Source organism: Pseudomonas sp. MH9.3 (genome assembly GCF_034354675.1).
Lineage (GTDB): Bacteria > Pseudomonadota > Gammaproteobacteria > Pseudomonadales > Pseudomonadaceae > Aquipseudomonas.
Window position 1 is genome coordinate 5549830 of record NZ_CP133785.1, and the last position, 114862, is coordinate 5664691.

Here is a 114862-nt window from a genome sequence, read left to right on the forward strand (position 1 = left end):
AGTGTGGAAACTCAAAAGGAAACCCTGGGCTTCCAGACCGAGGTGAAGCAACTGCTGCACCTCATGATCCATTCGCTGTATTCCAACAAGGAAATTTTCCTTCGCGAATTGATCTCGAACGCCTCTGACGCTGTCGACAAATTACGCTTCGAAGCCCTGTCCAAGCCTGAGTTGCTGGAAGGTGGTGCGGAGCTGAAAATCCGCGTGAGCTACGACAAGGATGCGAAGACCGTTACCCTCGAAGACAACGGTATCGGCATGAGCCGTGACGATGCGATTACCCACCTGGGGACCATCGCCAAATCCGGCACCGCTGATTTCATGAAGAACCTGTCGGGCGATCAGAAGAAGGATTCGCACCTGATCGGTCAGTTCGGTGTGGGCTTCTACTCGGCCTTCATCGTCGCCGACCAGGTTGAAGTGTTCAGCCGCCGTGCCGGCCTCCCCGCCAGCGAAGGCGTGCATTGGGCCTCCAAAGGCGAGGGCGAGTTTGAAATCGCCACGATCGACAAGGCCGACCGTGGTACCCGCATCGTGCTGCACCTCAAGTCCGGTGAAGACGAATTCGCCGATGGCTGGCGCCTGCGCAACATCATCAAGAAATACTCCGATCACATCGCATTGCCGATCGAGTTGCCCAAGGAACAGGCCGCGGCCGAAGGCGAAGAGAAGCCTGCCGAGGAATGGGAAACCGTCAACCGCGCCAGTGCCCTGTGGACCCGTCCGCGTACCGAGATCAAGGACGAGGAATACCAGGAGTTCTACAAGCACATCGGTCACGACTACGAGAACCCGCTGAGCTGGAGCCACAACAAGGTTGAAGGCAAGCTCGAATACAGCTCGCTGCTGTACGTACCGGCCCGCGCTCCGTTCGACCTGTACCAGCGCGAAGCCCCCAAGGGCCTGAAGCTCTACGTGCAGCGCGTGTTCGTGATGGACCAGGCGGAATCTTTCCTGCCGTTGTACCTGCGCTTCATCAAGGGCGTGGTCGACTCCAATGACCTGTCGCTGAACGTGTCGCGGGAAATCCTGCAGAAAGACCCGATCATCGACTCCATGAAGTCGGCGCTGACCAAGCGTGTCCTCGACATGCTGGAGAAACTGGCGAAGAACGAGCCTGAGCAATACAAGGGCTTCTGGAAAAACTTCGGTCAGGTCATGAAAGAAGGCCCGGCTGAAGACTTCGCCAACAAAGAGAAGATTGCCGGCCTGCTGCGCTTTGCTTCCACTCAGGGCGAAGACGGCGAGCAGGTTGTGTCGCTGGCCGACTACCTGGCGCGCGCCAAGGAAGGTCAGGACAAGATCTACTACCTGACCGGCGAAACCTACGCTCAGGTCAAGAACAGTCCGCACCTGGAAGTCTTCCGCAAGAAGGGCATCGAAGTGCTGCTGCTGACCGACCGTATCGATGAGTGGCTGATGAGCTACCTCACCGAGTTCGACGGCAAGTCGTTCGTCGACGTGGCCCGTGGTGATCTGGACCTGGGTAACCTCGACTCCGAAGAAGAGAAGAAGGAAGCCGAAGAGGTCGCCAAGTCCAAAGAGGGTCTGGTTGAGCGGATCAAGGCGTCCCTGGGCGAGGCCGTCAGCGAAGTGCGGGTTTCCCACCGCCTGACCGACTCGCCGGCGATCCTGGCCATCGGCGAGCAGGACCTGGGCATGCAGATGCGCCAGATCCTCGAAGCCAGCGGCCAGAAGGTTCCTGATTCCAAGCCGATTTTCGAATTCAACCCGGCGCACCCGCTGATCGAGAAACTCGATGGCGAGCAGAGCGAAGAGCGGTTTGGCGACCTGTCGCACATCCTCTTCGACCAGGCGGCGCTGGCCGCTGGCGACAGCCTGAAAGATCCGGCCGCCTACGTGCGTCGACTGAACAAGCTGTTGGTTGAACTGTCGGTTTAACACCGCTGCAGGAAAAACCCGCTTCGGCGGGTTTTTTCATTTAGTGCACCTCAACTGGAGTAAATGATGAGCCAAGTCACTGTGCGTTCCGTGGTCTATCAGATTGATGGCCAGTCTTATGAAAGCCGCCTGGCGTTCGACGCCAGCCACAAGGGGCCACTGCCGGGCCTGTTGATGGCGCCGAACTGGATGGGCGTGAGTGCGGGCGCCGAAGAGATCGCCAGGAGCGTCGCCGCCAAGGGCTACGTGGTGCTGATTGCCGACCTGTACGGACAAACCGTGCGTCCATCGAACGGCGATGAAGCTGGCGCAGCGATGATGCCGTTGAAGAACGACCGCCCGTTGCTCAACAAACGCATGCAGGTGGCGTTCGAGCAACTGCAAGGCCAGACCGAAGCGGCAGTGGATACCTCGAAGCTCGCGACCTTTGGTTTCTGTTTCGGCGGCTGCTGCTCCCTGGAGCTGGCGCGTACCGGCGCGCCATTGAAAGCCGCCGTGTCGTTCCATGGCACCCTCGACACGCCAAACCCTGCGGATGCGAAGCACATCAAGGGCTCGGTGCTGGTGCTGCACGGCGCCTCTGACCCGTTGGTGCCCAAGGAGCAATTGCCTGCGTTCGAGGATGAAATGAACGCGGCCGGCGTGGATTGGCAACTGCTGAGCTACGGCGGCGCGGTGCATTCCTTCACCGACCCGCACGCGAACGTGCCGGGCAAGATGATGTATGACGCGAAGACCTCCGCGCGCGCGTTTCAGTCCATGCATAACCTGCTGGATGAAGTGTTCAGGGGCTGATGCTTCGGCGTCTGTCCGGGCCTCAGCGGGAGCAGGCTCCCTCCCACAGTCGGATCGGTGAACACGATCAAAATGTGGGGCTTGCTCCCGATAGCTATCTGACAGGCAACCCTATTCCCCCTGACTCACCTCGATGGAGATCGCCCCGTGCCCTGGACTCGCCTGAGCCTCGCCCTGGTGCTCACCGCCGCCAGCCTTGCCGCACAGGCCCGCGACTATGCCTACAGCGACGCCCACCTGCATTACGTGGATTTCTTTCAGGAAACCGCCGGCATGGACAAGCTGCTCAAGGCCATGGCGGACAATCGCATCGAGCATGTGATGATTTCCGGCATTCCCGTGGCGAAAAAATGGCATGAAGACGAGCCCAAGCGTCCGCGCTATTACGCTGGTGACGATGCCGATGCCTACTGGTACAGCGCCACCGACGTGATCGTCGCGGCGGCGGTCAATAAACTCACGCCTGAGCAGCGCCTGCGCTTTCATCCTTTCCTGTCCGGCTTCAACCCCAATGACAAGAATTCCGATGCGCATATCCAGCGCATGCTCGACCTCAACCCGGGCCTGTGGCAGGGCATCGGTGAAGTGTTCACCCGCCATGACGACCTGACAGCCCTGACGGCGGGGGACACCCCGCGTGCCAACAACGAAGCCATGACGCGCATCTACCACCTGGCGGCCGAAAACGATTTGCCGGTGATGCTGCATTCCAACATTACGTCAAAGCGCGAACGTAACCCGTTGTACCTGGCGGAGGTCGAGGAGCCGCTGCGCAATCACCCGCACACGCGGTTTATCTGGGCGCATGCCGGCACCAGCATGGAGATCCACCGTCATCAGGTGCAAATGGATTTTTTGCTGCCCACATTGACGCGCATGCTGGAGGCCTACCCCAACCTCTACATCGACCTCTCCTGGAGCATGCTCACGCCTTATCTGCTGGACGAGGCGGGCAAGCCCAGGCCCGAGTGGGTAAAGCTGGTGGAGCGCTTCCCGGAGCGCTTCATGCTCGGCTCCGACGTAGTCGGGCGCTTCAACAAGCTGGGTAAGGAAATGCGCCGCTTTGATCCCTTCCTCGATGCGCTGCCCGAGGACGTGGCCCGCAAGGTTGCGCGGGACAATTTCCTGGCCGTGCTGCCCAAGACCTCTCGCTGAGCGCAGTATCCAATGTGGGAGGGAGCAAGGCCCCTCCCATATTTGATTTTTGTTATCTGGTGATCACCCACAAAAAAGCCCCGAACCAGTCGGGGCTTTTTTGTGGGGTCTGTCCCGTCCTGAATAAGGTTTACACCTTCTGACCTTTCTTCAGGAGGACTCAATGGATACGGGAAAAAGGCGCAGCCAACGCGATTACACGCTAGCTTTTAAATTGTCGGTCGTAGACCAAGTCGAAAAAGGCGAGTTGAGTTATAAAGAGGCTCAACGGCGCTTTGGCATTCAGGGCCGGTCCACGGTACTGGTTTGGCTACGCAAGCATGGCCGACAGGACTGGAGCCAAGGCGCCTCAATCCGAGCGCCGCGGAGCAGGCCGATGACCGACCCCAACCTCCCGCTGACACCCGAGCAGCGGATTAAAGAGCTTGAAGAACAGTTGGCGCTGAGCAATCAAAAGGCCCAGTTCTTTGAAGCTGTCGTGAACGTCTTGAAAAATGATTACGGTGTGTCCATCGTAAAAAAGCGACCCGGCAAGTCCTCTCGCAAGGGCAAATCCAAGACCTGAGCATTACCAGGGCTTGCCTGTTCATGGGAATTTCGCGCCAAGCGTATTACAAACGTAACCGAGCCGTTGATGCGAGAGCTCACCAAGACCAGCAAGTAGTGGACTTTGTTCTGGAAAAGCGGCGTCGCCAGCCGAGGTTAGGCACGCGCAAGCTGCATTATCTGATGAGCACTGAGGCTGAAGTGCAGGTAATTGTTGGTCGAGACCGTCTTTTTTCCATCTTGCGCGAAGCGCGAGAGCTGGTTCCTCGAAAGCGTGCTTATCATAAAACTACGCATAGCCATCATCGGTTCCGCCGCCATCCCAACCTGCTCAAAGCAGGCCCGGAACAAGTTGTCGCTGGCAGGCCCGAGCAGGTTTGGGTTGCAGATATTACCTATCTGCCCACGCGGGAAAGTGTCGTTTACGTCAGCCTGATAACAGACGCGTACTCACGCAAGATCGTGGGTCATCATGTACATGACAGCCTGCATACGGAGTCGGTGGTCAAAGCATTGCAGAAAGCTGTTAGCCAGCGAAAATCCAAGCAATCGCTGATCCATCACTCGGATCGCGGGGCCCAATACTGCTCCGACCTGTACCAGCAAATGCACGCCAAGCATGGGATCAAGTGCTCAATGACGGATGGCTACGATTGCTATCAGAACGCGATGGCAGAGCGGGTAAACGGGATTTTGAAAACTGAGTTTTTGCTGCACCGGCCCAAAGATTTGGCGGATGCCGTAAAAATGGTGGATGAGTCGGTGCTGATCTACAACGGGGAGCGGCCGCACTTATCCCTGAAATACAAAACGCCCGATGCGGTGCATCAGGCGTTTTGAGACTGAAACAGGTGTAAACCTATTTCAGGACTAGACAGTCAAGCTGCAGGCCTTACTTGCCCTGCCAGCGCTTGAGCACCAGCGTCGCGTTGGTGCCGCCAAAACCGAAGCTGTTGCTCATCACGGTATTGATGGTGGCGTTCTCAACGGTCTTGGTCAGGATCGGCATATCTGCCACAACCGGATCGATCTCGTCGATGTTGGCCGAACCGGCCATGAAGTTGCCTTCCATCATCAGCAGGCAGTAGATCGCTTCGTGAACGCCGGCGGCGCCCAGGGAGTGACCCGACAGGCTCTTGGTAGAGCTGATGGCCGGTGCCTTGTCGCCGAATACCGCACGCACGCCTTCCATTTCCTTGGCGTCGCCGACCGGAGTGGAGGTGCCGTGGGTGTTCAGGTAGTCGATCGGCGTGTCAACGGTGGACATGGCCATCTGCATGCACCGGATGGCGCCTTCGCCGCTTGGCGCAACCATGTCGTAGCCGTCGGAAGTGGCGCCGTAGCCGACGATTTCCGCGTAGATCTTCGCACCACGGGCCAGAGCGTGTTCCAGCTCTTCGACCACGACCATGCCGCCACCGCCGGCGATGACGAAACCGTCACGCTTGGCGTCGTAGGCGCGGGAGGCCTTTTCCGGGGTTTCGTTGTACTGGGTGGAGAGGGCGCCCATGGCGTCGAACAGGAACGACTGGCTCCAATGCTCTTCTTCACCGCCGCCGGCGAAGACGATGTCCTGCTTGCCCAGCTGGATCTGCTCAACGGCAGTACCGATGCAGTGGGCGCTGGTGGCGCAGGCCGAGGAGATCGAGTAGTTGACGCCCTTGATGGCGAACGGCGTGGCCAGGCAGGCCGACACGGTGCTGCCCATGGTCCGTGTGACACGGTACGGGCCGACGCGCTTCACGCCTTTCTCGCGCAGGATGTCCAGCGCTTCCATCTGGTTGAGGGTGGATGCGCCGCCGGAACCGGCGATCAGGCCGGTGCGTACGTTCGATACCTGGTCTTCGCTGAGGCCGGAGTCGACGATCGCGTCTTTCATGGCCAGGTAGGCGTAGGCGGCAGCGTGGCCGACGAAGCGATAGATCTTGCGATCGATCAGCTCTTCGAGGGGCAGGTCGATGGAGCCGGAAACCTGGCTACGCAAACCCATTTCGGCATATTCCGGGTTGAAGCGGATGCCAGGGCGACTTGCACGCAGGTTAGCGGTGACGGTCTCTTTGTCATTGCCCAGGCAAGAAACGATGCCCAGACCAGTGATAACGACGCGGCGCATGCGGATAACCCTTAAAAGTTGTCAGTGGAAGTGAATACGCCGACCCGAAGGCCTTCGGCAGTATAAATCTCGCGACCGTCGACAGTCACCGAACCATCGGCAATGGCCAGGTTCAGCTTGCCCTTGAGGACGCGCTTGATTTGAATGTTGTAGGTGACTTTCTTGGCGGTCGGCAGGACCTGGCCGAAGAACTTCACTTCGCCGGAACCCAGGGCACGGCCGCGACCCGGCAGGCCTTGCCAGCCCAGGTAGAAGCCGACCAGTTGCCACATGGCGTCGAGGCCCAGGCAGCCTGGCATTACCGGGTCGCCTTCGAAATGGCAGGCGAAGAACCACAGGTCCGGAGTGATATCCAGCTCGGCGACCAATTCACCTTTGCCGTACTTGCCACCCTCTTCGCTGATATGGGTGATGCGATCCACCATCAGCATGTTCGGGGCGGGCAGTTGCGCGTTACCTGGGCCGAACAGCTCACCGCGACTGCAGCGCAGCAGGTCTTCCCGAGTAAAGGCGTTTTGTTTGGTCATGCGAGCTCCTCAATAATCCCATGCGGCGGGGCAGGGCAAATCTTCCCGAACCGAATGAAGCGTTCATGCCTCATGCCGGCAGCCTACACGTAGACTATTGCGTTGTAGTGAAAGTCACAGCGTCAAGGCACTCAATGTACACTTGTTCACTGAAATTTTAAACCGGGCCTGTTTATCAGCCCGTTTGGGTGCCTAAGACTGCCGCACTTTCGTGTTTCACGCCAGTCGCAGATGCCTGATGGCGCGGCGCTATTGCACCCAGCGCTGCAGGATCTGCTGCAAATCCGTACGTTTGAACGGCTTGGCCAGGTAATCGTTCATTCCGGCCGCGAGGCACGCTTCACGGTCGCCCTGCAACGCGTTGGCGGTGAGCGCAATGATCGGCAGATCGGCGCAGCCCGGCAGTTGGCGAATCTGCCGGGTAGCCTCGTAGCCGTCGATCACCGGTAACCGGCAATCCATCAGGATCGCGGTGAATATCAGGCTTTCTGCGCTACTTATTGCCTCGGCGCCGTCGGTGGCCAGGCTGACTTCAAAGCCGAGGCTGCGCAACATGGCTTCCACCACCGTGCGGTTGACGGGGTTGTCCTCCACCAGCAACACATGGCGGCCATCACCGGCGCCGTGCTTGCTTTGGGCATCCTGGGCAATCGCCGGCAGGCTGTGCTGGTCGATGGCCAGGGGGATTTCCAGGGTAAACACCGAACCATGACCTTCTTCGCTTTGCGCACGCAGGGTGCCGCCCATGCGTTCGGCCAGCGTGCGCGCGATGGGCAGGCCCAGGCCGGTGCCGCCGTAACGTCTGGAAATCGAGCTGTCAGCCTGCTGGAATGCGTCGAACATCGACTCCAAGTGTTCGGCGCCAATACCGATGCCACTGTCGCGCACGCTGCAGGTGAACCACACCAACTCGTGGTCGAGAGGCTGCCAGTGGGGCTCGACACTCACGCTGCCCTGCTCGGTGAACTTGAGTGCATTGCCGATCAGGTTCACCAGAATCTGGCGGATACGCGTGGGGTCGCCCTTGACTCGCAGCGTATCCAGGCCCGGCGGCATCGGCAGGTTGAGCGTCAGCCCGCGCTGCTGGGCGCTGTGCCGGAAGGCATGGGCGCTGCTGTTGACCAGGTCGGCGAGGTTGAACGCAATATGCTCCAGCTCCAGCGCCGCGCGCTCGATGCGCGAGAAATCGAGGATGTCGTTGATGACCTTCAGCAGATGCTCGGTGGACTCGGAGGCCAGCGCGGCGTATTCGGTCTGCTCCTCGGTCATCTCGGTGGTTTCCAGCAACTGCAGCATGCCCAGCACCCCGTTCATCGGCGTGCGCAGCTCGTGGCTCATCATCGCCAAAAAATCCGACTTGGCATTGTTGGCCCGCTCGGCTTCCTCGCGGGTCTGAATCAACTGCGCCATGGCCTGCTGCTGTTCGCGGCTGGCCTGTTGCAGGCCAGCGGCCAGATTGTTGATGTGGCGTGACAGGTCGCCCAGTTCCGAATCATCCACGATTGGCAGCGGGGTCTTGTAGTCGCCTTGCTGGATGGCCTTCACCGCATGGCCCATTGCGCTTATCGGCTGCGACAGGCTGGCCGCCAGACGCCGCGCCAGCAGGAAGGTAAACAGCAGGGCGAACAGCGCCAGGATGCCGGCCTTGAAGAGAATCTCCTGCTGACGCTGACTGAAGGCATCGTTGGACATGCCGACGATCACGCGCCCCAGATAATCGGCGCGCGGCGCCTTGGATTCGTTGAGGTTGTCCTGGAAAAAATCGCTGCCCAGCTGGATATGCTGCAGGCGGATCGGCGCCTGGAACACTTTCACTGACAACGAGCGGTCGTGCTTTTCCGACGGTTGCTCGACGTACACCAGAATATTTTCGGCGGCGTCCTGAATCTCCAGAAAGCGCACGTGGGGCGTGGCCAGCGTGGCGCGCAGCAGGCTGTCGAGCACATCGTTGTTGCCGGAAATGACGCCGTACTCGGTGGCGGGCGCCAGTTGGTTGGCAATCAGTTGGCCGGTATGGTCCAGTTCCTGGCGCAGGTCCTGGATGCGCACAAAGGTAAAGAAGCTGATCAACAGCAGCGTCAGCAACAGCGCCGGGCCCAGGGTGATGAGCTGGGTACGGGTGTTGATGTCCCAACGACGACGCAAGGTCATGGGCGTTTTTCTCCTTCGGCGAGCCGCGCGGCGACGTTGCTTTCATCGACCTGTTCGATGCCCAGTGAGCGCGCGACCTGCGGGTTGCCCACGACTTTGAAATGGTGCGGGTACAACGTGCGCGGCCAACTGGCCGGCGGGCGGTCAAGCAAACGGTCGAGCACGCCCAGCCAGTCGGTCTGGTCGCTGTAGGTGCTGGCCAGGCTGCCGGCCTTGACGAAGCCGGCATTGGGCCCCACCAGCGGCAGTTGCTGGGCGTAGCTGCTCAGCAGCAGGTTCTTTGCGGTCTTCGGGTTGTACAGTTGCGGGTCGTCGAGGCCGAGCAATACGTCGCTGGTCCTGAACAGGCTTTGCAGCGGGCGACTGTCGTTAATGTTATTCCACAGTTGAGGCACGATTTGCAGACCCAGGGGCGCGGCGTATTGGCTCAGCTCGCGCAGCAGGAACTCACTGTCGCTGCCGTAGAGCACGCCGATGCGCCGGGCCTGCGGCAGAATGCCGGTGATCAGGCGTAACTGACGGTCCAGCGGCGGGTCGCTCCACAGCAGGCTGATGTGCGCCGGCAGGCGGGTGCCCAGGCGCTGGCGCGCTTGCAGGCGGCTGATGCGCAGCACCAGGGTCGGCGGACCTTCGGCATCCTGCAGGCGCCAGTCGAGGCCGGGCAGGTCGAGCAGGATCAGGCGCGTGTCGGCAGGCAGTTGGTGCGGCGCCGGGAGGTCCTTGAGCGGGGTGAAGGTGACCTGGTCTGCGGGACGCTGCCGGGCCAGTGCCTGGGCGAAGTCCTGCACGCCGACGCTGTCTTCGGCGGCGGTCAGCAGGATGTTGGCACTCCACGCCGGCGCGGTCAGCAGCAGGCCGATCAGCAGCAGGGCCCGCTGCCAAAGCCTGGCGAAAGAGAAGTAGGTCGTCCGTGACTGATTGGCCATGTCAGAACTCCAGCTCCGCGCTGAAGTAAAGGACATGACGATGGTCATAAATATTGTCGGGCCAGGTGGTCGGCTGATTGTCGAGGCGTTGTTGCAGCATGCCCGCCAGCTCCACGTTGGCGTTGCCCACGGCAATGCGCTTGGCCACCCGCAGGTCGACCCGTTCGAAGCGATATTGGTTGAGCGCATCGTCACCGTAATAGAACAGCGCGCTGGACCAGCCGCGACCCCACTCGCGCAGCCAGCCGGCGGAGCCGCTGTTGCGCGCGGTCTGGGCCTTGTCCAGCGGGTTGCTCGCGCTGGCGTCGACGTAGGCGTAGGTGAACCGCAGACGGTCGGCGTTACTCAGTCGCCAGTCAAATTGCGACTCGGCGCCGACAAAACGCGAGCTGTTGCCATTGCTCGCAATGTATTGGTTGTTGCGTAGCGGCGAGCTGATCATGTCAGTGATTTCGTCATAGAACAGCTTCACGTCCAGGTTCAACCCGAGGTCGGCAAAGAAGCCGTTATAGCCCAGTTCCCGCGATTTCATCAGCTCTTTATCGAGGTTGCCCGGCCCCCGTGTCACCACAAAATATTGCCCGGCGTTCTGCCCATAGGCCGGCGAGCTGAGATGGTTGACGCGGTAGCTCCAGTTGACGTTGTTCTCGAACATGTCCGGCGAGCGGATGGCCTCGGAGTACACCGCGCGCAGGCCGTGGCGCGGGTTGATCAGGTAGTTCAGCGCCATTCGCGGCGTCAGTGAGTGACCGCTCAGGCGCGTGTCTTCATACATGGCGCCGCCCTGCAGCAGCCAGTGTTCGCTGGCACGCCATTCGAGTTGGCCGAACAGGCGCCAGGTGACGTCGTCGAGAGTGCCGTTGAAGTAGGTGTCGGAATCGGCACGGTCATAGCGATAATTCATACCGCTGACCAGGCGCAGGCTGTCGGACAGGCTGAGGGTGTCCTGAATCTCCAGATCGTAGCGGCTTTCGCGGGTGCTCTGGTCGATGTCGCCGCACACGTTCTGGCTGGCGCCGTTGCGCCATTGGTCCAGCACCTGATTGCCCAGCGCCTGTTCAGCGGTGCTGCCCGGCGGTGCGCTGCCCTGGCTGTAGGTGTCCATGTGCCGCGCCAGCAGTTCGGCGTAATTGGGATTGAGTTGCCACAGGCGGGTCAGCTCCGGGCTGAACGAGACTTTCGCATCGCAGGCCTTCCAGACCTGGCGGCGCTCCCACTGCTGGGCCGAGCCCTGGATATACAGACTGTGGTCGGGGTTGAAATCGATGTTCCAGCGCAGTGAGCCGGCGTAGTCCCTGGCATTGACGTCGGAGTTATTGCCGCCTTCGGTAATCCCGGCGAACACCGGTGTGTAGGTATAAGGACGCTGGTTGGTGCCCTCCTTGGCGTTCAACTGCCAGTCGAGGCTCTGTTGCGCATTCAGCGTCTGGCTCACGGCCAGGCTGAAGCGGCTCAGGCGGCGACTGTCGCGGCGGTCGGCGCCTGTGGCGTCGCTGTCGAAGCCATCATCCTGCTGGCCGGACATCGACAAGCGCAAATCGCCGGTTTCCCAGCCCAGGCCCTGGCTGGCGTAGACATCGTTGATCCCCCGTTCGCCGCGCTGCACCTTCACCCGTGTGCCCCGGCTGTTGGCCGGTGAGCGCGTGAGGATGTTGACCACCGCCATCAGCGCATTGGCGCCATAGCTGACGGTGTTGGGGCCACGGAACACTTCGATGCGCTCGATATCTTCCATGGCCACCGGAATATCGCTCCAGTCGACGGTGGCGAGGCCCGCGCGGTACACCGAACGGCCGTCGATCAGCACCTGCATGCGCCGCGCATCGCTGGCGCTGGTGCCGTGATAATTCACGGCGGCCTGATTGCCGGTGGTGTAGCCGACCATCATGCCCGGCACCAGCCGCAGCAGCTCGGCGATATCCCGTGCGCCGCTGGCCTTGATCAATTCGCTGTCGATCACCGTCATGCTGCCGGGCACGGCGGCGGCCGATTGTTTAAGACGTGTGGCGGTGAGCACCTGCGGCAACGGCTGGCTGTCGAGGAACAGGTCATCGGCGCATGCAGCAGCGCTGCACAACAGCATCAACAACAGGGATGAGCGGGGAGGAGGGCCCGGATACACGGCACGGCCTTGATCATTGCGGATAGCCGCCCATGGTAACTGAGGTGAGGCCTTATGCCAGTCGTTGAAATTGCAATTCGTTCATCCAATTGTGGCATTTTCCGACAGGCGTACGAATTGACGCGGGGGCTGGCTGCAATTGAGCCGCTCCGTATAATGCGGCCATTGCCACTGGTATGGATTAACGGATTGCATATGACTGAACAGCGCCCTATCGCGGTCCTGGGAGGCGGAAGTTTTGGTACCGCCGTGGCTAACCTGCTGGCCGAGAATGGCCACGCGGTGCGCCAGTGGATGCGAGATCCCGAGCAGGCCGAGGCCATTCGCGTGCACCGGGAAAATCCCCGTTACCTTAAAGGCATCAAAATTCATGAGGCGGTCGAGCCCGTCACCGACCTGCTGGCGACCCTGGAGGCCTGCGACCTGTGTTTTGTCGCGCTGCCCTCCAGCGCCCTGCGCTCGGTGCTGGCCCCCCACGCCGAACGCCTGGCCGGCAAGCTGCTGGTCAGCCTGACCAAGGGCATCGAGGCGCAGACCTTCAAACTGATGAGCGAAATCCTCCAGGAGATCGCTCCACAGGCACGCATCGGCGTGCTGTCCGGGCCGAACCTGGCGCGGGAAGTGGCCGAGCACGCGCTGACCGCCACGGTGGTCGCCAGTGAGGACGAGCACTTGTGCGAACGCGTCCAGGCCGTGCTGCATGGCCGTACGTTTCGCGTGTACGCCAGCGGCGATCGGTTTGGCGTCGAGCTGGGCGGGGCGCTGAAAAACGTCTACGCCATCATCGCCGGCATGGCCGTGGCCCTGGGCATGGGCGAAAACACCAAGAGCATGCTGATCACCCGCGCCCTGGCGGAAATGACCCGCTTTGCGGTCAATCAGGGCGCCAATCCCATGACCTTCCTGGGCCTGGCGGGCGTGGGCGACCTGATCGTCACCTGCTCCTCGCCCAAAAGCCGCAACTATCAGGTCGGCTTCGCGCTGGGCCAGGGCCTGAGCCTGGACGACGCGGTGACGCGCCTGGGTGAGGTGGCCGAAGGGGTCAACACCCTCAAGGTGCTCAAGGCCAAGGCTCAGGAAGTGGGCGTCTATATGCCGCTGGTGGCTGGCTTGCATGCGATTCTGTTCGAGGGTCGCACCCTGGAGCAGGTGATTGAGCTGCTGATGCGCGCCGAGCCGAAAACCGATGTCGACTTTATTTCCACCAGTGGTTTCAACTGAGGAACGCGTCATGAACGATCCCAAAGCAGCCCCCAAGTATGAGTCCATTGTGCTGCGCATCCTTTGGATGCTGGTGTTCGCCCTGGTGTGGCAGGTCGCGCAGTTTCTGCTCGGCGCGCTGGTGGTGGTGCAGCTGGTATACCGTCTGGTCTACGGCGCGCCGAACCTGGGCCTGATGAACTTCGGCGACAGCCTCAGCCAGTTCCTGGCGCAGATCGGCCGCTTCGGCAGCTTCCATACCGAGCACAAGCCCTGGCCCTTCGCCGATTGGCCGACCCCGCGCGCACCCGAAGGCGAGGCCGCCCACAGCGTGCCACCGGCGCCGCACCCGGTGCGCGATGAGGAGCCAAAGCTGTGAAGCTGTGGATTCTGCGCCACGGCGAGGCCCAAGCCCACGCGCGCAGCGACGCCGAGCGTAGCCTCACCGAGCACGGCCGTGGCGAAGTGTTGCACAGTGCTGCGCACCTGATCGGCCAGCCCATCAGCGCCATCATTGCCAGCCCTTACGTACGGGCGCAGCAAACCGCGCAGCTGGTGCGCGAGGCCCTCGGTTTTCAGGCCGATATCCGCACAGTGCCGTGGTTGACGCCGGACGCTAATCCGCCCCAGGTGCTGGAAAACCTCGACACCGATGACAATGTGCTGCTGGTCAGCCATCAGCCTCTGGTGGGCAGCCTGATCAGCTTTTTGCAGCACGGCCATCTGCGTCAGTCGCAGCCGATGCACACCGCGAGCCTCGCGGAACTGGAAGGCGATTTTCCGCTGGCGGGGCTGATGAGTCTGGTCAGCGTGAAAAATCCGTAGGCCATCCTGATAACAACAACAGAAAGGACACTCCCAATGAGCCTGTGGCGTACCCAACCGAACATCGAACACCTCAATACCCTGCAGAAAAACACCATCGGTGAACTGCTGGACATCCGCTTCGAAAGCTTCGATGAGCACTCCCTGACTGCAAGCATGGTGGTCGACCACCGCACCCATCAGCCCTACGGCCTGCTGCACGGCGGCGCGTCGGTGGTGCTGGCCGAAAGCGTCGGCTCCATGGCCGCCTACCTGTGCATCGATGCCAGCAAGTTCTATTGCGTGGGCCTGGAGGTCAACGCCAACCACCTGCGCGGTGTGCGCAGCGGGCGGGTGACGGCGGTCGCCACGGCGATTCATATCGGACGCACCACCCAGGTATGGGACATTCGCCTGACCAGCGACGAGGGCAAGGCCAGTTGCGTATCGCGTCTGACCATGGCCGTCGTGCCCCTGGGCGAGACCCCGCCGGCGCAATAGGCGTGGCGTGAGTGCCATCATTCCTGGCAGTTACGGTCATTGCCGTACACGCCAGGCATGGGGACAATCGCTCCACTGTCTGTGCAGAGGGTTCGGTATGTCGCAGCACGTGTTTTTTGCCCACGCCAATGGTTTCCCGTCGGCCACCTATGGCAAGTTGTTTGCCGGCCTGGCGCCGGAATACGAAGTGGCTCACTTGCCCCAGCACGGTCACGATCCCAGGTTCCCGGTGGATGACAACTGGCAGAATCTGGTGGATGAGTTGATCCATCATGTTGAGCAGCAACCCCAGCCGGTGTGGGGCGTGGGCCATTCACTGGGTGGCGTGCTGCATCTGCATGCGGCCATGCGCTGCCCGCAGCTGTATCGCGGGGTGGTGATGCTCGACTCGCCGGTACTCACGCGTGCCGACCGCTGGGTGATCCGCGCGGCCAAGCGTTTTGGCTTTATCGACCGTCTCACGCCAGCCGGGCGCACTCTGGGTCGCCGCGAAGAATTTACCGACCTGGCTGCTGCGCGCAGTTATTTTGCAACCAAGACGCTGTTTCGCGGGTTCGACCCGGACTGCTTCGAGGCTTATCTGCAGCATGGCCTGTACCCGGTGGGCGATCGCCTGCGGCTGCGCTTCGACCCGGCCACCGAAATCAGCATCTACCGCGGCGTGCCCCACACCAGCCCGGGACAGGTGCGTCAATTGCGGGTGCCGTTGGCGATGGTGCGTGGCCGCCAGAGCCGGGTGGTGATGCGTCACCATGCCAGCGGCGTCGACCGCCTGCCCATGGGCGAAACGCTCACCGTGCCTGGTGGCCATATGTTCCCCCTCGAACACCCACAGGACACCGCTGCCTTGATCAAAACCCTGTTCGCCCGCTGGGAAAACCGTGAGCGCAGTTGCGCATGAGCACGCCCGTCGAAGAAGTACGTCTGAGCCTGCCGCATATCGAATTGGCCGCCCATCTGTTCGGCCCCGAGTACGGCTTGCCGGTGATCGCCCTGCATGGCTGGCTGGACAACGCCAACAGCTTTGCGCGTCTGGCGCCGAAACTCACCGGCTTGCGCATCGTCGCCATTGATATGGCCGGCCATGGTCACTCGGCGCATCGCCCGACGGGCGCCGGTTATGCCTTGTGGGATTACGTGTTCGATGTGCTGCAGGTGGCCGAACAACTGGGCTGGAAACGTTTTGCATTACTTGGCCACTCCCTCGGCGCCGTCGTGTCCACCGCCCTGGCCGGGGCTTTGCCGGAACGGGTCACGCACCTGGGCTTGATCGACGGCGTGATCCCGCCAACCGCCAGCGGCGAGCATGCCGCCGAGCGCCTGGGCATGGCGTTGCAGGCGCAACTGAGCCTGCAGGACAAGCGCAAACCGGTCTACACCACCCTGGACCGTGCGGTTGAGGCGCGCATGAAAGGCCTGGTGGCCGTCAGCCGCGAAGCCGCCGAATTGCTGGCCCAGCGGGGCCTGATGCCGGTGCCTGGCGGTTACACCTGGCGCACCGACAGCCGCCTGACCCTGGCTTCGCCGATGCGCCTGACCGACGAGCAGGCGATGGCGTTCGTACGTCGCGTGGCTTGCCCTGCGCAGTTGATCGTGGCGGCAGAGGGCATGCTGGCGAAACATCCCGAATTGCTTTCCCAGCTGCCTTTCTCGGCGACCACGCTGCCGGGCGGCCATCATTTACACCTGAATGATGAGCCCGGCGCGGTTCTTGTTGCAGACTGTTTCAATCGGTTCTTCTCCGCGCCTTGACTTGGTGCGGTCAACTGCCGAGGCTGGGCGGATTGAAAGGGAGTCAACCATGAACAATCCAAACATAACGCCTGCTTGCACTGGCCCAGGCTCACCGATCCGATGAGCCTGGGTAAACGATGTTTCCGTGTTCTGGGGCTGGGTATGTTCAGCCCGCTGGTATTCGCCGCCGATGTACCGGGCAGTCAGGATCTGCCTGCCGTCGCCCGTCAGGTCGACGCGCAGATCGTCGATTACCGCCCGGCTGAAGAGAAAGAGCGCATCTACCCCATGGGCGCGATCCGCAGGATCAGCGGCCAATTGCGTTCCGAGGGCCAGGCCACCGCCCGTGGACAAGCCACGGCCATCACCTATGAACTGCCCGCCGAACACACATCGAGCGCCGCGTTTACCGCCACGCGCGAAGCGTTGCAGGCCAACGGCGCGCAACTGCTGTTCTGGTGCCAGGCCCGTGACTGCGGCGAGAGCAGCCTGTGGGCCAATGAAGTGTTCGGCAACGCCAAGCTGGTGGGCGCCGACGGTCAGCAGGAATACCTGCTGTTGCGCCTGGCAGCCCCGCAGGACAATTCCCTGGTGGCGCTGTATGGCATCACGCGAGGCAATCGCCGCGCCTATCTCCACGTCGAGCAACTCGATTCCGGCACGCCGCTGGGTACGCTGCTGCCCACCTCCGCAACACTGCTGCGTGAGTTGAAAAGCACCGGCGAACTGGACTTTCCCGCGCTGGCCGCCGAGCCGGATGCCACCTGGCTGACGCTGATTTCCCGAGCACTTAACCTCGACACCAACTTGCGCATCAGCTTGAGCGGCGCTTCGGCCGAGGCCTGGCGCCAGGCGCTGGTTGGCAGCGGCGTACGCGCAGCCCGCCTGGAAACCGGCAGCGGTGACACTAAAGGCTTGCACCTGCATCTGATACGCTGAGCGTCCCCGGGCGAACGGACCCGTGCCGTTCGCCTAAGCTATGTTCCTGAGACCTTCCTTTCGAGATTTTCCATGCCCAATAATGATCGCCTGCTGGTGCAAATCCTGCTGCTGGTGCTGTTTGGTGCCAGCTTCTGGGTGATGGCGCCGTTCTGGTCGGCGCTGTTCTGGGGCGCGGTGCTGGCTTTTGCCAGTTGGCCGCTGATGCGCCTGCTGACCCGTGCGCTGGGCGGGCGCGAGTCGCTGGCCGCCGGCATCCTGACCCTGGGCTGGATGCTGTTGGTGGCGCTGCCGCTGGTGTGGCTGGGCTTCAACCTGGCCGACCATGTGCGCGATGCCACGGTATTGATCAAGGATATCCAGGTCGATGGCCTGCCCGAAGCGCCCACCTGGCTGGGTTCTATCCCGCTGGTGGGCGAGCGGCTGGTGGGCATGTGGGACAGCATCGACGAGCAGGGGGCCGCGCTGATGATCAGCATCAAGCCGTACCTTGGCCAGGTGGGCAACTGGCTGCTGGCGCGCAGTGCGCAAATAGGCGGCGGCATTCTCGAACTGACCTTGAGCCTGGTCTTCGTGTTCTTTTTCTACCGCGACGGCCCACGCCTGGCGATGTTCGCCCACCGCCTGCTGGAACGCCTGATCGGTGAGCGGGCCGGCTACTACATCGAACTGGTGGCCGGCACCGTGCAACGGGTGGTCAATGGCGTGATCGGCACGGCCGCCGCCCAGGCGCTGCTGGCGCTGATCGGCTTCCTGATCGCCGGCGTGCCCGGCGCGCTGGTACTGGGCATCGTCACCTTCCTGCTCAGCCTGATTCCCATGGGCCCGCCGCTGGTGTGGATCCCGGCTACGGCATGGCTGGCGTGGAAAGGCGACTACAGCCACGCGATATTCCTCGGCATCTGGGGCACGTTCATCATCAGCGGCGTGGATAACGTGCTCAAACCCTACCTGATCAGCCGCGGCGGCAACCTGCCGTTGGTGATCGTGCTGCTTGGCGTGTTCGGCGGCCTCATTGCCTTTGGCTTTATCGGCCTGTTCATCGGTCCTACCTTGCTGGCAGTGGCGTACAGCCTGCTGATGGACTGGAGCGCGAGCCAGGCCCAGGAGCGGCGGGAAACATAAGTCTGCAAATTACACTGTGGGGGGGCGCCGTGAGCGGGCTTGTTGTGGCGAGCGGGCTTGCCCCGCGCTGGGGTGCGCAGCAGCCCCAAAACCATGCTCTGCGCAGTGTCAGGTACAGCGCGTTTACCTTGATGGGGGGGCGCCGCGCACCCCAACGCGGGGCTAGCCCTAATGCCGTTCAGTTAAGCCAGTGTGATGCTCGAAGCAATGAGCGGTGCGACTTTTCGGTGTATATATCGGTTTGTGCGGTAACGGCGACTTAGGGTTCCGCCCTTACGGCGGCTCACTTTTGAAAAGCGCAAAAGTAAGCAAAACGCTCTTGCCCCAACACTCGGCACCTCGCCCAGGCTCGGTGTGCCTAAGATCAAGATCAAAAGCGCGGCGGCCTGAGAGCCGACCGGAATGGCTTGCGAACGCTGTACAAAATGTGGGAGGGGGCTTGCTCCCGATGGCGTCGGCCCAGCAAACATTGATGTTGAAGACACACCGCTTTCGCGGGCAAGTCGAATCGTCGCACCGCCGCTTGCACAGGGGAGCTGCGCTTAACTGACTGGCATTAGGGCAAGCCCGTTCGCCACAACAGAGCGGCCTGCCGCAGAGGCTCCCGTTTGCTGCGCCACCTTCCTATCAGGATTCAAGCCCGAGGCAGCCACATCACCGCCGTCAAACCACCCCCTGGGGTTTCCTCCAGGCTCAAGCGGCCGCCGAGGCGTTCGACGGCTTCCCTGGCAATCGTCATGCCCAGGCCGACGCCGCCGGAGTTGCGGTTGCGCGAGCCTTCCAGGCGAAAGAACGGCTCGAACACGGCCTCGCGCTGATCCGCCGCGATCCCCGGGCCGTGGTCGATGACACGAATCATCAGGGCCTCGCGGCTGTCCGTCAGTTCCACGCGTGCGCCGCCGGCGTAGCGCAGCGCGTTGTCGATCAGGTTGTTGAGGCCCGAACGCAGGGCCATCGGCTGCACCTGCAGCGGCGTGCATGAACCCGCATATTGCACGTCGCACCCCTGGTCCTGGGCGTTTTCGCTCAGTGACTCCACCAGCGCCTGCACATCGAGCCAGTGCCGGGTTTCGCTGGTGCGCTGTTCGTGCAGGTAACTCAGGGTGGCGTCGAGCATGCCGATCATGTCGTCCAGGTCCTGCCGCATCTGGCCTTGCAGGCGGGTGTCTTCGATCTGTTCCAGGCGCAACTTTAGGCGCGACAGTGGCGTGCGCAGGTCATGGGACACGGCGCCGAGCATGCGCGCGCGCTGGCTCACCTGCTCGCGAATGCGCCGTTGCATGAGGTTGAAGGTCGAGGCCGCCTGTCGTGCCTCGCGGGGGCCGGACTCGTTGAGCGGCGGGCTGTCGAGGTCCAGGCTCAGGCGCTCGGCCGCTTCGCTCAGGCGCTGGATCGGCCGGCTCAGCAGTTTGGCGCCGTACCATGCGGCGATGATCAACGTGATGACCTGAAACGTCAGCGGCACGACCGGGCCGCCAAACCACGGGCGTTGGCGCTTCTGGTGCACGGGCGTGAAACTGCCATCGGCCATCTGCACATACAGGTCGCCGGTGGGCGGCGGGGGCGGGCCATAGTGGTGAAACCAGAAAATCGTCAGCCCATGGGCCAGCACAATGGCCACCAGCAGCACCCCGAACAGCCGCCCGAACAGCGTGTTGAAGGCGTTGCGCATCAGCCGATATCCCGTGCGTCGAACAGGTAGCCTTCACCGCGCACGGTCTTGATCAACTGCGGCGCTTTTGGATCGTCGCCCAGTTTCTGGCGCAGGCGCGACACCAGCAGGTCGATGCTGCGGTCGAAGGCTTCGATGGAGCGACCGCGCGCAGCGTCCAGCAATTGCTCGCGACTGAGTACGCGACGCGGACGCTCGATGAACACCCACAGCAGGCGGAACTCGGCATTGGACAGCGGCACCACCAGGCCGTCGTCGGCCACCAACTGGCGCAGGACGCTGTTGAGGCGCCAGTTGTCGAAGCGGATATTCGCGCGCTGCTCGGTGCGGTCATCGCGCACCCGGCGCAGGATGGTCTGGATACGTGCCACCAGCTCACGGGGCTCGAACGGCTTGGACATGTAATCGTCGGCGCCCAGCTCCAGGCCGATGATGCGGTCGGTGGGCTCGCAGCGTGCGGTCAGCATCAGGATCGGGATGTCCGACTCGGCGCGCAGCCAGCGGCACAGCGACAGGCCGTCCTCGCCCGGCAGCATCAGGTCGAGCACAACCACATCGAAGGTGCCGGCCTGCATGGCCACGCGCATCGCGGCGCCGTCATTGACGCCGGTGGCGAGAATATTGAAGCGCGCCAGGTAATCGATCAGCAGTTCGCGGATCGGCACATCATCATCGACAATCAGGGCACGGGTATTCCAGCGCTTGTCGTCGGCAATTACCGCGTCTTTGGGCGCGTCGTTTACGGCGGAGGGGGTCTGCATAGTGCGGTCATCTGCCTGGTGGATACGCTCAGCATAGGCGCCCAGCCCCATGGCTGGAAGTGCTGGACGGTCGGTCGTGGGCGCGAGGCTAGCGCCAGGGCGTGTTGAGGGCATGTCGTGAATGTATCGGCGCCGACACAAATGCAGAAAAGCCAGTACCGTCGGTATTTACCGATCACCGGATCCCGCAACGGCGCCGCTTGCGCTACAATCCGCGCCGATTTCGACTTGCCTGAGAGCCCATGCCAATGTCCGTCTGCCAGACGCCTATCATCGTCGCCCTGGATTACCCTACCCGTGAAGCCGCACTGCAGCTGGCCGACCAGTTGGACCCCAGGCTTTGCCGGGTCAAGGTCGGCAAGGAACTGTTCACCAGTTGTGCGGCAGACATCGTCGGTACCCTGTGCGACAAGGGTTTCGAGGTGTTCCTCGACCTTAAATTCCACGACATTCCCAACACCACCGCCATGGCGGTCAAGGCGGCGGCCGAGATGGGCGTGTGGATGGTCAATGTGCACTGCTCCGGCGGTCTGCGCATGATGAGCGCCTGCCGTGAAGTGCTGGAACAGCGCAGCGGCGCCAAACCGCTGTTGATCGGCGTGACCGTCCTCACCAGCATGGAGCGTGAAGACCTGGCCGGCATCGGCCTGGATATCGAGCCCCAGGAGCAAGTGTTGCGCCTGGCGGCCCTGGCGCAAAAAGCCGGGCTCGACGGTTTGGTCTGTTCGGCCCTGGAAGCCCAGGCGCTGAAGACGGCGCACCCGTCACTGCAATTGGTGACGCCAGGGATTCGTCCGGCGGGCAGCGCGCAAGACGACCAGCGGCGCATCCTCACCCCGCGCCAGGCCCTGGACGCGGGCTCGGACTACCTGGTAATCGGCCGTCCGATCAGCCAGGCCGCCGATCCGGCCAAGGCGCTGGCAGCGGTCGTCGCTGAAATCGCCTGATACTCAAGGCAAGCACAGAAAAAATGTGGGAGGGGGCTTGCTCCCGATTGCAGTGTGACAGTCGACACAGGCATCGACTGATCCACCGCTATCGGGCGCAAGCCCCCTCCCACAGGTGTACTCAGGTCTCAGAGAGAGTGCCTCAGCTGACCTTGAGCACCAGCTTGCCGAAGTTCTCGCCATTGAACAGCTTCATCAACGTCTCGGGGAATGTCTCCAGCCCCTCGACGATATCCTCCTTGCTCTTGAGCTTGCCCTGAGCCATCCAACCGGCCATTTCCTGCCCGGCGGCGGCGAAGTTGGCGGCATGGTCCATCACCACGAAGCCTTCCATGCGCGCGCGATTGACCAGCAATGACAGGTAGTTGGCCGGGCCTTTCACCGCTTCCTTGTTGTTGTACTGGCTGATGGCGCCGCAAATCACCACCCGCGCTTTCAGCGCCAGACGGCTGAGGACGGCATCGAGAATATCGCCGCCGACGTTATCGAAATACACGTCCACGCCTTTGGGGCACTCGCGCTTGAGGGCGGCGGGCACGTCTTCGCTTTTGTAATCGATGGCCGCGTCGAAACCCAGCTCATCCACCAGGAACCTGCACTTGTCGGCGCCACCGGCGATGCCGACCACACGGCAGCCCTTGAGCTTGGCGATCTGCCCGGCAATGCTGCCTACTGCGCCGGCGGCGCCCGAGATCACCACGGTTTCGCCGGCCTTCGGCGCGCCGGTGTCCAGCAGCGCGAAGTAAGCGGTCATGCCGGTCATGCCCAGGGCCGACAGGTAGCGCGGCAATGGTGCCAGGGTCGGATCGACCTTATAGAAGCCACGTGGCTCGCCGACGAAGTAGTCCTGCACACCCAGCGCGCCGTTCACGTAATCGCCGACGGCAAATGTCGGGTTGTTCGAGGCAATCACCTTGCCCACGCCCAACGCGCGCATCACTTCACCAAGGCCGACCGGCGGAATGTAGGACTTGCCCTCGTTCATCCAGCCACGCATCGCCGGGTCCAGGGACAGGTATTCGTTGTGTACCAGCACCTGCCCGTCGCCAGGCGTCCCCACCGGGACTTCCTGATAGGTGAAGGTGTCACGCGTGGCCGCGCCGACCGGGCGTTTGGCGAGCAGGAACTGGCGGTTGGTCTGGTCAGTCATGGCAGGGACTCTTGAGAAATGAACCCCGAGTGATAGACCTGCGGTGGCGTGAATGCAAGTGTTTGCCCGACGTGCGAATGCTCGCCGATAGACCGGAATGATAGTGCTGCCGGTGCACTTATCACTGCGATCCATGCAGCCACAACCGGGCTTTTGATAATGCTGACGCGCCAGGTCTGGCCTTGGCTAGACTCGGCCTACAGTTATCTCTCCCACAGGATCTTTGCCATGAGCATGACATTTTCCGGCCAGGTCGCCCTGGTGACCGGCGCCGCCGCCGGTATCGGCCGCGCCACCGCGCTGGCGTTTGCCGCCGAGGGTTTGCAGGTGGTGGTCGCTGATCTGGATGTGGCGGGCGGCGAGGGTACGGTCACGCTGATTCGTCAGGCCGGTGGTGAAGCGGTGTTTGTGCGCTGCAACGTTACCCTCGAAGAGGATGTGCAGCAGTTGATGGCGCGCACCATCGCCGCCTATGGCCGGCTGGATTACGCGTTCAATAATGCCGGCATCGAAATCGAGAAAGGCAAGCTGGCGGACGGTAGCCTGGACGAGTTCGATGCCATCATGGGGGTCAACGTCAAGGGCGTGTGGCTGTGCATGAAGCACCAGTTGCCGCTGCTGCTGGCCCAGGGCGGCGGGGCGATCGTCAATACCGCGTCGGTGGCCGGGCTGGGCGCTGCGCCGAAGATGAGCATTTATGCGGCCTCCAAGCATGCGGTGATCGGCCTGACGAAGTCGGCGGCGATTGAGTACGCGAAAAAGAAAATCCGCGTCAACGCGGTGTGCCCGGCGGTGATCGACACCGACATGTTCCGCCGTGCGTGGGAAGCCGACCCACGCAAAGCCGAGTTTGCCGCAGCCATGCACCCGGTGGGGCGCATCGGCAAGGTCGAGGAAATTGCCAGCGCCGTGTTGTACCTGTGCAGTGATGGCGCGGCCTTTACCACGGGGCAGGCCTTGGCGGTGGACGGTGGCGCGACGGCGATCTAGGACGTGATCCCGCCGGCCATTCGAAAACGCCGGGGGTGGTTGTGGGGCGTTTCCAGAACGGACGAACGCCGCTTCGAATGTGTGTCATCAGGTAAATAATTCAATAAAATCAATACTTTAATAAGAATTCAAAAAGGGCCTGAAGAGGCTTCTGTGCTTAACTGCTCGGGTTGAATAACTGACAGTTCAAGTGAGTGGCTCATGGATTTAGGGATCGATCGACAAGCCCTTGTACCGGTGGTGCAGCAAATCGTCAGCGCGGTGGCCGAGTGGATCCGCAGTAATGGAGTCAGCCCCGGCACGCGTCTGCCCTCCATTCGGCAATTGGCCCTCGATAACCTGCTCAGCCAGTCCAACGTGGTCGAGGCGCTTGAGCGGCTGGTGGCTCAGGGGCTGCTGGCCTCCAGCAAAGGCTCCGGGTTTGTGGTGGCACCGCCGCCGGTATTTTACGAACCTGCGTGGCATGAAGGTGCGGAACGCGAGTGGGGGGCCTTCACCGACAGCCCCCTGGGGGAGCTGAAACTGGGCTGCGGCTGGTTGCCGGACGACTGGCGCGAAAGTGATGACCTCAGTTATGCGATCCGCGAAGTCAGCCGTACCGATACCGCCGGCCTGTTCAACTACAGCACGCCCCTGGGGTTGCCGGCGTTGCGTGAGCAATTGCTCAAGCGCCTGAACCAGATTCAGGTGAGCAGCAACCTGGAGTGCATTCTCACCACCCACGGTGCCAGCCATGCCCAGGACCTGCTCATCCGTACGCTGCTCAAGGCCGGGGATGCGGTGGTGGTCGAGACGCCGGGCTATGGCAACCTTTACCGTCAATTGGCGTTTCACGGCGTCACGCGGCTGGAGGTACCCCGCACCTGTTCCGGCCCGGATATTCCTGCGCTGGAAGCGCTGCTGCAACGTCATCGGCCCAAGTGCCTGTTCACCAGCAGCCTCTATCACAACCCCACCGGGTCCAGCCTGAGCCGCGATGTGGCCGAGCGCTTGCTGGCACTTGCGCGCCGCAACGACTTCCTGATTATCGAGGAGGACGTCTACGGTGACCTGCAACATGCCAGTTGCACACGGCTGGCGGCACTGCCCCATGCTGATCGCGTCATCTATGTATCGAGCTTTTCCAAGACCCTGAGCAGCGCCTTGCGCGTGGGCTATCTGAGCGCGGGCGCCTCGCTCATTGCGCAACTGGCTCACCTCAAGACGCTGACGGGCATCGGCACCTCGCGTTTCGCCGAAGCCGTCGTGACGACGTTGCTGGCCAACGGCACTTACCGAAAGTGGGCGCAACGCTTGCGCAAGCGCTTGAACGCGCAGATGGCCGCCACCCTGCAAGTGCTGGAAGACGAGGAATGGCAAGTGTTCACCGTGCCCGCTGGCGGCATGTTTTTATGGGCGCGGCCAGGGTTGGGCGACCCCTCGCGGGTGCAGGCCTGCGCCCGGCAGTTGGGTGTGCTGTTGACGCCAGGCGCGCTGTTCAATCCGGCGGGTGAGTCCAGCGATTGGCTGCGCATCAATGTGGCCCATGCGGGTGATCAGCGCGCGCTGGCGTTATTCCGCGCGATGGGGCCGGCCAGATCGACCTCGACCATTCTGAAAACGACCAGTACGTAGCTTTTTGCCATTATTGTGGCGTCAATGACTTGTGTTCAGGGCCCTGTGGTTGCCAATCTCGCTGCTGATAAACCGGGCGTGTGGCATCCGCCATTGCTGGAGGGGCAAGTGCAATGATTTCGGGCGTGCAACGACGTTTCGCCAACCTCGGTATGGCGAAGAAGCTGGGCTTGGGTTTTGCGCTGGTATTGCTGCTGACGGCGCTGGTGGCTGCGATTGGCGTGTGGTCCCTGCACACCGTTGGCCAGCGTTTCGATGGGCTCAAGCGTATGTCGTCACTCAACGACGGCTTGCTCAAGGTGCGTTTGATCGAGCAGGACTACGCGCTGCACGCCGACCCCAAAGCGGTGGATGCCCTGCATGAACGTGTCGATGCACTGGCCGCGCTGGCGGCCAGTCTCAAGGTGCAGTCGGCGGCCAATGGGCCGGTGATGACCGATGTCGAGCAGGCCCTCGGCGCCTACCGCAAGGCATTCGACGAGTTTGTCGAACTGACCCAGACCAAGGACCTGGCGCTGGAAATGGCCAGTTGGTCGGTGTCCAGCGTGGCCAATAACCTCGACGTGTTGCAGTCGGGCCTGGCGGACGATGGCGCCGAAGGCCTCAAGGAGAGTCAGGGCCGCGAAGGCGCCGAGCTGATTCAGCAGGCGGGGCAGATCAGTCAGGTATCGCGCTTGATGCTGCAGGCGATGAACGAAGCCCGGCTGCGTTTGGACCAGAGCCGCCGCGCGGATGCCGAGGACGCCGAGCAGGGCAAGATCGAACAGGCCGAGCAGGCGCTGGCCCAGGTCGAGCAGTTGAAAACGTCGGTCAAGGACGCCGGCTATCAGACTGTACTCAATGAGGTCTCCGGGCATATCGCCGCGTTCAGCGAAAAGCTCGGTGAATACACCGACCTGCTGGCCCAGGAAAAAGGGGTCTACAAACAATTGCATGAGCGCGCCGATCAGGTGGTCAGCCGGGTCAACCAGGCGTATGACGCCGAAGACCAGTCGATGCAGGCGCAGTTGGTCAAAAGCACGCTGCTGATCATCGGCTCGTCTGCGCTGGCATTGCTGGTGGGGCTGATGGCAGCGTGGCTGATTACCCGTTTGATCGTCGCGCCGCTGCGCAGCGTGATCGCAGTGGCCAGACAGATTGCGGCCGGCGACCTGACTGGCCGCATGGAGGTCAGCCGCCGCGATGAAATCGGCCAGTTGATGCAGGCGATGCAGCAGATGGGTAATGGCCTGAGCCAGATGGTCAGCGGGCTACAAGCCGGCATCGAGCAATTGGCCAGTTCGGCGCAGTCGTTGTCCAGCGTTACCGAACAGACCAACATCGAAGTCAGCAGCCAGAAGGAAGAAACCGAGCAGGTCGCCACGGCGATGAACCAGATGACCGCCACCGTGCACGACGTGGCGCGCAATGCCGAAGAGGCTGCGCAAGCCGCGCAGACCGCGGATGAGAAGGTCGACAGCGGCCAGCAGGTGGTACGCCTGAGTCTGCAGCGCATTGAATTGCTCGCCACCTCCAGCACCAGTGCCAGCGCCAGTATCGAAAGCCTCAGTGCCGAGATCCAGCACATCGGCACGGTTCTGAGCGTGATCAAGAGCGTGGCCGAGCAGACCAACCTGCTGGCCCTGAACGCAGCCATCGAAGCCGCCCGCGCCGGTGAGCAGGGGCGGGGTTTTGCGGTGGTGGCCGACGAGGTGCGAGCGTTGGCCAAACGGACCCAGCAATCGACGGAAGAAATCGAGCGGCTGGTGAGTACCCTGCGCAATGCGGCGCAGTCGTCGGTGCAGCAGATCCAGCAGAGTGGCGAACTGGTGAAGCTGGCGGTGAGTGACGCGCTGGAAACCGAAAGTGCCCTGGGCAGTATCGCGACGGCCGTGTCCTTGATCCAGCAGATGAACCAGCAGATTGCCGCTGCCGCCGAGGAGCAAAGCTCGGTGGCCGAAGAGATCAACCGCAGCGTCACCAGCATCCGGGCGAGTGCCGATCAGTCGGCATTGAGCATGCAGGGCAACGCTGCGTCGAGCATCCAGCTGGCGCAGTTGGGGGCCGAACTCAAGGGCATGGTAGGGCACTTCCGCCTTTGATCGCCGCGCAGCACGGCGATTAAAGAGGGAGGGCAGTCAGGCGTGGTTGGCGAGGAACGTCAGCAGCGCTTCATTGACGAAATCCGGGTTCTCCCGACTCGAAATATGCCCGGCATCGGGGATCAGCGTCAGGGCGCAGCCGATCAGCTCGGCCATTTCGGCGGACTCGGCCGGTGGGCGCGGTTTGTCTTGCTCGCCGCACATCACCAGCGTGGTATCTGCATCCAGGCGCGGCAGCTGTTGCAGGATGTCGTCACGGCTGAAGATCAGGCGGCCCAGGGGCACGATGCTGTGTACCAGGCGCTCTCTGGGGAAAGCCTGCAAGGCGCTGCGAAAACCCTGGTAGAGCGCGGATTCGCGGTCGATATCGGCACGAAAGAAGATCGGCGCGACCACATCCAGCAATGGCTCGGGAATGGCGCCGGCGTCTTCGATCATCTTGAACAATGAGAAATAGTACTGGCGGGTGGCTTCCGGTTCGGCACCGAGGTAGGTGTCCATCAGCACCACGCTATTGATGCGCTCCGGGGCCCGCAATGCGAGGCGTGCGCCCCACATGCCGCCGACCGACAGGCCGACGAGGTTGACCTGGGAGATTTCCAGCTGGTCCAGCAGGGCCAGGGTCTGGCGAGCCAGGTCGTCGAGGGACTGGGTTTGCGGGGGCAGCGTGCCTGATTCGCCGTGGCCCCATAGTTCGGGGACGATGACGCGATATTGCTGCGACAGGGCTTCGATCTGGGGTGCCCACATGGTGTAGTCCCAGAGGTAGCTTGAGCCCAGCAGGACGACTGGGCCGGCACCCTGGTCGAGGTAGTGGAGGGGTTGTCCATCAATTATGGCGACAGGCATGTGGGGGCCTCGGGCTGGCGGGAGTTAGGGGACTTTTTTACGCTAGTCGGGGGCGGGGGGATAGGTGCAAAGTGATGGCACTGCGCGGGCTTTTACGGGGAGATTTTGTGGGGCTCGGTCGAATGTGGGAGGGGGCTTGCTGCCGATGGCGGCCTATTGTGTGTATATCCGTTGCTGCGGTAACGGCGGAAATTGGTTCCGCCCTTACGGCAGGTCACTTTTGGAAAGCGCCGGAATGCCGGCCCAGGCAAAAGTAGCCAAAGGCTCTTGCCCCACCTCTCGGCACCGCGCTTAGCCACGGATTCAAGCCTGCGTTCGGCCAGCGTGGTTGACGGGCGCCTGAGATCAAGATCAATAGCGGATCAGTCGTAGATTGCCTTCTTCTTCCACGCTGCATCGGCGTCGTCGACTTTCAGGCCTTCGGTCAGTTCGTTGACTTCGTCTTCGGCGGGCTGGCTGTTGGTCAGGACGGTGGAGTTGGCGCGGGCCAGTTGGGATTCGAGCATTTTCAGTTGGGTGCTGTAGAGCGCCGGTTCCGGTTGTTTGCGCAGGTATTGCACGCCGCGCTCGAAGGCCAGGCGTGCCTGGCCGGGTTGGCCTTGCAGCAATGCGTGCTGGCCGAGGTTGTTGAAGAACTCGATATGCAGCAGCACCAGGAGGTGACGAATTTCGCGGATCCAGTGCTTGGCTTCGTTGGCCGGCAGGAACCCATCCTGAGCTGCTCGGGTGACTTGGCCGTGCAAGGCTTCGAGGAGGAAGCGCACGTCCTTGGCCTTGGCTTCGGTCTGGATCGGCGCGGGCGGGTTGGCGACCGGGATTGATTCGCCCTGGGCGATCAGTGCATCGAGTTCGCTGATCCGCGCCTTGAGTGCCGCGCTGGACCTGTTGAGGTTGAGCAGGCGCTGGTTGACGTTGAGCTCCAGGCGGGTGAGCAACAGCTTGAGCGCCGGGGTCATCAACTGGCCGGGGAAGGTCTCGGTGATTTCGCCGCAGCGACGCAACCGGTCGTTGAGTTCGATCTCAGTGCGTTTCTTTTCCAGCTTGTTGTTTTCCACCACGTGGTTCATGTAGCCAATGGCGATCAATATTACGATCCCGACTACTACCAGCAGGGTGATCATGAGTGGTGTCACCGGCGTGACCTCTTAATAGGGGTTTGCTGTGGAGTGTAGTGACTGGGCCGTCCGGCGGATAGGACTGTTCGACCAGTTGCCCAGGTACCTTCTTCTATATAGGTATAGCGCTCGATGAATGGGCGCACATTGCCATCATCTGTTGGAGCGAACTATAGCGCCTTGTCGGGCGCCAGAATATAGGCGCCGGGTTGCGGGGCGGCGCAACGCCCGTGCAGGCGCGTAAACACGGGGGAAGTCATTGATTTAAATAAATTTATCCTTGGGGGTTGACGACCTTTCAATCCATCCATAGAATGCGCGCCACTTACAGCGTAAAGCACACAGCGAAACGCGGTAGGGAGTGAATGTTGTACGTGTGTCCCCTTCGTCTAGTGGCCTAGGACACCGCCCTTTCACGGCGGTAACAGGGGTTCGAGTCCCCTAGGGGACGCCATATGCGGGAATAGCTCAGTTGGTAGAGCACGACCTTGCCAAGGTCGGGGTCGCGAGTTCGAGTCTCGTTTCCCGCTCCAGTTTTTAAGCAGTGTTGCTCTCGGGCGGCACTGAGTGAAACCAGGACCACGTCTTCGGATGCGGCCTCTGGGCACTGAAATACACACCATGTGTTTCAGTAGCGTGTCCCCTTCGTCTAGTGGCCTAGGACACCGCCCTTTCACGGCGGTAACAGGGGTTCGAGTCCCCTAGGGGACGCCATTTGCGGGAATAGCTCAGTTGGTAGAGCACGACCTTGCCAAGGTCGGGGTCGCGAGTTCGAGTCTCGTTTCCCGCTCCATATTCAACGAAAACGCCGATCAGAGATGATCGGCGTTTTTGTTTGTGCGTTTTTTGATCCCATGCATACCAACCTCTGCTTGGGTGGGCTGGAAAGCGAAAAACTTACCCTGCGTGTAGGGTTTTTTGTGAAGTGCGTAAGAACGTTCTGTACTTCGCTTCGGGTAGCTGTGCCCGGGGGGCTGTGTGTCTACTCTGACCGCCCCATTCTCCCCGTTCACTTCAGAGAACTGCCCGGATGTTTCAACTCGACTTTTATTCGACTCTGGTCGCTGCCTCCCTGGTGCTATTGCTGGGGCGCTGGCTGGTGGCTCGCATCGGTTTTTTACGCACCTACAGCATTCCCGAGCCGGTGGCCGGCGGGTTACTGGTGGCCGCGCTATTGGTGGTGTTGCGTTTAATGGCGGGTGTTGAAGTTCGCTTCGATGCATCGCTGCAAGCGCCTTTGATGCTGGCGTTTTTCGCCACCATTGGCCTGAATGCGGACTTCGCCAGCCTGAAGACAGGTGGGCGCATACTCGGCATTTTCCTGTTGGTGGTGACGGGCCTGCTGGTGCTGCAAAATGCCATGGGCATCGCGCTGGCCAAGGTGCTCGGGCTCGACCCACTGATGGGTTTGCTGGCCGGCTCCATCACCCTGTCCGGTGGACACGGCACAGGTGCGGCCTGGAGCGCGGTGTTCAGCGACAAGTACGGCGTGGCCTCGGCCTCCGAGCTGGCGATGGCGTCGGCGACCTTTGGCCTGGTACTGGGCGGCTTGATCGGTGGGCCGGTGGCGAGACTGCTGATCAAGCGGGTCCAGGTGCCTGGCGTCGAGCAGGCGTTGCCGCGCCTGCCCAAGGGCTTTGAACAACCCCATCGCGAACGCATGATTACCTCGTCCTCGTTTATCGAGACCCTGGCGCTGTTGGCGATAAGCCTGCAGGTGGGTACTTTCCTCAGCGGGTTGATCCAGAGCACGGCGTTCGAGTTGCCAACCTTTGTCTGTGTGCTGTTCGTGGGCGTGGTGTTGCGCAACGGCCTGTCGGCGCTGGGTTGGCACCAGGTGTTCGAACGTGAGGTGTCGCTGCTGGGCAATGTCAGCCTGTCGTTGTTCCTGGCGATTGCCTTGATGTCACTCAAGCTGTGGGACCTGGCTGCCCTGGCCTTGCCGATTGTGATTCTGCTGGCGGCTCAGGCGCTGTTGATGGCGCTGTTCGCGATATTCGTGACCTTCCGCGTGATGGGCAGCAATTACGATGCGGCGGTATTGGCGGCGGGGCACTGCGGGTTCGGCCTGGGCGCCACGCCCACTGCGATTGCCAATATGCAGGCCGTGACTCAACGCTTCGGGCCCTCGCAGATCGCCTTTCTGGTAGTGCCGATGGTGGGCGCGTTTTTCATCGACATCACCAACGCGGTGGTGATCAAGCTGTATCTGGCGCTGCCGTTCGTGGGCGCGGGCGGGTGAGGGGGGCACACTACGTCGCTGACAAAAACGCCGATCAGGATTGATCGGCGTTTTTATTTGTCAGAGTTTTGGCAACTGACCTATGCGGCCCATCATTTCAGTCACGATCTGCAGGTCCAGCAGGAACTGCTCGACGGTCTTGAATTCGCCGTCGGTGTGCCCGGTGTACTTGGTTTCCGGGCGCGCCAGACCAAATTGCACACCATTGGGCAGATCGTGCACGGACGTGGCGCCGGCAGAGGTGCCGAACGTGTGCGCCATGCCGAGGTTTTCGGTGGACACCGCCAGCAGGGCCTTCACCCATTCACCTTCGGGGTTGCGGTACATCGGCGTGTTGAGCGAGCAGGTGAAACTCACGTTGACCTTGGCATGCGCGTTCCAGGCGTTCAACTTCTGCTCGATCTGCGCCTTGAGCGCTTCCGGTGATTTGCCTTTCGGCGCGCGCAGATTCACCGCCAGCTTGAAAGCCTTGTCGTCCTGGCTGACGAAGGTCAGCGAGGTGGTCAGCGGCCCCATGAACGCATCGGAAAAGCCCACCCCCAGCTTGCCACCCAGGTAATCCAGGCCCCAGTTGTCGGCTGCGTACCGCGCGGCGTCGGTGATGTGGTTGTGCTTGAGCGCGATCTTGCCGTCGACGCTGTGGATCAACTCCAGCATGCGCGCCACCGGATTGACCCCGGATTGCGGCGCCGAGGAATGGGCAGACACGCCCGTGACGGTGAGCTTGACGTCCTTGCCGTCGACCTTGGCGCTCACTTGGAAATCACCGCCGTTGCGCTCGGCGTATTGAGTGCCGGCCTGCTGCAGGGCGGCGGCCAGTTCTGCAGGTTTATCGCTGATCAGCGTGGCCACCGACGCTGACGGAATCTGGTTGGTGGCCTTGCCGCCGGTCATGGAGATGATTTCTGCGCCGCTGCCTTCGCCCTTGCGCACCGGGAACGTGGCCATGACGGTGCCCGAGCCTTTCTCGGCAATCACCACCGGGTAGCCGCCGTCCAGTGCCAGGTTGTATTGCGGCACCGGGTTACGCGCGAAGTAGTAGGGGATGGCATCTCCGGCGGTTTCTTCAGTGGTGTCCACCAGCAACTTGAAGGTGCGCGCCAGCGGCAGTTTTTCTTCCTTGATCACTTTCATCGCGTACATCGCCACCACGATGCCGTTCTTGTCATCCTCGGTACCACGACCGTACAGGCGGTCACCGATCAGCGTGACCTTGAACGGGTCAAGCCGGGTGCCGTCCTTGAGCACCCAATTCTCCGGCGTCACCGGGACCACATCGGCGTGGGCATGGATGCCCACCAGCTCATCGCCACTGCCTTCCAGGGAGATCTCGTACACCCGGTTGTCAACGTTGCGGAAGGTGAGGTTGAACGACTTGGCCAGCGTCTGGATCCTGTCGGCGATCTTGAGAAATTCGGGGTTTTTGTACTGCGGCAGACCGTCGACGTTGAAGGTTGGAATCTCTACCAGCTCGCGCAGGGTTTCGAGAGCGGCCTTGCCGTATTTCGCACGGGTGTAAATGCCGAGCAGGCGGTGGATTTCGTTTTGTTGGTCGGCGGTGAGGGTTTTGTTGTCGAGAAACGCGTTGATCGCCGGACCTGTGTCAATAGTCTTGCCCAGGTCATCTTTATGCAGAGCAGCGAGGAAACTGCGGAAATCAGTGGACGGCGTTTCGCTGAAATTTTTCAGGATCGCGGCACTTTGCTCGGGAGTGATGTTGGCAAAAGCGGAGGGGGTGACGCTCGACAGGCTGGCGGCCAGGAGGGTCGCTACGGCCAGTTGCTTGAGTGGAAAGTGCATGGAGAGTCGCATTCCTTTGCAGGTACTGGAGACGTTTCTGACCGATCTGTCAGAAACATTTTCACACATTACCATCACTCAGGCGCAGCGTGCGCTCAAAAGTGCGGGAGGTTTTTGCTCCCACATCGGGTTTATCAAGCTTGCGACAATCAGTGCTTGCTCTGGTCGTCCGGCATGGCCAGCAGCTGCTTTTCCTGGTTCCAGTCGAACGGTTCATCATTCAGCTCGGCTTCATGACGGCGTTCTTCCAGCGCCTGGTACAGGTCCAGTTCTTCGTCGGGCATGAAGTGCAGACAGTCGCCGCCGAAGAACCACAGCAGGTCGCGTGGCACGAGGTGGGCGATTTGCGGGTAGCGCAGGATGACCTGGCTCATGAGGTCCTGGCCCAGGTACTGGCTTTCGATCGGGTCGATCGGCAGCAGGGCGCGCAGTTCGTCGAAGCGCTCCAGAAACAGGGTGTGGCTTTCCTCGGGCACTTGTTCGGCTTCGCCAACGGCAACCAGGATGCTGCGCAGGTGGTCGAGCAAGACGAGATGATCGGCAACGACGTTGGACACGCGATAAGTCCTCTAAAGCAAAAACGGGCGCGAGAGTATATAGCTCAAGCGCCCGTAATTATATGACCGCGGGTATCAGCGGACCTTGCCTTCAGCCTGGGTCAGCTCTTCCTTGCTGAAATCATCCACGTCGATCACCTTGCGTCGCGCCGCTTCGGCGTCACGCAGGGTCTGCGCTTCGGCCGGTTGCAGCACGCCCGCTTGCAGGGCGGCGTCGATGGCGTGTTCGCCGGCAGTCGGTTTGACCTGGCCACTTTTCAACGCGCTGTGCAGCTTCTTTTGCAGCGGATGGCTGGCGCCTAGCAGGTCGTAGGCATGCTGCAGGGCGCCGACTGGATCCTGCGCCGATTGCGGGCGGTAGCAGCCTGCAAGAAGCTCTTCAAGCGTCGGGTCGCCCTTGGCGCGGCCAATCACTGCTGCCACTTCGGCATCCAGTGCATCGGATGGCCCGGTGTGGCGCCGTCCGAACGGGAACACGATCACTCGCAACAGGCAGCCCAGCACCTTGTTCGGGAAGTTGCTCAGCAGTTCATCCAGCGCACGCTCCGACTCGCCGAGGCTTTCTTCCATGGCCCAGGCAAACAAGGGCTCCAGGTGATCCGGTGAATCCAGGTCGTGGTAACGCTTGAGCGCCGCCGAGGCCAGGTACATATGGCTCAGCACATCGCCCAGGCGCGCCGACAGGCGTTCGCGGCGTTTGAGCTCGCCACCGAGCAGCATCATGCTCAAGTCGGCAAGCAATGCGAAGGCCGCCGCCTGCCGGTTCAAGGCGCGGAAATAACCCTGGCTCAGGCGGTTGCCCGGGGCTTTCTCGAAGTGGCCAAGGCCCAGGTTCAGGACCAGGGTGCTGGCGGCGTTGCTGACGGCAAAACCGATGTGCTGCATCAGCAGGCCGTCGAACTCCTTGAGGGCCTGGTCACGGTCTTCACGCCCGGCCAGCGCCATTTCCTTGAGCACGAACGGGTGGCAGCGAATCGCGCCTTGGCCGAAGATCATCAGGTTGCGCGAGAGGATGTTGGCGCCTTCCACCGTGATGAAAATCGGCGCGCCCTGCCAGCTGCGGCCCAGGTAGTTGTTCGGGCCCATGATGATGCCCTTGCCGCCGTGCACGTCCATGGCGTGGGTGATGCACTCGCGGCCACGTTCGGTCAGGTGGTACTTGAGGATCGCCGACAGCACCGAGGGCTTTTCCCCCAGGTCGACGGCGTTGGCGGTGAGCATCCGCGCGCTGTCCATCAGCCAGGCGTTACCGCCGATACGTGCCAGGGACTCCTGAATACCTTCGAATGCCGACAGCGGTACATTGAACTGTTCGCGCACCTGGGCGTACTGGCCAGTGACCAGACTGGTGAACTTGGCGGCACCGGTGCCGACGGCCGGCAATGAGATCGAGCGGCCCACCGACAGGCAGTTCATCAGCATCATCCAGCCCTTGCCGAGCATCTCCTGACCACCGATGAGGTATTCCAGGGGAATGAACACGTCCTTGCCCGAGTTGGGCCCGTTCATGAACGCAGCGCCCAGTGGCAGGTGGCGACGGCCGATCTCCACGCCCGGGGTGTCGGTGGGAATCAGCGCGAGGCTGATGCCGAGGTCTTCTTCCTCGCCCAGCAGGTGATCCGGGTCATGGGCCTTGAAGGCCAGGCCCAGCAGGGTCGCCACCGGGCCGAGGGTAATGTAGCGTTTCTCCCAGTTCAGGCGCAGGCCGAGGGTCTCCTTGCCCTCCCATTCACCTTTGCAGATCACCCCGGTGTCGGGCATGGCGCCCGCATCGGAGCCGGCCAGCGGGCCGGTGAGGGCGAAGCACGGGATGTCATCGCCGCGCGCCAGGCGCGGCAGGTAGTGGTTGCGTTGTTCGTCAGTGCCGTAGTGCAGCAGCAGTTCGGCCGGGCCCAGGGAGTTGGGCACCATCACCGTGGACGCGAGGTCGCCGCTGCGGGTGGCGAGCTTCATCGCCACCTGGGAGTGGGCGTAGGCGGAAAAGCCCTTGCCGCCGTACTCCTTGGGAATGATCAGCGCGAAGAAACCGTGGGTCTTGATGTGCTCCCAGGCGGCGGGCGGCAGGTCCATGGCCTGGCCGATTTCCCAGTCGCTGACCATGGCGCAGAGTTCTTCGGTGGGGCCGTCGATAAACGCCTGTTCTTCTTCGGTCAGTTTTACCTTGGGGTAGGCCAGCAACTTGTCCCAGTCGGGGCGGCCGCTGAACAGTTCGCCGTCCCACCACACCGTGCCGGCGTCGATGGCGTCACGCTCGGTTTCGGACATCGGCGGCAAAACTTTCTGGAACCAGCTGAATAGCGGCTTCGTGAAGTATTGCCGGCGCAGGTCGGGCAGCAGCAGGGGCGCGGCCACCAGAGCGATCAACACCCAGAAGATCAGCAGCAGCCAACCCGGTGCGTGGCTCCAGGCGCCCATCGCCAGCAGGTAAACGGCAACCACGCCCAGGGCGGGCAGCGGGGCAACGCGGCGGTGTGCCAGGTAGGCAATGCCGACCACCAGCACCAGTATCCACAACAACAGCATATTCAATCCTCCGTGAAACCAGGGGCGAACCACCAGGGAGCTTAGTCGGCATGCGAGCAAGCGCGGTGATCAAGGTGTTACCACGTGTTCAAGACAGTTCCAGTCGCTTACTGGGTAGTGACCGTCCGGTGCGGGGGGAGTTCGTATGAAAACGTAGCGGAACTCGTGCGGATTTATCTGACCTGGCAGTCATGCAGTACCGTTTTGCGACCCAGGCGTCGTATGCTGCGGTTCTATTACAACATGTTGTCCATTCACCCAATCAGGGAGCGGTCATGCTGAAGATCTGGGGTCGTAAAAATTCGTCAAACGTCAGGAAAGCACTGTGGTGCGCCGAGGAGCTCGGCCTGGACTACGAGGCGATTGATGCAGGCGGGGCATTCGGGGTCGTCGACACGCCGCAATACCGGGCATTGAACCCCAACGGCCGGGTGCCGATGATCGAAGACGGCGACTTTGTGCTGTGGGAATCCAACACCATCGTGCGCTACCTCTGCGCCAAACACGCGTCGGAATTTTACCCGGCTGACCTGCAAGCCCGCGCCAACGCGGAAAAATGGATGGACTGGACCACCTCGACCCTGGCCGATCCGTTCAAAGCGGTGTTCTGGGGCATCGTGCGCACTGCGCCGGAAAAACGAAACCCGGACAGCATCAATGCCGGGCGCGAGGCCTGTATCGATGCGCTCCACACCGTTGAGCAAGCGCTCGCCGGGCAACCTTATCTGTCCGGCAACGCGTTCGGCATGGGCGATATTCCCCTCGGCTGCTTCATCTACGCCTGGTTCGAAATGCCCATCGAGCGCCCCGCCATGCCGCACCTGGAGGCCTGGTACCAGCGCCTGCAACAGCGCCCGGCCTTCCGCAAGGCAGTGATGACTGCGTTGACTTAATACCCACTATTAATGCGCTTGACTGTACTTGTGTGACGCGGGCACTCACCATGCCCGCCATGCACCCCGGTTGAACTACCTGCGGTGCGCCTTCATCTACCCTTTCCATTCCCTTCTTTTGGTGCGTATTCCGATATGAGTTCCGCTCTGTCCATCCGGCAGCTAACCAAAACCTACGGCAACGGTTTCCAGGCCTTGAGTGGTATCGATCTGGACGTTGCCGAAGGTGATTTCTTCGCCTTGCTCGGCCCCAACGGTGCCGGCAAATCCACCACCATCGGTATTCTCTCCACCCTGGTCAACAAGACCAGCGGCACGGTGAACATCTTCGGTCACGACCTGGACAAATCCCCGGCGGCGCTCAAGCGCTCCATTGGCGTGGTGCCCCAGGAATTCAACTTCAACCAGTTCGAAAAAACCTTCGACATCGTTGTGACCCAGGCCGGTTACTACGGCATCCCGTCGAAAGTCGCCAAGGAGCGCGCCGAGCAGTACCTGACCCAACTGGGCCTTTGGGACAAACGTGACGTGCCGTCACGCTCGCTGTCCGGCGGCATGAAACGCCGTCTGATGATCGCCCGCGCACTGGTGCATGAGCCGCGCCTGCTGATCCTCGATGAGCCCACTGCCGGCGTTGACATCGAACTGCGCCGCTCCATGTGGACCTTCCTCACCGAGTTGAACGAGAAGGGCATCACCATCATCCTCACCACTCACTATCTGGAAGAGGCCGAGCAACTGTGCCGCAACATCGGCATCATCGACCACGGCACCATCGTCGAGAACACCAGCATGCGTAATCTGCTGGGTCAACTGCACGTGGAAACGTTCCTGCTCGACCTGAAAAACCCGTTGTCGGCGCCGCCGCAGTTGCTGGGCTACCCGAGCCGCCTGGTGGACAGTCGCACCCTGGAAGTCCAGGTGGACAAGGCCATGGGCATCACCGCGCTGTTCACGCAGTTGGCGACCCAGAACATCGAAGTGCTGAGCCTGCGTAATAAAACCAATCGCCTTGAGGAGTTGTTCGTGTCCCTGGTGGAGAAAAATCTGGCGAAGGTGGCGGTATGAGTTCCGAACTGCAACCCAACCTCGTCGCGCTGCAAACCATCGTCTATCGCGAAGTGAAGCGCTTCACCCGGATCTGGCCGCAGACGCTGCTGCCGCCGGCGATCACCATGGTCCTGTACTTCGTGATCTTCGGTAACCTGATCGGTCGGCAGATCGGTGACATGGGTGGTTTCACCTACATGGAGTACATCGTGCCGGGCCTGATCATGATGTCGGTGATCACCAACTCCTACGGCAACGTGGTCTCCAGCTTCTTCGGCAGCAAATTCCAGCGCTCCATCGAAGAGCTGATGGTGTCGCCGGTTTCGCCGCACACCATCCTGATCGGCTACACCGCAGGCGGCGTTCTGCGCGGCTTGATGGTCGGCGTGATCGTGACCCTGCTGTCGCTGTTCTTCACTCACCTGCAGGTGCACCATCTGGGCGTCACCATTCTGGTGGTGGTGCTGACGGCGACGATCTTTTCGCTGCTGGGGTTTATCAACGCGGTGTTTGCACGCAATTTCGATGATATCTCCATCATCCCGACCTTCGTGCTCACGCCGCTGACCTACCTGGGCGGGGTGTTCTACTCCATTACCCTGCTGCCGCCATTCTGGCAGACCGTGTCGCTGGCCAACCCGGTGTTGCATATGGTCAATGCTTTCCGCTACGGCATTCTGGGTGTGTCGGATATCAGGATCAGCGTGGCGATCACCTTCATGATCGTTGCCACTATTGTCTTGTACTTCGGCTGTGCACGGTTGCTGGTGAGCGGGCGCGGGATGCGTACATAACTGCTGACCTTAACCAGGCCAAAAATGTGGGAAGGGGCAAGCCCCCTCCCACATTTGGATTTGGGTAGGGCCTCTACTTTTTCAATGCCAGCTCGATCAGGGCGTGCAGCTCTTGCACGGTGAGCGGCGCCGTTGAAAACAGAATTCGAAATACCGTCGGCGCCGCGATCAGATTGATCAAGTGGGCCACGCTCGGTGGGTTGCTGTCGGGATAGCGATCGACAATCACTTGAAGCTGCCCGCTGAGGATGCTCACGCAGCAGCCCGGGGTCACGCTGCATTGCAGGTCGCGCATCATGTTGCGCCCTGGCTCGGAGCTCATCTCATCCAGATACTGCTCGGCCCAGGCCTGCACATCGCCGCGCAGGCTGCCGGTGTTGGCCGGCTCACTGTCCGGGCGCATGCGGGCCAGGGCCACATCCGCGAGCAACACACCAAGGTCACCCCAACGCCGGTAGATGGTCGAGGGCGTGACACCTGCACGTGCGGCGATCATCGGCACCGTAACACTGGAACGCTCATGGGTTTCCAGCAGTTCACGCGCCGCCGAATGAACGGATTCTTGTACCCGGGCACTACGGCCCCCCGGGCGGAGGCCTTCTTTTATCGCCATGGTTGCGACCTTAACACAAAGAATTTGCTTTAAGAGCCAGCCGGTAGCACACTCCGCAAAAGCAAAATATTAGCTTTAGCGGAGCGTGCCCATGTCCAGTCCCACCTCTCATCGTCCCAGCCTGGTGTTCCTCGCGATCACCTTGCTGACGTTCCTGGCCGCTTCCAGTGCGCCGACGCCGCTGTATCACCTCTATCAGGAAGGTCTGCATTTTTCGGCGGGCATGCTCACGCTGATTTTCGGGGTGTACGCCATGAGCCTGCTGGCAGCGTTGCTGACCGTGGGTTCGTTGTCGGACTACCTCGGACGCAAGCCGGTGATTTTTGCCGCGCTGGTCCTGAATATGCTGGCGATGTTGCTGTTTATCAATGAAGGCAGTGTGGCCTGGCTGATTGCTGCGCGCACCCTGCAAGGGTTTGCCACCGGCATGGCCACCGCGGTGTTGGGCGCGGCGCTGCTCGACAGCGACCGCCAGCAGGGCCCGTTGGTCAACAGTGTGGCGCCGTTGCTGGGCATGGCGTGTGGGGCGATGGGCAGCAGTTTGCTGGTGGAGTTCGCGCCGCTGCCGACCCAGTTGATCTACTGCACATTGTTGCTGCTGATGGTATTGCAGGCCGTGTATGTGTGGCGTCTGCCGGAAAGCGTGAGCCGTATTCCGGGTGCATTGGCCTCGTTGCGTCCGACCCTGCATGTGCCGCCTCAGGCACGCCGGGCGTTGTGGCTGTCGTTGCCGGTGGATGTGGCGGTGTGGGCGATGGGCGGGTTCTACCTCTCCCTGGCGCCGTCGCTGGTGCGGGCGGCCACCGGCTCGACGTCCAACCTGATCGGTGGCGGCCTGGTGGCGGTGCTGACCTTGAGTGGCGCGCTGATGATCCTCACCCTGCGCAATCGACCCGCGGACAAGGTGCTGCGCCTCGGCGCCGGGTTGCTGGCCATCGGCGTGGCCCTGATCCTTACGGCGGTGCATAGCGCCAGCCTGCCGCTGTTTTTCATCGCCACCCTGATCGCCGGCAGCGGCTTTGGCGCAGGCTTTCTGGGCGCCTTGCGCAGTGTGGTACCGCTGGCCTTGCCCCATGAGCGGGCGGGCTTGATGTCGGCATTTTATGTGCTGAGTTACCTGGCGTTCTGTTTGCCGTCGTTATTGGCGGGCAACCTGATTCGACGTTTTGGCTTGATCGCGACCACCGACGGTTATGGCGCGGTGCTGATCCTGCTGGCGTTGGGTGCCCTGGCTGCGCTGATGTGGCAGAGCCGGCAGTCGGTGCATATTGGTAAAACAGATAACAGTTAGAGATATTACCCGTTATATAGATATTCGCTCAGCTTCTATGATGGCCTCCACCTCATACGAGGAAGAGGATCGCCAGCATGACCTGCCCGAATACCATCAGCTACAAGCCGTTCAGCCACCTGACCCGACCCCGGGAAGTGATTCGCCAGTTCACCCCCAACTGGTTCGCCGCCACCATGGGCACCGGCGTGCTCGCGCTGGCCCTGGCCCAATTGCCGGTCAACCTGCCCGCGCTGCGCATGCTGGGTGAAGGGTTATGGCTGTTCACCAGCGGCCTGTTCATCCTGTTCAGCGTGTTGTATGCCGCGCGCTGGGTGATGTTTTTCAACGAGGCGCGGCGCATTTTCGGGCACTCCACGGTGTCGATGTTCTTCGGCACGATCCCCATGGGCCTGGCGACCATTCTCAACGGCCTGCTGGTGTTCGGCCTGCCGCGCTGGGGCGGCGATGTGATCGCGGTGGCCGAAGTCATCTGGTGGCTCGATGTGGCGATGGCCCTGGCCTGCGGCGTATTGATCCCATTCATGATGTTCACCCGCCAGGAGCACAGCATCGACCAGATGACCGCCGTCTGGCTGTTGCCGGTGGTCGCTGCTGAAGTCGCGGCGGCGAGCGGTGGGCTGCTGGCGCCGCACCTGGCGGATGCGCATTCGCAGTGGGTGATGCTGGTGACCAGCTATGTATTGTGGGCGTTTTCCCTGCCGGTGGCGTTCAGCATCCTGACCATCCTGATGCTGCGCATGGCCCTGCACAAATTGCCACACGCGAACATGGCCGCCTCGAGCTGGCTGGCGCTTGGACCCATCGGCACCGGCGCCCTGGGCATGTTGCTGCTGGGTGGCGACGCGCCAGCAATTTTTGCTGCCAACGGCTTGCCCGGGGTCGGCGAGATGGCCAACGGCCTGGGCCTGGTGGCGGGCATCACGCTGTGGGGCTTCGGTTTGTGGTGGATGCTGATTGCCGTGTTGATCACCCTGCGTTACCTGCGCGCCGGTATTCCGTTCAACCTCGGCTGGTGGGGCTTTACCTTTCCATTGGGGGTGTATGCGCTGGCAACGTTGAAGTTGGCGAATCTGCTGCACTTGGGCTTCTTCAGCGTATTTGGCAGCGCACTGGTGGTGGCGTTGGCGCTGATGTGGCTGATCGTGGCCAGGCGTACCGTGCAGGGCGCCTATAAAGGTGAGCTTTTTGTTTCACCTTGCATTGCAGGGTTAGCGAATAAGTAGGCAGAGTTAGGTAAAGTCGTGGCCTGACTCGATAACAGGCCACGCAGGAACACGGACGATGAGCCACCCCTCGCAATTTACCTTGCTGCGCACCCGGCGTTTCCTGCCGTTTTTCATCACCCAGTTGCTGGGCGCATTCAACGACAACATCTTCAAGCAATCGCTGATCCTGGCGATTCTCTACAAGCTGACCCTCGACGGTGATCGCTCGATCTGGGTCAACCTCTGCGCCTTGCTGTTTATCCTGCCGTTCTTCCTGTTCTCGGCACTGGCCGGGCAGTTTGGCGAGAAATTCAACAAGGACGCGTTGATCCGCGCGATCAAGATCGGCGAAATCGTGATCATGACCGTGGGCGCCACTGGCTTTCTGATCAACCACCTTGAATTGATGCTGCTGGCGCTGTTCGCCATGGGCACGCACTCGGCGCTGTTCGGCCCGGTGAAGTATTCGATCATGCCCCAGGCCCTGCACGACGATGAACTGGTGGGCGGCAACGGTCTGGTGGAGATGGGCACCTTCCTCGCCATCCTCGCCGGCACCATTGGTGCGGGCATCATGATGTCATCCGCCCATTACGCACCGTTGGTGGCCACCGCGATTGTTGGCGTGGCGGTGCTGGGCTATCTGGCCAGCCGCAGCATTCCACGGGCGGCGGCGTCCACCCCGCAGTTGCGCCTGGACTGGAACATTTTCACCCAGTCGTGGGCCACCTTGCGCATGGGGCTTGGGCAGACGCCGGCGGTGTCGCGCTCGATCGTCGGTAACTCATGGTTCTGGTTTGTCGGGGCAATCTACCTCACGCAGATCCCGGCCTACGCCAAGGAGTGGCTGTACGGCGACGAAACCGTGGTGACGCTGATCCTCACGGTGTTCTCGGTGGGCATCGCGCTGGGCTCGATGCTCTGCGAAAAACTCTCCGGGCGTAAGGTGGAGATCGGCCTGGTGCCGTTCGGTTCGTTCGGCCTGACGGTGTTCGGCCTGCTGCTGTGGTGGCATTCCGGCGGCTTCCCGCAGAACGTCCAGCCCAACGACTGGCTGGCGGTGCTCGGCTACGGCCAGGCGTGGTGGGTGCTGTTCGATATTCTCGGCCTGGGCGTGTTCGGCGGTTTCTACATCGTGCCGCTGTATGCGCTGATCCAGTCGCGCACTGCCGAAAACGAACGTGCGCGGGTGATTGCCGCCAACAACATTCTCAACGCGTTGTTCATGGTGGTGTCGGCCATCGTGTCGATCCTGCTGCTGAGCGTGGCCAAGCTGTCGATCCCCGAATTGTTCCTGGTGGTGTCGCTGCTCAATATCGCGGTCAACACCTACATCTTCAGGATCGTCCCCGAGTTCACCATGCGTTTCATGATCTGGCTGCTCAGCCATTCCATGTACCGCGTGGAGCATCGCAACCTCGAACAGATCCCGGACGAAGGCGCCGCCTTGCTGGTGTGCAACCATGTGTCGTTTGTCGACGCGCTGTTGATCGGCGGCGCGGTGCGTCGGCCGATCCGGTTCGTGATGTATTACAAGATCTACCGCCTGCCGGTGCTGAACTTCATCTTCCGCACCGCGGGTGCTATCCCGATTGCCGGGCGGCATGAAGATATCCAGATCTATGAACAGGCCTTCACGCGCATTGCGCGGTATCTGCAGGAGGGCGAACTGGTGTGCATCTTCCCCGAGGGCAAGTTGACCGCTGACGGCGCGATGAATGAGTTTCGCGGTGGGCTGACGCGCATTCTCGAGGAGACGCCGGTGCCGGTGATTCCGATGGCGTTGCAGGGGTTGTGGGGCAGCTTTTTCAGCCGTGATCCGCACAAGGGGTTCTTTCATCGCATCTGGTCGCGGGTGGTGCTGGTGGCGGGCGAGCCGGTATCGGTCGAGTCGGCAACGCCTGCGCACTTGCAGGCGGTGGTGGGTGGGTTGCGCGGGAGTATCAGGTAGTTTTGTGTCGGCAGTGAGGGCCTCATCGCAGGCCAGCCAGCTCCCACATTTGAAATGCATTCCACGTGTGGGAGGGGGCTTGCTCCCGATAGCGGCAATGGCTTAGGTGGAGATCTTGAGGCCAATGAGCCCGCAGATAATCAATGCCACACTCGCCAGCCGAAACAGCGCCATGGATTCCCCAAACAGGATAATCCCGGCAATCACCGTGCCCACCGCACCCACTCCGGTCCAGATGGCGTAGGCAGTGCCCAGCGGCAGTTCCTTCATGGCCAGGCCCAGCAAGCCAAGGCTGATGGCCATGGCGGCAATCGTCAGGGCAGTGGGCAGTGGTTTGCTGAAACCGTCGGTGTACTTCAAGCCGACGGCCCAGCCGACTTCAAACAGGCCGGCAAAAAACAGGATGATCCAGGACATGATGACCTCGCTTTCTCAGGCGGGGTCGTCCCCGGATTCGGCGCTTTGACAGCGTCGCGAGGTCGTCCCCGCGAAGCTCGGTAGAGTGCCGAAGATTGATCGAGCGATCAAGTTTGCGGCGCGTCCTCCAGCAGACGACGGTCTTCTTTCTCGCTCATGCGGCGGAAGTAGGTCGACAGCAACGCCCCGGAAATATTGTGCCAGACGCTGAACAACGCGCTCGGTACCGCCGCCAGTGGCGAGAAGTGCGCGCTGGCCAGTGCCGCGCCCAGCCCGGAATTCTGCATGCCCACTTCCAGTGCCAGCGATTTGCGTTGCGCCAACGGCAGCTTGAACACGCGCGCGGTAAAGTAGCCCAGCAGGTAGCCGAAACTGTTGTGCAGTATCACCACGGCCATGATCAGCAGGCCCGACTCGGCGATCTTCGCCTGGCTGGCAGCCACCACTGCGGCGACGATGATCACGATACTGATCACCGACACCAGCGGCAGCACGTCCACCGCATGGCGCACCCGCGCGCCGAGCACGCGTTGCGCCAGCACGCCGAGTATGATCGGCAGCAGCACCACCTGCAGGATCGACCAGAACAGCTCCATGAACGACACCGGCAGCCAGGCCGATGCCAGCAGCCAGATCAGCGCCGGCGTGAGCAGCGGGGCGAGGAGGGTGGTGACGGCGGCAATCGCCACTGACAACGCCAGGTCGCCCCGGGCCAGCCAGGTCATCACGTTGGACGAGGTGCCGCTCGGGCAGCAGCCGACCAGGATCACGCCGACGGCAATTTCCGCTGGCAGGTTGAAGGCCCGGCACAGCAACCAGGCTACGCCCGGCATGATTACAAAATGCGCGACCACGCCCAGGGCGACGCGCCACGGGTGGCGAGCGACCTCGGCGAAGTCTTCGAGTTTGAGGGTCAGCCCCATGCCGAACATCACCAGGCCCAGCAGCGGGACGATGGCGCTTTTCAGGCCGATGAACCAGCCGGGTTCGACGAAGGCGAGCACCGCGAAGATCAACACCCAGTAAGCGAAGGTATTGCCGACGAAGCGGCTCAGTGCGGCGAGTGCGCGCATGGGGATGTCCTTGTTATTGGATTCTTGAAGTGTCAACACACATCAAAGGTGGGAGCGGGTTTGCTCGCGAAAGCGGAGGATCAGTCAGCCAATATATTGACTGGCTCACCGCCTTCGCGAGCAAGCCCGCTCCCACATTTTGATCTTCACATGGCTTTAGATGCCCTGTGGGCTCTCTTCGCCGCCCAACGCTTCGATCAGCGCCGGCAGGAAATCACCGAACGTCAGCATCATCAGGGTAAAGCTGGCGTCGAGTTGACCCAGGGCTTCGTCGCCGCCGTCCTGTTCGGCCTGGTCCTGCAGCAGGTCTTCGAACTTCAGGCGCTTGACGGTCATCTTGTCGTCGAGCATGAACGACAGCTTGTCCTGCCAGGCCAGCGACAACTGGGTCACCACCTTGCCGGTGGTCAGGTGCAGCTGGATCTCTTCGCTGGTCAGGTCCTGGCGCTTGCAGCGCACGATGCCGCCGTCTTCGTGGGTGTCGCGCAGTTCGCACTCGTCGAGCACGAAGAAATCGTTGGCCGGCTTCTGGGTGGTGACCCAGTCGGTCATGATCGCGGTCGGTGCGGTTTTCACCGTGAGCGGGCGTACCGGCAGGGTGCCGATCACTTCGCGCAGGGTCGACAGCAGGTCTTCGGCGCGTTTCGGGCTGGCCGAGTTGACCAGGATCAGGCCCTGTTTCGGCGCGATGGCGGCGAAGGTCGACGAGCGACGAATGAAGGCCCGGGGCAGGAATGCCTGGATGATTTCATCCTTGATCTGATCGCGTTCCTTCTTGTAGACCTTGCGCATCTGCTCGGCCTCGATCTCTTCGACTTTCTCCTTGACCGCATCACGTACCACGCTGCCCGGCAGGATACGTTCTTCCTTGCGCGCAGCGATCAGCAGGAAGTCGCCGCTGACGTGAACCAGAGGCGCGTCCTCACCTTTACCGAAAGGGGCGACGAAACCGTAAGTGGTCAGCTCCTGGCTTGCACACGGGCGCGCCAGTTTGGTGGCCATGGCCGCTTCCAACGCCTCGGCATCAACAGGCAGATCTTGGGTCAGGCGATAGATAAGCAGGTTCTTGAACCACATGGGGTGAGTCTCTCCTCTATACAAAGGAGGGCATTATTCTCTTGATATGGCCGCAGGCCAACCCTGCGTAAGCCATTGGAAGCGCTGAAAAAAAAGATTCAAGAAAGTGCTTGCCAGACCCAGGGTCGCTCCGTAGAATGCGCGCCACACCGAAACGAAGGGTGATTAGCTCAGCTGGGAGAGCATCTGCCTTACAAGCAGAGGGTCGGCGGTTCGATCCCGTCATCACCCACCATTCGCTTCACGTGTTACGCGCAGCGGTAGTTCAGTCGGTTAGAATACCGGCCTGTCACGCCGGGGGTCGCGGGTTCGAGTCCCGTCCGCTGCGCCATATTCGGTTACCTGGAATGCTGAACGCCAGGTCGCCACGGAAAGCTCGCTTAATCGCGGGCTTTTTATTGTCCGAAATATGGCAAACAGTCGTGAATGAATCTTTTTTTAAATAAAGTGCATTTAAATCAAGATATTACGATTTTTTGGTGTATGATGCGCCCACACCGAAACGAAGGGTGATTAGCTCAGCTGGGAGAGCATCTGCCTTACAAGCAGAGGGTCGGCGGTTCGATCCCGTCATCACCCACCATTCGCTTCATGTGTTACGCGCAGCGGTAGTTCAGTCGGTTAGAATACCGGCCTGTCACGCCGGGGGTCGCGGGTTCGAGTCCCGTCCGCTGCGCCATATTTGCTTCCACTAAGGCCTACTGAACGCCTGGAAGCCACGGAAATAGCGGCCTTGAGCCGCTTTTTTCGTTTTCTGAATTCCACTGGAATCCATCTCCAGCCACGGTTTTTAAGTACACATTTAAGTACACCGCTGGCACAGCCTTTTACGATGTCTTGCGCATCAATTTTCGCATTGGTCCGTCTACCGCTGGGTTGTATTCCCCTCCTTGATGCAAAAGGAGGTGTCTGATGGCTCTGACAGATACAGCGATCAAGCAAGCCAAGCCCGCCAGCAAGCCTTATACGTTAACTGATGGGGATGGCTTATCTCTGCAAGTGCCCACGACGGGTTCGAAGCGCTGGCATTTCCGTTTCTATTGGCATGACAAGCAATTGCGTATTTCCCTTGGCATCTATCCCGACGTTAGTCTCAAGGAGGCTCGCCAGCGGAGAGAGGCTGCACGTGCGCTGGTGGCCAACAATATCGATCCCCGCTCACATCGTCGCGCCGAGCGCCAAAAAGCCTCTCACGCCGCCAACAACACCTTTGAAGCGGTTGCTGGTCGCTGGCATGAGTTCCGAAGAAAAAAACTGACGAAAAGTAGGAAGGGCAGTGCAGGACAAGCGAGCAAATACCTGAAGAAGGACATGCTGCCGTGTTTGGGCGATCTTCCGATCTCAGATATTTTTCGGGGTGACGTGCTGGAGGTCATTAGGCGAATTGAGCGCAGAGGGGCGCTGGTCTCTGCTCGAAAGGTACGCACCTGGCTCAACCAGATCTTTCGTTTTGCCATGGCGGAAGGGCTCGTTGATGTGAACCCAGCAGCAGACCTTGATATCGTTGCCGAGACGCCGCGGCCAGTTCGCCATAATCCCTTCCTCCAGATAAATGAACTTCCAGGACTGCTCAGGACCGTCACCCAATATGGGTGTGCAGAAGCGACACGGCTTGGTATTCGTCTGTTGCTGCTGACAGGGGTTCGTACAGGAGAGCTGCGGGCGGCTACGCCAGACCAATTCGACCTCGACAAGGGGATCTGGTTGGTGCCGCCGGAGGGTGTGAAGCAACTCCGGAGTCGTGTTCGAACACAGGGGAATGAGATCCCACCTTATGTGATTCCACTGTCTATCCAAGCAATTACAATTGTGCAGCGGCTAATGCAGTTAAGGGCGCGCGGTGCGCGGTACCTGCTGGTTCACCGATACGAACCGCAGGAAATGATCAGTGAAAATACCCTTAACACCGCGATTAGCCGTATGGGTTACAAAGGAAGGCTCACCGGGCATGGCATCAGGGCCACCATCTCAACGGCGCTCAACGAGGTTGGCTTTGTAGAAGAGTGGATTGAGGCGCAGCTCTCACACGCTGATACCAACCAAATTCGGGCTGCATACAATCATGCGGAATACGTCGAGCCGAGACGTAGGATGATGCAGTATTGGGCGGATTTATTAGATGCGCTAGAGGTCGGCGTTCCGCCGCCTCCGCCCGAAGCATACATGCCGCATACCGGGCGAATTTCAACGGGTTGTCTGAGTGCGCAGTGGGAGTCGGCTGGTTAATAGTATGGGGTGCTAGGGGTCGAGTGTTCGAATCACTCCGTCCCGACCATATTTTTCAATGACTTAGCCCAATCTGAAAAGATTGGGCTTTTTCATGTCTAAAAAATACTCCCACATTTACTCCCACGAATATCTTGGATCTCTGTAGATATGCCACTTGAAAGGCGTTCGACTCTCGTTTCCCCCGGGCAACTCGTATCAGTGCAAGAGTCAGAAGGCGCGAGTAGGTTTGTTAAAGGGTTGCCGATTTGGAGATCGGTTGCGGTTGATGCTGAGTCGCGCCGCGAAGCGTGGTAAGCCGGAAGCCTGTAAATACAGTTAAGGTCGCTCTCTCCAAAGAACTTTTTGACTGGGCTTCAGCAAGGTGGTTTTAGCTCAAAAAACGAGTTATGCCCCATTTTCCTCCCTCATTCGCGCCGAGTGTGCGAGCGATCGCGAATGGTGATTTCTGACGGACTCAAGTATGGCAGTGGCTAGTATTCGGTACGCCTCCTTATACGGGCGAACAACCCGTCTATGGCAAATCTTTGGTCGTTCGGAAGACGATATGGAGATGAGTGGATATCCTAAGTGCGGTCGGTGTGAGTCGGGAGCGTGTCGAGCTTACTCAGCGATGCCTGTGAATTTATCTCACCGATAAAAAAGATCGGTCTAGGGCAATAAAGAAGACAAACCGGCGCTACCATGATGGCAAAGTGTCATTGTTCTATTCGAGCATAGTCAGGTACGACGATTGACGATCCATAGCCAATACGCGCGCGCAATAGATGGCAGCTTGCGTGTACATGTCCCCGTTCGGCTTTATGAGCTAACGCTAAAGCACCACCTACTGGATCAGTTAGGAGGTTTTTCCCATTTGCTCCTTGAAGTGCTCGATACGATGCCCTTTCGTAGGATCGAATGGATGCTGGAACTTATAGGGCGACCTAATCTAGGTTCGATAAACCTGTAGTGGTCAACTAATCCCGGACACGACGTTAAGTTTTTTCTCGGCCTGAGCCGGTGGCAGCCCACCATTAAATTGGTGCGGTCGAATCCAGTTGTACCGGTGCATCAAAAAATGGCTGATATCCTGCTGAGCTTGTTGGACCGTCGCGTAGCCCATGGTCGGTACCCACTCGGTTTTCAGGCTCCTGAACACCCGCTCCATCGGCGCGTTATCCCAACAATTTCCTCGCCGGCTCATGCTTTGACGCATGCGATATCGCCAAAGGCGCTGGCGAAAACTCCGGCTTCCATATTGCGAGCCCTGGTCGGAGTGGAACAGCAAACCCTGAGGCTTCCCTCGCTGCTCGTAAGCCATGTCCAAGGCCTTGATGACCAAGTCGGCATCCGGCTTTCCCGACAACGCCCAACCCACAACACGGCGGGCAAAAAGATCTAGCACAACCGCCAGATACTGCCATTTCCCTTGAGCCCAGATGTAAGTGATATCGCCACACCAGACGTGGTCAGGAGCGGGCACATCAAACTCTCGGTTCAAAATATTAGGGATGTCGGGCCGCTCGACCGTCGCCTTTTTGTAAGCATGCGATCCCGGTTGTTTGCTGACCAACTCCAGCTCGCGCATCAGGCTGCGTACCTTGAATCGCCCGATCTGCTCGCCGTCGTCCTGCATCATGGCCATGATGCTACGGCTACCGGGAGCACTGCGGCCTTGGGTGAACAACTCGCTCACCCGACTGCGCAATCGAAGGCGTTCTACATCCGGTGTGCGGCGCCTGAGACGCCGAGCGTAGTAGCACGAGCGGGTCACTTCAAACACCTTGCACAGCCAATCAACCGGCTCGTGGATGCTCAACTGGTCAATCAGCGCGAACGCTCGAGATCTTCCGACATCAAGAGCGCGGTGGCCTTTTTTAAGATCGATTTTTCCCGCTCAAGGCGAGTAATTCGGGCTTCCAGCTCTTGGATTTTCTGCTGCTCCGGGGTCAGCGCTTTGCTCTGCGGGGTCACGCCCATGCGTTCTTGCTGCACCTGGTCGACCCATCGGCGCAAAGCCGACTCGCCGACACCAAGCGAGCGGCTGGCCTCAATGAAGCTGTAATCCTGCTTGAGAACGAGGTCGGCAGCCTCGCGTTTGAATTCAGGGGAAAAGGTACGGCGTTGTTTGGTCATCTGACACCTCGTTCTGGCGAGCATTCTCGCCTAAATGGGTGTCCGGTTTCATTAGACCACTACAACCACTACACGCCAGCGAAGAGTTGTGAACTCCAAGACTGCGATCCACCTAACGCGAGGTGCTACGTTTGAAGGATTTATTGGCAGTCGATGAGTCAGAGGCGTCGGAAATTACGACTGATTCCAACACGGCTAACCGACCTGCACGTAACCAAGGAAAGGCACCCATCCATCAACCCTCAGCAGAAGCCGAATACGTACCACCTGATTTCAGCGGGAGCCGCCGAACCAGGATTGGCTCGAGTTTCATTGAGCAGTTTGTTGCAGGACATGATGCAAGTGACGTCCTGCGCGAGCTTGTCCAAAACGAATATGACGGCGGCGGAGCTTCACTGACGCTCAACTTCGGAGGCCATTCGCTTGAGGTGGTCGGTACTGGACGAAATATAGAGCGCAATGGGTGGGAGCGGCTCTCTGTGATTGTCGGTACGGGCAATGTGCTGGGCAGCCGGCAAGAAGAGGTCGTGGCGCCGAAAGCAAATGGTATCGGCTCCAAGAATTTCGGATTACGTTCGTGAGCTTTCTGATTGCCAAACTGGCAATGATCGGAGGGCTGCTCTTTGTCAGTGTTTGGATGGTTACTTTCATTGTGATGGTGCTGGCTGTCACTACTTTGCTATGGCTCAGGGTTTTTATTGGTGCCGATCAACAAGAGAAAAACCCAGGGCCAGACTACCTAGGTGCTGACCTCTACATCGGTGAGTTCGACGACAATGGGCATTATATAGGCGACAGCAAGTCATCTAATTGAACGCTTAGCAGCACCCAATATTTGATCCGTACCTTTGCTCGCGGCGTCACTTGCTGCTTTGCTACCATTCGCCAACATGCCTTGAATCCCGCTGCCGACTGAATATCCCGCCCAGCTCATGGCCCCTAGAAACAGCATCGGCAGCACGATGAACATCGCCCCCATCACATACTCGATCACCTGCGCGGTGACAGTCCCATCCATAAACCCGGATGTGGGCAGCGATAACAGCACTTGATTGGACGCCGAGACCTGGTTGTACAAGGTATCGAGCATGCTGGAGTCGACCCAACGAGCCAGTTCCCACCAGAAGCTCAGCATGTGTAAGGTGAACAGCGCGAACGTCACGGTCATGACGGTCTTCAGCTGATAGGTACTGACCAACAGAATCAGCGGCAAGCTGATGATGACGCCCATGATCAGGAAAGCCTGCACCATCGGCAGGGCGGCGCGTAGTGCATTCATCGCCGGGAAGTTGCTGAAGGAACCCAGTGCCAGCCCGGTATTGGTGGCCAGGTTATTGAGCCCCTGATTGATCGAGCCGCCTCGGGCACTGGAGCCATAGTCCTGGTACACCTGTCCGGGCGACATGGACATCGATTGCTGGCGCGGGCTGACCAACTCACGCAGGGTTGCATCCTCGATCTCGTTGCTCGAACGGCCAGTCAGGTACAGCGTGCCTCCGGTTGATTGCACGCGCAGTTTATCCTTCAGAATGGAAGGCACGCCGACACGAACAGCTTCATCGACAAAGACCACGCGTTCCTGATTGATCACCAGTGGGACCGCGAGCGGTAGGCGTTCCCAGTGCATCAGTTCGACGGCCTGCGCTGCAGCGCCCCATAGCATCAGTGTGAGGGTAAGTCCCAGGGTAGAAATCCGCTTCATGGCTCACCTCCAGGCAGGGAGATTTTTTGCGGCGTACCCTGATAGCAATCCAGTGCAAGGCCCCACTTATTGCGTTCAGGGTCCAGATCGAAACGCACCACCCGTAACGGATAACGCACGACCACCCGTTTTACCGGTTCGGCGGCGTAATACTCATCAGCGTTGAGGTCGAGTGTGACCAACCAGCTGTCGCGATCAAGTTGCTTGACCCGCAGTTCCGGATCTTCACTGTAGCCTCGGCCTAGAATTTCGTAGACGCCACGCACCCGTTGATGCAGTTCGCCGGCGGCCTTGCGATACTCGTAGTCGCCTTCGAGGAAGGCCTTGCAGGCAGGTGTCAGGTAGGACTGCAAGCCATAGATGGCGCGGCGATAATCCTGCTCGCCATCCGAGGGCCAGCGGTTGAGTTGGCCAAAGATGTACAGGGCAAAGGCATACACATTCTCTGGAGGAACATCCCACCACTTGCGCGTGCTGCCCGCGCGCAGATCAGGGGGGACATGCACGGTCAGATCGGTCGGTGCTGAGCGCCAGCCATACCATAGTCCGGCGCTGAGTAGAGCGAGCATCACTATCGCCAGACGCAGGCTGAAAATATGGGCCTGTTGGGCATCGACCTTGTTTCGAAATCGACTCATGGCTGCCACCGGGACAGGGCAGGGCGCAGTCGACGCGAACGGCGAACCGTCCAGGCGCCTGAGTGGAGAATCAAGCTTCCGCGTCTCAGGCGCCAGTGGCTGGCGAGTATCCATTCGAGCTTGCGGTACAACCAGGTCTCGGGACGGGCCCGTTTGGCGCGACGCAGTAGTGTGCCCCCGATCAATAACACCACTGTCATGCCTGCGATCATGCTGGTCGGCGCCACGGCAATTGAGGCGGTGACGATCGCCAGAGGAACGCCCACCAGCAGGCCAATGACGGCGCCGGTGCCGAGGGCTACCCACATTTCATCATTGGTTAAACCGCGCAATACGGCTGGATCACGATTGAGTCGCTCTGGCAGAAAGACCAAAGTGCCGTCGGCAAGACGTTCGATAGTGTCGTTCATGCCAACCTCACAGAATCGCGGCAGCCTTGGTGAGAAACCAGATGATGATCACCACCAACAGGGCGCCGATACCGACTACCGCGCCGAGGTCTTTCCAGGTCTTGCGCTGGTTTTGGACATCGGCGAATACGGTCAGGGAATGCCAGGCCACGCCGAGAAACGCGAGCAGGGCAATCAGTAGACCTAGTAAAATGCCGCCGTCGTAGGCGTAGTTTTTGATCGTCTCGATCAGCCCGGAACCTTCGCCTCGGGAAGGCGCCTCCATGGTCGGTAGTTCGGCAAAAGCTAGGCCTGGACCAAGCACAAGCAGCAGACCGATCAAGCGTTGGCTTGTACGATCACGCAGGTTGTTTTTGAGAGGGACAAGGCACTTGAGCATGATGGCGATCTCCGATGTTAGGACAGGGTGAAGAACATCAAAATCAGCAAAGTGAGCAGTACGCGCGCAGCGCTGCCGCCGAAGGCACCAAATCGCACGCTTCCTGTCGCCCAGCCCCGGTAAGCCGTCCACATCACCCATGCGCACCAAAGCAACGCCAGGACCAGAACTATGGAGATCCAAAGCGTCGAACTGCTCTGTGTCGAAAAACCGGAGGCGTTTTGAAAGGCCGCGGTCTGAGCGTCAGTCATGCTCATGGCGATGGCTCCGCAGACGGGATATCACGTCGGTAATCACCGACTATTTCACGGGGATCGCGAGGTTGCGCTCGAGAGGGGGACAAATAGCCCTGTACACCTTGACGAATGCGTTGGATGTCTTGAGTTAGGAGGGGATAGTCGAAGTGATAACGCTCGGTTGATTCAGCCGAGCTAGCTGTCTGGGCTCTTGCCGCAAGATGTTCGATGGTGTCGAGTTGCTGCAAAATCAGACTCAACTGATCCTGTTCATGAGCAGATGCGGCATAGCTGCCACTATTGAGCGTGGTCAGTACGAGCAAACAGCAGATTCGGCAAAATACAGTTGGCATGTGGATAGCCCATTTGGTTATGGGTCTAGCATCCAACTGACGAATAGGGCTCAGCAGTAAAGAATACGAAACACGCTACGTCATTTTATTTCGATACAGGCACTGACCATGTAGCGAGCTTGATTACCGTATCGAGGCTAAGTCGCGGAGAAAAGAAGTGATTGGAACGCAAATACGATCTCGATTTATCAGCGTCTACCGAGGTCGGTTGCAAATGAGTAGCCAAATGAGAGCAAATACACAGCTTTCAGCAGATCTGGCCCAGTCGCGTCGTCTACATCGATTTAACCGATACTACGTCCACGTACTTGTACTTCTTCCTGGCAGCCTTCACAGCCTCCTGCTCAGCAAGCAACGAGCTCAACGTATCGGCCTCGTGAATCAACTCGATCATTTTTCCCTCAAACTCGTTCCCAACCCGAAGCGTGACCCTCAGCCTAGGCGTAAATGCTTTCGCCACTTTCTTCTTCGCTGCTGGAGCGACCATCGGCTTCGCGAGCATAATTTCTTCTACAGGATCATTTACTAGAGTCGCGGGCACCTGCTCTTCGGGCTGAGGCGTACCGAATAGAGCACGACGCATTTCTTCTTCAGTTAATTCAGAGTTCATAGAGCATCTCAAAGTGGAACGGTAATCAGCTCCATGAATTTTACTACGATAGCTGCGCCAGCGTGTCCTCTGGAAGCATGCTTGACCATTGGGAATTTGCGCTATGTGCTCGCAACATTTCAACGTGGTAATCGATGTGCAAGCTTTTGCAAGCTTTAGTCAGTTTTTGCGTTTATCAGGCGGTCAACACCATATGTTACCGCATCTACTGCATTAGAGCCGTGACTATACCGGCTGCCGAGAATTGCGATGTAGCGCAGATAACGATGCCGTGAGAGTTGTGGCATAGTCGTTCCCAGACTGATGAGGCCTCTAGTGAGTTTTAGAGCCTAACCGGCCGGACAGGACATCTGCTTGTCTGGTCTACTCGGCATATTCAAGTTGGTGTCCGGACACTCACTCGATTGGAGCGTCCACGGATATGCATTAAGGATATTAAGGAATCGAGATCGATATCCTGAATCGCACAGCGTTCTCAGTTAGGACAGGCGCCGGTGCCACGCGCCCACGCTCCAGCAGTGATCGCGATCTCCGCTGCCAATTGATCGATAACTCGCTGGTGTGCTATCACGAGGCTGTTCAATTCTATCCCTGCTGTTTCACGGATTTGGCTTGCGCAGGTCAATGTACGGCGCTGCTGCGAGTCCCCGCGCATTCCCAGGCTCCATACCACATCGACCAAGGCATATTGGCCCGGTAGCGAGTCGAAGCGCCGCACATCGGCTTGCAATGACAGCACCGGGCGTTGTGCGTCCTTTGGCAATCCGGCTATGTCACGAGTGCCCAGGTGGCGCTCTAGGCGATCCGTCAGGGCATCGTGGAACTCGTCCGCCAATGGCGCACTCCAGCGATCGTTTTCCAGAATCACTAGGTTTCCGCGGTTCTGGCGCACAACCAATTGCGGTTGGTCGACCTGAACCGGCATATGCACTCCCAGCATTTCGAACTGGAAGGGCGGTTTGGCCAAGCGCGTCGGGGCGCTTGGAGCGGCGTCCTGCAACGTGTAGTAATGGGCTGCCGGCGAGCTGCACGCACTCATGCCCATGCTCGCGGCTAGCATCAAGGTGCGTTTGATCATGGTTGAGCTTCCGGTTGGACTTCACGTGAATTACTAACAGGGCTGCGGTAGGCGTCCGGCTCCCCTTGATTGGTGCGACCTCGAATTAGCGCCTCGGGGTTGCGGCTGAGGAAGTCGGTAAGTACGCGCACCGAGCGCGCTGTGCGCTGTACCTCGTTCATTGCTTGGCTGAGTTGCTGGCGCTCGGGCGAGTCCTCGGCAAACGTCGAGTTGGCCGCAGCGAGCGTTTTCTGGGTCTGTTGTAGCGTACCTCGCACTTGCGGCAGAACGTCGGAATTGACTTGGCGCAAGGTTTTTTGCATCTCGCTCAGAGTGCCATTGAGGTTGTTGGCGATTTCGTCCAGCGGCAGCTTGCTGATCTTATCGACCACGGCCTGCAGTTGTTCCTGCACCTTGTCCAAGCTGCCGGGAACCGTAGGTATACGCAGCGGCCGGGCCGCTGTGTCGAAGACCACGGGAGCCGCGTTGGGGATGAAGCTCAGCGATATATACAGCTGGCCGGTGATCAAGTTGGCGCTGCGTGCCTGGGCGCGTAGGCCTTGCTTAACGAAAGCGGACAGTAGCTGAGCCCAGCGTTCATCTTCCTCTGTGCCCATCTGCTTGAGCAGCTTCTCGTGTGCCTTGCCCAGGCGATCCGGGTAAATCACGGCGCCAACCACGCTTGGAAAGCTCTTGGTCTTGGCGTCATAGTCCAGGTTGACCGACACCACCCGACCGATATTGACGCCCATGAACTCCACCGGTGCATTTACCGTGAGCCCCCGCAGAGACTGGTTGAAATTCATGCTGATGTAGCGTGGATCACCGTCAGGCGGCGCTAGCGCGGTTTCTTGGTCGGAGAACAGGTCGAAACGCGAGCGCTCCGTGGCCGGTGTCGCGTTGGGACTGTATTTGGGTTCTATGAACGCGACGCCGCCAGCCAAGATCGTCGACAGAGATTCGGTGTTGACCTTCAGGCCGCTGGCACCCACGGTCAAGTCTATGCCGCTTGCGTTCCAGAAGCGCGTGTCCGTGGTGACGAACTTGTCAATGGGTGCATGGACGAAGATCTCCACATCGACCCCCTTGCCATCCTCGGCTAACTGGTAGGAAATAACTTGGCCCACTTCGATACGCCTGTAGTAGACCGGCGAGCCAATGTCCAGCGAACCTAGATCCTCGGTATGCAGGGTAAAGCGCTTGCCCTGTTCACCGTAGGTTATCGGCGGCGGTGTTTCTTTACCCACGAACTCTTTCTTGCGCGCTTCGGCGCTGCCGGCGTCGGCACCGATGAACGCGCCGGAGAGCAGGGTATCCATGCCAGAAATGCCGTTGGCGCCGATCCGCGGGCGTACTACCCAGAACACCGAGTCCTCTGCGGTAAAGCCTTCTGCGGATTTGTTCAGGTCGACATTGGCGACTACGTGGCTGCGATCATCGCTGAGCGCAATGGCAGTCACCTGGCCGATCACCACGTTCTTGTATCGGACTTGGGTCTTGTTGGCCTCAATGCCCATGGCGGTCTGGAAGCTGATCTCGATCTGCGGGCCGGCATTGAGAACATCGCTGATAAGCATCGAGGCGCCGACTAGGCTGGCGATGATCGGCACGATCCACACCAGCGAGACATTGAAACGACGCGTCTTGACGACCGGCGCAGCGGCAGGAGACTCAGGGGTGGAGCGTGGACTATCAGACATCTTCAACCTCTACATCCCAGATGAGCCGGGGATCGAAACTCATGGCGGCCAGCATGGTGAGCACCACCACCAGACCGAAAAACACGATACCCAACAAAGGATCGATGGAACTCAGGGAGCGGAACTGCACCAGTGCGGCCACCAGAGCCACGACCAGTACGTCGAGCATCGACCAATAGCCGATCAACTCTATTAATCGATACAAGCGCGCGCGCTCGCGCATGGCAAAGCGACTTTTGCGCTGGCAGGTCACCAGCAGCATGCCCAAGCTCATGAACTTCATGCAGGGCACAACCATGCTAGCGAAGAAGATCAACACAGCTATGTCCCACGAGCCACCATGCCAAAACTCGATGACACCGCTCATGATGGTGTTCTCGCTGACGTTGCCAAACATATTGGTGCGCATCACTGGCAGCAGGTTGGCAGGGATGTACAGGATTAGCGCGGTGATCAAAAGTGCCCAGGTGCGGGCGATGCTGTCGGGCTTGCGTGCGTGAACAGTGGAGTGGCAGCGCGGGCACTGGTTTTCGCCTGCCTGACAGATGTGCCCGCAGGTATGACAGAGCACCAAGCCCAATTGCCGCGCGTACGCCGGAAAGCTCATCGCAGCTTTCCTTCCAGGTCATCCCAGAGCCGGCGAATGCCCTTGCCTGAGATCAGTATCAATAGCACCGTGACCATGCCCAGCGCCCAAAGCCCGACGCCGGAGTGCACGTCAAGCATGCCCGCCAGCTTGACGATCGCCACCAGGATGCTGAGCAGACAGACTTCGAGCATGCTCCACGGGCGCAGGTGTTCCAGTGCCCGCATACACCGGCGAAAGCCAGGTGCTGCGCGTCCGGCCGTGGCAAAACCGAGCAGCCAGCACAACAGGCATATCTGCAGCAGCGGTGCAAGAATGATAGTTAGTCCGGTGACCGCGGCCATTAGAGTGATGCGACCCTGTGCCAAAGCTTCCACCGACGCCAGTAGGGTAGCCTGGTTGGTCAGGCCCTCCATGCCTATGGTGATGACTGGAAAGGTATTGGCGAGCATGAACAGCACGGCCGCGGTCAGAGCGAGCGCAAACAGCGCCTGGATGCTCAAGCGATGGCCACGTTCTAACACCGCGCCACAACGCGTGCATTCGGCTTTTTGACCATGGCCCAAGGCTACAGATTCGAACAGCGAATCGCAGTGTTCGCAGATGATGCGACGGTAAGACGTGTTCGTTATGCAATCTGCAGGGATGACGTTTTGCGTTGAGTGGCACGCACTTTCCGTTAAGTTACTTCTCATTTTTTAAACCATCGGTCTTAGCAAGTAACGTGTGTAAATAACAACGCTGCAGTTCGAATAAACGCCTAGCATACGTAGCGTGTTCGTCCCGCATCCACCATAATTCTTCTTTAGAAGTGGAGTTTTTTGAAAGGTGAGCAGCTAAACCAAGTTCATCTAAGACCCGCTCGCCAAATGCTAATTGAGCTATTAACTCGCTAAGATGGCAGAGAACGTCGTTACTATCATTTGGCAGAGTTTGAAATGGTTCTCTCAGAATGGTCTGCGCGTTGACACGTTTCGCAAGCTCGGGATAGTTTGTTGGCCCTGAAAGGATGGAGAGGTGATCAGACAGGATTAGTCGATTTTGGAAAAAAACCTTATTGACTCTTGCGCATTCAAGGCAGAGCTGAGGTATATGTGTTTGTTGAGAAATAATCATGGAGTGATGGGTTATCTTCATCGTCACCTGAATGATCACAGCTAGACGTGATAGATACCATTCTTTTTGAATTATGACTGCCACAGGATTATCTCAGTTAAGTTATTGAAACAGCCGCCGGCTTTTTGATTCAAGCAATTACGCAAGCTTCAATTTTGCAAATGGATATCCATGTGTGCAGATGCAGCAATCCAAAGCAGTCGTCATCTGACCCTAATTTTTCAAATATACGCACGGTCTTCGCCGGCGTTTAAGAGGTTTTCAACACGGAGCAATCACTCTAGGTCGCATTAAAGATACAGCTCAGTACCATTATCTGTCAAGGGCTATGGTTGTGGGGTCGGCGATATCGGTCAGCAGGCAGCCTATTGCCTGCTGACCGCTGACAGGTAGATGATCTGCACATATGGCATAATTCGTTTTTTACATCTCACAGAGGCTGGAAAGGGGACAAAATGAGCGGTAAAGATTATGATAATCATGACAGGCCTATACCTAGGCCCAAGCTTGGAAGGCCCAAGGCTTCAAACGTCGCAGAAATAAATTTGCGGATTCTAGATGCGGCCACTCAACTTTTTTTAAATCAAGGTTTTAGCAGGACGGCGCAAGATCAGGTGGCTGAGAACGCACGTGTAAGTAAGACTACTTTATATAATCGATTTCCGACGAAAGAAGTATTGTTCGACGCTGTAGTTCAGAGCTGTCTTGATAAATTTTATGAGCCGGTTACGTCTGGGCAGATTCAAGGAACCGTTGAAAGCAAGCTAGTGAAAGTTGGAGAAGTGCTGGTTGAGTCAAACCTCACCAATTTCGTGATTAGACTTATGCAAATGATACTTGCAGAAACCATGCATTTTCCACGGTTGACTCGTGATGCATATCAGCGGGGACTCAGCGAGGGGATCAAGAGCGTTGCGGAAGTCCTAGCATCAGGTGAGCAAGCCATCTCCGAAAATTTGGCAATTGAGATAGGCAGACGATTTGTCGAAATGGCGTTGCATCCGCTATTTCTGAGCGCGCTCTTCAATAGCGACTTAGACTCCTTGCGCATTAAATCAATTAACGATATCGCGCAAGTGTCCCGGATGCTGGCCTGGGACGCCGATCAAATCGAAATTGATATTGCCAAGTGACTGCTGTTTAGAGTTTGCCCCAGGCACATCTCGGAACTGATCTTCCGAGATAGAGGCCATGCCGTCGGGGCCTGAGCCCTTCGGCATGAAATGATAATGATACCAGCCTGTACTTTTTGTAGGTAGCGTCTATGAACTGTCTTATCGTCTGTTTTCCCTAGGAAAAATCGATTGTCAAGATAAAAAACTCTCTACAGATAGTGCGAAATTCATGATGAAAAAAATTTGCTGGCTTCAGCTTTTTTGAGGGTTCCTCTCAGTTGACTGGGACAAGCAGGTTCAAAGATTCTCAAGTAATTGTATTAGAGAACAAGGATCCTGATATAGCGCTCATCCCTCATTTGAATTATCAGCACTTCACGAAAAGCAGAAAGAGTGGGAGATACGGCTTCTTCCCACTACGAGGCTGATCCGACTGTATAGTTTGTCGGTCACCCTTACATGGCGCGGTGATCGACTTACTAGCTTTCGGCTCTCTGTAAACACGGATGATTGGTTTGGGTGAAGGTACAGTCAGCGGGAAAGCGGTGGCGATGATAGAGTGGGTTATTTTCTGTCATCGCCCGCCATCGCGCATCAAATTCCAGATTCCGTTAAGTTGACGATGCCGCCTGGTCCTCCGAGATTCCTATGGTTTGATCTTGAACAGCCGCTGCGCATTGCCGGACATGATCATCTCCTTTTCCTCTGCGGAAATCGGTGCGTTGCGTATCCATTCGGCACCGATCTCCGACGATTCGTAGGGATAGTCGATCGCAAACATGACACGATCTGCGCCAAGAGCTTCGATCGCAAATTTGAGCACTTGATCCCAGAACATTCCGCTCGTCGTGATATGGATGTTCGATTTAATGTATTCGCTCGGCTTTCGCTCCAGCTTGACCATGCCCGGCGGAACCTGACCTTGGGACATCATCATTTTGTAGATGTTGTCGAAGCGAAATAGCCAAAAGGGCAATGACTCGCCCATATGGCCCAAAACGACCTGTAGTTCGGGGAACCGATCGAACACTCCCCCCAACACCATGCGAGTGGCATGGAGGCCAGTTTCGGCGGCAAATCCCCATATCGCGCCAGAAAGTCCATAGGGCATCATTGGTTTGCACATGTCGCCGGACGGAAAGGTCGGGTGAATATAGACAGGAGCCTGACAGCGCTGGGCTGCCTCGAGAATAGGATCAAACTTCCGTTCGTCCAGATATTCTCCATTTGTGTGCGAATTAATGATAATGCCGTGCATTCCCAATTCGGTCATTGCACGTTTGACCTCGTCAGCAGCCCGCACGGGATCCTGTGGCGCAATGGCGGCCAAACCGGCAATGCGCGTCGGATACTGCCGGATCAAGCCGGCCAAATAATCATTCGTTTGTTTGGCCAAACTCGTCCCAAGGTCGGCGTCGAATAGCTGAACACCTGGGCTCGTCAACGACATGAGGTGCATATCGACACCGTTCGCATCCATGTTTGCGAGACGCGTTTCAACGTCGCAAAGACCTCTGGCCGCTTCCGGCTTCGTCTGGAAATAGGCGGCATAGCGCACGTTGTCAGAAGTGCTCGTCGAAGCGAACTTGCCAAGAGCTTCCAGATATTCCGGAGTGGCGAAAGCCTCCTCGGTCGCGATCATGTGCATTTTTGGCTCCTCAACCATTTTTCCAAGCTCTCTTCGAAAAGGCCATCGCCAGCTTGCAGCCGGCAAGAGTTCGAAATTCCTGTCAGCTTACAAGTCCGAAATACTGATGGTATAGCATGATGTGGGTTAAGGATGCATGTAGAAACCGGTCACAAGGGAATTTCGAAGGGAAGGTGGCGTGGAATTAACGGGGCTGGGCATCGTCAACTTAAGTCGGTATGGCCAACGCGCAATTTCCGTGACAACACCGGGCTTTTACTAAATTCCGGACGGGGTACATGAACAGGCGATCCGGCCCAATAGAGCTGGATATCTGCTCCAGCCAACTGCACCCAATCCCAGGCTCGCCATATCGGCGGGCCTTTTTCATTTCTGGAGTAACAATGGACCCGACCGACCTCGGCCCAGGCACAGCTACCTGGCTGGGCGGCACGGGCAGAACCCTACTGGGTGGCTTCCTCTGGTTGAGGAAATTCCTCTCCCAGGATGCGACCGACCGCGCGATGGACAACGCCGATATCGGCACCGTCCGCAGGCTGAACGAACTGCTCGATTCGGAACGCCAGGCCCGCAAAGAAGCCGAGGCCCGAGCCGACCCGTTCGCCAAAGAACGTAACGAGCTGGCTGCCGCTGTTGGCCGTATGGAAAGGAAGATCGAAGCCCTGACTGGGATAACCACGCGGTGGTACAAGGAACCTGCCGCCTATTGTGAGTTCGACGCATGTAAAGAGCGCGAGCCCTAATGCTTCGATGCGTTTCACGCGCAGTCGATCCTGTGGTCGATGTCGGTAGCGCCGAAGCAGGTCCCACCAGAGCGCAAATAGGGCTTCGTAGAGCAGGGCGCGCCACCACCGCAGGTAAGGTCGTGCGGATTCGAATGCCTGCTGCCAGACTTCGAAACTACCCAGCGCAGCGCGGCCGATCCATGCGACCAGTGCGGCGGTCACCGAAACCGCGTTAGCCAGGGTGATTGCGGTGTTTGGTGCGGCGAAGCCGCACTGTGCTTATCTATTTGCCAACCGTCGTGCCACTCGCATGAAGGTTCTAGTCCACGACGGCTTGGGTATCTGGCTGGCGGCTCGCCGGTTGAATCAGGGTAGGTTCCACTGGCCAAGCATTCGCGTGGTGCACTCCGATGAAACACAGGTACAGGTGCTCATGCCGGGCGCGAAGAAAACCCATCGTGGCTAAGTCTGGGCCTACGCGACCACCGCATCAGCCGATATCAGCGCAGTGGTGTACGACTTCAGCCCAAGCCGCTCGGGCGAGCATGCGCGCAACTTCCTGCAAGACTGGAAAGGCAAACTGGTGTGCGACGATTTTGGTGGCTACAAGGCCAGTTTCGCATTGGGCGTCACAGAAATCGGTTGCATAGCCCACGCCCGGCGCAAGTTCTTCGACCTGCATGCCACGAACAAGAGCGCGCTCGCAGAGCAGGTACTGCACTCTATCCAGTTGCTATACGAAATCGAAAGTGAGATCCGCGACCTGAAGCCAGATTTACGGCGACGAATACGGCAAGAAAAAGCCGTCCCCGTGATGGATAGGCTGCACGCCTGGATGATCGCCCAGCGTGAGCTTGTGCATGATAGCGCGGCCATTGCCGAGGCTCTGGATTACAGCCTGAAACGCTGGCCAGCATTGTCACGTTATCTGTATGACGGCGCGGTGCCTATTGATAACAACCACATCGAGCAACAGATCCGGGCATGGGCTCTTGGACGCAAGAATTGGCTCTTCGCCGGATCGTTGCGCAGCGGCAAACGCGCGTCGGTGCTGATGAGTCTGATCCAGTCGGCGAAGCTCAACGGGCATGACCCATATGCTTACTTGAAAGACATTCTGGCTCGACTGCCAACACAGCGTGCACGTGACATCGCCGAACTGCTGCCGCATAAATGGGCTACGCAGGTGATGTGAATCTGAATGCATCCTCTTGGACGAGCCGTCAGTTGCATTGAACTACGATGGGTAAATATTGATTAGGGGGTTTACTTTTCAAAGACGATTCAATATAAATTTAATCGCGGCGCACACTCACTGTTGTGCCCTTTGATATTAACAGGAGGATGCTATGTCACCGTTAAACGTGATGAAGTTCTAAACGATCAAACTGTCACCCCCTCGCTCGAAAACCTTGAAACACGCTGGTCTCAACGTTGGCAGCTCGAAGGCACGTACGCCTTTGACCACACAGCCCAACGCGACGCTGTGTTCTCCATTGATACACCCCCGCCGACGGCCTCAGGCTCGTTGCATGTCGGTCATGTCTTCAGCTATACCCACACAGATATCATCGCTCGATTCCAGCGCATGCGAGGTAAGGCTGTGTTCTACCCCATGGGGTGGGACGACAACGGCTTGCCTACCGAACGCAGGGTCGAGAATTTCTATGGCGTACGTTGCGACTCTCTGGCAGCTTATCAGCCTGATTTCAGGCCACCTGAGCCCATTCCAGTAAAGCGAGGTGACTTTACTGTCATCAGTAGGCGCAACTTCATCGAGTTGTGCCACGAACTGACAGCCATTGATGAGCAAGCGTTCCGTGCACTCTTCGTGCAACTGGGCTTGTCCGTTGATTGGAGCCTTTCATATGCCACCATTGATGAGCGCTCTCAACGAGCGAGTCAGCGCGCTTTGCTTCGTAACTTTCAGCGTGGCGAACTTTATAGCCAGGAAGCTCCATGCCTGTGGGATGTAACGTTCCAGACGGCCGTGGCTCAAGCAGAGCTTGAAGAGCGCGAGGTCGCTGGTGCGTATCACGAACTCAGCTTTGAGACGGCTGATGGCGCCGCATTGAGGGTTGCTACCACTCGGCCTGAGCTACTGATGGCATGCGTGGCGCTGGTGGCTCACCCGGACGACGTTCGTTATCAGGCGCGGTTCGGACAATCCGTGCGCTCGCCGATTTTTGACTTGGACGTACCGCTGCTGGCACACCCGTTGGGTGATCCTGACAAGGGCACCGGCTTGGTGATGGTCTGCACCTTTGGCGATCTTACCGATGTGATTTGGTGGCGAGAGTTGCAGTTGCCAACGCGGTCAATACTGGGAAAAGATGGGCGCCTGTCGCTTGAGACTCCCGCCTGGTTGACGACACCACGCAGCCGACAGGCCTATGCAGGCTTGGCCGGGCGTAATTTGTCCCAGGTTCGTAAGCAACTCGTGCCGATGTTGCGCGACTGCGGCGCTATGCGAGATGAACCGCGACCGATTCAACACGCTGTGAAGTTCTTTGAAAAAGGCGACCAGCCTTTGGAAATCATCGCCACTCGGCAATGGTACTTGCGTAACGGCGGACGCGACGCGAGCCTGCGGGACGTGTTGCTTGCCTCTGGTCAGACGTTGGACTGGCATCCACCGCACATGCTCAGGCGTTACGAGCATTGGGTAAGTGGTTTGAATGGTGATTGGCTAATCAGTCGTCAGCGCACGTTCGGCGTGCCGATTCCGTTCTGGTATGGCCTGGATGCACAAGGCGAAGCCGACTACAGCACGCCTATTATTGCCTGCGAGGAAAGCCTGCCAGTTGATCCGAGCCTGGATACTCCGCCAGGGTTTCGACCAGAGCAACGTGGGCAACCGAATGGTTTCGTCGGCGAACAGGACATCATGGATACCTGGGCCACCAGCTCGCTGACGCCTCAAATCGCCGGAGGGTGGGGAGATGACGACGCATTGTTCGCCAAAATATACCCCATGGATCTCAGGCCTCAAGGTCACGACATAATCCGGACCTGGCTATTCTCGACAATGGTACGCAGCCATTTTGAGCACGATTGCGTGCCATGGCGCAATGTCGCGCTCTCTGGGTGGATCCTTGATCCCGACCGTAAGAAAATGTCTAAATCCAAGGGTAACGTGGTAAACCCTCAAGCCTTGCTCGACCAGTATGGAAGTGACGGTGTGCGCTACTGGGCAGCCTCAGCGCGGCTTGGCAGTGATACTGCTTTTGAAGAACAGCAGATGAAGATCGGTCGCCGTTTGGCCGTCAAGCTGTTCAATCTATCAAGGTTGGTTCAAGGCTTTGCGAAGGATGACTCTGCGGATATCGACCAACCGCTGGATCAGGCCATGCTTAAACGCTTGGACGGCGTAGTCCAGGACACTACGTTAGCGCTGGAGGCGTACGACTATAGCGTCGCGTTGTCGCGTATCGAAGGGTTCTTCTGGTGGTTTTGCGATGACTACGTCGAATTGGTCAAGCGTCGTGCCTATCGACCAGAAGGCCATTCGGCCCGTAATGCTTTTGCACATGCACTGAGCGTGCAGCAGCGACTGTTTGCGCCATTTCTGCCATTTGTGTGTGAAGAAGTCTGGCAATCGTGGAATTGCGGCTCAGTGCACAATGCGTCTTGGCCGCAAGGGGATGGTTCTCCAGACGCGTCTATCGAAAGCTTATTGATGAGTGTTAGTGCCGTGCTATCTGCGATTCGCAAAGCAAAATCTGACGCCCGCCAATCCATGAAGGCTTCGGTAGCACGTGTTGAACTGGTTGACAGGGCTGCGCAGCTTGAAATGATAAAAGGCGTTCGCCAAGACTTGATCGAAGCAGGTCAGGTTGAGGCTTTGGTGTTTATAGAGGGAACTGAGCAGCAGGTCGGTGTATGGCTGAAGTGACATAGACTTAAGGTAAGTCAATTCGCGGGGCGATCAAGGAGATCGCTTCGCGAGCACGTCTATAGTCGTCCCTCAACACTTGGTTCATATGCCAGATAGAAAATATGGTGTTGTGGTTTGACCTGCAACCAGATTACATTCCGTCAGACATCTCAGTAGTCAGAACTCCTGCCTGCCTAGGTTGCCGTCAGAGTTTTCGCCTTGGGTGGGTTTACCAACCGCTTACAGGTTGTCTGCGTGGACGTGGATCTCGAGAATCCAGTCGACCCTCGCGTTGAGTTCCTTCACCTTCGCAATCAGCTTGTCGGCAGACGTTGTGGCGGGGGATAGTGCCAGATCTTCTATGAGGTACGTTTTAGAGCGTGTCAATTTGGGCATTGATAATCCCTTCGTTGTATAGTCGAGTTCCATTGGGAATGCTCAGCGCGATATAGAATCCTTCACTGATTAGTTTTTTTGCCTCCTCCAGCGCCTCAGAAAAGGTTGGGTAGCTCATGGCGTGCGTAACCGCATCTGGCCCATCTGTTGAAAGAATTGGAGTGTTAGTGGAGGGTGAAATTGTGTGGACGAAATATACGTCCTTAACTGCTCGGCCTATTGTTTTATCTATATCCTCAATGCTGCTGCAAATAGTGCGGTTACTGTCGATAATGAAAGCTTGCATCAATGGATGGTCGTGGAAATACCAGGAAGCCTGTATAAAAGCGTCTGAGTTTTTCAGATAAAACTCTTGACGTATTTCGGCATGTTCTTCAGTGTTCGGAGTTCGATAAAATCCGAGGGGGGCAATGACTAAAGTGATCGGTCCATGATCAGCAGATTTTATATCGCTCGGCATGAGGCCATTGATTTTTTTTATCATTTTTTCTGGAATTGGCTTCTTTCCTGCCTCCCAGTGCTTAATAGTATCTATCGAAACACCAAGAGCGTCTGCCACTTCCGCTTGGGTTAGACCTAGTGTCTTGCGGCCAGCTTTAAAAACATTTCCAGGAATTGACATTTGTATAATCCTTTTGTGTTTAGTGTTTTTAGTATATTGTTCTCTAGATGAAAATCAAGCGAATACTTTAAAGGCTTATCGTTCGGTTGTGGGCTTGACGTTCATGAGTTAATGCTGTTGGTGGAGGCTCGGTGGTATAGGTGTTTTGAAAGTTGTATACAACGCTGGAAGCCCGGATGGCTTCGCTAATAAATTCGTTCTTATCCCGTTGTTATAATTTAAATAGTTTTGCACGCGCGCCGCTGTCAAAGTTTGGTGCATGGCCGGTGGCGCGGTGCGTGGCGTGAAGAAGTGCTCGCGGAGTCTCTGGCCTGATGAAGGCTTATAGCCATGGCGCTCATTAGGAATAGTTGTCCGCGTGCTCAGGCTGATAGCGCTGGTTATACTTTTCGAGCCTAGAACGTTTCGCCGGTTCAGTCGGTGAGGAGGTGGCGGGTGTTGACAATGCCGCGACTGTCTAGAGGCGGATATGATGTTAGGGCCAAACCTATTGCATAGGTTGTAAAGTCTGATGGCGCTCGGCACTTGTTTGTTGGAAAATGCTGGGCGTCGAATCCATACGTTACCGTTATCTTCCAAGGGCAAGGCATGACACCTCATGGATAAACTTGATAGGGCAATACTGGACATTCTGCAGAAAGACTGCACACGGCCGGTAGGTGATATCGCGGAGCAGATCGGCTTAGGGAACACGGCCTGTTGGCGGCGTATTCAGAAACTCGAAGAGTCGGGCATTATCCGTGCTCGGGTGGCGCTGTTGGATGGCAAAAAACTGAATGTGGGTGTGGTCGTGTTTGTCTCCATCAAGACGACTCAGCACAATTCGGATTGGATTGAGGGCTTTCATCGCGCGGTGTCATCGATCGAGGAAGTTGTGGAAGTCTATCGTATGGCCGGGGATACCGACTACCTGTTGCGTGTGGCGGTGCCTGATGTGGCGGCCTACGATGCAGTCTATAAACAACTGATATGCGTTCCAGGGCTGTCGGATATCAGCTCAAGTTTCTCTATGGAACAGATTAAATATTCGACCAGTTTGCCACTTCGCTATGCGCCTTGATTCGCTGCATCCGAAGGCGGGGCAACCGGAGTCGCCCAACCTTCGCTGTTTTTTCAGGCGGTGCCGCCCACAACCAATTGATCAATCTTGATAGTTGGCTGACCTACGCAAACCGGGACGCTTTGGCCAGACTTCCCGCACGTGGCCCCGCCGTTGTCCAGCGCCAGGTCATTGCCAATCATGCTGATCATCTTCAGGGTTTGCGGACCTGAGCCAGTCAGGGTCACGCCTTTGACGGGGCGGGTGATTTTGCCATTTTCTATTAAGTAAGCCAGTTCACTCTCGAAGGTGAATTGGCCATTTACAATATCCACCTGACCGCTGCCAAGATCCGCCAGGTAGATCCCATTTTTCACACTGCTGATGATCTCTTCGGGACTGTGTTCACCGGCTAGCATGAACGTGTTGGTCATGCGTGGCATGGGCAACTGCGAATAGGATTCGCGGCGACCGTTACCCGTGTTGTGTTGCTTCATCAGCCGTGCGTTAAGGCTGTCATGCATGTAGCCCGCCAGAATCCCGCCCTCAATGAGCGTGGTGCACTGGCCCGGTTCGCCCTCATCGTCGATATGCAGCGATCCACGTCTGCCAGGTAACGTCGCGTCATCGACAATGTTCACCCCAGGGCTGGCAACGCGCTGACCGATCTTGCCGGAATAGATTGAGGTACCCATTCGATTGAAGTCCCCCTCGAATCCGTGCCCCATGGCTTCATGCAGCAACATGCCGGGCCAGCCCGGCCCGATTACTACAGGCATGCTGCCGGCGGGTGCGGCTTCTGCTTCCAAATTGACCAGCGCTGAATCGACGAGCCGACGAAGTTCTTGATCCACACGGGTATCGCTGAACAAACTGAAGTCGCTTCGACCGCCAAGAGATCCCCCGGAGCTTTCAAGACGTCCGTTCTGGTTGACAAAAACCCGCATTTGCAACACCAGCATGGGGCGTAGGTCTGCGGCCAATCGGCCATCGTGGCGCATCACCATGACCACCGAATGGCTCAACTGAAGGTGAGCCATTACCCGGCAAACACGAGGGTCCAGTGCTCGGGCCTTGCGATCGACAGATTGCAGCAGGGCTATTTTTTCCGCCGCTTCGCAGGCTTGCAATGGGTCGTCGTGTCCATAAAAGCCAGAGCGCTCCACTGCGCGGCCTTTCAGCTCAATACGCCCGTCGCCATGCATGGCGACTGTGCGAACCGATCGTGCAGCCTCCATCAGTTGCTGATGATCAATATGCTGCGAATAGGCAAAGGCTGTTTCATCGACATTTAATGCGCGCAGACCGAAACCCTGGTCGACGGAAAAACTACCGGCTTTGACTACCCCATCTTCCATCGACCAACGCTCTTCGCGGGTTGACTGCAGGTAGAGATCGGCATAGTCGACCTGATGTTCATGCACGCAGTCGAACACCCGGTGCAGGTCTGAGATATCCAGGCCATGGGGAGCCAGCAGTACGTCGCTGGCCAGTGCCAGATGATTCACTTGATTTAACGACATAGTAGGTCTTCCGTTGTAGGGCTACTGACCAGAAATTTGCATCTGTTCAATCAAAATAGAACCCGTACTGAATGGGCCTTGGCAAATGACGTCGCTGCCCACGGCAACGATTCCTTTGAGCATCTCCTTCAGATTGGCGGCAATGGTGATACCGGTGACCGCATGCTGAATCTCTCCGTTTTCGACCCAGAAACCTCGGGCACCACGGGAGTAGTCTCCAGAGATCAGGCGCACGCCGTTGCCCACCAGGCTGGTGACGAGCAGACCTGTGCCCAATTTGCGCAGCATGGCCGGCAAGTCGTCGTCGGCGCCGGTCATGTGGCTGCTTAGCAGCAGGTTGCAGGGACCGAAACCATTACCGGTAGGTTCCATACCCAGTCGTCTGGCGCCGTAGAGGGACAGTAAATATCCCTGGAGAACTCCGCCCTCGACCAGATACCGCTGTTGCGGAGCAATTCCGTCGCTGTCGAAGTTCATGCTGGCGTTACCGCCAGCCAAGTAGGGATCCTCATACAGACGCAGATGGTCGGACATGACAGGCTGGCCGATTTGGTCCTTGAGGAAGGTTGCGTTGGTGTACAGCGCCTGGCTGCTGATCGCTTGGGCTAAATGTCCGATAAGGCTGGTTGCAGTACGCGGGTCGAACAATACGGCACAGCGGCGGCTGCTTAACGCAGCTTGGTTTAAGTAGGCAACGGCACCCAGTCCGGCGTTCCTGCCGATCTGTTCCACCGAGGGTAGAGTGCGGGCATCAGTTGCCGACTCGGCCCAATGGTCTCGTTCGGAGTATTGGTCATTACGCGCCAGTGCGCTGGCGCCCAAGCTGTGGAACGATTTTGCAACACCTTGATTAAAGCCTTCACTGGTAGCAAGCAAGTAGTAGGACTGATGGCTGTTGACCCAAACGCCTTCACTTTGTACCGATCCACCGGCACTCTCCAGCCCGCTTTCCAGGCGTTGGGCCAAGCCTACGGCCTGATCCTCATTGATGTCCCATGGGTGGAACAGGTTCAGGTCGCTATTGGGTGAGCACAGCTGTTCGGAAGTGGCTGGACCGGCTGCGGCGTCCTCGCCGGTATAGCGGGCGATCGCACAAGCCGCTTTCACGGATTGGGCGAGGGTGTTCGGGCTCAAGTCAGTAGAGTTGACAGAGCCTCGATGCTTGCCAATGAACACCGTCAGCGAATAGCCGCTGTGGGTTTCCCGAACGCGCGACTGCACTCGGCTCTGGCGCATTGTTAGCGACAAGCCGCGACTTTGCGAGAGGCTAACCTGTGCATGGCTTGCACCTTGACCGCGTGCCAATTTGAGGATCTGTTCGGCGAGTTCCGCCAGGTAAGTGGGGCTGTTAGAAAATGCTGCAGTCATAAGACACCTCCGTTAAATTCAGTTGGGGTTGAATGGCGGGGCGCCGCGCAGGAGTGTTGCCAGGTGATCGCGCATGCAATCCAGAATGGGTTTCAGGCCTTGCAACTCGTTGTCAAAAAACACTGCTTCTTTAAGCTGATAGGCTTCGTTTTCACTGTGCCACTGGTCGCGGCAGGCTTGAAGTTCTTCCTTGCTGAACTCGCCGGAAGCGGTCTGTGATTGTTTTTCAGTAAACCAATCGTAGCGACGCTTTTCGGTTTGACGGTCTTCCAGTGTCCAGTTGCTGCGCTGTTGGCCGACTGGAAACACCAGGTTTCTAGCGATCCTGAAAACGAGTGTCCAGCCATCGGCATTGTTGGCCGTTGGTGGCGGCGATAGCGCCGAAATCAAGTCGGCAGTGCGGTGAACTGCCGGATCTTCGTGGTTGTTCAGCGTCTTCGCGCGCAAGACCAGGTCTTTGAAATCTTGCTCTGAGAGGGTGTTTCCTGCCAGGTAACGCTCGCATAGCCCCAACCATTCATTGCGCAAGTCATTGATCAAAGCAGACTCCGAAAGCAGGCCCGGCCAGTCAAACAGGGCTTCGCTCAAGAACGAGTGAATCAGACGCAGCGGCACATTGTTCAGATCCGCTCCCGGTTTGAGTGCATGCATGATCGGCTCAAGGTCAGCACTTTTGACTGGGCTAACGAAGTCCAGGGCGTTGGAGAAAGAAGCATGAAGGCCGGTCAAGCGCTCAAATACCACCGGGTCAGCCGAATGCACCCATGCGGCGCTTGGTGTACCCGAGCCTTCAATCCAATAGGAGTCATTGCTCGATTTAAGTTCTCCATGCAGCGCATGGGTTAACAAGCGGTCGCAGAAAAACTGTTTAAGTTGGGGGTCACCATAAAATGCCCCGAACAATGCCGTATCAGTCAGTGCTGGAGCTGGCTCGCTGAGCTGAACGTCAGACTGGGCCATCCACTCTTTAAGTTGTGTAAGCGTCTTGGTGCCAACCTCTCGGCTTATCTCTTTGCCGTCTTTAAATAGCAGCAAGGCAGGAATGCCGCGCACTCCAAAACGGGTCATCGCATCGGGGTATTTCTCGACGTCCATTTTCGCAACGGTGAGGCTTTCACTACCCAGCTCAGCCAGTTTGCTCAGAGTCGGCGCCAGCGCGCGACAAGGTGCACACCAGGGGGCCCAGAGGTCGAGAAGTACTGCGTTGCTGGCGCCGTACACCTCAGAGTCGAGGTTCTCTTCAGTTACGGTGATGATGGCAGACATGATGTGTCCTTATTGTGATTGTGTTAAATCGAGAGTGTGAGAGTGAAAGCGAGCCAGAGACTCACGGTGCGCAACGCTGATCAGAGTGCTATCTGGCAGTTGCTCAATCAGGGTTGTGTAGATGCTGTGCTCGGTTTCCGGGTCAAGCGCGCTGGTGGCTTCGTCGAGGAAAATGAAGCTCGGGCGTTGCAACAGTACGCGCGCCATTGCCAGGCGCTGCTGCTCACCACCCGATAGTGTTTGCTGCCAGCGTTCTCGAACGGTAAGGGAGTCGCTCAGTGCAGGCAGGCAGCAATCAATGAGTGCTTGCCGGCATTGATCATCCGTAAAGTCGCTACTGGCATGTGGGTAACAGAGTGCATCCTTCAATAAGCCCGTGGGGATGTAGCTTTTCTGAGGAAGGAAAAGCGACTGACGGCCCTGAGGAAGGCAGATCTGCCCCGCGCCGTAGGGCCATAAGCCTGCCAAGGCGCGCAAGAGGGTACTCTTGCCACTGCCGGAGCGTCCTTTGATTAGCCAACGTTCACCTTTTTCCACTGTCCAGCTATCAATCCGTGCCAGCGCTTTGCCCTTCGGAGTAAACAGACTCAACGCCTCGCAATGCAGGTAGGGTCCAAGGCTGTTTAGGTGGCTAATTTCAGTCTGTTGTTGGTCTACCTTGTTGATGGCCCACTGCAAATCGCGCAAGCGATTGGTGAGCCCCAGCCATTCAGTGAAACTGATATAAGTCTGAGGAAAAAAGGAAATGGTGCCGGAAAGCATGGTGTAGGCACCAAGGATGGCGACCATCTGTCCATAAGAAATCTTGCCTTCCAGCAGCAGCGGCAATGCGAGCAGTGTTGGTAGCAGGCTGAGTGAATGAGTATAAAAAGTTTGGCCAAGCGTCACGGAAAACGTGCGCGAGAGGATGCGTAGGGTATTTGCGCGGATACGGACGAATCGTTCAATCAGGGAGCGCTTTTCACGCTCTTCACCTCCGTAGAATGCAATTTGTTCGGCGTACTCGCGTAATTGCATACCTTGATGGCGGAAGTCCGCTTCAACCGTTTGCTTATGCATGTTCAAGCCGATCAGAGTCTTCCCGAGCCAGTGCGATATCAGTAACTGTAAAAATTGATAAAGGAAGACTGCATAAACCATGTAGCCGGTGATGCTGAACTGATGATTGAAAACCGTGAACTCAAGTGCTCCGGCGAGGTTCCAGAGCACAATGCTGTAGGTGACAGTACTGACAATCACGAGTGAGACTGAAGTGAGCAGGCTGATAGTAAGCTCTACAGTCTGCCGAATATCTTCGGCGATTCGCTGATCAGCATTGCTGATCAGTCCGTCACGCTCCAAGGCAAAGAAGTGAGCGTTACGTGTCCATTTGTCGAGGTGGACATGGGTCATCCAAGTCCTCCAGCGAAGGCCCAGGTATCCCGAAATGAAAGTACTGCCGCTAGGCAGCACTCCGATCACCACTCCCAACAACAGACTGAAGAGGAATAGAGGCTTGAGCGCTTGCCAGTCCAATGCCACCAGGGCATCGGTCAGCTTTCCCTGGTTTTCGTTTAAGGTGACAGCCCCAAAGGTACCGGCGAATGTGATGGTGAGGATGACGCTCAGCAGTCCTAACGCAAGCCATTTTTCACTGGAGAACCAGAAAGGCAAAAGCACCTGGCCTATGCTTGGGCGCTCAGCGATGGAATGCCCCGACATTGCTTCAGGCAAAGGTAGGCTGTGTCCGCCTATGGCGGACGTCGAAGAGGTCATGATCATTACTCGTTAGCGGCGTTACCGCAGTCAGTGACTGGGAGTGGCGTCGGTGACAAAATCAATTTTCGACAGTCCGCCTTTTTGCGCAGTGGACAGCAACTGAGCGACTCGCTCGTAGCGAACGGCTTTGTCTGCATAGACGCGCAGTACAGGCGGTGAGTCCTGTACCGCCGTTACTGCAACTTTCTGCGCCAGCTGGGCGTCATCCACAGGCTCCTTGTTCCACAGGATGCTGCCGTCAGCCGTGATGGAGACGTCTACGCTCTTGTCTTGCACGGCGATGGTCTGGGCTTCACCTTTGGGCAGGTCGACCTTGACGGCATTGTTGATCACCGGAAGGGTGATGATGAAGATAATCAACAGCACGAGCATCACATCAATCAAGGGGGTCATGTTGATATCGTTCAGCAAGGCATCGTCGCTGTCGAACTGTGAACCTTGAGACATGCTCATCAGGCTCTGCCTCCCTGTTTGGCCGTCATCACGGTGACCTTGCTATCGGCTTGAGCTTGCTCGTCGGCTGGGTCCACGCAAACCCGTGCGCCGGTCAGGAAGAAGGCATGCAGGTCATGGGCAAAGCGACTGAGCTGATGGACCGCGCCTTTGTTATGCCGGGCGATGGCGTTGTAACCCAGCACAGCCGGAATGGCGACGAACAGTCCGAAGGCCGTCATGATCAGCGACTCACCCACGGGCCCCGCTACTTGGGCCAGTGAGGCATCACCACTCATGCCAATGACCTTCAGCGCGTGATAAATACCCCAGACCGTGCCAAATAGCCCAACAAACGGTGCTGTGCTACCAATGGATGCAAGGATTGCTAATCCTGCCTGCAGCTTGGTGACATGGTCGTCCAGAACCTCTTTCAGGCAGCGGGCGAGCCAGTCGCTGAGATCAAAGCGTTGATGCAGCTGGGAGCTTCGCTGGTTCTGGTGAGAGTTGGCAGCGTGCCCGGCGATGGCCAGTTCCCGGAAGGGGTTGTACTTTTTCTGGCCAAGGCTCTTTACGCCTTCGACAAATCCGCTGGCGTTCCAAAAACCCAGCGCACGCTTTTTCATCCGTCCCAAGCGCAGCAATTGGACTGCTTTGATGAGAATCACGCTCCAGGACAATACGGACATGATCGTCAAGACGAACGCAATCGTTTTGGAGACGTAGTCGGCCTGTTGCCAGGCATAAGCCAATCCTAATTCCTGCATTTGATGTTACCTCTCAGGCTGATTTATTGATTCAAACGGAATGACACGGGTTGTACTGCGCGCACTGCGATAGCTCGGCCGCTTTCCATGTAGGGCGTGCATGAGGCGCCCATTACGGCTTTGCGTGCGGCCTCATCGAGTTCTTGATTGCCGCTGCTGCGGGCGATATTGGCGGACTGCACTTGACCTTGAGAGTCAATTTGCAAGCGCACCAAGACACTGCCTTCAACCTTCTGACGGCGAGCCTGGCGTGGGTACTCAGGAGCAGGTACGCGACAGCCGACGGTTTGCACATCCTTGGGGCCAGACGCCGGCAGATCGAGCATCTTCTCATTGTTGACGGGAGCTTCTCGTGGTGGGGCAGGTACCGGCGGCTTGGTCTCAACAACGGGAGGAGGCTCAACTTTAGGAACGGGTTTTGGTTTTGGTATTGGCTTGGGCTTAACAATGGGCTTGGGCTTTTCCACTGCAACCGTGCGCTCGGCTTTCTCGCTGGTTAACACCTGAGGCGCTGGTGGTATTGGAATGATCTCTGCCGGCGGAGGTGGCGGAGGGGCGACCATGGACACCCGAACACTGGCAGCAGGTGCAGTGGTCAGGGTGATTTCCCTGTTGCTGGACTGGGTAACCAGAAGGGCAAATAATCCTATGTGCGCGATCAGTACCGCGCCGGCAACCAATAGCAGACCGTATGGAAAGCGCTTGTGTTCTTTGGGCTGCGTTGGTTCCGCCTTCCAAGTCAGAGGGTCTACACCCTCTTTAATTTGGACGTTCAAGTTGGTCATGGTCGGCTTACTCTTCATTCTGCCCCCAAAGATGGGGTGCGGCGCCGCGCTTACGGACGGTGAGGGAACCGTTGCGGGTTTGCAGCGTTTCCAGGTCGCTGCTGATCAGCGCCAGCCCCATGGCTTGGCGCACGCTTAGGCGGCCATTGATTGGTTGGCTTTGGTAGTCGCGAGTGTTGTCGGGTTTGAACGACACAGTACAACCACTCGTACGGCCAATCAGCAGAAGGGTTTCACTCAGGCTGTGAGCTTCAATGTGAAATGGATAAGTAGCGTCTAATTCGCAACTCATCGCTTCGCGGCTGACGCAAAGCGACAATAATGCGACAGCCAAGCATAAAGGTGGGGCTATTGTGGCGAAGCGAATACGTTGAGCAGGTTTCACGGCGGCACACTCTTGTTATCTCTATAAGGTATGTGCAACCAGAAGATAAAAGTGACAGCGAGTGTGCGAGATTTTTTTTGAAGCGGGAGGCGGGAAGGGTCAGGATTTGGAAATGCTGACCCAATATCCACTGGTCCGGGTGATGACGACAGGCATCGTCTGGGCGAGGGATTCAAGGGCGTAGTCGGTATTGTCGAGCGGGAAAACTCCGCTAACCCTCAGCTTGGCAGCTTCCGGTGATACCCGGACGATTCCTGTGCGGTAATCGCGGAAGGCCTCGATAAGGGTTCCAAGGGGCTGATCATTGACTTCGATAAATCCGTTGAGCCAGGCGCTCTCTGAATTCACCGCAATCTGACGAGGGAAAATACCTTGGTTATTAAACAGTACTCCCTGGCCTGTAAGCAGTTGAGTGCTGAGGTTGCGAGCGTTGATCTGCGCGGCTTGCGAAAGGGCGGCAACCCGTGTGCCGTCGGATCTGACGGAGACGGTGAATGCGCCGCTGTGCATGCTGATCTCGCCATCGGCCGTGGTAATCACCAGCGGGGTTCGTGCAGGCTGGGCATCGATGTAAATTTGCCCCTTCGTCAAATACAGATGACGACGATTTGCATCAAATTTGACGTCGACGCTGCTGCGCGCATTCAGGGTGAGTACGCTGCCGTCAGCCAGGTGAGTGGTGGTGCGTTCTCCTGTGGCCGTATGCAAATCAGCCAGCAATCCAGTCAGCGGGGTATGTCGGTTGTAAAACCAGCCGCCGGTAGAGACGAGCGTCGCTAGGACCAAAGCGTTTGTCAGAAACTGCCGACGACCGCCTGCATTGTTCAAGGTTTTGCGCAAAGAGGGCGCGGCTGCCACCTGAGGCGCATGACCCAAGGCCTGTTCGATTCGGCGGCAGGCCAAGTCGTGGCTATGGTGTTCGGCTCTCCAGCGCTCAAAATCGGAACGCTGCTCGTCGCTCATCTCGCCCGAGTGGAGGTGCACCATCCATTCGATTGCCTGCTGAGCAACGGTATCGGGTGCAATGGATTTCGACATCGTATGCTCCGCACTCAGAATTGCGCTGCAACCAAGTAACATTGAGTCAAGGCTTTAGTCATGTACTGGCGCACCATGCTTGCAGATACACCCAATTTAACCGCGATTTGAGCGTAGGTCATACCATCGAGCTGGCTGTACAGGAAGGCTTGTCGTGCCTTGCTCGACAGTCCGTCCAATGCTTTGTCGATCGCCAGCAGCGACTCGAGAAGCAGGTGCTGTTCTTCGGGCGAAGTATGCACATGTTCGGGAGCTGAAGCGAGTGCCTGCAGGTACGCTTTCTCCAGCGCTTTGCGACGCGACACCTCGTAGAGGACGCGATTGGCTATAGTAGTCAACATCGCTCGCGGCTCGCGCACGCCTTCCAGCGTGGCGAGCGTTGAAAGCTGTAAAAAAGATTCTGAAGCGACATCCTCGGCATTAAATCGGCAGCCCAGGCGATAGCGTAGGCGTTCAGCTAACCAGCGATAATCGCGACGGAAGATTTCGGTGAGTAAATCGGGTTTGCCAATCAGTGCACTGGACATGATTAGTCTTTCTCGAAAACGCTGACTCTTTATCTAAAATCCGCTCACATTGATCGTGGCGGCGCCCATTGGAAAAACAATGCAAGGCGAATGCCATTCTAATAATTTGCATTGAATTCGAATTTTTCAATGCCTTTTACGGATCTTTTGGGGATATCTGATTCAATTGAGTGCGCTCCAGGCCGTCCCGCACAATCCGAGTGCGCAGCCGCATTTCATGGCTGTTCAGTGCCGGGCGGGTGCTACAGAAAGGGAGAGCAGGCGAGTAAGCCCCAAGACGTTCTGAAATGGATTGGGTTAGCTGAAGGCATCAAGAAATTGTGGGGGTGTGGCCTTTTTGGTAATGCCACTGTCACTTTTTTTCTCTCGTTGCACAAAGTAGGTAACAAAACTCATAAACCTGCTCTGCCGTCGAGGATGCTGATGAAAAAATCCAATAGTCGCTACGCGTTGACGCCTTTACGCATAGCCATGGTGATTGCCTTATGTGCTACCCCTCCCTTGGTGCTGGCGCAAGAAAAGCCAGCAGCGACCGTAGCGCGCGATCACTATGAGATACCGGCAGCGCCACTCGATACAATGCTGTTGAATATTGCACGGCAAAGTGGTCGCGTGATTTCATTCGAGCCAACGCTCGTTGCTCCCTACCAAGGGCGCGCAGTGCGCGGCAACATGACAGCGGAGCAGGCCATCGCGGCCTGTTTGCAAGGTTCAGAGCTGGTTCTGGACGTGACGGCAAATGGTACGCTGACGGTGACACGCGCGCCTCAGGTGTTGAATGTTGCCCCAACGAATATTACCGCCACCGAGGCCCAGCTGCCTTCAATCGCGGTCAATGGCTCGGCGCTGAGTGATGATCAACTCTATTACAATCCCTCCAACTCAAGCGGCGTCTCGAGAACTGATACACCCTTGAAGCAGACCGCCCAGTCGGTTGACGTTCTTAGCGCAAAATTACTCCAGGATCGCCAGGTAACCAATCTATCCGATGCGCTCAAAAGTTCAGCAGGTGTTCAGCAGACTGTAGACAACCGCGGCGGAGTTAAATACACGATTCGTGGATTTGACGTCCAGAATACCTCCACTAATGGTATTCCCAACCCCGGCTTAAATGGCACTCCGATTCAAGGTGTTGAACGTGTAGAAGTCATCAAGGGGCCAGACTCAATCATGTCGGGCAGTTCTACACCGGGCGGAACCATTAACATCGTACGCAAAGCGCCTGTTAAGTATGATCTGCGAACGCTGAGCGTGGAGGTGGCGGATTATGGTGAGCTCAAACAGGGGCTGGACCTGGGGGGGGCACTGAATGAGGATCGTTCGCTGAGTTACCGCTTGAACCTGTCGAATATGAAATCGGACAATTCTGTCCCTGATTTTGACGGTAAGCGGGAAGTCTTCGTTGCGCCGGCCTTGACTTGGGAAGGTGATCGCACGCGTCTGACTGTTGGTGCTGAGTACAGTAATGGAAGACAAGCGGCACCGTCTTCCACTGTGGCGTTTGACGGTAAGATTCAAAAATTACCCAATTACCGGATGTTTCGTAAGGACGATAGTTTTCGTAGCGAAAGCAAGACCGGCTATTACGAGTTTTCCCAGGATTTGATTGATAACTGGTCGTTCAACAGTAAAGCCACGTATTTTGAGCAAACCGACAACTTACGATTATGGCAGCTCTTTGGCATTAATCGTGACGGTTCCGTGCCCTTTGCGTCTCCTTTGTCCTCGGTCAGCAACACAAAATCCTGGAGCCTGCAGAACGATATCCGAGGCAAGGTGAAGACGGGCTTTATCACCCATAAATTATTGGTCGGCATCGACTACCAGCACATTTTAAACGTTCAGAGCGATCGTGACGTTCCTGGAGAGCGCGGGTTTTACCCGCAAGTGAATATATATAATCCGGATTCCTTGGATTTGCTCCCGAGGATAGGAGGGGCCACCTATCGTTCTAACGAGAGCCGCACTCAGCAACGTGGGCTGATCCTGCAGGATCAGATGGATATTGGTGATCGCACCCATGTTCTGCTGGCCGCCAAGAAGGCCAAATGGATTACCGAAGGAACTTTTTATGAGAGCGACGGTGCCGCTTTCCCAGGCGATCCCGTCGTAGCGGAAAAATGGGTGCCCAATTTTGGCATCAGTTTCGATGTTACCCCGCAGATGACTATCTATGCGAACTCGCTTCACGGATTTACCGGATCGAGTGCTATTAACGAAACTACCCTACAGCTCCTGCCGCCGCAGACCAGCGAGTCGAAGGAAGTGGGGGCGAAGTTCAGTCTCTTGGACGATACATTGACATTGACCACCGCTTACTTTGAATTGCAGCAAGATAATGTCCCTAACACTGACCCCGTCACCAGGAAAACTATCGGCAGTCAGTCACAGCTGAGCAAAGGGTATGACTTCACCCTGACCGGTGAGTTGGTGCCAGGTTGGAACATCGCAGCGGGTTATACCCACGTGAAGTTCACCGAGCCGGAGCTGGTGACAGGTAGCGTGTCGGCTTTCTCTACCCAACCCGGCGACTCGGCCACCCTATGGACATCCTATGAACTGCAAGAAGGACGCTACAAGGGCTTGGGGGCAGGGGTCGGTATGGCTGCTTTCAGCAGTTTTACAGGAGGAGCTGAATCAGACTCCTACAACGTGCCAGGAGGTGCCACCACCGACCTTTCAGTCTTCTACCATGCGAAAGATTACTCGCTGACGTTGGGTGTCAAAAACATATTCGACCGCACGCTTTATTATGGATCTACCACATCGACTTTTATCCCGCTTAGAGAGGAGCGCAACGCTCGTCTGACCTTCGTTTATAACTTCTGACTGCGATCCGGGAAGGCCGCAAGAAATTGCGGCCTTCCTGAATTTGCAATCCCCCCTCAATACGAAGCCGTCATTGTTAATGAACACTCTCCAGTTCGACGATGAGCGCCGCCGACTGACCGCATCGGCAGCGCAGTATCTGCAAGCCAGCAGCGGCCAGTTGCATGACCACTACATGAGCGAGCACTGACTCGCCACCTTACTATTTTTTGGCGCTTGATGCCTGATCTCTACCTCCAAGAGGAACTCTGGATGCACACTGCCAATCCGCTGCTCTATGCCGGTGACCTGCCGGCTTATTCACTGATAAAAGCCGAGCACGTCGGTCCGGCAATCGACCAGGTGCTGGCCGATAATCGCCGGTTACTCGCACGGATGACCGCAAACGGCACTAAAGACCTCAGCTGGGAGGGTTTCGTACTCTCGCTCGATGAGCTTCATGCCGATCTGAATGAAGTCTGGAGTCCGGTCAGTCATCTAAACGCCGTATGCAACACACCAGAACTGCGTGAGGCATATGAAGCAGCGCTGGCAAAACTTTCCGCGTACGGCACGGAACTGGGTCAAAACATGACGTTGTACAAGGGCTTTCAGTCCTTGTTGAATAGCCCCAATTATGTTGATTTCGATGTGGCGCAACGCTCGGTGATCGATCACGCCCTGAGGGATTTCAAACTATCAGGCGTTCATTTGCCGCCAGCCGGTCAACAACGGTTTCTCGAGCTCAACCTTAACCTGAGTGAACTGAGCAGCCTGTTTGGCAATAATGTCATGGATGCCACCCAAGCCTGGAGCCGTTTGCTGACAGATGAAGAAGCGCTGACCGGAGTACCCGCGGCGGCCAAATCCTTTATGGCCAGATGCGCGAAAGAGCGGGGTTTGCAAGGCTGGCTGCTGACCCTGGAGGTGCCTTGTGTGCAGGCAATCCTCACGTATGCCGGTGATCGAGCGTTGCGAGAAGAGGTGTATTTCAACAACGTCACGCGAGCCTCGGAGGTTGGGCCGAATGCCGGGTCATTCGATAATGGCCCGATCATTCAGCAGATCCTTGAGGGCCGTGCCGAACTGGCTCAACTGCTGGGCTACGAGAACTATGCGCAGCTCAGCCTGGTGAGCAAGATGGCTGACTTTGTACCCCAGGTTCTGGATTTCTTGCGCGACCTGGCTGAACACAGTCGCGCAGGTGCGATGCGAGAGCTGCAACAACTCAATGCTTTCGCTGTTGAACGGGGTGTCGAAAATTTGCAAATGTGGGACATCGGATATTTTTCCGAACTCTACCAGCAGCAATATTACGCACTGTCCCAAGAGGCATTGCGACGTTACTTTCCGGTCGATCACGTACTCAAGGGCATGTTTGAACTTGTGGAGCGTCTCTACGGTATTCAGATCAACGAATTGACGGGTTTCGATACATGGCACACCGACGTGTGCCTTTTTGAAGTCATTGAAAACGATGTGGTGGTGGGACGTTTCTTCCTGGACCTTTATGCGCGGCCGAACAAGCGGGCAGGGGCGTGGATGGATGGCTGTCGCAGTCGTCGGCGAGACAGGCAAGGCGTGTTGCACACGCCGATGGCCTATCTGGTGTGCAATTTCGCTCCGGCCATGCAGGGTGAACCTGCCTTGTTGACCCATAACGAAGTGGTGACCCTGTTTCATGAGTTCGGGCATGGTCTTCACCATTTGTTAACCCAGGTCGAGCAGTCGGGTGTTGCAGGTGTCAACGGCGTGGCCTGGGATGCAGTCGAATTGCCTAGCCAGTTTATGGAGAATTGGTGTTGGCAACCGGAAGTGGTGCGTGGCTTAAGTTGTCATGTGGATAATGGTCAGTCGCTGCCGGACGAGCTATTGAACCGGTTGGTTGAGTCACGCGGTTTCCAGGCCGGCTTGGCGATGTGTCGTCAGGTTCAATTGGCACTCTTCGACTTTGAACTGCATGCTCGCTCGGAGGTGGTTGACCCGACGGTATTTATGGCAGCGATTAGTCAAGAGGTGTCTGTGTTGTCACCACCCGGCTATAGCCGGTTCGCCAATACGTTCTCGCATATTTTTGCGGGCGGTTACGCGGCGGGTTATTACAGCTACAAATGGGCCGAAGTGTTGGCCGCCGATGCATTTTCGCGCTTTGTGGAGGAGGGTTTGTTCAATCCGGCAGTGGGTAAGGCGTTCCGCGAGACAGTACTCGCCCAAGGTGGTGCAGAGCCTGCAATGGATCTGTTCAAGCGCTTCCGTGGACGCGAACCAAGAATCGGTGCGCTGCTGGAGTTGAGCGGGCTGGATCGGGCCCAGGTTTAACGTCTAACCGGCCTGGAGAAAATCCAGGCCGGCTGCGGTTGTGTCACGCGCTCAGGTTGCAACGATCAATCAAATACTGGGTCAATAGCCTTACTGGGCGGCCTGTGGCGCCTTTATCGGCCCCGCTCTTCCAAGCTGTGCCAGCAATGTCCAGATGTGCCCAGGCATAGCTGCGGGTGAAGTTCTCCAGAAAGCACGCGGCCGTAATGCTGCCGCCTGCGCGCCCACCGATATTCTGCAAGTCGGCGAAGTTGGATTTCATGGACTCGTTGTAGTCAGTATCAAGAGGCATACGCCAGACTGTGTCGCAGGAGGCGCTGGCGGCAGCCAGCAGTTGCTCGGCCAATTCGTTTTCACGGGCAAAGAGCCCGCTGTGTACGTGGCCCAGGGCGACCACGCAGGCGCCGGTCAGGGTGGCGATATCGATAACTGCACCTGGCTTGAATTGTTCGACGTAGGTCAGCGCATCGCAGAGAATCAGCCGGCCCTCCGCATCCGTGTTGAGCACTTCAATGGTCTTGCCGAGCATGCTGGTAATGATATCGCCCGGTTTGAGTGCGTCCCCAGCAGGCATGTTTTCGCACGTCGGGATCACACCATAGACGGTCAACGGCAATTCCATTTCGATGATGGCCTTCAGTGTGCCGAGCACTGAGGCAGCGCCGCACATGTCGTACTTCATTTCGTCCATCGCCTCGCCTGGTTTGATGGAGATACCACCAGAGTCGAAGGTGATGCCTTTGCCTACCAGTACGATGGGAGCCTGCTCGGTTGGGCCGGCGCTGTATTTGACGATAATCAGCTTGGGCGCCTGCGTTGACCCTCGCGCGACGGAGAGAAACGCATTCATGCCCAAGGCTTGAATGTGCTCCTGTTCCAGCACTTCAACATGGACGTTGGCCTGCGTGGAGAGAGTGCGCGCTGTTTGCGCCAGATATTCCGGCGTACAAATGTTCGGGGGCAGGTTGCCGAGGTCACGGCACAAGGTTATGCCGTGGCCAATTGCGGTAGCCTGTTCCAAGGTCTGCCCGGCCAGTTCCTGCTGTGTAGAGGCTATCAGCAGTACGACTTCTTCCAGCTTTGCGGGGGGAGATTCTGGTTGGCTCTTGAGACAGTCGAAACGGTATTCGGACTCGGAAAGGGAGAGCACTGATTGGTTCAGTCCATCGAGGGTGCCAATTTGTTCGGCCAGGCACCACAAGACCTTACGGCAGCGTGCAGCCTTTAACGCTTTGGCGGCAGACTCTACGACCTTTTTGACGTGTTGCACGTCGGGCATTTCCTGGTCGCCAAGTTGTACCAGCAAGATACGCCTTGCCGTCAGCGCGTCTGCACTGTGCAGCAACAAAGTGCTGCCAAGGGGCTCCGGCAGTTCGTTGAGGTGCAGGGCCTCATTCAAACGGCCGTGACACAGAGAGTCCAAGCGGGAGGCCACGCCGTTGAGTTTGCGGATATGGACGCCGACAACGATGCAATCCATCGTTGCGTTGCGCAGGTAGTTGCTGTCGAAGTGTTCGACTAAGGTAAATTTCATTGGAGGCCTCAGAGTAAATCCCGCGACACCATGGGTGATGTCGTCAGGCAGAAAGAATTTCACGCAACGGCGACGCGAGGACTCAGGAAAGCGATGTCCAGGGCTCGATGGAAGTCTTCAAGCAAATCGGTGACGTGTTCCAGGCCGGCATGCACGCGAATGAGATAACCCTGACTGTCTGTGGGGAGGTTGCGCAATGGTTGCCCTACGGGAACTACGAGGCTTTCGAAGCCCCCCCAGGAAAGACCGATGCCGAACAACGTCAGGTTGTCGAACAGGCGGGCCAGTACATCCGGGTCCTTTGTCTTGACCTCGATACCAAACAGGCCGCTGGCGCCGAGAAAATCACGTTTCCACAGTTCGTGCCCTGGATCATTCGGCAGCGCAGGGTGCAGAACGCGAGCGATGGCGGGATGTGTCTCCAGGCTTTGCGCCAATGCGACACCCGTGGACCAATGCCGCTGAAGACGTATGGGCATCGTGCGCAGTCCCCGTAGAGCGAGGAACAGATCATCCGGGCTGGCTGTCTGGCCGAAGTCATGGGCTCCGGCCTTGAGCAACGGCCATGCGCGCTCGTTGGCCGTGGCAGTCCCAAGTAACGCATCGGAATGACCGATAATGTATTTGGTCGCCGCCTGAATGGATACGTCTGCGCCATGATCAAAGGGCTTGAAATACAAAGGCGAGGCCCATGTATTATCGATTATTACGAAGGCTCCGACGGCGTGGGCGGCTTCACTGATGGCCGGAAGGTCGCAGACTTCAAAGGTCAGTGAGCCGGGCGATTCAGTAAACACTACGCGCGTATTCGGGCGCAGTTGTTTGGTAATAGCGGCGCCAATAGTTGGGGCGAAATACTCCACCTCGACACCAAAGCGCGTCAGGACATTGATGACGAACGCCCGCGTTGGACCATAGATGTTATCCGTCATCAGAACATGGTCACCCGCTTTTACAAAGGCGAGCAGCGCATGAACGCAGGCCGCCAGACCGGATGGAAATACTAGACTGGCGTGACCACCTTCCAGTTCTGCAACAGCCTCTTCGAAGGCGCGCGTGGTCGGTGTGCCGAAGCGCCCGTAATTGGCGTAAGGGTTGCCGTCCTTTTTGCTCGCTTCCCAAGCTTCATAGCTTTTTGCGAGTACGGTTGAACCTCGAAAGATCGGTGTATTCACCAAGCCGCAATACGCGTCAGGATTCCGGCCGGCGTGAATGTATCGAGTGGTGGCGTCATGCATGGTAGTGGCGTCTTGGTTTGGGGTGTCAATAGATAATACAGACGCTGGCGAGGGTGTTTTTTGCTTTTTTTTCGTGAAAAAGATATTTAATAGGATATCAATCTAATAATTATAGTTTATGGGCGTGTTTTGTTCTATTTTATGATTTCTGAAACGCTCGCGCTGGAATTGAGGTCGCTGCGTTTCGCCCATTATTTTCAAGTCCTTTTTTATTCCAACCGTCTCGTAGTCCGGGCGGTCGATAGGAGTGAGTCATGTCTGATACCCGTCATTCGCGAGTGATTATTCTCGGTTCCGGCCCTGCCGGTTACAGCGCTGCCGTCTACGCTGCCCGGGCCAACCTCAAGCCGCTGCTGATCACCGGCATGCAGGCAGGCGGTCAGTTGACCACCACCACCGAAGTCGACAACTGGCCGGGCGATGTCCACGGCCTGACCGGCCCGGTGCTGATGGAGCGTATGAAAGAGCACGCCGAGCGCTTTGAAACCGAGATCGTGTTTGATCACATCAACCAGGTCGACTTCTCCAAGAAGCCTTACAGCCTGACCGGCGACAGCGGCGTCTACACCTGCGACGCACTGATCATCGCCACCGGCGCCAGCGCTCGTTACCTGGGCCTGCCATCGGAAGAAGCGTTCATGGGCAAAGGTGTTTCCGCTTGCGCCACCTGTGACGGTTTCTTCTACCGCAACAAGCCGGTCGCCGTGGTCGGTGGCGGCAACACTGCCGTGGAAGAGGCGCTGTACCTGGCCAACATCGCCAGCACCGTGACCCTGGTTCACCGCCGCGAGACATTCCGCGCCGAGAAGATCCTGATCGACAAGCTGCACGCCCGTGTCGCCGAAGGCAAGATCATCCTCAAGCTCAACGCGACCCTGGACGAAGTCCTGGGCGACAACATGGGCGTAACCGGTGCGCGCCTGAAAAACAACGACGACAGCTTCGACGAGCTGAAAGTCGACGGTGTGTTTATTGCCATCGGCCACACGCCGAACACATCGTTGTTCGAAGGCGTGCTGGAAGCCAAAGACGGTTACCTGGTGGTACAAGGCGGCCGTGAAGGCAACGCCACCGCGACCAACATCGAAGGCATCTTCGCTGCCGGCGACGTGGCCGACCACGTCTACCGCCAGGCCATCACCTCGGCCGGCGCCGGTTGCATGGCGGCATTGGATGCCGAGCGGTACCTCGACGGTTTGAAAGACGCTGCGTTCTGAAACCGTTGAAATAAAAAAACGGCTGAAACACAGGCCGGTTTTTTGCGCTCGGTTACTGTAGGAGCGAGGGCATTCTGTTTGTCTTTGGGACTAATGCTTCCTTGCGAACCTGGCGCTCCAGGTTTGCAGTGAGAGTCGCCACGCCTTTTTCCAGCGCCTCGTCGCTGACATCAAGCAGAGCGACATTGGTGCCTGTCAGCGCACAGATTTGCGCGATTGCGTTACCCATCGAGCCCGCGTCAATCACTGCGATATGTTGAATGCTCAGGAATATTTCCTCATACACGCTCAAAAATAACAGCGATACCTTGGCCGCCGCCGATACACATGGTGACTAAGGCATAACGACCGCCAATACGATGCAGCTCATGAATGGCTTTGGTGGCAATGATCGCTCCGGTTGCCCCTACCGGATGGCCAAGGGAAATCCCCGAACCATTCGGGTTGAACTTCGTCCGGTCCAACTGCAGTCCCTGATTCACCGCGCACGCTCACTCCGTCCCGACCATATAATTCAAGGGGTTGCGAGATTTTAACTCACACCCCTTTTTGTTGCTTTTGCTCCTACAAAACGGCTGGCTCTCAGTAGAATCCTCACCGCTTCGTTTAGAGCTAATTTCAGCTTTATCACTCTGTGGCGCGGTCTTTAGGACGACGTTTTTTTCCTTGTGTTGGCACTTTGTGTATCTGAAGAGTTCCTCGGTTACGAATCATCGATAGCTTATCCACATAACGCCGGCGGAAACTCTCCGTGTATCGGTAGTTATGCTCTGCGTCTCTTAGGAGTGTTCATATTCGCCTCAAGGCTATCCACAAGAAACGGGGATATACCTGTGGATAATGGCCCGAACACTGCGGAATACAGGGCTTGCAACGCAATGGTCAGTAACTGAGCAAGTTTTGTGTTCGGCTGAGCCTTGTTGGCGGTGATCTGCCCGTTATCAAAACTGTGCAGCAGTATTACTCTCAATCGCCTCTGCAGCTGTCAGAGTATTTCTCATCAAACAAGCAACGGTCATAGGACCAACGCCGCCAGGAACTGGAGTCATAGCCGCCGCGATGTCCTTGGCAGAGTCGAAATCGACATCACCGACTAAAATCGAAACTCCGTTTTTCTCGACTCTGTTGATACCAACGTCAATGACCACAGCGCCTGGCTTTATCGCCCTTGCATCAATAAATTCCGCCCGTCCAATCGCTACCACCAAGATGTCGGCTTGGCGACATTCAGCGATGAGATCCCGCGTACGGGAATGCACAATCGTGACCGTGCAGTTTTCTTGTAAGAGCAAATTCGCCATTGGCTTTCCGACGATGTTGGACCTGCCGACAATCACCGCTTTTTTGCCACTGAGGTCACCGATCTTATCCTTCAACATCATCAAGCATCCCAGGGGAGTGCAGGGAATCAGTTTGGCTTTACCCTGACCCAGCAGACCCACGTTGATCGGATGGAAACCGTCGACATCTTTGGCCGGGTTGATTGCCGCAATAACCTTCGACTCATCGATATGGGCGGGCAACGGGAGCTGCACCAAAATTCCATGTACATAGCGGTCATTGTTCAGCTTATCGATCAGGTTTAGCAGGTCCGCTTCGGACGTATCGGTTTCGAGTAGGTGAGGGAAGGAGTCAATTCCGGACTCAAGCGCCATTTTTATTTTGGTTTTCACATAAACCTGGCTGGCAGGATCGCTCCCGACTAGTACCACAGCCAGCCCCGGTGCCCTGCCGCGCTTCTCCCGGAAGGCCCTTGTACCGACTGCAACATTCTTGCGCAAGATTTCGGCATACGCCTTCCCATCGATTATGGAGGCCTCTGCATTGGGCGCGTGTTCCAAAGGTTGTGTAGTGGTCATTTCGTCCTACCCATTAGCGGTCAGAAAGCTGCCTCCAACTTCTTGAAGGCAGTTGCATAATCAAGATTTCAGGCGTTCGCCTTTCGGATCGTAAAGGCATCCACGAATGACTTTCGCGGAGCATTCTTCACCCAGAATTCTGATGGTGAGTTCAGTATCCAGGGACGCAAGTTCGCGCTTGATGAAACCCATGGCCAAACTCTTGTTAACGCGATAACCATAGGCTCCTGATGTGGTAAGCCCTACCAGTTTCCCTTGATGGAAAATGGGCTCGCTACCCAATGCATCAGATGGGCCCGCTTGAACTTCCATCAGCACGAGACGGTGGGTGCTCGGCTTCTCTTTTTCCGCCAGCACTGCCGCACGCCCTTCAAAATCACCCTTATCGGTCTTGATGAAGTAGCTCATGTTGGCTGCCAGCGCCGAGTATTCTGTTGTCAGCTCGCGGCCCCAGATTTGATAGCCCTTTTCGATACGCATCGAGTCCATAGCCCGCAGCCCGAAGTCGACGATTCCGTGTGCTTCTCCAGCCCAGACGAGGGCTTCGTAGAGAGCTTGCTGATGTTGGAGTGGGTGGTGAAGTTCCCATCCCAGTTCGCCTACAAAGTTCATCCGCAACGCTCGAACGGGAGCGCCTACAACCTGGATCTCCTGGCCGGTAAACCATGGGAACGCCTCATTGCTCAGATCGGCGTCGGTGAGCTTTGCCAGTACTTCTCGTGCTCTAGGGCCTGCCAGAATTAGCGTGCCCCAATCCCTGGTGATGTTCGCGATGGAGATATCTGCGTACTTCGTTGCCCGCTGCCGCAGCCAATCTTCAATCAACAACTCACAGGCCGCAGGGCACATCAGATAAAAAGTGCCGCTTTCCAGTAGCGTCATGGAGAACTCCCACGCCACGCTACCTGATGGGGTGAGTACGTGGGCGAGAGCTACATCCCCGCATTTGGCAGGAACCTGGTTGGGGCTGATCCGATCCAGAAATGAACGAGCATCCTTTCCAGAAATCTCGAATTTGGTGAAGGCACTCAGATCGAGGATACCTACACGATTCTGCACGGCTTCGCATTCCGACCGGACTGCCGCATCCCAATTGCCCCGGCTGTAGCTGAAGTTCTCGACGGGGGTATCGGCAGGTTTTGCGAACCAGCTGGCGCGCTCCCAACCGTAATAGGACCCGAACACGGCATTCTTGTGTTTGAGTATTTCGAAAACTGGAGTCGTCTTTATTTCGCGACACGCAGGACGCATCGCGTACTCGTTCGGGCAGCTCAACTGGTACTCGTTGGCGTACAGTTCAAGCGACTTGGTGACGGTGTAGGAAAGACTGGCGTAGCTACCAAAACGACGGGAGTCCAATTCCCACAGTTCAACCTCGGGGTGGCCGTCAATGATCCACTGAGCAAGATAACGGCCGGCGCCACCGCCCTGAGTGATCCCGAAACTGAAACCTGCGCAAGCAAAGTAGTTGTCGTAGCCATGCACGGGGCCAAGCAGGGGAAGCCCATCCGGGGTGTACACGATAGGGCCATTGACCACGGTCTTGATCCCGCCGTCACCGATGATGCCCACTTGTTCCATCGCTGCACCGATGATTTCTTCGAGACGGTTCAGTTCGGGTTGCAGCAGTTCCTGACCAAACGTCGCTGGTACGCCATCGACTGCCCAAGCCACCGGCTCGCGCTCGTAGGGGCCGAGTATCAGTCCTTTCCCTTCCTGGCGAAGGTAGTAGGAAATATCGGGATCGCGAAGCAGGGGAAGGTGGTTGGATCTGTCCACCAGAGCTGGAATATTGTCAGTGACCAGATACTGATGTTCCAGAGAACAAATAGGAAACTGATGGCCGATCATGGCGGCCACTTCATTTGCTCTGAAGCCTGCGGCGTTCACGATAATGTCTGCGTGAATCACACCTTGCTCAGTCGTAACTTCCCATTTTTTGTCGGCGAGTTGAGTAATCGCGGTAACCGGATTGTGCCGAACAATCGTAGCGCCGTAACCACGGGCCAATTGTGCCATCGCATTGGTCACACTGGTAGGATCGATATGACCGTCATACGGGTCCCAAAGCCCACCCAGTAATCCGGTGGTGTCCAGGAAGGGATGCAGTTCCTTCAGGCGTTCATTGTCGACCACTTCGACGGCAGGCAAACCGGCGAGCGTGGCCAAGCCTGCTACCCGTTTGAACTCATCCAGACGTTCCTTGGTATGCGCGAGCCGGATCGAACCTGTTTGGTGGTGACCGACTGATTGACCAGTCTGTTCCGCGAGCTGTTGATACAGCTCGATGCTGTTTTTCTGAAGTTTCATGATGTTCAGGCTGGTACTGAACGAAGGAAGGTTGCCCGCGGCGTGCCAGGTTGATCCAGACGTCAGTTCAAGCTTCTCCACCAGCATGACATCCGTCCAGCCGGATTTGGCCAGATGGTAAAGCGTGCTCACACCAGTAATACCACCACCAATCACTAAAACTTTGGCTTCCGATTTCATCTCGGGGGGATCCTTTGACGGGTCTATTGGAGACGTGATTCGCCGGGGCTCCGGGCGTCTGAATTCGATGCTAAGGCGCTTGAGATGGCACTACAAACGATGTATACCAGTGTCATTTATAAGTAGGGCTTATGCCAGGGTGTCGCGATGTCGTTGACTAATCTTCAGCTCAACTGGCTTCGGACGTTTGAATCAGTAGGCCGGCATTTGAGCTTTTCGGCTGCGGCGGTTGAACTGAACATGAGCCAGTCGGCGGTGAGCCAGCAGATAAAATTGCTCGAACACAAACTCGGCAAGGCGCTGTTCTTGAGGCAAACACGTTCGATCCAACTGACCGTTTCGGGGCGGGCGTATTTGGCAGTGGTCCGGGAAGGCCTTTGGCATATGCACCAAGGGATGAACAATATCTTCAGCTCGGTCGCCCAAGGCGTCCTTGAACTGAGCGTCAACAACTCCTTTGCACAGTTGTGGCTCGCACCCCGCATGGAACGGTTTGCTGAGCTGTATCCGCAAATTTCTCTGCGGATGTACGGCGTTAACTGGGAAGCGGATGCACCACCTTCCAGCGCAGAGCTGGAAATTCGCTACGGTGCGGGTAACTGGCAGCAATACGACATCCAACAGCTGCTCTCGACTGAGCTGAAACCGTACTGCTCGCTGGATGTTGCGGCCAAACTTCGAAGTGCTGGTGGATTGCTGAGCCTGCCCTTGATCGATGTGTTGGGCACACCCAATGGCTGGAGCGATTGGTTGGCTACTTACCCGCAAGGTGAGGCAGAAAACTATCAGCGTTTCTACGTCGACAGTTACGCAATCGCGGCGAGCATGGCGATTGAAAACGCAGGCGTGTGTCTGCTTAACGAGGAACTCGTGGAGAAATCCAGGTTACGTGGACAGCTCGTGTCGCCGCTCGATCAGGGCATTGAGTGTCTAGCCGGGTTCTACTTGCTGAAGCCGCACAACAAGCCGCTATCAGGGGCTGCACAAGCCTTTTGCACTTGGCTGGAGTCGGAGCTTCGTTAATCTCTGCGGACTGGGTGAGGAGTCGGGAGCCCGCCATGGGCGGGCTCCTTTCCCTTAACTGTTACTTGGAAACGCGAACTGCGCTGCCTCATGGCTGGCACTCTGTGGCCAGCGCTGAGTGATCGCCTTGCGACGGGTGTAGAAGCGCACACCATCTGGGCCATATGCATGAAGATCGCCGAATAGTGAGCGCTTCCAGCCGCCGAAGCTGTGATACGCGACTGGAACAGGTAGCGGCACGTTCACACCCACCATGCCCACTTCAATCTCGTCACAGAACAGGATGGCAGCTTCTCCGTCGCGGGTGAAGATGCAAATGCCGTTGCCATACTCATGATCGTTGATGAGTTGCATGGCCTGTTCAAGACTTGCTACGCGCACGATGCACAGCACTGGGCCGAAAATTTCTTCCTTGTAGCCCCGACATTCCGCTTGCCGGCAACCATCCAGGAGCATTATATGGCGCTGAACTGCACGGCCAGCGCATCGGACAGAGAGGGAATGGCATTCCTGATTCTTACGGGCCAATACATTGGGTACCTGCCGGATCACTACGCGCGGAGTTGGGTTGCAGAAGGAAGGCTCAGAGCGTTGAAGCCCTATTCCTGTTTTTACGACCTGACGCTGGCTTCTGTTACCCGGAAAGGACGCCGTCCCCATTTGGTATTGGAGACCTTTCTCGAATCCCTCGCGATGAGCGGCTGACGAATAGTCGAGCCGTCAACGTGTCAACTTACGAATCAGTACAGCTTATTAATAAGCGCGTTATACATCGTTTGTTGTAGGCGTAAACCCGCTCGTACGATTCGCTCTAGAGGCTATGTTCGATGCCTGTGGAGGTTTTGATGCAACGCGAGGCTATGGAATTCGATGTCGTCGTAGTAGGAGGAGGGCCTGCCGGCCTGTCTGCTGCCATTCGCCTGCGTCAATTGGCAATGGCAGAAGGCCGGGAGTTATCAGTATGTCTGGTCGAAAAAGGCGCAGAGGCCGGTGCGCACATTATGTCCGGTGCTGTGTTTGAACCTACCGCGCTAAATGAGTTGTTTCCCGACTGGCGAAACATGGGGGCGCCACTGAACACCCCGGTGCAGTCGGACGAAATTTTCTACCTGTCGTCTTCACGCCTTTCAATCCGGGTCCCCGGGGTCTTCGCGCCCAGTACGATGCACAACGAAGGCAACTTCATCGTCAGCCTGGGCAATGTATGTCGTTGGCTGGGTCAGCAGGCTGAGGCTCTCGGTGTCGATGTGTTTCCAGGCTTTCCTGCGTCCGACGTGCTGTACGACGAGGATGGCAGAGTCCGAGGTGTCTTGACCGCCGACATGGGCATCGGCCGAACCGGAGAGCACAAAGGCGGCTTTACGCCGGGTATCGAGCTGATCTGCAAGCAAACCGTCTTCGCTGAAGGCTGTCGCGGGCACTTGGGCAAACAGCTCATTAGCAAGTATCAGCTTGATGCAGACTCTGATCCGCAACACTACGGGTTGGGCATCAAGGAAGTCTGGGAAATCCCCGCTGAGCAACATGTTCCCGGGCTTGTGATTCATAGCACCGGATGGCCATTGACCCAGAGTGGCACACAGGGCGGCGCTTTCATGTATCACCTGGAGGACGGTACGGTGGTGATCGGGCAGGTCGTGGATCTCAACTATCGCAATCCTTATCTATCGCCGTTTGATGAGCTTCAACAACTCAAGCATCACCCGCTTTACGAGCAGTATCTGCGCGGTGGCTCGCGCATTAGCTATGGCGCCCGTGCTATTGCAAAAGGCGGGCTTCAGTCGTTGCCGAAGATGCACTTCCCAGGTGGGCTGCTGATTGGTTGTGATGCTGGCACCTTGAATTTTGCCAAGATCAAAGGCTCCCATACGGCCATGAAGTCCGGGATGCTGGCGGCTGAAACCATCTTTGAGGCGTTTACCATCAACGAGTCGGCCGGCCAGGATCTGGCAGCGTATGCGGTTAAATTCAGGGCATCGTCCACTTACGACGAACTTTACCAGCAGCGTAATTTCGGTCCCGCCATGCACCGATTTGGCAATCTGCTCGGGGCCGCGTACGCCTGGGTTGATCTGAACCTGTTGAAAGGGAAATTGCCTTGGACTTTCCACGACGAACGCCCCGACTACTCGACCATGGATCCTGCCGATAGTGCTTCGGTCATTCACTACCCGAAACCCGACAACGTCTTGAGTTTTGATAAGACCTCCTCGGTCTATTTGTCGAACACGAACCATGAAGAAGATCAGCCCTGCCACCTGACGCTTAGGGACTCCTCGATACCCATCGCGTTCAACCTGCCCACCTATGCCGAGCCGGCGCAGCGGTACTGTCCCGCCGGTGTGTATGAGGTTGTGGAGGATGCGTCAGCGAACCGATTTCAGATCAATGCGCAGAACTGTCTGCACTGCAAAACCTGTGACATCAAGGACCCGAGTCAGAACATTGTTTGGCGTGCACCCGAGGGAGGCGGGGGCCCCAATTACACCAGCATGTAGAGGAGGAAGAGTCGCTGCGCGATTGAGCGACCGAAGCGTGACTAGTGCGATGCGTGGAACAGAACAATAACGAATTCAATAAACACACTGCCTTCCTTACTAGAAATCTATCGGGAGCATCATGAAAAAATTAGCGTTAGTTCTCGTCTCTGGCTTGACCTCCTTCGCCGTGTTGGCGCAAGAAAACCTGACGGTTGTCACTTATGGTGGGAGTGTCGCGGCGGCTCAGCAACAAGCCTCGATCAAACCCTATGCTGAGAAAACAGGGGTCAAGATCCGTACCGAAGATTATTCGGGAGGTATTGCCCAGCTCAAAGCTCAGGTTGAGTCAAAGAAAGTGGCTTGGGATGTCATCGATATGGAAATGCCGGATGCTGTGCGGGCGTGTAATGCCGGCCTGTTGGAGCGCATCAACCCGGCGAAAGATCTTGCCGCCGCGCCTGATGGCTCCACGGCGACGGATTTCCTGCCAGGTTCGCTGAACGATTGCGGGGTCGGTGCTTACATTTGGAGCACGGCGGTTGCCTACAACACCAATGCCTTCAAAGGACAGGCCCCCACAACACTGGCTGATTTCTTCGACCTCAAAAAATACCCCGGTAAGCGTGGCTTGCGCAAAGCGCCCCAGGCGAACCTCGAATGGGCTCTGTTAGCGGATGGTGTTCCTCGTGATCAGGTGTACGAAACACTTGAGACCGATGAGGGGCTTCAGCGTGCTTTCAAAAAGCTCGACTCGATCAAGAGCCAGGTGATCTGGTGGGAAGCTGGCGCGCAACCTCCGCAGTTACTGGCAGATGGTCAGGTCACGATGACTTCCGCCTGGAATGGTCGGATTTGGGCCGCACAGGCGAAAGAAAAACAGCCCTTCAAAATCATCTGGGACGGCCAAATGTATGACATCGATGTGTGGGCGGTGCCGGTGGGTGCGCCCAATAAAGCCAAGGCTATGGATTTTCTGCGTTTCGCAACCTCGACTCAAATTATGGCTGACCAAAGTCAGTACATCGCTTATGGCCCTACACGCAAGTCATCCCAACCATTGGTTCACGCCGATATGAAGTCGAGTATGCCGACGGACCCGGCCAACTTTGCGACGGCATTGCAGGTGAATTCGGAGTGGTGGGGTGATCATGCTGACGAGCTGAACGAACGCTTCAACGCCTGGCTTGCAAAATGATCCTCTGAATTTAGCCGTTAAGCCGTGTGGGTCGGCTTGCCATCCGAGTACCGGATTCGGTGGAGGGTAGTGGCTATAAACCAAGCTGATCAAAGGAATTGCTCTCTGCTTGGTGCACTTTACCCGACGCTTGCGTCGGGTTTTTTCGTTTCAGCGCAAACAAAAAAGCTGATCTGCAAGACTGACCAACGAATAAGCTCCACTTATCCATATGCCCTATATAGATCGTTTGTAAGCGGCTATAGGGGCTTATAGCATCCGATTCCAGAGGTTTGGACTTATTCGGAGGTTGCTATGAAGGTGCTGGTGGCGGTGAAGCGAGTCGTAGACGCCAACGTCAAAGTCCGTGTCAAAGCGGATGAATCTGACGTTGAGTTAAGCAACGTAAAAATGTCGATAAACCCCTTTTGCGAGATCGCTGTGGAGGCCGCACTTCAGTTGAAGGAAAGCGGGCAGGCCAGCGAAATCATCGCTGTATCGGTGGGTCCTGACGCTTGTCAGGAGCAGTTGCGAACCGCACTGGCAATGGGCGCAGACAGAGCCGTGCTGATCAAGGCGGGTAGCGATCTGGAACCCCTTGCGATTGCCAAGCTCCTCTACACGGTCACCCAGCGTGAAGAACCCGGCATTGTTCTCCTGGGTAAGCAATCCATCGATGGTGATAACAACCAGACCGGTCAAATGCTTTCTGCCTTGATGGGCAGCGCTCAAGGCACCTTCGCTTCGCAAATCAACGTCGTCGGTGAGTGGGTCAATGTCATTCGCGAGGTCGACGGTGGACTGGAAACCAGAAGCTTGCGGTTGCCCGCAGTGATCACCGCGGACCTGCGCCTGAACGAGCCACGCTACGCCTCTCTTCCGAACATCATGAAAGCGAAGAAAAAACCACTGGAGGTCATTGATGCCGGCGACCTCGGTGTCGATATCGCTCCTCGTTTGAAAGTCATCAAGGTCTCGGCGCCGCCAGAGCGCAAGGCGGGCATTCGTGTGAGTAGCGTTCAAGAACTGTTCGAGAAGCTGAAGAACGAAGCGGGGGTGATCTGATGGCTGTTTTATTGATTGCGGAGCACCACGAAGGCGCTCTCAAATCGGGCACCTTGAACGCGCTTTCAGCGGCGGCGAGCCTTGGGGCAGACGTCGACGTTTTGGTGGCGGGTCAGCAGGCGGGCAACGTCGCTGAGGAGTTGGCCGGATTCGCGGGTGTGAGTTGCGTACTGATTACAGATGCGCCCGAGTATGCAGATCAAGGTGTGGAGAATGTGGCCGCTCTGGTGACCGAGCTGGTGAAGACCTCGACCTATGGCCATGTCATTGCCGCCTCTACGGCGTATGGCAAAAATCTGCTTCCTCGTGTGGCTGCATCGCTGGATGTCGCCCAGGTCAGTGACGTTGTGGAAATCGTTTCCTCGAACACATTCGTTCGGCCGTACTACGCCGGTAATGCCCTGGCGACCATTGAAAGCGCTGACTCAGTCAAGGTGCTGACCGTCCGCACCACGGCGTTTGCAGCTGCCGAACGGACCGGGGCATTGGCGTCCATCAAGTCCATTTCCGTCTCTCACGAGACCGGTCTTTCCAAATTCCTGAGTGCCGATTTCAGCGTCTCTGAGCGGGTCGAACTGACCTCGGCCAAGATCGTTATTTCCGGCGGTCGTGGCATGGGCAGTGGCGAAAATTTCGCCCTGCTCGAAAAAGTCGCCGACAAGTTGGGTGCCGCCGTGGGGGCCTCTCGCGCCGCCGTCGATGCAGGTTTCGTCTCCAACGATATTCAGGTTGGCCAGACAGGCAAGATCGTGGCGCCTGACTTGTACATCGCTGTTGGCATCTCGGGTGCCATTCAACATTTGGCCGGCATGAAAGATTCCAAAATCATCGTCGCGATCAACAAGGACGAAGAGGCGCCGATTTTCCGCGTCGCTGACTACGGCCTGGTTGCCGACTTGTTCGAAGCCGTTCCAGCTCTTGAAGCTGCCCTGTCTTAAGGAGTCTGAAATGAGCGCCAAGCGTACCTATACATTCGCTTTCGATTGTCCAGACCGGGTGGGAATCATCACCCGCACGGCGGGCCTGTTCGCCAGTCATGGCGGTTGGGTTGAAGAGGCCTCGCAGTTCTCTGACGAAGAGAGCAATCGCTTCTTCAGTCGCATGGTTGTTCGCGCGGAGACCCTGCCGTTTGACATCGAAGTGTTGAAACGCAAAGTCGAACCGCTCGCACAAGAAATGTCGATGAACTGGCGGCTGGTCGATAGCGACCAGCGCAAGCGTGTGGTGCTGATGTGCAGCAAAGGCTCGCACTGTATGACCGATCTGCTCGATCGCTGGAAGACCGGTGATCTGGTCTGTGATATCGCCTGTGTTATTTCCAATCATGAGGATTTGCGCAGTCTGGTTGAGTGGTACGGCATTCCATTCGAATACGTACCGGTCGACAAAGACAACAAGGCCGCAGGGTTTGCCAAAACCGAACAACTGATCGATGAGTACCGCGCGGACTGCATCGTTCTCGCTCGTTACATGCAGATTCTTCCGCAGAACCTGTGTGAAAAATACCGCCATAAAGTGATCAACATTCATCACAGCTTCCTGCCCTCGTTCATCGGCGCAAAGCCTTATCACCAGGCGTCCCGTCGTGGGGTAAAGCTGATTGGCGCAACCTGTCACTACGTGACCGAAGACCTCGACGAGGGGCCGATTATTGAGCAGGACGTCGCGCGCGTCAGCCACGAACAGTCTGTCGATGATCTTGTGCGGTTAGGCAAAGACGTCGAAAAAACCGTATTGGCCCGAGGGCTTCGAAATCATCTCGAAGATCGCGTGCTCGTGTACGGCAATAAAACCATCGTGTTTTAAGCCCCCCCCAATCGTCGAGCCAGTTGCCCTGCCTGGGGTGCTGGTCCTGGAGTTTTAAAATGAGCAATACCGTTCCGAGTTCGGCTCGTGTCGTCATCGTCGGTGGTGGGGTTATCGGGTGCAGCGTTGCATACCACCTGACCAAACTGGGCATCAAGGATGTCGTGCTGCTGGAGCGCAAGACGCTGACCTGCGGCACAACCTGGCATGCTGCCGGACTGGTGCCGACCCTGCGCGCGACCTACAACATGAGTATGCTGGCGAAGTACAGCGCTGGTTTGTACGAGGGCCTTGAAGCAGAAACCGGGCAGGCCACTGGCTTCGTGCGTAACGGTTCCTTAAGCGTCGCGACTCACCAGGAACGTTTCACCGAACTCAAGCGCGGCGCGTCGATGGCCAAGCTTTGTGGCTTTCCCTGTGAAGTGGTCAACCCTGAGCAAGCGCTTGATCTGTGGCCGCTGCTGAACATCGAAGACATCGTCGGTGGCGTGTATTTGCCGTTGGACGGTGTGGTCAACCCGGTTGACGTCACCCAGGCACTTGCCAAGGGGGCTCGAATGGGCGGCGCTAAAATTATTGAAAACACCCAAGTCCTGGACATCAAGATCAAGGATGGCAAGGCCGCCGGCGTCGTCACGGCTCAAGGCGATATCGATGCTGAGTTCGTGGTGAACTGCGCCGGTATGTGGGCGCGTAATTTCGGCAAGAAAGCCGGGGTCAACATTCCCCTCCACGCCGCAGAACACTACTACGTGGTCACGGAGCCGATGCCGGAAATCAACGGCATCATGCTGCCGACACTGCGAGACCTGGATTACTACAACTACTTCAAGACCGACGCCGGCAAACTGTTGATCGGCACCTTTGAGCCCAATGCCAAACCGTGGGGCCATGAAGGCATTCCCGACAGCTTCAGTTTTGATGAGTTGCCGCCTGATTTCGATCACCTGGAACCCTATCTGGAAGCCGCCATTCGCCGTGTCCCGGCGCTGGAGAAAACCGGCCTGCAAGTGTTCTTCAACGGCCCGGAAAGCTTTACGCCCGATGACCGTTACCACCTGGGCGAAGCACCTGAGTTGCGTAACTATTTTGTCGCCGCAGGCTTCAACTCGGTGGGCATTCAGTCAGCGGGCGGTGCCGGCAAGGTGCTGGCCGAGTGGATCGCCAAAGGTCACGCCCCGATGGACCTGTGGGACGTGGACATCAAGCGTAATTTGCCTTTCCAGGGTAACTCTCAATACCTGTACGACCGCACCACGGAAGGCTTGGGCCTGTTGTATGCCATGCACTGGCCATTCCGTCAGTTCGAGTCCGCCCGTAACGCGCGCAAAAGTATCCTCCATGACCGCCTGGTGGCCGCCAATGCCTGCTACGGCGAAGTGGTGGGTTGGGAGCGCGCTAACTTCTTCGCACCGGTGGGTGAGAAGCCGGAATACGGCTATAGCTGGGGCAAGCAAAACTGGTTCGAGTGGTCGGCAGCCGAACACAACGCGGTGCGCAAGACCGTCGGCCTGTTTGATCAAAGCTCCTTTGCCAAAATACTGGTCCAGGGCCGCGACGCCATGCCGGTGCTCAACCGGATTTGCAGTAACAACATCGATGTCGAGCCGGGCAAGATCGTCTACACCCAGTGGCTCAATGAGCGCGGAGGTATCGAGGCCGACCTGACCGTGACACGACTTGAGCAGGAGTCGTTTCTCATCGTCACCGGTCCATGGACGCAGACTCGCGAACTGAACTGGCTGCGCCGCAACACGCCGGACGAGGCGAATGTGGTCTACACCGATGTCACCTCGTCGATGGCCGTGATCAGCGTGATGGGCCCTAACGCCCGCAATTTGCTGCAACCGCTGACCACCGACGACCTCTCCAACGAAGGCTTCCCGTTTGCCACGTCCAGGGAGATCGAACTCGGCTATGCCCGCGTACGAGCGTCACGGATTACCTACGTGGGCGAGTTGGGCTGGGAACTGTACATTCCGACTGAATTCGCCCCGGATGTATTCGACCGGATCGTCGCGGCGGGTGAGCCGCACGGCTTGAAGTTGTGTGGTTATCACGCCCTGAACTCCCTGCGTATCGAGAAAGGCTATCGCCACTTCGGCCACGACGTGGTGGAGGAGGACACCCCGCTGGAAGCCGGACTGTCGTTTGCCTCGGACTTCAACAAGGCCGGCGGTTTCATCGGCAAAGAGGCGTTGCTCAAGCAAAAAGCCGAAGGCGTGAAGAAACGCATGGTCTTGTTCAAGTTCCTCGACCCCGAGGCCACCAACTACCACGAAGAACCGATCTATCGGAACGGAGAAATCGTCGGCCGCACCACCTCTGGCATGTACGGCCACTACATTGGCGGCAACGTCGCGATGGGCTATGTCTGCAACGCCGAAGGTGCAACGACTGACTGGGTGAAAGAAGGCAAGTACGAGATCGAGGTGGCCACCAAGCGCTATGAGGTGGAGGCCAGCCTTCGAGCGTTCTACGACCCTGAAATGAACAAAATCAAGTGCTGACCCCCCTGGGCCAACCGTATTAGCGGCGGTCAGGCACGGTATAGAAACGTCATAACAACAAGTCGATTGAATCGCGCAGTGCCCGGAGGTCTGACTCCGGGCCAGGCGCAAAAAATCGCCGGAGACAACCATGAATGCAAAATGCATCGCCAGGTCCAAATCGTCGCCAACCCCGTCGGGTGCGCAGCTTTGTACCGCTCCACCACACCTTATCGATTCCGGGCTCGCCCTGAGCCTTTTCTGCCGAAAGATTCCTCTTGAGTTTGCCGCGTCGACCTTCAGACACGGGCGTCCGTACGCCTGATTGATGGCTGTCCTGTGTCCATGCGAACAAGAGAAACCGTGTTAGCGCCGTTTAAGACGGCTTTGCACTTAGCTGATCAAAGAATTGCAGAAGGGTGTTCACATGCAAACAGAATCCTTTGTGAGTTTTCGCAATGTGCAGAAAAGCTACGACGGCGAAAACCTCGTGGTCAAAAACTTCAATCTGGATATTCAGCGCGGCGAATTCATCACCATGCTTGGACCGTCCGGCTCTGGAAAGACAACGTGCCTGATGATGTTGGCGGGTTTTGAAACCGTAACTCACGGGGAAATCTCCATCGACCGACAGCCGGTCAACGACATCTCGCCACAGAAGCGGGGTATCGGCATGGTCTTTCAAAACTATGCCTTGTTCCCGCACATGACCATTGCCGAGAACCTGGCTTTTCCGCTCAAGGTGCGCGGCCTGTCTTCAAGCGACATCCAGGGCAAAGTCAAGAAGTCCCTGGACATGGTCGCCATGGGCCCGCTGGGCAATCGCATGCCGGCACAACTGTCCGGTGGGCAGAAACAACGAGTGGCCTTGGCTCGTGCGCTGATTTTTGAACCTCGCCTCGTGCTCATGGACGAGCCGCTCGGCGCGCTCGATAAACAACTGCGCGAGCAAATGCAGTACGAGATCAAGCGTCTGTCCAAGCAGCTGGGCATCACCGTTGTTTACGTCACCCACGATCAGACTGAAGCACTGACCATGTCCGATCGCATTGCGGTGTTCAACGATGGTGTGGTTCAGCAACTGGCCAATCCGTCCGACCTGTACGAGAAACCCGAGACCGCCTTTGTTGCCAGCTTCATCGGTGAAAACAATCGACTGACGGGGGAGGTCATCGAGCGCGATGGGGAATACTGCCAAGTGCAAGTCGGCAACCTTCGAGTGAAGGCCGTTGCGGCGAAATCCGCGAGTACCGCCCGTGGTACGAAAACCACCTTGTCGATTCGTCCGGAGCGCGTCTACCTCAATCCAGCCGACGGTCAATGCGACAACCGGCTTCCGGCCAAAATTCAAGAGCTGATCTATCACGGGGACCACCTGCGTCTTCGGTTGAGCGTCGCGGACCAGGATGACTTCATCGTCAAAGTGGTGAACGGCGTCAACCAGTCGACGCCGACTCCTGGCGCCCTGGTGACCGTAGGGTGGCGTGCTGACGACTGTCGAGCGCTCAACACCGTTATCTAACTTTCGTCACCGCTCACACGGAGATCACTCCATGAATCGCCCTGTAATGTCTGAAGGGCCTGCGGATCGGCTGTTTGATCAGCCGAAGGTTGGCCAGTCAATAAAGGAAAGCCTGGACAAGGCCGAGCGTCGGAACAAGTTCAAGTCCGTGCTTCTGGTGTTGCCACTGCTGGCGTTTATCGCCGTGTTCTTTCTCATGCCGATTGGCGACATGCTGATGCGCAGCGTGCAAAACGGCACGCTCGCCGACTACATGCCGAACAGTACAGTCGAGTTGAAGCAGTGGGATCGGCAGGCGCTGCCTGAGGAGAAGACGTTTGCAGTCCTTGGCAATGATATTCTCGTCCTGCTCAAATCGCAGAACCTGGACCGGGTCGGGACTGACTTGAACCGCGTGCAAAGTGGCATGAAGCTGCTGTTGAACAAGACGGCGAGAGGCTTGGAAAAACAGAGTCAGGCAGGGATCACCAAATTCAAGCCGCTGATGATCAGCATCGACAAACGCTGGGGTGAAACCGCAACGTGGTCGCAGCTCAAGGTGATGGCGCCGTCGATTTCGGCGGTACATTACCTGGCGGCGCTGGATCGTCAATACGACGATAATGGCGACATCGTCCAGCAGCCGGAAAGCCGGCAAATTTATGTCGACAACCTGCTGAAGACGCTGGCGGTCAGTGTCGCGATCACTTTCATCTGCTTTCTGCTGGGCTATCCGCTGGCGTACTTCCTGGCCAGCTTGCCGGACCGCTTCAGTAACCTGCTGATGATCCTCGTGCTACTGCCGTTCTGGACATCGTTGCTGGTCCGGACCAGCGCCTGGATCGTGATTCTCCAGTCAAACGGGGTTTTCAACGATGTCCTGCGCAGTCTGGGCATCATCAATCAGCCACTCGATCTGATGTACAACCTGTACGGCACGATCATCGCCATGACGCATATTCTGCTGCCGTTTATGGTGCTCCCGCTTTACAGCGTCATGCGCGGAGTCGACCAGACCTACATCCGTGCCGCGCACTCTATGGGCGCCAGCTCCATGCGCACCTTTTTCAAGATCTACTTTCCGTTGTCCCTGCCGGGCGTCAGTGCCGGGGGGATTCTGGTCTTCATTCTGGCGGTGGGCTACTACATCACGCCCGCACTCGTGGGCGGCCGCACCGGCCAGATGATCAGCAACTTCATCGCTTATCACATGCAGACGTCCTTGAACTGGGGCCTGGCTTCGGCAATCGCCAGCCTGCTTCTGGTGGTGGTGCTGCTGATGTACTGGGTCTACGACCGATTCGTAGGCATTACCAATATGAAGTTGGGGTGAGCCATGAGCCTTCCAAATTACATCGGACCTATTGAGCGCTGCTGGTTTTTCACCTTGCGCGGGGTTGCCCTGCTCGTGCTGCTGTTTCTGGTGGTGCCGATTCTGGTGATCATTCCCTTGTCCTTTAACGTCGAGCCGTATTTCAGCTTCACGTCGGACATGCTTCATCTGAAACCGGAGGCATTTTCCCTGCGCTGGTATCACCAGCTAATCAACGACCCGCTTTGGGTGCTGTCGATCAAGAACAGTTTCCTGGTGGCGTGTGGTGCAACTGTGATCGCTACCGCGCTCGGTACGCTTGCGTCCATTGGGTTGAGCCGCGCTGACCTGCCTTACAAGCGCCTGCTCACCGGCATTTTGATTTCGCCGATGATTGTTCCGGTGATCATTTCAGCCGCTGGCATGTACTTTTTCTACAGCAAGTTGGGGATTGGCCAGAGCCTGCTCGCGCTGATCCTGTCGCACGCTGTGCTGGGTACACCTTTCGTGATTTTGACCGTCACCGCAACGCTCGTGGGGTTCGATCATTCACTGACCCGCGCCGCCGCCAGCATGGGTGCATCGGCGACTTACACGTTTTTCAACGTGACGTTTCCCCTCATTCGCCCCGGCATCATTTCAGGCGGGCTGTTCGCATTCATCACTTCGTTCGACGAGGCGGTGATCGTTCAGTTTTTGGGGGGAGTCGAGCAGCGCACCATCCCTCGTCAGATGTGGTCCGGAATGCGCGAGCAGATCAGTCCCACGATTCTCGCTGCTGCCACGTTGCTGATCATTTTGTCTGTCCTGCTGTTGCTGTCTATCGAAGTCCTGCGCCGTCGTTCGCTCCGCGTTCGTGGAATCACTAATTGATCTGAGGTCTAGGGAAGCAGTTATGAAAAAGATGTTGATATGCGCGGTAACAAGCCTCGCGTGTGTGTCTGCGATGGCGCAAGAGAATCTGACGATTGTCACGTACGGTGGCTCATTGGCGGCTGCCCAGACCAAGGCCGCGATCAAGCCATTCAGCGAGAAAACTGGGGTGAAAACTACGTTGGAGGACTACTCCGGCGGCATCGCTCAGCTCAAGGCTCAAGTTGATACCAAGAACGTCACGTGGGACGTCGTCGACATGGAATTACCGGATGCCGTTCGGGCGTGCAATGCGGGGCTGTTCGAACGTATCAACCCGAGCAAGGACCTGGAAGCTGGGACGGGCGGCGCCCCGGTTGACGTAGACTTTATCTCCGGCGCCGTCACCGACTGCGCGGTGGCCAACATCATTTGGTCGACGGCGGTCGCTTACAACGTCAACGCGTTTAAAGGTGAGCAGCCCGCAACGCTGAGGGATTTCTTCGACCTGAACAAATTCCCGGGCAAGCGTGGCTTGCGCAAGGCGCCACAGGGCACGTTGGAGTGGGCACTGCTGGCCGATGGGGTGCCTCGTAATGAAGTGTATTCCACCCTGGAAACCGAGGCGGGTATAGAGCGTGCCTTCGCCAAACTCGACTCTATCAAGAGTCAGGTGATTTGGTGGGAAGCGGGTGCCCAGCCGCCTCAATTGCTTGCGGACGGCCAGGTCGTAATGACCTCGGCATGGAATGGACGTATCTGGACGGCCCAGACCCAAGAGAAGCAACCGTTCAAGATTATCTGGGACGGTCAGCTGTACGACATGGATGTGTGGGCTGTGCCGGCCGGTAGCAAAAACAAAGCGCGGGCCATGGAGTTCCTCAAGTTCGCCACGAGCACCCCGGTGCTGGCTGAGCAAAGCAAGTACATCGCCTATGGCCCGACGCGTAAATCGTCGCAAGCCCTGGTTAGCGAGGAGATGAAACCGCATCTGCCGACCTCCCCGGAAAACTTCAAGACAGCATTACAAATGAATGCCGAGTGGTGGGGTGACCACGCCGACGAACTCAATGAACGCTTCAATGCCTGGCTGGCAAAGTAAACCTTTGCCTTCACCGCCTTCTGAGGAGTCCAACGCCATGTCGACTTTGATTTACCTCGGGCTAGGGAGTAACCAGGACCGGGATCATCATTTGGGGCTGGCGTTGGAATTCCTGGCCGCATTGCTAATGGATGTTCAGTGCTCCCCGGTCTATACCTCCGCGGCTGCCGGCTGCGTGGGCGACGATTTTTTTAACGTGGTTCTGTCCGGACGCACTGATCTATCACTGGGCCAGTTGAGTGATGTTCTAAAGCATTTTGAGGCCAGGTACGCGCGCGTGCTGGATCCTCGAATCGTCTTGCCGGTGGATATCGATATTTTGTTGTACGGGGATTTTGTAGGTGTTTACGAGTATGGGGTGCTGCCAAGGTCGGATCTCATCGATAGACCTTACGTGATGATGCCGCTTGCTGTGCTCGCCCCGGAGGGAGTGCATCCCATCACCGGTAAAACCTATAAAACGACTTGGCTTGAGTTCGAGCGGGACATGCCTGCCGAGGAGAAACCGGTCCTTGTAGCCAGCGACGGGCTGAACCTGCACAAGGGTGCGAAAACCGCCGAGGCGGATGATTTCGTGATGGCACAAACGCTTAAATCACTACGTCTTCGACAAGGCCTCACACAGCGTAAACTCGCCGAAAAAGCACGGGTTACTTATAGCTCCATATCTGTCATAGAAAAAAATCAGGCAAGCCCTGGGGTTAATACGCTGGGCAAGATCCTGTCCGCACTATCGACTTCACTGCCTGAGTTTTTTGCAGAGATTGAGCGAGGAGGTGCAGAAGCAAAACCCAAGAAGAGAGTTCTGGAGTTTTAAACACATAGGGTTGGAGTGGTTTCAATTCACCAAATCTGAGGTCGAAGACAATGAAAATGGTACCCAGACTGACAATGGCTGATGCTATGAAATCTTGTGCAATGGCTGTTCTCGCAATCCGAACAGCTTCTGGGGAGCGCCGCTCCTGGCTGATTGCTGCCAAAAGTTGTCTATTCACTTGCGGCAGACTTCCCTCGCGCCCGCTATGATGGATTGGAACGCTTAAACCTACAGGCCTGACAAAACGGCGCCATTAACCTTCCGTCCCACCACCATCCCATGCACCGGAGTTCCGTTCCTTTCTCTCTAGCTGTAGCAACCTCGTGCATTACACTCCAGCAGCACGTTCTATCAAAGATGTTTTTTGAACGTTGCCGCCGTGATAGCAGTTGCTATCCCAAGCATCACCGAGCAAGGCAAAAAAATCGTCATGGGATTGAGCGAAAACGGTAGGGATAGGTAAATAATCCAGGGCACGATCAGCAGTGGTAACACTGCTCGCTTAGCGCGGTGGTAGACAAAGCTGCTTTCTAATCCCGAGCCGAATTTGCGCAGGTCACGGCGCATTAACCCATCAACAAAGCCAGTGAGCATGCTCAGTAAGAACAGCGGCGTGGCTAAGACCAGAATGGTCAGGCGCACTACGAAGGTGAAGGTAACGTACACCGCGGCCAGCACGAAATCTTCAATACTCACGTAGAGCTGATTGATCCAGTGCCAGAACCCGTTTCCCTGGCTAGACACCCGGGCCTGATGAGCAAAGTCCGCAAATCCAGTTTTGACCAAAAGCCACTGGGTGAGGAGATCCAGTACCTGGACGATCATCTGCCCGGGTTGTTGGAGAATGACTGAAGATTTGAAGTGCTCGCTAAGCCAGCCCAGTTCATTGATCAGCATGACCTTGTAGTGGTCTAATGAAACCGGACACCCATTTAGGCGAGAATGCTCGCCAGAACGAGGTGTCAGATGACCAAACAACGCCGTACCTTTTCCCCTGAATTCAAACGCGAGGCTGCCGACCTCGTTCTCAAGCAGGATTACAGCTTCATTGAGGCCAGCCGCTCGCTTGGTGTCGGCGAGTCGGCTTTGCGCCGATGGGTCGACCAGGTGCAGCAAGAACGCATGGGCGTGACCCCGCAGAGCAAAGCGCTGACCCCGGAGCAGCAGAAAATCCAAGAGCTGGAAGCCCGAATTACTCGCCTTGAGCGGGAAAAATCGATCTTAAAAAAGGCCACCGCGCTCTTGATGTCGGAAGATCTCGAGCGTTCGCGCTGATTGACCAGTTGAGCATCCACGAGCCGGTTGATTGGCTGTGCAAGGTGTTTGAAGTGACCCGCTCGTGCTACTACGCTCGGCGTCTCAGGCGCCGCACACCGGATGTAGAACGCCTTCGATTGCGCAGTCGGGTGAGCGAGTTGTTCACCCAAGGCCGCAGTGCTCCCGGTAGCCGTAGCATCATGGCCATGATGCAGGACGACGGCGAGCAGATCGGGCGATTCAAGGTACGCAGCCTGATGCGCGAGCTGGAGTTGGTCAGCAAACAACCGGGATCGCATGCTTACAAAAAGGCGACGGTCGAGCGGCCCGACATCCCTAATATTTTGAACCGAGAGTTTGATGTGCCCGCTCCTGACCACGTCTGGTGTGGCGATATCACTTACATCTGGGCTCAAGGGAAATGGCAGTATCTGGCGGTTGTGCTAGATCTTTTTGCCCGCCGTGTTGTGGGTTGGGCGTTGTCGGGAAAGCCGGATGCCGACTTGGTCATCAAGGCCTTGGACATGGCTTACGAGCAGCGAGGGAAGCCTCAGGGTTTGCTGTTCCACTCCGACCAGGGCTCGCAATATGGAAGCCGGAGTTTTCGCCAGCGCCTTTGGCGATATCGCATGCGTCAAAGCATGAGCCGGCGAGGAAATTGTTGGGATAACGCGCCGATGGAGCGGGTGTTCAGGAGCCTGAAAACCGAGTGGGTACCGACCATGGGCTACGCGACGGTCCAACAAGCTCAGCAGGATATCAGCCATTTTTTGATGCACCGGTACAACTGGATTCGACCGCACCAATTTAATGGTGGGCTGCCACCGGCTCAGGCCGAGAAAAAACTTAACGTCGTGTCCGGGATTAGTTGACCACTACAATGCCGCTATTTGTCGATGGCAAGTTCATCGGTGTCGTGGGCGTGGATATGTCACTCGATGACCTGCAATCTGCCGCGAGCGAAGCTCAGCGCGCATTGTTCAATGGCTCGGCAAGTATGCTGATTGTCTCCGACAGCGGTGTACTCACCGCCTACAGTAAGGATGCAACGAAGGTTGGCAAAACTGCTGCCGTTACATTGGGTGAGGAAGGCACTGAGATACTGGCGACATTGGCGCAAAAAAAACCGACGGTGCTGGCCCAAGATGGTTCGATCCGCGCCGTTTACCCAGTCGCCCCCATCCCCGGCGCGCCAGAATGGGGAGTGGTTATCGACCTGCCCAAGCAAGTTTTGCTCGCTGATTCGGTAGCGTTACAAGGCTTGCTGGATCAGACGCAAACCCGCGACGCCCTGAATTCGCTGCTAATGGCAATTGGTGCGGGCCTGGTGGGCCTGCTGCTCATCTGGATCACCGCTTCGGGTGTGACTCGCCCCATCAACAGTGTCGCGCAGATGCTCAAGGCGATTGCCAGCGGCGACGGTGACCTGACCCAGCGGCTGAAATACAGCAAGAAAGACGAACTAGGCGAACTGGTGAACTGGTTCAACCGTTTCCTCGACAAACTGCAACCTACCATCGCACAGATCAAGCAGAGCATTACCGACGCTCGGGGCACTGCTGACCAGTCTTCGGAAATCGCGCGGCAGACCAGTGAAGGAATGCAGGTGCAATTCCGCGAGATCGATCAGTTAGCAACAGCCTCGAACGAAATGAGCGCGACAGCCCATGAAGTCGCTCACAGTGCATCGAACGCCGCCAAGGCAGCGCTTGGTGCCGACCAGGCTTCGAAGGACGGCATTACTCTCATTGAGCGAAGTACCCGCGACATCAACGCGCTGGCCAGTGAGGTCAGCAAGGCCGTGACGGAAGTCGAAACCCTGGCAGTCAACAGCGAGCAGATTGGTTCGGTACTCGAAGTTATCCGCAGCATTGCCGAACAGACCAACCTGCTGGCCCTCAATGCCGCGATCGAGGCAGCGCGCGCCGGGGAAAGCGGGCGGGGTTTTGCAGTAGTGGCCGATGAAGTGCGCAACCTTGCGAAAAGGACCCAGGATTCCGTCGAAGAAATCCGCTCCGTTATCGAGCGCATCCAGACCGGTACCCGTGGCGTGGTGGCAACCATGCACTCAAGCCAGGCTTTGGCCCAGAATAACGCCGGGCAGATCCATCAGGCCGTGCAGGCGCTGGGCAAGATTAGCGACGCGGTCACGGTGATCAGTGATATGAACCTGCAGATCGCGAGTGCTGCGGAGGAGCAAAGCTCCGTTGCCGAAGAGGTCAATCGTAATGTCGCGACCATCCGTGGTGTGACCGAGACGCTGACTGAACAAGCTGCGGAATCGGCCCAGATCAGCAGTCAGCTCAACGTACGGGCCAATCAACAGATGAAGTTGATGGACCAGTTCCGTGTATAACTTATGCCTGTATCGACGCAGCGAGGCGGCCACGCTCGGTATTCCTGCCACCGTGGCAGATATCCACAATCAGTTAACCGCGAGCCGCGTAAGAGAGGTGACGCCAAATCAATTCGACCTCGACAAGGGCATCTGGCTGGGTGCCACCGGAGGTTGTGAAGCAACTCCGAAGTCGTGAGCGATACGCGAGTAGGACCATTCAGGCCATATGGGTTCGCGTTCAGTTCCGCCGCTAGTCTGGAACGCCCTCAGTTCAGTTTGACCAACTCGACCCTGCGATTTTGCGCCTTGCCCGCTTCGGTGGAGTTGTCGGCCACCGGGTCTGCATCGCCAAAGCCAGCAGTTGACAACCTGGCCGCGTCGATGCCCTTGGCGGTGATGGCGACGACGACAGCCTTGGCGCGGTCATATGACAGTGTCTTATTGTGCGCGGGATCACCGGTGCGGTCTGTGTAGCCGTTAATGGCCAATTTCAACGAGGCATCCTGTTTGAGTAACTGCGACACTTGCTCGATCTGTGGTTGTGAATCGGGAAGGATTCGGGCCTGGTCAGTCGCGAAGTTGACGTGCAATTCCACCTTGCCGGTTTTATCTATCTGCGCTTTTAGTTCACTGGCCGGCAACAGACCGGCGGTTATCTGAAGCGGTTTGGTTTCTGCGATGAGCAGGCCGCCGCCAAACGAGTAGCTGCACAAATGAATCCAGATATCGCGGTCGGCGCGATGGATAACGAAGACTTGCGCGGTATTGTTCCAGATGTCGCCCAGGCCGCTGTTGTATTTGAGAGCGAAATCCCGTGGCCATTGCTGGATTTTCTGAGCCTCGTCTTGCGCAATCCTGCCGTCGAAGATCTTGTTGCCGCCCAAGGACGACACCACTGATTCCAGATTGCGCTGCAACTCGATATCGGAGAATGCCTTGCCCTGCGCCGCGGCGATATGCGCCGACCAGACCTTGCCCTCCACCGCTTGCAGGCGATCGCCGGTCCAGAAGGGCACCTGATCGAAGTCGGAGACATCGGGCGTGTTTGCGATGACATATCCAGTAGGAAGCGCGATGTACGGAAAGGCGCCCAACGGCGCGTCCGAAACGGGCAGGCTGGCGGCATTGAAAGCCTTGGCGTCTGCTGCCTGCACTCGTGACGGGGCTTGAATAGTCAGGCCCAGGGCGATGGCCAGCGCCAAGCTTGCCGCTGTTGTCTTTTTCAATGAAGTCATCTTTTTCCGAGCACCTGATAAAACACTGCGGTCACTGGCGCCCTATAAAGCCGTTGCTATCAAGATCACGCAATAGCACAGCTGTCCTATTGCCTCGGCCTTTACCGCTGGATCACAGTGGCGCTGCCGTTAACGTAAACAAGGATCTGTTTTTTGAGCAATAGAGCGACCCAAAAAATTCAATCGAGCACTGCGCGCGACATGCGACTGGAGATTGCCTTGACCGCGATGATGCTTGCAGGCTCTAACTGGACAAGCGTAGCGGTGGGCGCCTCGGCATCATCTGCACCCTGCACCAATGAAGCGGATTTCCAGGCTGGCACCGTGGTGGATTATGAGAGCCGCGATAACCTGTCGTCGGTAACCAGCCGCAGTAAAACTGAAACGTTGGGGCGTAAAGACTTCGCGGGTGCGCAGCCGGTGGCTTCATTGCACACGACGTTCATCAACAACTCACCGGTGTTTCTCACGACCACCTACGTGCAAATCAAGGACGGCCAGTTGATTCGCTATGGCGATCAGCACGGCGCCGGTGCTTCGTTGACTACCACCCTTTACACGCCGCCTCCGGCCACGCCGCTGGGTTTGCAGCCCGGGCAGACCGTCAGCGTCAGTTACAAAAGCCAGGCCGGTAGCGGCGGTGTGACGGTGGGTTTCGAGGTGACGGAAAAGCTGACCTATCACGGCCGTGAGACGATCAAGACGCCGCTCGGAACGTTCGAGACCTGCCGGTTCACCAATGAAATTTCCTCGGGACCGGCATCCGGTGAACAACCGAAACAGAGGGTGGTGGTGCAGAATTGGTTTCCTGTTGAGGGGCCATACCGCGGGCAGTCAATCAGGTCAGTCAGCCCCTCCGGTACGCAGGGACAGGAACGCATCGTTGAAGTGGTCAAGATGCGGTATGAAACGCGCACCAACTAGATCTATTTTGTCCTGAAACAGGCAGTTGCTTTTGGAGGGCAAGGGTGTACTAACGCTGCCAACGTGATGTTTCCATGGAGAGGGACGTTTCTGAATGCCCGGTGTTTCGGATAACTAGTACAGGTGTACTAGTTCAGGTGTACTAGTTCAGGTGTTCTATTTCATAAGTTGTATGACTCGGACATGATCGGTGCTTGTTTTCATTTCTGAACGGGTTGTGCTTCCTGATATGAGTTGCCGAATTGTCGTGGCGGATGAGCACCCGCTTTACCGAGAGGGGATGATAGGGTTACTCGAGTGTTTAATACCTGGAGCAAAAATAAGGCAAGCGGGAAATTTGGAAGAAGTCTGCATCTTTCTGGAGCGTTGGCAGCCCGTCGCGATGTTGTTTATTGAAGTGCGTTTGCCGGGG

Annotated in this window: 94 protein-coding genes, 8 tRNA genes and 12 pseudogenes (2 of these 114 running past the window's edge); 60 read left to right on the forward strand and 54 right to left on the reverse strand. The window is 57.7% G+C overall.

Annotated features, from left to right (window positions below; all coding sequences use genetic code 11):
- The 4 genes from htpG to RHM60_RS24880 all read left to right on the forward strand — a co-directional run.
- Positions 1–1902: the 3' portion of a molecular chaperone HtpG gene (gene htpG, locus RHM60_RS24865; RefSeq protein ID WP_322213144.1), read on the forward strand. 3 nt of this gene lie to the left of the window's left edge; only the last 1902 of its 1905 coding nucleotides appear in the window; the start codon falls outside the window, past its left edge; the stop codon is at positions 1900–1902.
- A gap of 66 nt (positions 1903–1968) precedes the next feature.
- Complete coding sequence (locus RHM60_RS24870) at positions 1969–2697, forward strand: dienelactone hydrolase family protein (RefSeq protein ID WP_209980632.1); 729 nt, start codon at positions 1969–1971, stop codon at positions 2695–2697.
- Positions 2698–2844: 147 nt separating this feature from the next.
- The gene (locus tag RHM60_RS24875; RefSeq protein ID WP_322213146.1) at positions 2845–3852 is read left to right on the forward strand and encodes an amidohydrolase family protein; all 1008 of its coding nucleotides are present in this window, start codon (positions 2845–2847) and stop codon (positions 3850–3852) included.
- 163 nt (positions 3853–4015) lie between these two features.
- Positions 4016–5238, forward strand: a protein-coding gene (locus tag RHM60_RS24880) for an IS3 family transposase (RefSeq protein ID WP_322212102.1) whose coding sequence is annotated in 2 segments (ribosomal slippage) — positions 4016–4367 and positions 4367–5238 — 1224 coding nt in all. Because the reading frame shifts where the segments join, the coding sequence is not laid out codon by codon here.
- 52 nt (positions 5239–5290) lie between these two features.
- Here the strand turns inward: RHM60_RS24880 and fabB are convergent.
- The 5 genes from fabB to RHM60_RS24905 form a co-directional block, all read right to left on the reverse strand.
- Positions 5291–6511 carry a beta-ketoacyl-ACP synthase I gene (gene fabB / locus RHM60_RS24885; protein WP_209980638.1) on the reverse strand — a complete coding sequence of 407 codons (1221 nt, stop codon included), beginning with the start codon at positions 6509–6511 and terminating at the stop codon, positions 5291–5293.
- A gap of 11 nt (positions 6512–6522) precedes the next feature.
- Positions 6523–7038: a 3-hydroxyacyl-[acyl-carrier-protein] dehydratase FabA gene (gene fabA, locus RHM60_RS24890; protein ID WP_003210552.1), complete on the reverse strand. Its 516-nt coding sequence runs from the start codon at positions 7036–7038 to the stop codon at positions 6523–6525.
- Positions 7039–7287: 249 nt separating this feature from the next.
- A complete protein-coding gene (locus RHM60_RS24895; protein ID WP_322213147.1) occupies positions 7288–9189 on the reverse strand; it encodes an ATP-binding protein in 1902 nt (633 codons plus the stop codon).
- Positions 9186–10115 carry an ABC transporter substrate-binding protein gene (locus RHM60_RS24900; RefSeq protein ID WP_209980642.1) on the reverse strand — a complete coding sequence of 310 codons (930 nt, stop codon included), beginning with the start codon at positions 10113–10115 and terminating at the stop codon, positions 9186–9188. The genes RHM60_RS24895 and RHM60_RS24900 overlap by 4 nt, the downstream gene beginning before the upstream one ends.
- A gap of 1 nt (position 10116) precedes the next feature.
- Entirely contained in the window at positions 10117–12237 is a 2121-nt protein-coding gene (locus tag RHM60_RS24905) for a TonB-dependent receptor plug domain-containing protein (RefSeq protein ID WP_322213148.1), read from the reverse strand.
- Between the two features lie 195 nt (positions 12238–12432).
- Here RHM60_RS24905 and RHM60_RS24910 point away from each other — a divergent pair, with 195 nt between their 5' ends.
- The 8 genes from RHM60_RS24910 (at position 12433) to RHM60_RS24945 (ending at position 18540) form a co-directional block, all read left to right on the forward strand.
- Complete coding sequence (locus RHM60_RS24910; protein WP_209980646.1) at positions 12433–13458, forward strand: NAD(P)H-dependent glycerol-3-phosphate dehydrogenase; 1026 nt, start codon at positions 12433–12435, stop codon at positions 13456–13458.
- A gap of 10 nt (positions 13459–13468) precedes the next feature.
- A complete protein-coding gene (locus tag RHM60_RS24915; protein ID WP_209980648.1) occupies positions 13469–13816 on the forward strand; it encodes a DUF4389 domain-containing protein in 348 nt (115 codons plus the stop codon).
- A complete protein-coding gene (gene sixA, locus RHM60_RS24920) occupies positions 13813–14262 on the forward strand; it encodes a phosphohistidine phosphatase SixA (RefSeq protein WP_322213151.1) in 450 nt (149 codons plus the stop codon). Before RHM60_RS24915 ends, sixA begins: the two co-directional genes overlap by 4 nt.
- A gap of 36 nt (positions 14263–14298) precedes the next feature.
- Positions 14299–14742 (forward strand): hotdog fold thioesterase, encoded by a 444-nt coding sequence (locus RHM60_RS24925; protein ID WP_322213152.1) that lies wholly within the window; start codon positions 14299–14301, stop codon positions 14740–14742.
- Positions 14743–14839: 97 nt separating this feature from the next.
- Positions 14840–15643, forward strand: coding sequence for an alpha/beta fold hydrolase (locus RHM60_RS24930; RefSeq protein WP_209980656.1), 804 nt, complete (start codon positions 14840–14842; stop codon positions 15641–15643).
- Complete coding sequence (locus tag RHM60_RS24935) at positions 15640–16494, forward strand: alpha/beta hydrolase (protein ID WP_322213153.1); 855 nt, start codon at positions 15640–15642, stop codon at positions 16492–16494. Before RHM60_RS24930 ends, RHM60_RS24935 begins: the two co-directional genes overlap by 4 nt.
- Positions 16495–16596: 102 nt before the next feature.
- On the forward strand, positions 16597–17415 hold the full coding sequence (locus tag RHM60_RS24940; protein WP_322213154.1) for a DUF4892 domain-containing protein: 819 nt from the start codon (positions 16597–16599) through the stop codon (positions 17413–17415).
- A gap of 72 nt (positions 17416–17487) precedes the next feature.
- Positions 17488–18540, forward strand: coding sequence for an AI-2E family transporter (locus tag RHM60_RS24945; RefSeq protein WP_209980664.1), 1053 nt, complete (start codon positions 17488–17490; stop codon positions 18538–18540).
- 634 nt (positions 18541–19174) lie between these two features.
- Here RHM60_RS24945 and RHM60_RS24950 read toward each other — a convergent pair.
- The gene (locus tag RHM60_RS24950; protein ID WP_209980666.1) at positions 19175–20212 is read right to left on the reverse strand and encodes a sensor histidine kinase; all 1038 of its coding nucleotides are present in this window, start codon (positions 20210–20212) and stop codon (positions 19175–19177) included.
- Positions 20212–20973, reverse strand: coding sequence for a response regulator transcription factor (locus tag RHM60_RS24955; RefSeq protein ID WP_322213155.1), 762 nt, complete (start codon positions 20971–20973; stop codon positions 20212–20214). Before RHM60_RS24955 ends, RHM60_RS24950 begins: the two co-directional genes overlap by 1 nt.
- Positions 20974–21221: 248 nt before the next feature.
- Between RHM60_RS24955 and pyrF the strand changes: the two genes are divergently transcribed.
- Entirely contained in the window at positions 21222–21920 is a 699-nt protein-coding gene (gene pyrF / locus RHM60_RS24960; protein WP_231423330.1) for an orotidine-5'-phosphate decarboxylase, read from the forward strand.
- 142 nt (positions 21921–22062) lie between these two features.
- On the opposite strand, the gene RHM60_RS24965 is transcribed toward pyrF, so the two are convergent.
- Positions 22063–23070 carry an NADP-dependent oxidoreductase gene (locus RHM60_RS24965; RefSeq protein WP_322213156.1) on the reverse strand — a complete coding sequence of 336 codons (1008 nt, stop codon included), beginning with the start codon at positions 23068–23070 and terminating at the stop codon, positions 22063–22065.
- Between the two features lie 228 nt (positions 23071–23298).
- Here RHM60_RS24965 and RHM60_RS24970 point away from each other — a divergent pair, with 228 nt between their 5' ends.
- From RHM60_RS24970 to RHM60_RS25770, 4 genes and pseudogenes are all read left to right on the forward strand, one after another.
- Positions 23299–24060 carry an SDR family oxidoreductase gene (locus tag RHM60_RS24970; protein ID WP_322213157.1) on the forward strand — a complete coding sequence of 254 codons (762 nt, stop codon included), beginning with the start codon at positions 23299–23301 and terminating at the stop codon, positions 24058–24060.
- Positions 24061–24261: 201 nt separating this feature from the next.
- Positions 24262–25674, forward strand: a complete 1413-nt coding sequence (locus RHM60_RS24975) for a PLP-dependent aminotransferase family protein (protein ID WP_231423316.1) — start codon at positions 24262–24264, stop codon at positions 25672–25674.
- A 1067-nt stretch (positions 25675–26741) separates the two neighbouring features.
- Positions 26742–26849, forward strand: a pseudogene (locus tag RHM60_RS25765) (HAMP domain-containing protein); the annotation flags it as partial.
- A gap of 201 nt (positions 26850–27050) precedes the next feature.
- Positions 27051–27755 (forward strand): methyl-accepting chemotaxis protein, encoded by a 705-nt coding sequence (locus RHM60_RS25770; RefSeq protein WP_416195192.1) that lies wholly within the window; start codon positions 27051–27053, stop codon positions 27753–27755.
- A gap of 36 nt (positions 27756–27791) precedes the next feature.
- Here the strand turns inward: RHM60_RS25770 and RHM60_RS24985 are convergent, their stop codons facing one another.
- Positions 27792–28604 (reverse strand): alpha/beta fold hydrolase, encoded by an 813-nt coding sequence (locus RHM60_RS24985; RefSeq protein ID WP_231423312.1) that lies wholly within the window; start codon positions 28602–28604, stop codon positions 27792–27794.
- A 362-nt stretch (positions 28605–28966) separates the two neighbouring features.
- The gene (locus tag RHM60_RS24990) at positions 28967–29725 is read right to left on the reverse strand and encodes a hypothetical protein (protein WP_231423310.1); all 759 of its coding nucleotides are present in this window, start codon (positions 29723–29725) and stop codon (positions 28967–28969) included.
- A gap of 372 nt (positions 29726–30097) precedes the next feature.
- On the opposite strand from RHM60_RS24990, the gene RHM60_RS24995 reads away from it, so the two are divergent.
- The 5 genes from RHM60_RS24995 to gltS all read left to right on the forward strand — a co-directional run bounded on the left by RHM60_RS24995 (position 30098) and on the right by gltS (position 31961).
- Positions 30098–30173 (forward strand) — tRNA-Glu (locus RHM60_RS24995).
- A gap of 3 nt (positions 30174–30176) precedes the next feature.
- Positions 30177–30252: transfer RNA gene (locus RHM60_RS25000), tRNA-Gly, on the forward strand.
- A 105-nt stretch (positions 30253–30357) separates the two neighbouring features.
- Positions 30358–30433: transfer RNA gene (locus RHM60_RS25005), tRNA-Glu, on the forward strand.
- Between the two features lie 3 nt (positions 30434–30436).
- Positions 30437–30512 (forward strand) — tRNA-Gly (locus tag RHM60_RS25010).
- A 237-nt stretch (positions 30513–30749) separates the two neighbouring features.
- Positions 30750–31961, forward strand: a complete 1212-nt coding sequence (gltS, locus tag RHM60_RS25015) for a sodium/glutamate symporter (protein ID WP_322213159.1) — start codon at positions 30750–30752, stop codon at positions 31959–31961.
- Positions 31962–32021: 60 nt separating this feature from the next.
- Here gltS and RHM60_RS25020 read toward each other — a convergent pair whose 3' ends face one another.
- The 3 genes from RHM60_RS25020 to RHM60_RS25030 form a co-directional block, all read right to left on the reverse strand.
- Positions 32022–33761, reverse strand: a complete 1740-nt coding sequence (locus RHM60_RS25020) for a dipeptidase (RefSeq protein ID WP_322213160.1) — start codon at positions 33759–33761, stop codon at positions 32022–32024.
- Positions 33762–33910: 149 nt separating this feature from the next.
- Positions 33911–34318 carry a PA2817 family protein gene (locus RHM60_RS25025; protein WP_003237131.1) on the reverse strand — a complete coding sequence of 136 codons (408 nt, stop codon included), beginning with the start codon at positions 34316–34318 and terminating at the stop codon, positions 33911–33913.
- A 75-nt stretch (positions 34319–34393) separates the two neighbouring features.
- On the reverse strand, positions 34394–36841 hold the full coding sequence (locus RHM60_RS25030) for an acyl-CoA dehydrogenase (RefSeq protein ID WP_209980686.1): 2448 nt from the start codon (positions 36839–36841) through the stop codon (positions 34394–34396).
- A gap of 275 nt (positions 36842–37116) precedes the next feature.
- Here RHM60_RS25030 and RHM60_RS25035 point away from each other — a divergent pair, with 275 nt between their 5' ends.
- The 3 genes from RHM60_RS25035 to RHM60_RS25045 all read left to right on the forward strand — a co-directional run bounded on the left by RHM60_RS25035 (position 37117) and on the right by RHM60_RS25045 (position 39578).
- A complete protein-coding gene (locus RHM60_RS25035) occupies positions 37117–37734 on the forward strand; it encodes a glutathione S-transferase family protein (RefSeq protein WP_209980688.1) in 618 nt (205 codons plus the stop codon).
- Positions 37735–37869: 135 nt separating this feature from the next.
- On the forward strand, positions 37870–38802 hold the full coding sequence (locus RHM60_RS25040; protein ID WP_057008301.1) for an ABC transporter ATP-binding protein: 933 nt from the start codon (positions 37870–37872) through the stop codon (positions 38800–38802).
- Positions 38799–39578: an ABC transporter permease gene (locus tag RHM60_RS25045; protein WP_209980690.1), complete on the forward strand. Its 780-nt coding sequence runs from the start codon at positions 38799–38801 to the stop codon at positions 39576–39578. Before RHM60_RS25040 ends, RHM60_RS25045 begins: the two co-directional genes overlap by 4 nt.
- A gap of 73 nt (positions 39579–39651) precedes the next feature.
- Here the strand turns inward: RHM60_RS25045 and RHM60_RS25050 are convergent, their stop codons facing one another.
- Positions 39652–40191 (reverse strand): TetR/AcrR family transcriptional regulator, encoded by a 540-nt coding sequence (locus tag RHM60_RS25050; RefSeq protein WP_209980692.1) that lies wholly within the window; start codon positions 40189–40191, stop codon positions 39652–39654.
- A gap of 91 nt (positions 40192–40282) precedes the next feature.
- Here RHM60_RS25050 and RHM60_RS25055 point away from each other — a divergent pair, with 91 nt between their 5' ends.
- The 3 genes from RHM60_RS25055 to RHM60_RS25065 all read left to right on the forward strand — a co-directional run bounded on the left by RHM60_RS25055 (position 40283) and on the right by RHM60_RS25065 (position 44641).
- Entirely contained in the window at positions 40283–41482 is a 1200-nt protein-coding gene (locus RHM60_RS25055) for an MFS transporter (RefSeq protein WP_322213161.1), read from the forward strand.
- A 77-nt stretch (positions 41483–41559) separates the two neighbouring features.
- Positions 41560–42708: a TDT family transporter gene (locus tag RHM60_RS25060; protein ID WP_322213162.1), complete on the forward strand. Its 1149-nt coding sequence runs from the start codon at positions 41560–41562 to the stop codon at positions 42706–42708.
- A 58-nt stretch (positions 42709–42766) separates the two neighbouring features.
- Positions 42767–44641, forward strand: a complete 1875-nt coding sequence (locus tag RHM60_RS25065) for an MFS transporter (RefSeq protein WP_209980698.1) — start codon at positions 42767–42769, stop codon at positions 44639–44641.
- Positions 44642–44743: 102 nt separating this feature from the next.
- On the opposite strand, the gene sugE is transcribed toward RHM60_RS25065, so the two are convergent.
- The 3 genes from sugE to rdgC all read right to left on the reverse strand — a co-directional run bounded on the left by sugE (position 44744) and on the right by rdgC (position 47208).
- Positions 44744–45058: a quaternary ammonium compound efflux SMR transporter SugE gene (gene sugE / locus RHM60_RS25070; protein WP_003237114.1), complete on the reverse strand. Its 315-nt coding sequence runs from the start codon at positions 45056–45058 to the stop codon at positions 44744–44746.
- A 107-nt stretch (positions 45059–45165) separates the two neighbouring features.
- Complete coding sequence (locus RHM60_RS25075) at positions 45166–46131, reverse strand: bile acid:sodium symporter family protein (protein ID WP_209980700.1); 966 nt, start codon at positions 46129–46131, stop codon at positions 45166–45168.
- Between the two features lie 156 nt (positions 46132–46287).
- A complete protein-coding gene (gene rdgC / locus RHM60_RS25080; protein WP_322213163.1) occupies positions 46288–47208 on the reverse strand; it encodes a recombination-associated protein RdgC in 921 nt (306 codons plus the stop codon).
- Positions 47209–47367: 159 nt separating this feature from the next.
- On the opposite strand from rdgC, the gene RHM60_RS25085 reads away from it, so the two are divergent.
- The 5 genes from RHM60_RS25085 to RHM60_RS25105 all read left to right on the forward strand — a co-directional run bounded on the left by RHM60_RS25085 (position 47368) and on the right by RHM60_RS25105 (position 49434).
- Positions 47368–47443: transfer RNA gene (locus RHM60_RS25085), tRNA-Val, on the forward strand.
- Positions 47444–47462: 19 nt separating this feature from the next.
- Positions 47463–47539: transfer RNA gene (locus RHM60_RS25090), tRNA-Asp, on the forward strand.
- Positions 47540–47715: 176 nt separating this feature from the next.
- Positions 47716–47791, forward strand: a tRNA-Val gene (locus tag RHM60_RS25095).
- Between the two features lie 19 nt (positions 47792–47810).
- Positions 47811–47887 (forward strand) — tRNA-Asp (locus RHM60_RS25100).
- Positions 47888–48120: 233 nt separating this feature from the next.
- Positions 48121–49434, forward strand: coding sequence for a tyrosine-type recombinase/integrase (locus tag RHM60_RS25105; protein ID WP_322213164.1), 1314 nt, complete (start codon positions 48121–48123; stop codon positions 49432–49434).
- Positions 49435–50389: 955 nt separating this feature from the next.
- Here the strand turns inward: RHM60_RS25105 and RHM60_RS25110 are convergent.
- A protein-coding gene (locus tag RHM60_RS25110; RefSeq protein WP_322212274.1) for an IS3 family transposase occupies positions 50390–51552 on the reverse strand; the annotation gives its coding sequence in 2 pieces (ribosomal slippage) (positions 50390–51300 and positions 51300–51552; 1164 coding nt in all).
- Between the two features lie 131 nt (positions 51553–51683).
- Here RHM60_RS25110 and RHM60_RS25115 point away from each other — a divergent pair.
- Positions 51684–52133 (forward strand): hypothetical protein, encoded by a 450-nt coding sequence (locus RHM60_RS25115; RefSeq protein WP_322213165.1) that lies wholly within the window; start codon positions 51684–51686, stop codon positions 52131–52133.
- Complete coding sequence (locus RHM60_RS25120) at positions 52130–52366, forward strand: hypothetical protein (RefSeq protein WP_322213166.1); 237 nt, start codon at positions 52130–52132, stop codon at positions 52364–52366. Before RHM60_RS25115 ends, RHM60_RS25120 begins: the two co-directional genes overlap by 4 nt.
- Here RHM60_RS25120 and RHM60_RS25125 read toward each other — a convergent pair.
- The 13 genes and pseudogenes from RHM60_RS25125 to RHM60_RS25185 form a co-directional block, all read right to left on the reverse strand.
- Positions 52355–53038, reverse strand: a pseudogene (locus RHM60_RS25125) (conjugal transfer protein TraG N-terminal domain-containing protein); the annotation flags it as partial. The gene RHM60_RS25120 and the pseudogene RHM60_RS25125 sit on opposite strands and share 12 nt — an antisense overlap.
- Before the next feature lie 21 nt (positions 53039–53059).
- Positions 53060–53254 (reverse strand): annotated as a pseudogene (locus RHM60_RS25130) (DUF3438 family protein); the annotation flags it as partial.
- Positions 53251–53892 carry a PFL_4703 family integrating conjugative element protein gene (locus RHM60_RS25135; RefSeq protein WP_322213167.1) on the reverse strand — a complete coding sequence of 214 codons (642 nt, stop codon included), beginning with the start codon at positions 53890–53892 and terminating at the stop codon, positions 53251–53253. The gene RHM60_RS25135 and the pseudogene RHM60_RS25130, both read right to left, overlap by 4 nt.
- A complete protein-coding gene (locus RHM60_RS25140) occupies positions 53889–54302 on the reverse strand; it encodes a TIGR03750 family conjugal transfer protein (RefSeq protein ID WP_046035959.1) in 414 nt (137 codons plus the stop codon). The genes RHM60_RS25135 and RHM60_RS25140 overlap by 4 nt, the downstream gene beginning before the upstream one ends.
- A gap of 7 nt (positions 54303–54309) precedes the next feature.
- On the reverse strand, positions 54310–54681 hold the full coding sequence (locus RHM60_RS25145; protein ID WP_046035960.1) for a TIGR03745 family integrating conjugative element membrane protein: 372 nt from the start codon (positions 54679–54681) through the stop codon (positions 54310–54312).
- A gap of 17 nt (positions 54682–54698) precedes the next feature.
- Entirely contained in the window at positions 54699–54938 is a 240-nt protein-coding gene (locus RHM60_RS25150) for a TIGR03758 family integrating conjugative element protein (RefSeq protein ID WP_046035961.1), read from the reverse strand.
- A complete protein-coding gene (locus tag RHM60_RS25155; protein ID WP_080943315.1) occupies positions 54935–55270 on the reverse strand; it encodes an RAQPRD family integrative conjugative element protein in 336 nt (111 codons plus the stop codon). Before RHM60_RS25155 ends, RHM60_RS25150 begins: the two co-directional genes overlap by 4 nt.
- Before the next feature lie 274 nt (positions 55271–55544).
- Positions 55545–55880 carry a hypothetical protein gene (locus RHM60_RS25160; RefSeq protein WP_046035962.1) on the reverse strand — a complete coding sequence of 112 codons (336 nt, stop codon included), beginning with the start codon at positions 55878–55880 and terminating at the stop codon, positions 55545–55547.
- A 475-nt stretch (positions 55881–56355) separates the two neighbouring features.
- Positions 56356–56958, reverse strand: coding sequence for a PqiC family protein (locus RHM60_RS25165; RefSeq protein ID WP_046035963.1), 603 nt, complete (start codon positions 56956–56958; stop codon positions 56356–56358).
- A complete protein-coding gene (locus tag RHM60_RS25170) occupies positions 56955–58637 on the reverse strand; it encodes an intermembrane transport protein PqiB (protein ID WP_046035964.1) in 1683 nt (560 codons plus the stop codon). The genes RHM60_RS25165 and RHM60_RS25170 overlap by 4 nt, the downstream gene beginning before the upstream one ends.
- Entirely contained in the window at positions 58630–59244 is a 615-nt protein-coding gene (locus RHM60_RS25175; RefSeq protein WP_046035965.1) for a paraquat-inducible protein A, read from the reverse strand. Before RHM60_RS25175 ends, RHM60_RS25170 begins: the two co-directional genes overlap by 8 nt.
- The gene (locus RHM60_RS25180) at positions 59241–59918 is read right to left on the reverse strand and encodes a paraquat-inducible protein A (protein WP_080943314.1); all 678 of its coding nucleotides are present in this window, start codon (positions 59916–59918) and stop codon (positions 59241–59243) included. The genes RHM60_RS25175 and RHM60_RS25180 overlap by 4 nt, the downstream gene beginning before the upstream one ends.
- Positions 59908–60423 (reverse strand): hypothetical protein, encoded by a 516-nt coding sequence (locus RHM60_RS25185; RefSeq protein WP_185753854.1) that lies wholly within the window; start codon positions 60421–60423, stop codon positions 59908–59910. The genes RHM60_RS25180 and RHM60_RS25185 overlap by 11 nt, the downstream gene beginning before the upstream one ends.
- Positions 60424–60794: 371 nt before the next feature.
- Between RHM60_RS25185 and RHM60_RS25190 the strand changes: the two genes are divergently transcribed.
- A complete protein-coding gene (locus RHM60_RS25190; RefSeq protein ID WP_052958919.1) occupies positions 60795–61472 on the forward strand; it encodes a TetR/AcrR family transcriptional regulator in 678 nt (225 codons plus the stop codon).
- Positions 61473–62100: 628 nt separating this feature from the next.
- Here the strand turns inward: RHM60_RS25190 and RHM60_RS25195 are convergent.
- Positions 62101–63102 carry an amidohydrolase family protein gene (locus RHM60_RS25195; RefSeq protein WP_052958924.1) on the reverse strand — a complete coding sequence of 334 codons (1002 nt, stop codon included), beginning with the start codon at positions 63100–63102 and terminating at the stop codon, positions 62101–62103.
- A gap of 383 nt (positions 63103–63485) precedes the next feature.
- Here RHM60_RS25195 and RHM60_RS25200 point away from each other — a divergent pair, with 383 nt between their 5' ends.
- Positions 63486–63845 carry a chemotaxis protein gene (locus RHM60_RS25200; protein WP_311132831.1) on the forward strand — a complete coding sequence of 120 codons (360 nt, stop codon included), beginning with the start codon at positions 63486–63488 and terminating at the stop codon, positions 63843–63845.
- Here the strand turns inward: RHM60_RS25200 and RHM60_RS25205 are convergent.
- A pseudogene (locus RHM60_RS25205) lies at positions 63810–64073 on the reverse strand (hypothetical protein); the annotation flags it as partial. The gene RHM60_RS25200 and the pseudogene RHM60_RS25205 sit on opposite strands and share 36 nt — an antisense overlap.
- A gap of 4 nt (positions 64074–64077) precedes the next feature.
- Between RHM60_RS25205 and tnpC the strand changes: the two are divergent.
- Both tnpC and valS read left to right on the forward strand, forming a co-directional pair.
- Positions 64078–65022, forward strand: a pseudogene (tnpC, locus tag RHM60_RS25210) (IS66 family transposase).
- A 132-nt stretch (positions 65023–65154) separates the two neighbouring features.
- A complete protein-coding gene (gene valS, locus RHM60_RS25215) occupies positions 65155–67722 on the forward strand; it encodes a valine--tRNA ligase (RefSeq protein ID WP_046035967.1) in 2568 nt (855 codons plus the stop codon).
- Positions 67723–67947: 225 nt separating this feature from the next.
- Here valS and RHM60_RS25220 read toward each other — a convergent pair.
- Positions 67948–68040, reverse strand: a pseudogene (locus RHM60_RS25220) (MBL fold metallo-hydrolase); the annotation flags it as partial.
- A gap of 37 nt (positions 68041–68077) precedes the next feature.
- A complete protein-coding gene (locus tag RHM60_RS25225) occupies positions 68078–68722 on the reverse strand; it encodes a helix-turn-helix transcriptional regulator (RefSeq protein ID WP_322213172.1) in 645 nt (214 codons plus the stop codon).
- Between the two features lie 598 nt (positions 68723–69320).
- On the opposite strand from RHM60_RS25225, the gene RHM60_RS25230 reads away from it, so the two are divergent.
- Entirely contained in the window at positions 69321–69782 is a 462-nt protein-coding gene (locus RHM60_RS25230; RefSeq protein ID WP_046035464.1) for an Lrp/AsnC family transcriptional regulator, read from the forward strand.
- A 53-nt stretch (positions 69783–69835) separates the two neighbouring features.
- On the opposite strand, the gene tldD is transcribed toward RHM60_RS25230, so the two are convergent.
- The 10 genes from tldD to RHM60_RS25280 all read right to left on the reverse strand — a co-directional run bounded on the left by tldD (position 69836) and on the right by RHM60_RS25280 (position 79610).
- Positions 69836–71284: a metalloprotease TldD gene (tldD, locus tag RHM60_RS25235; RefSeq protein WP_046035463.1), complete on the reverse strand. Its 1449-nt coding sequence runs from the start codon at positions 71282–71284 to the stop codon at positions 69836–69838.
- A 21-nt stretch (positions 71285–71305) separates the two neighbouring features.
- Positions 71306–72652, reverse strand: coding sequence for a TldD/PmbA family protein (locus RHM60_RS25240; RefSeq protein ID WP_046035462.1), 1347 nt, complete (start codon positions 72650–72652; stop codon positions 71306–71308).
- A gap of 18 nt (positions 72653–72670) precedes the next feature.
- A complete protein-coding gene (locus RHM60_RS25245; RefSeq protein WP_052958892.1) occupies positions 72671–73918 on the reverse strand; it encodes a thioredoxin family protein in 1248 nt (415 codons plus the stop codon).
- A 9-nt stretch (positions 73919–73927) separates the two neighbouring features.
- The gene (locus tag RHM60_RS25250; protein WP_221174510.1) at positions 73928–75673 is read right to left on the reverse strand and encodes an ABC transporter ATP-binding protein/permease; all 1746 of its coding nucleotides are present in this window, start codon (positions 75671–75673) and stop codon (positions 73928–73930) included.
- 30 nt (positions 75674–75703) lie between these two features.
- Positions 75704–76129 carry an ExbD/TolR family protein gene (locus tag RHM60_RS25255; RefSeq protein WP_221174511.1) on the reverse strand — a complete coding sequence of 142 codons (426 nt, stop codon included), beginning with the start codon at positions 76127–76129 and terminating at the stop codon, positions 75704–75706.
- Positions 76129–76875, reverse strand: coding sequence for a MotA/TolQ/ExbB proton channel family protein (locus RHM60_RS25260; protein ID WP_080943267.1), 747 nt, complete (start codon positions 76873–76875; stop codon positions 76129–76131). Before RHM60_RS25260 ends, RHM60_RS25255 begins: the two co-directional genes overlap by 1 nt.
- Before the next feature lie 23 nt (positions 76876–76898).
- Complete coding sequence (locus RHM60_RS25265; protein ID WP_322213174.1) at positions 76899–77660, reverse strand: energy transducer TonB; 762 nt, start codon at positions 77658–77660, stop codon at positions 76899–76901.
- Positions 77661–77667: 7 nt separating this feature from the next.
- Entirely contained in the window at positions 77668–78045 is a 378-nt protein-coding gene (locus RHM60_RS25270; RefSeq protein WP_185753846.1) for an STN domain-containing protein, read from the reverse strand.
- A gap of 99 nt (positions 78046–78144) precedes the next feature.
- Complete coding sequence (locus RHM60_RS25275) at positions 78145–79083, reverse strand: FecR domain-containing protein (RefSeq protein WP_046035459.1); 939 nt, start codon at positions 79081–79083, stop codon at positions 78145–78147.
- A gap of 14 nt (positions 79084–79097) precedes the next feature.
- Complete coding sequence (locus RHM60_RS25280) at positions 79098–79610, reverse strand: sigma-70 family RNA polymerase sigma factor (protein WP_046035458.1); 513 nt, start codon at positions 79608–79610, stop codon at positions 79098–79100.
- A gap of 423 nt (positions 79611–80033) precedes the next feature.
- Here RHM60_RS25280 and RHM60_RS25285 point away from each other — a divergent pair, with 423 nt between their 5' ends.
- On the forward strand, positions 80034–82439 hold the full coding sequence (locus RHM60_RS25285) for a TonB-dependent receptor (protein WP_322213175.1): 2406 nt from the start codon (positions 80034–80036) through the stop codon (positions 82437–82439).
- A gap of 252 nt (positions 82440–82691) precedes the next feature.
- Positions 82692–84737 carry a M3 family metallopeptidase gene (locus RHM60_RS25290; RefSeq protein WP_322213176.1) on the forward strand — a complete coding sequence of 682 codons (2046 nt, stop codon included), beginning with the start codon at positions 82692–82694 and terminating at the stop codon, positions 84735–84737.
- A gap of 43 nt (positions 84738–84780) precedes the next feature.
- Here RHM60_RS25290 and RHM60_RS25295 read toward each other — a convergent pair whose 3' ends face one another.
- Complete coding sequence (locus RHM60_RS25295; RefSeq protein WP_046035456.1) at positions 84781–86271, reverse strand: leucyl aminopeptidase; 1491 nt, start codon at positions 86269–86271, stop codon at positions 84781–84783.
- A gap of 59 nt (positions 86272–86330) precedes the next feature.
- Positions 86331–87509, reverse strand: coding sequence for a cystathionine beta-lyase (metC, locus tag RHM60_RS25300; protein WP_046035455.1), 1179 nt, complete (start codon positions 87507–87509; stop codon positions 86331–86333).
- A gap of 254 nt (positions 87510–87763) precedes the next feature.
- Between metC and trxB the strand changes: the two genes are divergently transcribed.
- Complete coding sequence (trxB, locus tag RHM60_RS25305; RefSeq protein ID WP_046035454.1) at positions 87764–88726, forward strand: thioredoxin-disulfide reductase; 963 nt, start codon at positions 87764–87766, stop codon at positions 88724–88726.
- 91 nt (positions 88727–88817) lie between these two features.
- Here trxB and RHM60_RS25310 read toward each other — a convergent pair.
- From RHM60_RS25310 to RHM60_RS25325, 4 genes and pseudogenes are all read right to left on the reverse strand, one after another.
- A pseudogene (locus RHM60_RS25310) lies at positions 88818–88994 on the reverse strand (3-hydroxyacyl-CoA dehydrogenase NAD-binding domain-containing protein); the annotation flags it as partial.
- Between the two features lie 10 nt (positions 88995–89004).
- Positions 89005–89217 (reverse strand): annotated as a pseudogene (locus RHM60_RS25315) (acetyl-CoA C-acyltransferase); the annotation flags it as partial.
- Between the two features lie 450 nt (positions 89218–89667).
- Positions 89668–90585 carry a bifunctional methylenetetrahydrofolate dehydrogenase/methenyltetrahydrofolate cyclohydrolase FolD gene (gene folD / locus RHM60_RS25320; protein WP_046035451.1) on the reverse strand — a complete coding sequence of 306 codons (918 nt, stop codon included), beginning with the start codon at positions 90583–90585 and terminating at the stop codon, positions 89668–89670.
- A 60-nt stretch (positions 90586–90645) separates the two neighbouring features.
- On the reverse strand, positions 90646–93075 hold the full coding sequence (locus tag RHM60_RS25325; protein WP_046035450.1) for an FAD-dependent oxidoreductase: 2430 nt from the start codon (positions 93073–93075) through the stop codon (positions 90646–90648).
- A 147-nt stretch (positions 93076–93222) separates the two neighbouring features.
- On the opposite strand from RHM60_RS25325, the gene RHM60_RS25330 reads away from it, so the two are divergent.
- Positions 93223–94098 carry a LysR family transcriptional regulator gene (locus tag RHM60_RS25330; RefSeq protein WP_052960527.1) on the forward strand — a complete coding sequence of 292 codons (876 nt, stop codon included), beginning with the start codon at positions 93223–93225 and terminating at the stop codon, positions 94096–94098.
- 54 nt (positions 94099–94152) lie between these two features.
- Here the strand turns inward: RHM60_RS25330 and RHM60_RS25335 are convergent.
- Positions 94153–94515, reverse strand: a pseudogene (locus RHM60_RS25335) (aldehyde dehydrogenase family protein); the annotation flags it as partial.
- Here RHM60_RS25335 and RHM60_RS25340 point away from each other — a divergent pair.
- The 12 genes and pseudogenes from RHM60_RS25340 to folK all read left to right on the forward strand — a co-directional run.
- Positions 94513–94803, forward strand: a pseudogene (locus RHM60_RS25340) (LysR substrate-binding domain-containing protein); the annotation flags it as partial. The pseudogenes RHM60_RS25335 and RHM60_RS25340 overlap by 3 nt on opposite strands.
- Positions 94804–94943: 140 nt before the next feature.
- The gene (locus RHM60_RS25345; protein ID WP_046035470.1) at positions 94944–96596 is read left to right on the forward strand and encodes an electron transfer flavoprotein-ubiquinone oxidoreductase; all 1653 of its coding nucleotides are present in this window, start codon (positions 94944–94946) and stop codon (positions 96594–96596) included.
- Positions 96597–96717: 121 nt separating this feature from the next.
- Complete coding sequence (locus tag RHM60_RS25350; protein WP_046035446.1) at positions 96718–97773, forward strand: ABC transporter substrate-binding protein; 1056 nt, start codon at positions 96718–96720, stop codon at positions 97771–97773.
- A 294-nt stretch (positions 97774–98067) separates the two neighbouring features.
- Positions 98068–98817: an electron transfer flavoprotein subunit beta/FixA family protein gene (locus RHM60_RS25355; protein WP_046035445.1), complete on the forward strand. Its 750-nt coding sequence runs from the start codon at positions 98068–98070 to the stop codon at positions 98815–98817.
- Entirely contained in the window at positions 98817–99755 is a 939-nt protein-coding gene (locus RHM60_RS25360; protein ID WP_046035444.1) for an electron transfer flavoprotein subunit alpha/FixB family protein, read from the forward strand. Before RHM60_RS25355 ends, RHM60_RS25360 begins: the two co-directional genes overlap by 1 nt.
- Positions 99756–99765: 10 nt before the next feature.
- On the forward strand, positions 99766–100623 hold the full coding sequence (purU, locus tag RHM60_RS25365; RefSeq protein WP_046035443.1) for a formyltetrahydrofolate deformylase: 858 nt from the start codon (positions 99766–99768) through the stop codon (positions 100621–100623).
- Positions 100624–100682: 59 nt separating this feature from the next.
- A complete protein-coding gene (locus RHM60_RS25370; RefSeq protein ID WP_046035442.1) occupies positions 100683–103133 on the forward strand; it encodes a GcvT family protein in 2451 nt (816 codons plus the stop codon).
- A gap of 406 nt (positions 103134–103539) precedes the next feature.
- On the forward strand, positions 103540–104634 hold the full coding sequence (locus RHM60_RS25375) for an ABC transporter ATP-binding protein (protein ID WP_046035441.1): 1095 nt from the start codon (positions 103540–103542) through the stop codon (positions 104632–104634).
- Positions 104635–104665: 31 nt separating this feature from the next.
- A complete protein-coding gene (locus tag RHM60_RS25380; RefSeq protein WP_322213181.1) occupies positions 104666–105946 on the forward strand; it encodes an ABC transporter permease in 1281 nt (426 codons plus the stop codon).
- A 3-nt stretch (positions 105947–105949) separates the two neighbouring features.
- Positions 105950–106798: an ABC transporter permease gene (locus RHM60_RS25385; protein WP_046035439.1), complete on the forward strand. Its 849-nt coding sequence runs from the start codon at positions 105950–105952 to the stop codon at positions 106796–106798.
- A gap of 22 nt (positions 106799–106820) precedes the next feature.
- A complete protein-coding gene (locus RHM60_RS25390; protein ID WP_046035438.1) occupies positions 106821–107879 on the forward strand; it encodes an ABC transporter substrate-binding protein in 1059 nt (352 codons plus the stop codon).
- 37 nt (positions 107880–107916) lie between these two features.
- Positions 107917–108696: a 2-amino-4-hydroxy-6-hydroxymethyldihydropteridine diphosphokinase gene (gene folK / locus RHM60_RS25395; protein WP_052958885.1), complete on the forward strand. Its 780-nt coding sequence runs from the start codon at positions 107917–107919 to the stop codon at positions 108694–108696.
- A 351-nt stretch (positions 108697–109047) separates the two neighbouring features.
- Here folK and RHM60_RS25400 read toward each other — a convergent pair.
- Positions 109048–109593 (reverse strand): annotated as a pseudogene (locus RHM60_RS25400) (TIGR03747 family integrating conjugative element membrane protein); the annotation flags it as partial.
- A gap of 69 nt (positions 109594–109662) precedes the next feature.
- Between RHM60_RS25400 and RHM60_RS25405 the strand changes: the two are divergent.
- Both RHM60_RS25405 and RHM60_RS25410 read left to right on the forward strand, forming a co-directional pair.
- Positions 109663–110825 (forward strand): IS3 family transposase gene (locus RHM60_RS25405; protein WP_322212274.1). Its coding sequence is split into 2 segments (ribosomal slippage): positions 109663–109915 and positions 109915–110825, totalling 1164 coding nucleotides; the frame shifts between segments, so codons are not numbered across the junction.
- 11 nt (positions 110826–110836) lie between these two features.
- Positions 110837–112309: pseudogene (locus RHM60_RS25410) on the forward strand (methyl-accepting chemotaxis protein); the annotation flags it as partial.
- Between the two features lie 248 nt (positions 112310–112557).
- Here the strand turns inward: RHM60_RS25410 and RHM60_RS25415 are convergent.
- On the reverse strand, positions 112558–113526 hold the full coding sequence (locus RHM60_RS25415) for an OmpA family protein (protein WP_322213183.1): 969 nt from the start codon (positions 113524–113526) through the stop codon (positions 112558–112560).
- Positions 113527–113754: 228 nt separating this feature from the next.
- Between RHM60_RS25415 and RHM60_RS25420 the strand changes: the two genes are divergently transcribed.
- Positions 113755–114450 carry a hypothetical protein gene (locus tag RHM60_RS25420; RefSeq protein WP_416195193.1) on the forward strand — a complete coding sequence of 232 codons (696 nt, stop codon included), beginning with the start codon at positions 113755–113757 and terminating at the stop codon, positions 114448–114450.
- Between the two features lie 229 nt (positions 114451–114679).
- Positions 114680–114862, forward strand: partial view of a response regulator transcription factor gene (locus RHM60_RS25425; RefSeq protein ID WP_322214668.1) — the 5' portion only. It continues 435 nt past the right edge of the window; 183 of the gene's 618 nt are visible here — the first part of the coding sequence; it begins with the start codon at positions 114680–114682; its stop codon lies beyond the right edge, outside the window.

Excerpts from the sequence above, each read along its gene's own strand:
- RHM60_RS25330 (WP_052960527.1), top strand. The coding sequence starts at position 93,223 with ATGTCGTTGACTAATCTTCAGCTCAACTGGCTTCGGACGTTTGAATCA.
- RHM60_RS25250 (WP_221174510.1), bottom strand. The coding sequence starts at position 75,673 with ATGACCTCTTCGACGTCCGCCATAGGCGGACACAGCCTACCTTTGCCT.
- RHM60_RS25385 (WP_046035439.1), top strand. The coding sequence starts at position 105,950 with ATGAGCCTTCCAAATTACATCGGACCTATTGAGCGCTGCTGGTTTTTC.
- RHM60_RS25165 (WP_046035963.1), bottom strand. The coding sequence starts at position 56,958 with ATGATCAAACGCACCTTGATGCTAGCCGCGAGCATGGGCATGAGTGCG.
- RHM60_RS25195 (WP_052958924.1), bottom strand. The coding sequence starts at position 63,102 with ATGCACATGATCGCGACCGAGGAGGCTTTCGCCACTCCGGAATATCTG.
- RHM60_RS24870 (WP_209980632.1), top strand. The coding sequence starts at position 1,969 with ATGAGCCAAGTCACTGTGCGTTCCGTGGTCTATCAGATTGATGGCCAG.
- rdgC (WP_322213163.1), bottom strand. The coding sequence starts at position 47,208 with ATGTGGTTCAAGAACCTGCTTATCTATCGCCTGACCCAAGATCTGCCT.
- gltS (WP_322213159.1), top strand. The coding sequence starts at position 30,750 with ATGTTTCAACTCGACTTTTATTCGACTCTGGTCGCTGCCTCCCTGGTG.
- sugE (WP_003237114.1), bottom strand. The coding sequence starts at position 45,058 with ATGTCCTGGATCATCCTGTTTTTTGCCGGCCTGTTTGAAGTCGGCTGG.
- RHM60_RS25280 (WP_046035458.1), bottom strand. The coding sequence starts at position 79,610 with ATGTCCAGTGCACTGATTGGCAAACCCGATTTACTCACCGAAATCTTC.
- RHM60_RS25190 (WP_052958919.1), top strand. The coding sequence starts at position 60,795 with ATGAGCGGTAAAGATTATGATAATCATGACAGGCCTATACCTAGGCCC.
- RHM60_RS25055 (WP_322213161.1), top strand. The coding sequence starts at position 40,283 with ATGTCCAGTCCCACCTCTCATCGTCCCAGCCTGGTGTTCCTCGCGATC.
- RHM60_RS25255 (WP_221174511.1), bottom strand. The coding sequence starts at position 76,129 with ATGAGCATGTCTCAAGGTTCACAGTTCGACAGCGACGATGCCTTGCTG.
- RHM60_RS24975 (WP_231423316.1), top strand. The coding sequence starts at position 24,262 with ATGGATTTAGGGATCGATCGACAAGCCCTTGTACCGGTGGTGCAGCAA.
- RHM60_RS24990 (WP_231423310.1), bottom strand. The coding sequence starts at position 29,725 with ATGATCACCCTGCTGGTAGTAGTCGGGATCGTAATATTGATCGCCATT.
- RHM60_RS25230 (WP_046035464.1), top strand. The coding sequence starts at position 69,321 with ATGGATAAACTTGATAGGGCAATACTGGACATTCTGCAGAAAGACTGC.
- RHM60_RS25175 (WP_046035965.1), bottom strand. The coding sequence starts at position 59,244 with ATGAGCTTTCCGGCGTACGCGCGGCAATTGGGCTTGGTGCTCTGTCAT.
- RHM60_RS25295 (WP_046035456.1), bottom strand. The coding sequence starts at position 86,271 with ATGAAATTTACCTTAGTCGAACACTTCGACAGCAACTACCTGCGCAAC.
- RHM60_RS25020 (WP_322213160.1), bottom strand. The coding sequence starts at position 33,761 with ATGCACTTTCCACTCAAGCAACTGGCCGTAGCGACCCTCCTGGCCGCC.
- RHM60_RS25350 (WP_046035446.1), top strand. The coding sequence starts at position 96,718 with ATGAAAAAATTAGCGTTAGTTCTCGTCTCTGGCTTGACCTCCTTCGCC.
- RHM60_RS25420 (WP_416195193.1), top strand. The coding sequence starts at position 113,755 with ATGATGCTTGCAGGCTCTAACTGGACAAGCGTAGCGGTGGGCGCCTCG.
- fabA (WP_003210552.1), bottom strand. The coding sequence starts at position 7,038 with ATGACCAAACAAAACGCCTTTACTCGGGAAGACCTGCTGCGCTGCAGT.
- pyrF (WP_231423330.1), top strand. The coding sequence starts at position 21,222 with ATGTCCGTCTGCCAGACGCCTATCATCGTCGCCCTGGATTACCCTACC.
- RHM60_RS24940 (WP_322213154.1), top strand. The coding sequence starts at position 16,597 with ATGAGCCTGGGTAAACGATGTTTCCGTGTTCTGGGGCTGGGTATGTTC.
- RHM60_RS25200 (WP_311132831.1), top strand. The coding sequence starts at position 63,486 with ATGGACCCGACCGACCTCGGCCCAGGCACAGCTACCTGGCTGGGCGGC.
- metC (WP_046035455.1), bottom strand. The coding sequence starts at position 87,509 with ATGCATGACGCCACCACTCGATACATTCACGCCGGCCGGAATCCTGAC.
- RHM60_RS25045 (WP_209980690.1), top strand. The coding sequence starts at position 38,799 with ATGAGTTCCGAACTGCAACCCAACCTCGTCGCGCTGCAAACCATCGTC.
- RHM60_RS25390 (WP_046035438.1), top strand. The coding sequence starts at position 106,821 with ATGAAAAAGATGTTGATATGCGCGGTAACAAGCCTCGCGTGTGTGTCT.
- RHM60_RS25770 (WP_416195192.1), top strand. The coding sequence starts at position 27,051 with ATGACCGCCACCGTGCACGACGTGGCGCGCAATGCCGAAGAGGCTGCG.
- RHM60_RS25375 (WP_046035441.1), top strand. The coding sequence starts at position 103,540 with ATGCAAACAGAATCCTTTGTGAGTTTTCGCAATGTGCAGAAAAGCTAC.
- RHM60_RS25245 (WP_052958892.1), bottom strand. The coding sequence starts at position 73,918 with ATGTCTGCCATCATCACCGTAACTGAAGAGAACCTCGACTCTGAGGTG.
- RHM60_RS25370 (WP_046035442.1), top strand. The coding sequence starts at position 100,683 with ATGAGCAATACCGTTCCGAGTTCGGCTCGTGTCGTCATCGTCGGTGGT.
- RHM60_RS25240 (WP_046035462.1), bottom strand. The coding sequence starts at position 72,652 with ATGACTGCAGCATTTTCTAACAGCCCCACTTACCTGGCGGAACTCGCC.
- RHM60_RS25030 (WP_209980686.1), bottom strand. The coding sequence starts at position 36,841 with ATGCTGTTGTTGTGGATACTGGTGCTGGTGGTCGGCATTGCCTACCTG.
- RHM60_RS24955 (WP_322213155.1), bottom strand. The coding sequence starts at position 20,973 with ATGCAGACCCCCTCCGCCGTAAACGACGCGCCCAAAGACGCGGTAATT.
- purU (WP_046035443.1), top strand. The coding sequence starts at position 99,766 with ATGAGCGCCAAGCGTACCTATACATTCGCTTTCGATTGTCCAGACCGG.
- RHM60_RS24915 (WP_209980648.1), top strand. The coding sequence starts at position 13,469 with ATGAACGATCCCAAAGCAGCCCCCAAGTATGAGTCCATTGTGCTGCGC.
- RHM60_RS25135 (WP_322213167.1), bottom strand. The coding sequence starts at position 53,892 with ATGAGTCGATTTCGAAACAAGGTCGATGCCCAACAGGCCCATATTTTC.
- RHM60_RS24950 (WP_209980666.1), bottom strand. The coding sequence starts at position 20,212 with ATGCGCAACGCCTTCAACACGCTGTTCGGGCGGCTGTTCGGGGTGCTG.
- folK (WP_052958885.1), top strand. The coding sequence starts at position 107,917 with ATGTCGACTTTGATTTACCTCGGGCTAGGGAGTAACCAGGACCGGGAT.
- RHM60_RS25170 (WP_046035964.1), bottom strand. The coding sequence starts at position 58,637 with ATGTCTGATAGTCCACGCTCCACCCCTGAGTCTCCTGCCGCTGCGCCG.
- RHM60_RS25415 (WP_322213183.1), bottom strand. The coding sequence starts at position 113,526 with ATGACTTCATTGAAAAAGACAACAGCGGCAAGCTTGGCGCTGGCCATC.
- RHM60_RS25265 (WP_322213174.1), bottom strand. The coding sequence starts at position 77,660 with ATGACCAACTTGAACGTCCAAATTAAAGAGGGTGTAGACCCTCTGACT.
- RHM60_RS25325 (WP_046035450.1), bottom strand. The coding sequence starts at position 93,075 with ATGAAATCGGAAGCCAAAGTTTTAGTGATTGGTGGTGGTATTACTGGT.
- RHM60_RS25075 (WP_209980700.1), bottom strand. The coding sequence starts at position 46,131 with ATGCGCGCACTCGCCGCACTGAGCCGCTTCGTCGGCAATACCTTCGCT.
- RHM60_RS24945 (WP_209980664.1), top strand. The coding sequence starts at position 17,488 with ATGCCCAATAATGATCGCCTGCTGGTGCAAATCCTGCTGCTGGTGCTG.
- RHM60_RS25145 (WP_046035960.1), bottom strand. The coding sequence starts at position 54,681 with ATGCTCAAGTGCCTTGTCCCTCTCAAAAACAACCTGCGTGATCGTACA.
- RHM60_RS25050 (WP_209980692.1), bottom strand. The coding sequence starts at position 40,191 with ATGGCGATAAAAGAAGGCCTCCGCCCGGGGGGCCGTAGTGCCCGGGTA.
- RHM60_RS25360 (WP_046035444.1), top strand. The coding sequence starts at position 98,817 with ATGGCTGTTTTATTGATTGCGGAGCACCACGAAGGCGCTCTCAAATCG.
- RHM60_RS24965 (WP_322213156.1), bottom strand. The coding sequence starts at position 23,070 with ATGACTGACCAGACCAACCGCCAGTTCCTGCTCGCCAAACGCCCGGTC.
- RHM60_RS25160 (WP_046035962.1), bottom strand. The coding sequence starts at position 55,880 with ATGAACTCTGAATTAACTGAAGAAGAAATGCGTCGTGCTCTATTCGGT.
- RHM60_RS25035 (WP_209980688.1), top strand. The coding sequence starts at position 37,117 with ATGCTGAAGATCTGGGGTCGTAAAAATTCGTCAAACGTCAGGAAAGCA.
- RHM60_RS24935 (WP_322213153.1), top strand. The coding sequence starts at position 15,640 with ATGAGCACGCCCGTCGAAGAAGTACGTCTGAGCCTGCCGCATATCGAA.
- RHM60_RS25225 (WP_322213172.1), bottom strand. The coding sequence starts at position 68,722 with ATGTCAATTCCTGGAAATGTTTTTAAAGCTGGCCGCAAGACACTAGGT.
- RHM60_RS25065 (WP_209980698.1), top strand. The coding sequence starts at position 42,767 with ATGAGCCACCCCTCGCAATTTACCTTGCTGCGCACCCGGCGTTTCCTG.
- RHM60_RS25380 (WP_322213181.1), top strand. The coding sequence starts at position 104,666 with ATGAATCGCCCTGTAATGTCTGAAGGGCCTGCGGATCGGCTGTTTGAT.
- RHM60_RS25155 (WP_080943315.1), bottom strand. The coding sequence starts at position 55,270 with ATGCCAACTGTATTTTGCCGAATCTGCTGTTTGCTCGTACTGACCACG.
- RHM60_RS25355 (WP_046035445.1), top strand. The coding sequence starts at position 98,068 with ATGAAGGTGCTGGTGGCGGTGAAGCGAGTCGTAGACGCCAACGTCAAA.
- RHM60_RS25290 (WP_322213176.1), top strand. The coding sequence starts at position 82,692 with ATGCACACTGCCAATCCGCTGCTCTATGCCGGTGACCTGCCGGCTTAT.
- RHM60_RS25040 (WP_057008301.1), top strand. The coding sequence starts at position 37,870 with ATGAGTTCCGCTCTGTCCATCCGGCAGCTAACCAAAACCTACGGCAAC.
- fabB (WP_209980638.1), bottom strand. The coding sequence starts at position 6,511 with ATGCGCCGCGTCGTTATCACTGGTCTGGGCATCGTTTCTTGCCTGGGC.
- RHM60_RS24970 (WP_322213157.1), top strand. The coding sequence starts at position 23,299 with ATGAGCATGACATTTTCCGGCCAGGTCGCCCTGGTGACCGGCGCCGCC.
- RHM60_RS24900 (WP_209980642.1), bottom strand. The coding sequence starts at position 10,115 with ATGGCCAATCAGTCACGGACGACCTACTTCTCTTTCGCCAGGCTTTGG.
- RHM60_RS25180 (WP_080943314.1), bottom strand. The coding sequence starts at position 59,918 with ATGAGAAGTAACTTAACGGAAAGTGCGTGCCACTCAACGCAAAACGTC.
- tldD (WP_046035463.1), bottom strand. The coding sequence starts at position 71,284 with ATGTCGTTAAATCAAGTGAATCATCTGGCACTGGCCAGCGACGTACTG.
- RHM60_RS24930 (WP_209980656.1), top strand. The coding sequence starts at position 14,840 with ATGTCGCAGCACGTGTTTTTTGCCCACGCCAATGGTTTCCCGTCGGCC.
- trxB (WP_046035454.1), top strand. The coding sequence starts at position 87,764 with ATGTCTGATACCCGTCATTCGCGAGTGATTATTCTCGGTTCCGGCCCT.
- RHM60_RS24925 (WP_322213152.1), top strand. The coding sequence starts at position 14,299 with ATGAGCCTGTGGCGTACCCAACCGAACATCGAACACCTCAATACCCTG.
- RHM60_RS25150 (WP_046035961.1), bottom strand. The coding sequence starts at position 54,938 with ATGAGCATGACTGACGCTCAGACCGCGGCCTTTCAAAACGCCTCCGGT.
- RHM60_RS25105 (WP_322213164.1), top strand. The coding sequence starts at position 48,121 with ATGGCTCTGACAGATACAGCGATCAAGCAAGCCAAGCCCGCCAGCAAG.
- RHM60_RS25275 (WP_046035459.1), bottom strand. The coding sequence starts at position 79,083 with ATGTCGAAATCCATTGCACCCGATACCGTTGCTCAGCAGGCAATCGAA.
- RHM60_RS25345 (WP_046035470.1), top strand. The coding sequence starts at position 94,944 with ATGCAACGCGAGGCTATGGAATTCGATGTCGTCGTAGTAGGAGGAGGG.
- RHM60_RS24895 (WP_322213147.1), bottom strand. The coding sequence starts at position 9,189 with ATGACCTTGCGTCGTCGTTGGGACATCAACACCCGTACCCAGCTCATC.
- RHM60_RS25060 (WP_322213162.1), top strand. The coding sequence starts at position 41,560 with ATGACCTGCCCGAATACCATCAGCTACAAGCCGTTCAGCCACCTGACC.
- RHM60_RS25260 (WP_080943267.1), bottom strand. The coding sequence starts at position 76,875 with ATGCAGGAATTAGGATTGGCTTATGCCTGGCAACAGGCCGACTACGTC.
- RHM60_RS25140 (WP_046035959.1), bottom strand. The coding sequence starts at position 54,302 with ATGAACGACACTATCGAACGTCTTGCCGACGGCACTTTGGTCTTTCTG.
- RHM60_RS25285 (WP_322213175.1), top strand. The coding sequence starts at position 80,034 with ATGAAAAAATCCAATAGTCGCTACGCGTTGACGCCTTTACGCATAGCC.
- RHM60_RS24985 (WP_231423312.1), bottom strand. The coding sequence starts at position 28,604 with ATGCCTGTCGCCATAATTGATGGACAACCCCTCCACTACCTCGACCAG.
- RHM60_RS24910 (WP_209980646.1), top strand. The coding sequence starts at position 12,433 with ATGACTGAACAGCGCCCTATCGCGGTCCTGGGAGGCGGAAGTTTTGGT.
- folD (WP_046035451.1), bottom strand. The coding sequence starts at position 90,585 with ATGACCACTACACAACCTTTGGAACACGCGCCCAATGCAGAGGCCTCC.